Here is a 111,869-nt window from a genome sequence, read left to right as displayed (position 1 = left end):
CATCAAGTAAACGAAGCCCTCGACACTCCCTCCGACGTGCTCGGCAATCGCAGTGGCCGCATCATTGCCCGAGCGCAGCATCAAACCGTAGAGCATGTCGTGCATGCGCATCTCCTCACCAAGCTTCAAGTAGATCGAGGAGCCTTCCTTGCCGTACGCATTTTTGCTCACTTTCACCATATCGTTCAATTTGCCTTGTTCAATCGCGATGATCGCGGTCATAATTTTCGTCAACGATGCGATGCGCATAGGCGTGTCCCCTTTTTGGCTGTAGAGGATTCGGCCCGATTCCACGTCAATGAGCGAGGCGCCGACCGCATGGGTGCTTATGCCCGGAGGCGCCGCTTCCACCTGCGCCCACGGAGCCAACAATAGAGCTATCAAGGTGCTGTACATGAGGATGAATCTGATTCGTTTCTTCATGGAAATCCCCCTACTACGAAACTATTGGACAAGACACAACTTTGTACAAGTATATGCTTGGAAAATCGGGATATGTCCTCTAAACGGAAGTGAGGACGATCGACCGACTGACCCGGTACCCCTCGCACGTCAGTCCATTAGCCGCAGCACTGCCTTCAACCTGCAAGAAAGCTCGACTCCTCTAAGAGAGCCAAGCCTCTACCGAGAGTCCCGCCCATAGCGGGAATTTCTCCTGTTAAATGCTGCCTGGCGGATGCTCGAATGCTGAATTACAGGAATTCCTGCCGTTATTCAGCCCGTACTCGCAGCCTTTACGCGAAATGGGGATGAATGAACGGGAGGAATTCCCTTCATTCGTACAACTGGGCTAATTTTCTCGCGAATAACGGGAGAAATTCCAGTTACGACCTGCGGCTGACCAAGAAAAGCTCGGCTCCCTCGCCCCGCCGCAGTTTAAATAAGGGGTAACCTCCCGGTCACCCCAAAACTTATAAATTCTTATATCTTAAGAAAAACCGTCAGGGAATATCGCCCTGACGGTCCGATCTTATGCTTCTTCTCAAAATGTTCTTTAATCATCTATACCTCAAAAAAGATCCCTGCCCACCACTGGGCAAGGATCTTCTTGGGCGAGCAGCTGCATGAAGCAGCTCGAGCCCGATTACACGATAAAATTTTGGTTCTCGATATTCGTCACATTGTTTGTCCCCGTGGAACCGATCGTGCCGGATTTGGCATTGAAGCCTTTCACCATCGACTGAATCCGGTCCACAACTTGCGGCGCGGAATCGATCAAGCGCTCAAGAATATGGGTCTGGTTGTCAAGCGGAACGACTTTCACGCCGTTCTTTCCGACGACGAGGAAGGCGATTGGCGTAATCGATACCCCGCCGCCGCTGCCGCCGCCGAACGGAAGAGCGACTTTCGCGTTCAGTGCATCGCTTTTATTAATCGTGCCGCCCTCAATCTCAATTTCGGAGTCGGTCACGAACTCACTGCCGCCGGCAGCGAAGCCGAATCCAACTTTGGAGATCGGCATGATGACACTGCCATCGGGCGTCTCTACCGGATCGCCCACAATCGTGTTCACGTCAACCATTTCTTTAATATTTTCCATGGCGACTTTCATAAGGCCTTGAATTGGATGTTCTGACATGTGTGTACTCCTCCTTAGCGTTATCTCCTGGCAAAGCTGGCACTCTACGTATAAACATCAAAGACCAAGATTGGTTCTTTATTAGAGTGCCCTTAGAGGAATAGCCTTATGTACATCACGACGCAGTTTTGAGTCTGGACCTCGCTTTGAGCGCTAATTTGATCCACGTCCGGATACCGCCTTTCACTTTGGAGGCTCTGGCCATAAGTCTGACCCCAGCAAACATCACATGCCACACGCGGATTCTACCCGCCACTCGCACCTCGGTGGAGAAAATTTTCTCATTGAATTGCGGAATGACATCGATCCGCGGCGTTGCCTTTAACTGAACATACCGCATCGTAAAACCGAGCAGCGAAGATTTGATCCCCCATACGATTCCCGTCGTAATGGCGGTTTCCGGCGCATCGCCGATCCCGAGGCGGGTGATCCACTTCAGCTCCGTACACTGAACTTTGGCGAGCGTCTGTTTCATCCAATCATACAGATTCAACGTATGTACAAGCGCGTCTTTGGCTTCCTTGAAGTAGGTGATCACTTTCTCTTTGGTAATGTGATCCTTGCTTTCATCTTTCAGCTTCGCTTCCGCTTTGGAGACGACCTCGGATTTGATCAGAATCCCTTTCGTAAATCCTTTGAACTGTATAATGGGAATGACGTATCGATAGCGGACTAGCCCAAAAAGCGCACGCACTTCCACAGAAAGAGTGTCATTATCCTTGACCCTGGAGAAATAAAATTCTCCCCGGATGAAGCTTAATAGCACTATGAGGATGACCATGAGAACTACAACAATGATAAGCGCAACCCACAACAACCCCATTCTCCTCCTTAACAAAAAAAATCCACGGCTGGAAATGTGTTTCCGGCACGTGGAGTTAGTATGAGCATCTGAAGGAAATGAAATGCATTTCTTCCTATTCGGTTTCTTCCGTTACGTCGTCCAACGTGAGCTGCTTCTGATCTCCGATCCGGTCAAATAACATGCGCGTCTCTTCTTCCAGATCGAACTCCCCTTGGAAGTTCGCCGTATCCGGCAGTTCACTAATTGAACTAAGGCCAAAATACTCCAGAAATTGTTTGGACGTTCCGTACAAAATCGGTTTCCCTACCGCATCGGCTCGTCCGACTTCAATAATCAGATCCTTGCTCGTCAAGGTAGCGAGGGCACGGTCGCATTTCACGCCGCGAATTTCTTCTATCTCCACCCTTGTAATGGGCTGCTTATAGGCAATAATCGATAAAGTTTCAAGCGCAGCTTGCGATAAAGATGAACGGGATGGCGTATAAGCCAATCGTTCGAAGTAGGGGGCATGCTCGGACAGCGTAGTCAACTGGTAGGCGCCGGCTACCTCCACGATCTGTATCCCGCGGTGCTTGCGCTTGAAATCCGTTCGCATATCCTTGATGAGATCGCGTACCAGATAGGCATCCAGATCCATGACCTCGGCGATTTGTTTGGCATCCAAACCTTCGTCACCAGAGGCAAAGAGCAATCCTTCAATAATCGATTTCATCTGTTGAAAATTGAGTGTCAATGGAATCCTCCTCTTTAGCTTGAATGACGATATCTTCGAACAACCGGTATTGATAACAGACGACTCTCTTCATCTTCATCAGCTCGAGAATCGCCAGGAACGTGACGACAATTTCTTCCCGCGTCATTTCGTAATCAAACAGCTTGGAGAAAAGCAGCTTGCCGCCGCGAACTCTAAGCAAGTCCACGACCTCGCGAATCCGCTCTTTCACGGAAATTTCATCCCGGCGAATCCGGGTAACGACGTTCCGGTTCGCCAGCTTGCGCAGCGTACGCTGAAACGCATACAACAAATCGGCGACATCCAATCCTTCCACCGGATTCTCCTGCACCTGCTGCAGGAACGGCGTCAAATCTTCCGGCTCGCGCGTATAGACCTGGCTTCGCTCCACCTCTTTGTCCCGGAGCATGTCCGCAATGGATTTGTACTTCCGGTACTCGATCAGCTTGGCGACAAGTTCAGCTCGCGGATCCAATTCGTCTTCCATATCGTCAAAATATTCGTCGAACTCATCGATCACAGGCGGCTTAGGCAGCAGCATTTTGCTCTTAATCGAAAGCAGCGTCGCAGCCATCACGAGAAATTCGCTCGTCACTTCCAGTTCGAATTCCTGCATGGCTTGTACGTACTCTAAGTATTGCTCCGTGATTTCTTTGATCGGAATATTATAAATGTCAAGTTCATTTTTATCGATAAGATGAAGCAAGAGATCAAGGGGGCCTTCAAAAGCTTCCAGCTTATAAGTAACTTTCATTTTTTCTCCCCCTTGTCATATAGAAAATAGATTCATAACCAATTGCGCGGCAAGCGGGTATACATGTTCAAGCGCCCATTGACCGGCAGGAGTAATCAGCAACACAATAACTAGAATAAGTGCATAACGCTTGTTGCGATCCATCCATCTTTGCTGCTTCGGAGGGACCAGGCCTTGCACGATGTGCCACCCGTCGAGCGGGTAAAGCGGTACCATATGAATGACGGCAAGCATGATATTGACGATGACGCCGTACTGCAAATAGACTCGCCACTGTTCCACGACGATCGACTCGGACGCATCTCCCTGTACGAATGACGGAAGAAAGAAATAGAGCCACCAGAAGAACAACGCGAGCAGCAAATTGGTTAATGGACCGGCTATGTAAACGAGAGTATGGGACAGCTTGGGCTTTCTCTTAAAATTCGAAGCGTTGACCGGCATCGGTTTGGACCAGCCGTACGGACCGAAAACAATCATCGCGAGCCCCAAGGTGTCCAAATGCACCAAGGGGTTCAGCGATAAACGTTTGTTATTCCGGGCGGAAGAGTCCCCGAGCAGCTTGGCCAAGCCCGCATGCGCCGCATCGTGCAGCGTCATGGCGATCAGGAACGCAAGCAGCCGTGGGAGCAGCGTCTCCAGATGATAATACGAAAGCATTTAGGAAGTGAATTGCTTCGTCAAGTTCGCCATTTCAATCGCGGTTACAGCAGCTTCCCAGCCTTTGTTGCCAGCCTTCGTCCCCGCACGCTCCACAGCTTGTTCAATCGAATCCGTCGTCAATACGCCGAAAATCGTTGGCACGCCGGTTTTCAGGTTGATCGCCGAAACGCCTTTGGCAACTTCGCTGCATACATAATCAAAATGAGGCGTTGAACCGCGAATGACGGCGCCAAGCGTAATCACTGCATCGTATTTCCCGCTCTCCGCCATCTTCTGTGCAATAAGCGGAAGCTCGAATGCGCCGGGTACCCAAGCGATGTCCACTTCGTTATCCTCTACACCGTGGCGTTTCAAAGCGTCTTGTGCGCCGCCGAGCAGCTTGGAAGTAATAAATTCATTGAAACGTCCAACAACAATGCCGTACTTCAAATTCTGCGATACTAAATGTCCTTCGTAAATCGTAGCCATGGTTATATTCTCCCTTTCTCTATGAAAACCGGTTTATTGGTAAAATGATCGTGCCTTAAATGCCGCTGCCGGAATCGTGGAAACTCAGCATATGGCCAAGCTTCTGCTTCTTGATCCGCAAATAATTCACATTGTCCTCCTTAGAGGCCATCTGGATCGGCACGCGCTCAACGACCTCCAGGCCATAGCCTTCGAGACCTTTGATTTTGCGCGGATTATTCGTTAGCAGGCGGAGCTGGCTGATGCCGAGATCCTTCAATATCTGAGCGCCGATTCCGTAATCGCGAAGATCCGGAGCGAAGCCAAGCTTAATATTCGCCTCAACCGTGTCCAATCCCTGCTCCTGCAAAGCGTAAGCTTTCAATTTATTGATTAAACCGATGCCGCGGCCTTCCTGTCGCATATATAATAATACACCATTGCCCTCTTCATCAATCTGTTTTAGTGCGCTATCCAGCTGTGGCCCGCAATCGCAGCGGTGCGAATGAAACACATCGCCCGTCAGGCACTCGGAATGCACACGCACCAGCGTAGGCTTCGCAGGGTCGATGACCCCTTTGACCAGAGCGACATGCTCCTTATTATCGAGCTGGTTCGTATAGGCGATCGCCTTGAACGTACCGAAATCGGTCGGCAGATTGATTTCCACTTCACGCTGGACGAGCTTCTCCTGCCTGTTGCGGTATTGAATCAAATCCTGGATCGTAATCAAGCACAAATTGTGTTTCTCCGCAATCTCCATCAGATCCGGAACACGGGCCATCGTGCCGTCTTCCTTAATGACTTCACAGATCACGGCCGCCGGGTAAGATCCGCATAGAATAGCCAGATCCACAGCCGCTTCGGTGTGACCCGCTCTGCGCAGCACGCCGCCTTTCTTGGCGATCAGCGGGAAAATATGGCCGGGCCTGCGGAAATCATGCGGCTTCGTTGCCGGATGAATCAAGCCCATCACCGTTCTTGAACGTTCGTGCGCCGATATCCCTGTACTTGTCTCGATATGGTCGACCGATACCGTAAAGGCGGTTCCGTGGTAATCCGTATTCCTCGCGACCATCGGCGGCAGATCGAGCTCTTGCGCACGCTCCTCCGTGATCGGCGCGCAGACGAGACCACGGCCTTCCTTGATCATGAAATTGATCACTTCCGGCGTCGTTTTGTCAGCCAGGGCAATAAAATCCCCTTCGTTCTCGCGGTCTTCATCGTCAACGGCAATAATAACTTTGCCTAAGCTGAGGTCTCTCAGCGCTTCCTCTATCGTACTGAAACGTATTTGTGTCATGGTTGAATCACCTCTTCTTCGAGCTTAACTTCCTTCTTACATAAAGCCATGGTCTGCTAGAAAGCCGGCCGTTAACGTACTTTGCTTCTTCCCGCTGCCTTGCACGTTATCGGCAGGTCCGAATTTCAGCAGTCGCTCCATATATTTGCCTAGAACGTCGCATTCCATGTTAATGGTGTCGCCGGCTTTTTTATCCTGCAGCACCGTTTGGGCGAGCGTATGCGGAATGATGGAGACGGCCACATCGCGTTCCGTCACATCGACGACGGTCAGTGAGATGCCGTCAATCGTAATAGATCCGCCGGGAATGATATATCTGAAAATATGCGGATTGTCCGGTTCGAACCGGTAAACGACCGCGTTTTCTTCCGGAACGCGTGACAGAATCATCGCCGTTGCGTCCACATGTCCTTGCACGATATGTCCGCCGAACCGGCCGTTCGCCGCCATCGCCCGTTCCAGATTCACGCGGGCGCCTGTCTGCAGGTTGCGCAAATTCGTCTTGCGGTACGTTTCCGGCATCACATCCACCGAGAACGATTCGCTGTCGAACGAGATGACCGTCAAGCAGACACCGTTCACGGAGATGCTATCGCCCAAGTGTACGTCCTCGAGCACTTTATGTGCGGCAATCGTCAATACCATCGCTTGACCCACGCTATGAATGCGGCGCATGCGGCCGATTTCTTCAATTATGCCGGTAAACATGGCAGCCCTCCATTCGTCAGTCTTGATACGCCGGATAGCCCGTTATGCAAATATCCGGTCCGAGCTGCTCGACCTTCAACCGGTCGAGCGTCAATGCGTCATCCATCTTCGCGAAGCCTTCGAAGTTGATGTTCACCGGTGCTGCATGTCCCCCGCCGATCAGTTTCGGCGCAAACATCAGCACCAGCTTGTCCAGCAGGCGCCGCTCCAGCATGGCGCCGTTAAGCCGTCCTCCACCCTCGAGGAGGATGGAGCCGATCTCGCGCTCGCCGAGCTGGCGCATCGCGAGCGTCAGATCCACCTGCGGGCCGTCCCCGCAGGTGAGCACCGTGATGCCGCGCGCTTCCAGCGCGGCACGCCGCTCTGCGGGCGCCTGTGCGGTCGCGAGCAGGATCGTCGGCTGACGATCCTGCTCCGTGAGCACCCGGGCGCCCGGCGGGATCCGCAAGCGCGAGTCCGCGATAATCCGTACCGGCTGCAGGGCCGGTACGTCGCCGCGCGCGCTGAGGAGCGGATCGTCGGCGATGATCGTCTCGACGCCGACCATGATGCCCTGATGCCGGTGGCGCAGGGTATGCACATAAGCGCGCGACGCCGGCGATGTGATCCACCGGCTGTCGCCGGTCTTGGAGGCGATGCGGCCGTCCAGCGTGCTGGCGGTCTTCAGCGTCACGAATGGCATGCGCGTGACGATATATTTGTTGAAAGCCTCGTTCATCGCCGCGGCTTCCTCCCCCAGCAGCCCGACGGAGACGTCGATGCCGTGGGCTCGCAGCTTGGCGATACCGGTGCCGGCCACCTGGGGATTCGGGTCCGTGCCGGCAACCACGACGCGCGTCACTCCCGCGGCGATCAAGCGATCGCTGCAGGGCGGCGTCTTGCCGTAGTGGCTGCACGGCTCCAAGGTGACATAGGCGGTGCTGCCGCTTGCCTCCTCGCCGGCCATAGCCAGAGCGAGAACCTCGGCATGGCCATGTCCTCTTTTCAAATGAGCCCCCATGCCAACGATGCGCCCCTCCTTGACCAGCACGCAGCCGACAACCGGGTTGATCCCTGTTTGGCCAAGCGCGCTTTCGGCCATTTGCAGCGCTAGCCTCATATATGCTTCATCATTCAAGACATGCATGCCTGTTCACCGCCAATAGGTAGAATTTGAACGAACGCCAAAAGACCCCTCCGCATATCGGATAGGGGCCAGAGATTTGTAGGTAACACGAAAAAGCCTCGGCTGTACGCGCCTGCTCCATTTTTGATCAAATCAAACAAGACCGGCGTAGTTGTCGAAAGGACAGACCTGCCGAATTTTTGTTCTCGTGAAAAAATGTACAAGCATGCACAGCGAATCTTGGATTCGCATTCTCCTTCTCCCATCCAGACTATACTGTCGGTCCCGGATTCTCACCGGGTCAGCCGTAGCGAAGCTGTATGTCAGGTACCGCTAGCTTCAAAACGGGTCACGGACTGATCGACGCTCCAGCCTAATGGCCAGCCGTCGAATCACCGCCGGTGTGGAATTTCACCACGCCCCGAAGGTTGCACACATATGAAAAGTAACTTATGAAAAATTTATCACTCACACTTCGAAAAAGCAAGGTCTTTTTTAACACATCAGGGAACCGAGCGTACTTCAAGCCGATTCAACCCGGTTGCGGCCGCCGCTTTTGGCGCGGTACAGCGCTTTGTCCGCCTGTTCGAACAGCTTGTCCGGCTCGCTCGTGGTCAGCGGGTAGGCGGCTACGCCGATCGACAGCGTCACTTTTCGACCATTGTATCCCCGGTTCGTCTCCATCGACTGGCGAATACGCTCAGCCTCCTCGAGCGCCGCTTCCAGACTCTGATCCGGCAGCAGGATGACGAACTCCTCTCCGCCAAACCGAAAACAGTAGCCCCGCCCGTCCACACATGATTGCAAAATGGATGCAACCAATTGCAGCACTTTATCCCCAGTCTCATGCCCCTCCTGATCATTCACGAGCTTAAAGCGGTCGATGTCGATAAGCAAAAAAGCGAAAGCCTTGTTCTGACCTACAAGGTTATGCAAGTATGCCTCCATCGTACGGCGGTTGTACAGCCCCGTCAACGAATCCGTTTGCGCGACCACCGATAGATGGTCGAACTCGGAGCGCAAATGCTTTACGGCCACGCCGAGAGCTTGGTGCAGCTTATTCGCTTCGTACAGCCAGGAATGGATGCGGGGAGGTTCCTCGCGAATCAGATTGTCGGCTGACAGCTTTTGCGCGTATTGGGCTAGCCTTACGAGCGGCTGTGACATTTTGCCGATTGCCACATAGATCCCGATCAGGAATGCGAGCAGAATGGGAACCACATACGCCAGCATTTGTAAAACAAGATGACGCGCCTCGTTCAGCACGACTTCCGTAGGGGTCTGCGCGATAATGCCCCAGCCGGTCTCGTTCATATACGTATAGCTGGCTAGCATGTCGACCCCCTTGCTATTCTTGATTCTCCTAACGCCGCTCTCTCCATGAAGAATATCTTGTACCGCCGGATTGCTGCTGACATCCTCGCCGATGCGCGTCGGGTCCGGATGATAGATCAGCTCGCCTCTGGACCCGACAACATATACGTAAGTGCCTTCGGTGTCCTTCATCGAATCGCTTAATACCGTATTAAAGAGATTCGACTCATGCAGCGAGATCGTCCCGCTCAGCGCCCCCAGAAACTCGCCCCTTTCGTCAAATAAAGGCTGCACAAGCGCTACGGATAACACTCCTGCTTCCGTTGCATAAGCTTCTGAAATGCCATACTTTCGCTCTGCGAACAACCGTGCAACGACACCGGACACATGCTGCCCCTGCAGCCCGACCTGTACGGGAGATGCGTCGGTGATAACTCCCGTGCGGTCGATAAGCGTAACCGAACTCAAGCTGGAGTGATTATGCCTCAGCAATTGCAGTATATCGTAACGGTCTGACAGGTCCGCATTTTGAGCGACATAAACGCCTGTTCCTCCCATGACTTGTTTCAAATTGATCACGAGCCCGTTGACGGTATCCGCGAGCTTATCGGCGTATATTTTATTTAATTGAAAGGTTGTTTGGATGAGCGATTTCTTCTCATGTTCATATCCGACGATGACGCTTACAGTAAGCGTTGTCAAAACAGACATAAGAACGAGCATGTCGACCAGAGTTCGCAGTTTAAAGTCTCTTCGATTCATCTAAAATTTTCACTCCGTCTTCATGAAATGGATGGATATCCCTATTCTCTTAAAAAAGTGTTAGGAAAATTACGTTAATCCGGTGTGAGAGTATTAGTTTTCACAACACTTATGTTAGTATTTGTAAGAACTCCTCTTCGGGCCCGCTGTAATTATCCTAAAATAGTGCTCGGGCGGGAGGTGATCCGGCTCTGAAGTGAAGCTCCTGCAATTTCGACCTACGGCAAAGGGCGTAGCTGCCCCCGGAGATGGCGTAACTGGAATATCTCCCGTTATTCCAGCCAAAAGATGCCCATGCGAGTGTGATAACGGGAAAATCTCCCGTTATTTTCATGGTAAATGCCGGATATCAGGGATTTGGTGCAATTTTAACAGGACAGATTCCCGTTATTTCTCCTACAAGCCAATTGAAGGTTGAAATAACATGATTTTTTCCAGTTATTGCTCACCATCCATCCCTGACACCTCCTGTTCCACCATTATCTACTCTGCCTAACCTGCTACCTCCCATCCTGCCATCACCTACCTGCCTAACCTGCCACGTCCGTCCCTCCTGCCACATCCCTCATTCACGTCCTGCCGCGCCATCACCTACCTGCCATCCTGCCACCGCCGCCCGTCCTCCACCTCCTGCGCAGCCACAAAAAAAAGAACCTGCCGACATCGGCAGGTTCCTCATTTCTTCGTTATTACGCTTCAACGACTTCCACTTTCTCCATCAAGTCTCTGCCTTTGAAAGCATCGACAAGCTCCATCCCTTTTACCACTTTACCAAAAACGGTATGTTGTCCGTCCAGGTGCGGCTGTGGTTGGTAAGCGATGTAGAATTGGCTGCCGCCTGTGTTTCTGCCCGCATGAGCCATAGCCAAGGAGCCGCGCTCATGTTTGTTCGGGTTGATTTCACAGTTGATTTGGTAGCCTGGGCCGCCAGTTCCTGTGCCGTGTGGACAACCGCCTTGAGCGACGAATCCTGGAATTACGCGATGAAAAACAAGCCCGTTGTAGAAACCGGAGTTTGCTAATTTCTCAAAGTTGGCAACTGTGTTCGGTGCGTCTTTTTCGAAAAGATCGATGACAACCTCACCGCCGCCGGCTAGTTTAATTTTTGCTTGTTTGGCCATTGTGGTCCACTCCTTTAGACAATAATATCCTATTCTACTATGAAATCTTTCTTTTCACAAACTTGGGCTCATACGGTGATCAAAAAAGCCGAGGCTCCCGCCGGGAACCTCAGCTTCAATAACGCTCGCGGCGCTGCTAGACGGTTTTGCTCACTTGCTTCATTCTCGCCGGAATGACGTCGTTCCCAACGATGTCGTCGAACGTCTCCCGCTTCACGACGAGGTCGCTCTGCCCCTCGTTGACGAAGACGACGCCGGGGCGGCGGATGCGGTTGTAGTTGCTGGCCATGGCATAGTTATAAGCGCCTGTGCAGGATACCGCGAGCACATCGCCCGTGTTCACCTTCGGCAGGTTCACATCCCAGATCAGCATGTCGCCGCTCTCGCAGCACTTGCCGGCGATGGAAACAACCTCTACGGGCTGTTCGCCCGCGCGGTTGGCCAGCATCGCCTCGTACACGGCCTCATACAAGGCCGGGCGCGGGTTGTCGGTCATGCCGCCGTCGACGGATACATATTTGCGCACGCCCGGAATGTCTTTGGACGTTCCTACGGTGTACAAAGTCGTACCGGCATCGCCCACGATGCTGCGGCCCGGCTCTACCCAAATTTCCGGCAGCGGATAATCATGGCGGCCGAAGTTATTTTTGATCGCGTCGGTAATAGCTTTCACGTAGACGGAAACCGGAAGCGGCGTATCCTCGTTCACATAGCGAATTCCGAAGCCGCCGCCAAGGTTGATGACTCGGAATGTGACCCCGAGCTCCTCACGGACGTTGACCGCGAAGCCGGCCATTTTCTCGGCAGCCAGACGGAAGCCTTCCACTTCGAAAATTTGCGAGCCGATGTGGGAATGGATGCCCAACAGATCCAAGTTGCCGAGCTGCGATGCCTCTTGAATCGCCTGAAAGGCCGATCCGTTGCCGAGGTCGAAGCCGAATTTGGAATCAGTTTGGCCTGTAGAGATATACTCATGCGTATGCGCCTCTACGCCAGGCGTAATGCGCAGCAAAACTTTGACCTTCTGGCGCTTCTCGCCGGCTATGGCATTCAGCATTTGCAGCTCGATAAAGTTATCTACAACGAAACAGCCGATCTTGGCATCGATAGCCATCTCGATTTCGTCGATTGTTTTGTTATTGCCATGAAAATGAATCCGTTCCGCCGGGAAACCGGCTTGAAGCGCTGTGTACAGCTCTCCGTCGGAAACTACGTCTAGAGACATCCCTTCTTCTTCGACAATGCGGCACATCGCCATCACGCAGAACGCCTTGCTGGCGTACGCCACTTGAAACCTCAAGCCGGATGCTTGAAAAGCTTCGACGAACTCGCGGCAGCGTTTGCGAACGAGGGCTTCATCGAATACATATAGCGGTGTGCCGTATTCCGCTACCAGCTTCGTCGCGTCGACACCACCGATTTCAAGGTGACCCTGATCGTTTATTTTACTTGTACCATGCAAATACATAGCTCCATTTTCCCCCTCACCCTGAACCTGCTGCTTGACCTTACGTTCCAAACGGCCGAATGCGCATTACTATTTAAAGTACCATAGGAAAAGCGTCTTTGACAATAACCAAGCGGGCTGAATCGTAAAAAGGACAAGAGAACTTCCTTGTCCTTTAGTTTATTACGATTTCGGTTGACGTGTGCCGTCGACCGGCTTCGTTATGCTGAGACGAGTCTTCGAGGCCAGCACCGGACGCCGGAGGAGAATGGAGAAGAAGCTCTTGGCGTTAAACGGGATGAAAGGCCACATATAAGGTGCATTGTAAGACTTTCTCGTGGCCAGCCAGATCAGCCAGAGCGTCGATCCGATAACGAATCCCGGGACTTGGAAAACGGCGACGATCAGCAGCAGCCCCAGCCGGATAATCCGGTTGGCAAGTCCCAATTCGTAGCTTGGCGTAGCGAACATGCCGATAGATGCCAGGGCGAGATACAGAATGACCTCATTGATAAACAATCCGGTCTTAACGGCAATATCTCCGACTAGGATAGCGGCGACCAGGCCCATGGCTGTGGCCAGCGGAGTCGGGGTATGCACCGCGGCCATCCGCATCAGATCGATCCCGATGTCGGCGAGCAGGAACTGAACGAGCAGGGGGAGGGTCCCTTCCTTCTGCGGGCCAAGGAAATCCAAGCCCGGCGGCTTCAATGACGGATCCATAACCATCATGAACCAGAGCGGCAGCAGGAAGATGGAGGCCATAATTCCTGCAAACCGCACCCACCTCAAGTAGGTGCCGATAAACGGTGTTTGCCGGTATTCTTCCGCATGCTGCACGTGATGGAAGAACGTGGTTGGCAATATCATGACAGAGGGCGACGTATCGACGAATACGCAGACATGCCCTTCCAGCAGATGGGCAGAGACGACGTCCGGACGCTCCGAGTACCTCACCATAGGATAAGGATTCCAGCCTTTGTTAGCGATGATTTCCTCCAACTGCTTTTCCCCAAGCGGCAGGCCGTCAATCTGTACTTCACTCACTTTCTCCTTAATCGCGTCCACCAAATCCGCATTCGCGATGTCGTTGATGTACGCGATGCAGACGTCCGTTTTGGTACGCTTGCCGACCTGCATAATTTCAAGCTTCAAGCGTTCATCGCGCACTCTGCGTCTGACAAGCGTTACGTTCATGAGCAGCGTTTCGACGAAGCCGTCGCGCGATCCCCGCACGACCCTCTCCAGATCCGGCTCTCCGATCGAACGGACCGGATAGTTTTTAACGTCGATCGCGATGGCCGCCGTCTCACCTTCGATGAAGAAAGCCGTGCCGCCCATCAGCACTTGCCCGACGATCTCGGACATTTTCTTATAGGACTTCACTTGGATATGCGGAATAAGCTTCTCAATGAAAGCTTCAAGCGTATGATGCGAGACACTGTCGTGGTCGGCATACGTGAGGCGGGTCAAGATGTCGGTGAGCACCGTGTCCTTGGCAAAACCGTTGCAATAAAAGATGCCGACGCGCTTATCGCCAAAAACCATTTCCCGCATGACCAAGTCAAAGCTGCGGTTAAGACCGACCCGTTCCTCCAGCACTCTTTTCACTTCTTTCATACTGGCAGGAATGTCCTCTTGAATTTTCAGCGACTTTTCCTCATGAGTCATATCCGTTACCGGGTTGTAGGGGGTTAAGTTCCCTTCTTCGTCCACAGCCAGCTTATCCGAATCCGTATTCTCTTGAGACTTGTTCACATCTTCGTTCTCATTTCCTGTCTTCACAATGACTTTCACGATGCGCAACCTCCTTCTGACTTAATAGAAAAGCCATTCAAACAATGAACCAATTACTTTACCGAAGATCATCGCCATCAGCAGCAAAATCATATAGGAACCCATTCCCACCCGCTTGGCGAGAATCGGCAGCACGTTGATGATTTCCGTCAGCGCCGCAGCCAGCATGCCGACGAAGCACCCGGCAAACAACCCGACCAGGGCGGTCCCCGCCGGAAACAGCCGCATCCTCCAGTCGCTGAAATCCACCCATGTGAACACAAGCGAACCTATGACGACCGCTCCTTCATAGGCATGAATTTTCGAGAATGAACGTGTGATCTGCGCCAGTCTCGGGATAATATCCAAAACAACGAGGAAGGCCACCATTCCGCTGCCGACGGCAATGCCTCCGGCTAAACCGACGAAGGCGATAAGGAGCATTTCCCCGACAGGGGCCATTATTTTGCCTCTCCTTCCTCATGTATTTTCATATATTCCTCTGTGATCACATAATGGTTAATGTTCTCCTGATACATGAACATTTCCACTTCCAGAGGGCTTGGCTCTTCATTAAATTTCTTTTTGAACAAATGATTAAAGAAAATGACCATGCCCACTCCGATGCCGAGAGAATACGGAACTTGCAGAATCAGCGGGTGATCAATCTTGCGCCCGGTCATCAGCTCGTAAATTCTCTGATGTACCTGCAGCATGGACACATCCGCGTGAAAATTCATTATGGCAAGGCCCGAGCCGATGAAAAGCAGCAGCCATACAAGGCCGATCAGGACAGGACTCGCCTTCTTGTCATCCGAGTTAATCTCAAGAAGCACATGAGGTTCTCCGAAATGTTCGATTTGCAGCTCCGGATACAGCTCTTTCACTTTCCTCACGATCAGCATCATATCGATCAATACACGATTGCCGTCCGCTTGCTGCGGTCTATGAATGATGAGCTGACTCAGCTTCTCTTCATATTCAGGCTCCACGAATATTTGGGCGATGTGCCGGAGCTGGACGACGCTCCCTTTGCGGATGGAGGCTTTGCGCCTTAGCCGGATATACAAGTACTGGGCTCCTAATTTGGCCATGGTCTCACTCCCTTCAGAGCTATCGGGTATCATCCATGTATAGGAGTAGTATGCAAAATGTTTCCTTCCCGTAATCGTCTGCCGAAGTGGTAAATTCTCCAGGAATAAACCACTCCGCAGTTTGGCATAGTAAGCATTGAATACCGATAACTTATTCCATACAAAGAAGGTGATAACATGGCAAAACTGGCGTTAACACTAGTCATTATTGGTGCGCTGAATTGGCTTTTGGTTGGGCTCTTCGAATGGGATTTAGTTTCAGCTATACTGGGTGGGGATTCTCATCGGGAATCTTCGGTATTAAGCCGGATCATTTATACGATCGTAGGCTTATGCGGCATCTACTGCGTAAGATTCTATTCGGATGGCCGGCATGCTGCGCGATAACTAAATGAAAAAAGCCGCCATACCCAGTTCGTTTGATCGGGTACATAGCGGCTCTTTTTTTATCTGGCTTGTTCAACCAGAAGCTTGCTTTCTTCATTTAAACCGACGCAGGTCACGCTTTTGTTCAGCTGCTCGTACTTGGCAATCACTTTGGCAATCGCCGTTACCGCAGAATGGTCCCACACATGCGAACCGCTGAAATCAATGATGATCTTATCCGGGTCGTTGCGGTAGTCGAACAAATCGATGAAGTAGGTCATCGTACCGAAAAACAACTGGCCCGAGATGCGGTAGGTTCGGCCGCCTTTCTTATCCTCAGACGTCTGCGCCTTGATTTTGGCCGAACGCCAGCCGAAGATGAGCGCGCTCATGATGACGCCGCTCAGCACGCCGATCGCCAGATTGGATGTGGCCACGACGATCGCTACGGTGATGACCATGACCAGAGCGTCGCTTCTCGGAATTTTGACTAGCGTCCGCAGCGAGTTCCAATCGAACGTTCCTATGGAAACCATGAACATGACGCCGACCAGCGCCCCCATCGGGATCTGCTTCACGACATTGCCCAGCACCATGATCAGGAATAACAGAAATACGCCTGATACAAACGTCGATAATCGCGATCTGCCGCCGGACTTCACGTTAATGACCGTCTGTCCGATCATGGCGCAGCCTGCCATGCCCCCGAAAAAACCGGACGCAATATTGGCTATGCCTTGGCCGCGGACTTCCCGGTTTTTATCGCTTTTCGTCTCGGTCATCTCATCGACGATCGTAGCTGTCATCAGCGATTCGGTAATCCCGACAATCGCTAGCGCCAAGGAAATCGGCAGAATGACACCGATCGCTTGCCAGGAAATGGAGAACTCCGGCAAATGGAAGAACGGCAGCGCCTGCGTAATTTCTCCCATATCTCCGACGGTACGGACATCGAGATGGAGGTTGATCGACAGGATGGTCATCACGATAATTGCCACTAGGGCGGAAGGTACGGCTTTCGTTACATAGGGCAGCCCATAAATAATAGCCAGCGTGCCTGCCACCATGGCGTACATGTGCCAATTCGCGCCTGCGAAGTTGGGCAATTGAGCCATGAAAATGATAATCGCAAGAGCATTCACAAAGCCGATGACAACGGAATGCGGAATAAATGTAATGAATTTCCCGAATTTCAACACGCCCATGAGATATTGGATAATACCCGTCAATATGCTTGCTGCAAACAAATACTCGATACCATACTTCGCTACCAAGGGTCCCATCAATGAGGCCATGGCCCCCGTTGCCGCTGAAATCATGCCCATGCGGCCGCCTGTGAAAGAAATCACCAGCGCGATAATGAAGGACGCGTATAAACCGACCATCGGATCTACGCCGGCCAAGATCGAGAAAGCGATCGCTTCCGGAATTAAGGCAAGCGCTACGGTCATCCCCGAAAGCACGTCTCGGCGAACGTTAAAAAACCATGCATCTTTCAATTTACTGGACAACTGTGAAACACTCTCCTCTTCTTGCTCCCGCAAAAATTCATTTGAATTTTCCTCTTTCAGAAAAATTCGCACCGTTTTTGGCAGTCTTATTATACCTAACATTTTCAAATAGCACTACCACAAAAAATAACCGCCCTCCGACAGGAGAGCGGTTACCGTTTTCATTGGGCAATCTGATCTTTGATCGATTGCAAGATTTTCTTTTCCAAGCGTGATACCTGCACCTGGGATATTCCCAATCGGCTGGCCACCTCGGACTGCGTTTGATCCCTGAAATAGCGGAGGTAGACGATGAGCCGCTCCCGCTCGGAGAGCGTGCCGATCGCTTCGTTCAAAGCAAGCTTCTCAAACCATTTCTCACCGGTTTCATCCGAGATTTGATCCATCAAGGTGATCGGATCGCCGTCGTTCTCGAACACGGTCTCATGAATCGATGAAAGCGGTTTGTTGGCTTCTTGCGCGAAAACAACTTCCTCCGCCGTGATCATCAGCTCTTCCGCAACCTCTTTAATCGTTGGAAGCCGGCCAAGCCGTTTGGAGAGCTCATCTTTCGTCTTGCGAATCTTATTGGCTAACTCTTTGAGAGAACGGCTTACTTTGAGTGTTCCATCATCCCGAAGGAAGCGCTGAATTTCACCGATAATCATCGGCACCGCATAGGTGGAAAACTTCACATCATAAGAGAGATCGAATTTGTCTACGGACTTCAGCAGTCCGATGCATCCAATCTGGAACAAATCTTCGGCTTCGTATCCCCGGTTCAAGAAACGTTGAACCACAGACCAGACCAAGCGGATATTGCAGCTGACGAGTGTTTCTCTGGCGAGTCCATCTCCGGATTGGCTGAGGGCGATGAGCCGTTTGACTTCCGAATCGTCTAAATAACTGTGAGAAGCATGCTTCAGATCGACATCCATAGATCAAACCCCTAATTGTATAAAGCTTTTTTAGATTCAATTCGCTTCAACATGTTTATTTTCGTTCCGATTCCTACGGCCGTCACAACTTCCACTTCGTCCATGAAATTTTCCATAATCGTAAAGCCCATTCCGGAGCGTTCCAGCTCTGGCTTGGAGGTGTAAAGCGGCTGTTTCGCCTGCTCCAAATCTTCGATACCCGAGCCTTTGTCCTCGATCGTGATTCGAACGACATCATCGTCAATTTGCGTTGTGATGGTGATGACACCATCGGGTTTATTGTTATAACCGTGAATAATCGAATTCGTTACAGCTTCGGAAACGACCGTCTTGATATCGGTCAATTCATTGAGGGTCGGATCGAGCTGCGACACGAAAGCGGCAACCGCTACACGGGCAAAAGCCTCGTTCTCCGAACGACTGGCGAACTGCAGCGTCATAAAGTTATGCTCGCTCATAGTGCAACCTCCAGACTGGACATTGCATTACGTTCGTTATCCTGAATCGATACGATCTTGAACATCCCCGAAAGCTCGAATAAGCGATAAACCGCAGGCGAAACGTCGCATACGACCATTTTGCCGCCCTTACTCGTAATTTGCTTATACCGACCGAGAATGACGCCTAAACCCGAGCTGTCCATGAATGAAAGATCCTTCAAACTCAGGATCAGGTGATGCGTTTGCTCCTTGGCAATCGCTTCCTCCATCCTCGCCTTGACAACATCAGCGGTGTGGTGATCCAACTCGCCTTTCAATCTAACAATCAACGCTCTTCGGCTTTGCTCGAATTCAATTTGCAAGCTCAACATGTTCACTCCTTCCCAGTCATAGAAATAGGTTTCTACAACTGGGTTGGAAACTCCTGCCACCCGACAAAACTAGAAGAAAACCGCTAAAACTAGAACAAAAGTGTGATTATTCGCGGAATCTCACCATTAATCCGTAGTAAACATCTGCGAGGTTGTCCGCTTGAACAGCTTCCACCAGGATGCTTTATCCACAGCGACCGGGGACTCAATCGGGTACTCCGCAAGCACATTATCGCCGTTATACACCACGATTTTGCCGATCGGCTGTCCGATCGCAACCGGCGCTTTAATATTCGCATTCAGCTGCAGCTCATGTCGAATCGTATCCGTAGCTACGCCTTTTTTCATTAAAATGCTGTAGTTTTGTTTCGCGACGAGCGGAACTGTCGAAATCTGCCCTTTGTTCACCGTAAAGCTTCCCAGATTATCGCCTGACTTGAAGAGCGGATAATTGGTATATTGTGCGAACGCATAGTCGAAGAGCTTCGTTACTTCCGCATTCCGCGTCTTGGTATTCGGTTCCCCTAGCACTACCGCGACAACACGCAGGTTATCTCGTTTTGCAGTGGCGGATAGGCAGAACTTCGCTTCGCTGGTATAGCCGGTTTTGAGGCCGTCGGCACCGCTGTAGAAGCGCACCAGCTTATTCGTATTGACCAACCAGAACGGGTTCGGTGTTTCTTTGCGCAAATAATCTTGATAAGCGCCTGTAAATTTCGTGATTTCTTCATGTTTCAGCAATTCTCTGGACATCACGGCGATATCGTTAGCTGTCGTATAGTGGTTCGCCACAGGCAGTCCGTTGCAATTGGAGAAGTGCGTATTCTTCATACCTAACTGCTGAGCGCGTTCATTCATCATTTGTACGAAGTTTTCCTCGGATCCTGCAATCTTCTCAGCCATTGCGACCGAAGCATCGTTGCCGGAAGCCATAGCGATGCCTTTCAGCATTTCTTGCACCGTCATTTCTTCGCCGGGCTCCAGGAAGATTTGCGAACCGCCCATAGAAGCTGCATATTCGCTGACACGGACTTTTTCATCCATTTTAATGTTGCCTTTGTCAATCGCTTCCATGATCAGCAGCATCGTCATGATCTTCGTAATACTGGCCGGTGGAAGCTTGGTGTCTTTGTTCTTCTCCGCGATCACCGTTCCTGTGTCGGCATCCATCAGCACGGCGGATTGCGCATTCGGCGTCAAATCGACCGCCTGTGTCTTCTCTTCCGCCATCGCTACCGGTAAGATTAGCATCACACATAACTGTAAACAGATAAAACTTATTAGCCCTTTGTTTCGCATAGCCATTGAACCCCTCCTGTGAAATATGAAGTGAAAACAGACTCTTGCAGCTTAATGACTGCTAATCAGTGTTGACGAATTCCCTTCAAAATATTCCAAAGGAAGGAAGATAACGTATGAACGATAAAAAAGACTTACGTCGTCGTCCGTCTCTTCCCTAGATTGAGCCCTGTGTGGCCCCGATGCACACCATCCACCGGTACGGAGTGGAAATGTGATTCGCTGGGTGACATAGGCAGCTACATCGGAGCTTGCTCTCGGCCACTGAGCGGAATGAGATGCGGTCGATGTCATAGGCAGCTGGATTGTAGCCTGCTCTTGCAGCCACTGTGCGGAATGAGATGCGGTCGATGTCATAGGCAGCTGGATTGCAGCCTGCTCTTGCAGCCACTGTGCGGAAATACGATACGTTATTTTGATCAAAATGGGGCTTTTTTCTTACCATGCGGAAATACAAGCCGCTATTTCGAGCATTAGTCTCGATATAGGCCAATTTCGGTGAGAATAGCGCATCGTATTTCCCCTTCACCCGCCAAAAGTGCTGTTTTCGGTAATTTAGCGCACTGTATTTCCGCACGTCATCGCACACTGCCCCACGTCACCACACGTCACCACACGCTGAACATAAATAAAGGGTAAGCTCCGCCCCAAACCTAAACAATAAAGGTCTGAGGAGAAACTCCTCAGACCTTACGCTCACAAGCTATACAATCACATCATAGATCAATTTAACCGGTGCCGGCTGACCGTCTTCAATGCCGTAAGCGCCGCGGATCATCGCGATCACTTCCGCCACATCCTGCCGGTTCGCGTGAACGGTGCAGATGGATTCTCCGGCCTTCACCGCGTCCCCGATCTTCTTGTTCAGCGTTAGACCTACCCCATAATCGATCGGATCCTCTTTCTTCGCCCGCCCGGCGCCCAGCAGCATGGCGGCGATGCCGATCTGTTCGGCATCAATCCGGTTGACATAGCCTTCGCGCTCTGCCGTCACCTCAACATGATACCCCGCTGTCGGCAGCAGCTCCGGACGGTCCACGACGTTCGGATCGCCCCCTTGGCTTGCGACGAATCGCTTGAACGTATCCAGCGCTTTCCCGTTCCGCACAATATCCCGCACGGCTTCCTGCGCTTCTTCGAAACTCCCGAACACTTTGCCAAGCAGCGCCATATAAGCGGCAACGGAGACCGCCACCTCCGTAAGCTCCTTGTCGCCGGTGCCGCGCAGCACCTCGATCGATTCGCGGATTTCGTTGGCATTGCCGATCTCGCGGCCGAGCGGCTGCTCCATATCCGTAATCATCGCGATCGTATGGCGGTTCAGCTTGAGCCCAATATCCACCATCGTACGGGCCAGCACCCTGGCATCCTCCACGGTTTTCATGAAAGCGCCCGAGCCGATCTTCACATCCAGCACGATCGCATCGGCCCCGGAAGCAATCTTCTTGCTCATGATCGAGCTGGCGATCAGCGGGATCGAGTCGACGGTCGCTGTAACGTCCCGCAGCGCGTACATTTTCTTGTCGGCAGGGGCCAAATTGCCGCTCTGGCCGACGATCGCGATTTTGTTCGTATTCACCGCCGCGATGAAATCTTCCTTAGACAGCTCGATCCGGAAACCCGGAATCGACTCCAGCTTATCTACCGTCCCGCCGGTGTGGCCCAGCCCTCTGCCTGACATTTTGGCCACCGGCACACCGAGCGAGGCGACAATCGGTCCCACGATCAGGCTGATCTTATCACCGACTCCCCCTGTCGAGTGCTTATCCACCTTAATCCCGGCAATTCCGGATAAATCGATCATTTCCCCGGATTCGGCCATCGCCATCGTCAGCGCCGAGATTTCCCCGCTCGTCATGCCGTTGAAGTAGATGGCCATGAGCAGAGCCGACATTTGATAATCCGGGATATCCCCTTTTGTATAGCCGTTCACGATGTAGATAATCTCTTGCTCACTCAACACTTCGCCAGAACGCTTCTTATGTATTAAGTCGACCATTCTCATCTCTGATTCCTCCTAAGCGTTTTCATGTTTATAGAAATCGAAAAAAGGGAGCTGCCTGAGCCCCCTTCGAACTATTCTTCACTTTTTCTTGTTATTGAATAACCAATTTTGATTTCATTTTGGCGTGGCCTTCACCGCAAGGAAGGATGCAATCAATCTCATAAGTTCCCGGTTTGTCGAAAGTAATTTCTTTGGACGGGTTTTCTTTGTCCAGCTTGATATCCAATCCTTTGATTTCAATCGCGTGAACGCCCTCTTTTAAAGACAAGGAAACTTTCGTAGCTTGACCGCTTTTGATCGTGTAATCGGCTGCGTCGAATTGCCAGTTGGAAGCGACGATTTTAAGCTGTTGCATCTTGCTTCCGGCTGCTTCTGCTGCTTTGGCCTCTTGGCGTTCAGAGATATCTTGAAAGAGGACTCCCAGCCCCAATGCGCCCGCAAGTATAAATAACACAAAGAAAATCCACTTTTGCATGCATATCCCCCTCATATTGTGTTCACTTCATCTATTCTACCTAACATCTCGAGACAATCCCATACATGTTTAGTGGCAAATCTTTGAATATTTTGTGTCGGAATTGTGAATGAGCCTTCGTAAAAACATCCCCCTTAACGGAGGATATTAGTCTTACTATTGCCCACTCCGGCGTAAATTACACACCGCTCAATCGTTCCCGAATTTGAAAACCTCCGGCGGATATTCCCGGTTTGTCTCTCCGCAACGGCTGGAGCGCCTGGTCTTTGGCTTGCAGCTCTTTGATGTCGCGGGTGATCCGGTAGGCACAGTCTGCACACAGCTTCCCCTGCCGGATTGATTTCGAACAGGAGGCGCAGGGATAATTCAAATTCGGATAATCCGAAAGGAGCAGCTTGCCCTCTTTCATCCACGCCAGCATCATCTCGCGGCTTACGCCTGTGGCGGCCATTAACTCTGCATTCGTGGAACGATGATTTCTGTGCAAGTAATCATGACAGCTCTGCAGCAGTCCGTCTACGCTGCGGCTGCAGTCCGAGCATTGATTTCGCAAATTTTTCTGAAACACTTTACCGCAGCGCGGACAGTTAGCGACCATTAATTGTTGGACTGACATGCTCGATCACACCCCAGAAGAGGTATCTCACGATTGGATACCTTCGAATATAGTTCTTATTAACTATATTCTAGCATGACTTCGCATTGATGAATAGGTCTAAAGAATCCCGTTTTACATTAAATTTCAATTAAAACCGGGACTCCATTACCCCAACTGAACTTCACGTACGAATGCTTTGACCAGCGCGATAAATTTCGGCTTCGTCCGGTTCGCCACGGCAACCACCTGCTCATGTGTGAGCGGCTCCAGCTCTTCGCCGATCGCCATATCGGTAATACAGGAAATACCGAGCACTTTCAGTCCGGCGTGGCGCGCGGCGATCACTTCGCCTACGGTGGACATGCCGATGGCATCTCCGCCGACACGGGCAAGCATCGTCAGCTCGGCAGGCGTGCAGTACGTCGGACCTGTAATGCCGGCATAAACGCCCTCTTGCAGCTTCAGCGCCACACCGTCTTCGCCTTTGACGGATTCGGCCAGCTTATGCGCCAGCGCACGGTATTCACGGTTATACGCCTCAGACATATCCGGGAACCGAACGCCCAGCTCGCTGTGGTTCGGACCGATCAGCGGGTTGTCGCCGGTCATATTCAGATGATCGCTGATGACCATGAGATCGCCAGCTTGGAAGCTGCGGTTCATACCGCCCGCCGCGTTCGTCATCACGACCGTTTGCACGCCGATAGCCTTCATGACATAAACGGGGAATACAACCTTTTTCATATCGTAGCCTTCATAATAGTGGAAACGTCCCTGCATCACGATCACTTGCTTGCCTTCGAGCGTACCTGCCACGAAGCGGCCTTCGTGCCCTTCCACCGTAGAAATCGGGAAATGCGGCACCTCGCTGTAATCGATCGCAACCGGGTTCTCCACCTGATTCGCCATATCGCCAAGGCCGGAGCCCAGAACGAGGCCGATCACCGGCGCAGCGCTTCCTAACCGGGACTTGATGAAGGCAGCCGCCTCATTAATTTTCTGTATGTAAGTCAATTCCATGTTGATCTCCTCTTCTATATTAAATAGCCGCGATAATGCCGAGCACCAGCTTCAGGAATTTCGGCTTCACTTTCTCCGTCGTCTCCATCACTTCCGCATGGGACAGCGGCTGATCCAGAATCCCGGACGCCATATTGGAGATGCAGGAGAAACCTAACACTTCAATCCCGGCGTGACGGGCAACGATAACTTCAGGCACTGTGGACATACCGACCGCATCGCCGCCGAGAGTACGGAACATACGAATTTCAGCCGGCGTTTCGTAATTGGGCCCCAGCAGACCGACATAGACGCCTTCTTGCAGTTTGAAATCCTGGGAAGCCGCAACCTCGTGCGCCAATTTGCGCAGCCGCTTGCTGTAAGCTTCCGACATATCCGGGAAGCGTACGCCCAGCGCCGAATCGTTCGGTCCGATCAGCGGATTGCGGTACGTCAGATTCAAGTGATCGCTGATCACCATCAGATCGCCGACTTGATAGTTCTCGTTAATGCCGCCCGCCGCATTCGTGACGATCAGCGTTTCTACGCCTAACTGCTTCATGACGCGCACAGGAAAGGAAACCGTCTCAGCCCCGTATCCTTCGTAAGCGTGGAACCGGCCTTTCATGACCAGCACTTGCTTGCCTTGTATCGTACCTACGACGAGCTCCCCCGCGTGACCTTCCACGGTTGATACCGGGAAATGGGGAATGCGCGAATAATCTACGACGATCGGCTGCTCAATGAGATCGGCGAGCACTCCGAGACCCGAACCCAGTATGAGTCCGATTTGAGGTTGAATGTTCGTTTCTTTGGCAATAAAATCAGCTGCCTCTTGAATCTTTTGAATGATGGACGCTTCTGACATAGGTGTATTCCTCCCAAGCATTATTTTAGAAGATGCAGAAAGCTCTCGCCCTGTCCCGTCTGCTTCACGCCGAAATTCTCGGCAATGGTTGCGCCAAGATCGGCGAACGTGCTGCGGATGCCCAGCGAAACCGGTGCAGTGAAGCTCGGGCTGTACAGCAGAATCGGCACATACTCGCGTGTATGGTCCGTGCCCGGATGAATCGGATCGTTGCCGTGATCCGCCGTCAGGATCAACAGATCGTTCGGTCCCAGCTTCTCCTTAAGCTGCGGCACATAGCTGTCGAACTCCTGCAGCGCACGGCCATAGCCTTCCGGATCCCTGCGGTGTCCGTACAAGGAGTCGAAATCCACCAGATTCGTGAACGCCAGCCCTTTGAACGGCGTACCCAGCGTCTCAATCGTCTTCAAGATGCCGTCGAGGTTGCTCTTGGTGGATGTCGTCTTCGTCACGCCTTCCCCGTCGAAGATATCGTTGATCTTCCCGATCGCGATCACATCGTAGCCGGCCTCCTGCAGATGATTCATCACCGTCGGCTCAGGCGGCTTCACCGCATAATCGTGGCGATTCGGCGTCCGCTTGAAAGCGCCCGGCTCGCCGACATACGGTCTTGCAATAACCCGGCCGACGGCATACGGTCCTTGCGTCAACCGTCTGGCAATCTCACACGCCCGGTACAGCTCCTCCAGCGGAATGACATCCTCGTGCGCGGCGAGCTGGAATACACTGTCCGCGGACGTATAGACGATCCATGCGCCCGTCTTCATCTGTTCTTCGCCAAGCTCGTCCAGAATCTCCGTACCTGAAGCGGGCTTGTTGCCGATGACCTTGCGGCCTGTTTCCTGTTCGAATTGCGTGATAAGCTCGGCCGGAAATCCTTCCGGGAATACGTTAAACGGTGTGGATATCCGAAGTCCCATTAACTCCCAATGCCCGGTCATCGTATCTTTGCCGACCGACACTTCGGCCATCTTGCCGTAGTATGCTTCCGGCGCATCCGCAGCCGGGATGCCCTTGATCTCTGCAATGCTGCCCAAGCCCATACGCTGCAAGTTCGGCAGCGAGAATCCGCTGACCCGCTCTGCGATATGGCCAAGCGTATGGCTGCCTGTATCGCCAAATTGATTGGCATCCGGTAACTCGCCGATGCCGACGCTATCCAAAACGATTAAACCAATTCGTTCAAATCGCACGCTTGTCCCTCCAAATGTATACACAATTTGTTCCACCCTTCATTATCGCATTTCCATTGTATGAATGCAAAACAGCAGCCTCTCTTTACGGAGAATGCCGCTGTTTCGACTTACATATTCGCTCTGGGATGAGCGCGATTGTAAACTTCCTTCATTTTGAGCTTCGTGACCTGCACGTATAATTGAGTGGACGAAATATCGGCATGCCCCAGCATTTCCTGAACGGACCGCAAATCCGCACCATTCTCAATCAAATGAGCCGCGAATGAATGCCTCAGCGCATGCGGCGTGATGTCTCCGGCAATGTTCAGCTCGCTGGCGTACCGCTTCAAAATTTTCCAAAAGCCTTGCCGCGTCATCCGTGTGCCGAGATGTCCGATAAACAAAGCTTCTTCGTCCGCCGTTTTCTTCAACAGCTTCTTGCGGTCCTTCTGAATATAAGCCGTCAGGCAGCGGATCGCGATGGAACTCAGCGGAATGTTGCGTTCTTTATCCCCTTTGCCAATGCAACGAATAAAGCCGAGCTGCAAATGAACGTCGCTCACATTCAGCGATATCAGCTCGGACACGCGAATGCCGGTAGCATAGAGCAGCTCCAGCATCGCTTTGTCGCGAACGCCGCTGACTTGCTCCGGCTGGGGGGCATCCAGCAGCTTCCCCACCTCTTCCACGGAAAGCACCTTCGGCAGCTTCTTCTCCAATTTGGGAGCCTCCACATAGACGGAAGGGTCTGTGTCCAGCAGCCGTTCTTTGACCATATACTGAAAAAAGGCGCGAATGGAAACTAAATGACGCGAAATGGTTGCCGATGCACGGCCAAGCCCCTTGAGCTGGGCCATGAAGCCGGCGATATGCGTCTTGCCGGCTTCTCTCCAGGCCATAATACCATGCTGTCCCAAATACTCCATAAACTGCTGCAGATCCCTTTCATAAGATTCCAGCGTATTCTTAGAAAGTCCCCGATGGGCGGATAGAAATCGAATGAAGGATTGCAGGTCAACCATCATCATGCCTAGTAAACTCCTTCGTTATCATGCCATATCTTGATATGGATAGCATTCAACGGTAGGCTGACAATCTCCTCTATTATTCGCCATACCAATAAAATAATCGCAGCCTGTCGCTCATTGGACCGGATTCCGGAGCCGTAGCATGCTCATGCTGGCCGAAAACCTTGACGGAATTTCCCGTCGGCGTGCGGTACCGGTTCACAGGTTCGATCCAGCTGGAAAGCACGAGCATGACTTGATAAATGACGACGGTCAGCGCCATGAACATCAGGATAAAGCGCAGTCTCACAAGCAGCTTACGGTACGAAAAGATTATAGGCCATCCCCCATTTCTATCCATTGTTTAGGACAGGATATGAGGAACAGGCCCCGATTATGACAATTCGGACAACTTCACATACGGCAGTCCCAGCGCTTCGGCGACGGCCGGATGCGTCACGCTGCCTTTGTACGTATTGACGCCGAGCTGCAGCGCATAATTGGCCGTTACGGCCTCGATCAATCCTTTGTTCGCCAGCTCCAAGGCATACGGGAGCGTAACATTGGTCAGCGCCAGCGTGGACGTTCGCGGAACGGCGCCAGGCATGTTGGCGACTGCATAGTGCACGACGCCATGCTTCTCATACGTCGGGTCGCTGTGTGTCGTCACGCGGTCGATCGTTTCGATCGAGCCCCCTTGATCCACAGCGACATCGACGATGACGGCGCCGGGCTTCATCGCTTGGACCATCGCTTCCGTCACCAGCCGCGGAGCTCTCGCCCCAGGAATGAGAACGGCGCCAATGAGGAGATCCGCCTTCTGCACGGCACTGGCGATGTTGAAGGGATTCGACATCAACGTATTCAGCCGGCCTCCGAATATATCGTCCAAAGCCCGCATCCGGTCCGCGCTCCGCTCGATAATGACGACGCTCGCGCCAAGGCCGAGCGCCATCTTCGCCGCGTTCGTGCCGACGATGCCTCCGCCTAGAATGACCACGTTCGCCGGCGGTACGCCCGGTACGCCGCCCAGCAGGATACCGCGCCCGCCGTAGAATTTCTCCAAGAAATGGGCGCCGATCTGAACCGACATGCGGCCGGCCACCTCGCTCATCGGCGTCAAAAGCGGCAGCGACCCGTTAGGGAGCTGGATCGTTTCATAGGCGACTGCCGTCACCTTCTTGCTGAGCAGATGGTCAGCCAAATCCCCAGCAGCCGCCAAATGCAAATACGTGAAGAGCAGCTGATCTTCGCGGAAATATCCGTACTCGGCGGGAAGCGGCTCCTTCACCTTCATAATCATATCGCTGCGTGCCCACACCTCAGCTGCATCAGGGACGATAAGCGCGCCCTCACGCGCGTAATCGTCATCGCCGAAGCCGCTTCCGGCGCCGGCACCCGCTTCAACCAGCACCTGATGCCCGGCAAGCAGAAGCATGCTCGCTCCGCCCGGCGTTAGAGCGACGCGGTTTTCATTATTTTTGATTTCCTTCGGGACGCCGATTACAACTTTAGCAGTCATTCGCGTCAACCCTCTTTCTAATCAGCATTAATCATAATGTTCCCAAGCTTCCAGTCCGAATATGTGAAAAAACACATGATCAATTCTGATACCAGTATATGTCAGCAACAACAAAATGCCTGTACGCACGCGAGGTGCATACAGGCATTTTCTGTGTATGAACAGTATCTATTCCGATGCTGTTATTTTGGATTTGTCCAATGAGTCCGGTTTTCCCCGCTCGTTGCAGCGATAGCAAATACCTTGAAAATCAAGCCGATGATCCAGCACTTGGAAATGAAAATCTTTGTCCAGTCTTTCTTCCAAAGGACCGAGCCAATCTTCCATAATTTCGTCCACAGTCCCGCACTGGACACAAATTAAATGGTGATGATGATGACGCGTGCTGTCGTCCCGCAAATCGTAACGCGCGACCCCGTCGCCAAAATTCATTTTCTCCAGGACATGCAGCTCGCTGAGCAGCTCTAAGGTACGGTACACGGTTGCCAGACCGATCTCCGGAGCTTTATCTTTGACGAGCATGAAGACATCCTCGGCGCTAAGATGATCTTGTTCATTTTCTAAAAGTACACGCACAGTCGCTTCCCGTTGGGGGGTAAGCTTGTACCCTTGGGATTGCAGCTGCTGCTTAATTTTCTCAATCCTTGCTTCCATATGCCTCCCCCTCAGAAAGGTGGGCATCCAAGCCCAATTTTAGCCACTCTTTTCATTATAGGGGGAGCTTGCGGACAAAGTCAAACAGAAAACCTGCTATACAACTCAACCATAGAGCGGAGCCAGCATCGGCGTGACCCATTTCATCATCAGTTGGGACATATAACCCTCCCACAGCGCGGCTCCGAGCATCAGCATGCCCATTAACAGCGTGAGCGACGTGTACCGCATGAAGGGTTGGTACATATTGCCGTTACGGCTCATGAAGCGATTCTTGATCATATAGATGGAGAACGACATCGCTGCCACCGAGCAGAACAGAATGGCCGGAATGACGATCAAATTTTGCGGAGCGACGGAAACGAGCGCGAACAGCATCCCTTTCCAGGACATTTGGCCGACCAGATAACCGACCGTGAAGCCGATCAGCACACCTTTCAGGAAATCGAGCACGAGAATGAGCGGCAGACCGATGACCGACAGTCCGAACAGCCAGATAAGCAGAATCCACTTCATATGCATGCCGAAGGATTGAACGAACGATTGTCTGCTGTCAAACTCCGCACCATCGTTGATCTCTTGAAAGAAGCTGCCCAAGTGTCGCGTCATTTCTTGCTTTTGTTCCAAAGAAAGAGCGTTCACCATCACGGCGCCGAACACAACGCCAATGATGAAAAGCACGGAGACGAATATAAATAGCGGCAAATTGTCCTTCATATATTGTTTCATCGACTGGTTCCTATTCACTCTCGCAGCTCCTTCCTGTGTACAACCTCTACAAAGATAAGCTTATGAGCGAAAATAGGAATCTATGAACGATTTTTCACTTTGCCGTATTTGCCGCCGCCTCCAACTTCCAGCGATAGCGTGCCTTCTCGCGCCTGGGTAAGATAGCCTGCTATCTCTTCACCGACGACTTGCTCCAGCTCCTCCAGCGTCGCGCGGTGCAGCACATCCATCTCCGTCCCGAACCGCTGCAGCAGCTGATTGAGCTTCTTGGGGCCAAGACCCGGAATGAATTCCATGGGCACTTGAAAATGGTAAGGCGGCCGGTAAGGCGGCAAATACGGCTCTTCCCGGTCGGCCAATGACAGAATCCGGTCCATCACGCCTCTGACGATTTTGTTGCTGCCGCAATCTCCGCAGCGCTCTACGGTGCCGTTCTGCTCGTCCAGCACGGCTTCACAGAGGGAGCAATACGTGCGGTGATACTTGCCGAGACGGGGATTCAATCCGTAGTTCGCAGCGACCCCCCGGCCTTCCTGACGCAAGAGCGCCTTGACAAGCTCCTCGTAAGTAGGGGCCTCGAGCAGCATTTTATTGTATTCGCGTCCTATCTTGCCCAATGAGTGGGCGTCGGAGTTCGTGACGAATGTGAAAGGATCAAGCTCCGAAATGCATCCCGCCATCTCGGAATCCGAGCTCAAGCCCAGCTCTACGGCAGCGACGCCTTGCAGATCGAGCAAATGTTCCATCCGGGTCGTGGCGCTGCCATAAACGCTCTTGTGAGGTGTAAAGATATGCGCCGGAATGAGAATCCCGCCTCTGCCGAGCACCTCCTCCTGAAGCACCCGCGCAGGCACGTAAATGCGCTGTGAGCTTAGCTCCACATTTTTCATATGCCGCTTCATCCACTGTGTAAAGTCCTGCATCGTAGTGAGATCAGGCAGGTATGCGAGCAAATGCGCCGCCCCCATGCCCGGATCCCGCACCTCGATTTCGCTCCCCAGCATTATCGTCGTATCCCGGTAGCGGATCCCGCCGCCTTCCTGCTCCGTCATCTCCCCGCTGTCAAGATACGTCTTAATATCGTCCTGCACCGCAGGAGACTGGCAGTCGATAATGCCGATGATCTCCATTCCTTTGCGGACAGCCGCTTCATGGGCAATATTGAAAAACGTCAAATTATTGGCTGCGGAAATTTTCACAGCCTTCCCCTTGTCGGTACGCCCGATATGAATATGCAGATCTACATAATAAGCATTCATTAGATTTGCCCCGTTAACCGGTACAACTGCCACGCGTATACGGCCATGATCGTCTTGGCGTCGCTGATGCGCCCGTCTCTTATATACTGCTGAGCTTGCTCCAGCGTAATCGCTTCGCATTCCAGGAACTCATCTTCATCGGGATTCGCGCTGCCTTTCACCAAATCCTCGGCGATATACATATGAATGATTTCATCGGCAAAACCGGGAGACGTATAGAACGAGCTGACCAGCTTGATATTGTCCGTCCGGTAGCCGGTCTCCTCCTCCAGCTCGCGGAGGGCCGCCTTCAGCGGCTCCTCGCCTGCATCCAGCTTGCCGGCAGGAATTTCGACCTGGCTCTTCTCGAGCGGCTTGCGGTATTGTTCCACGACGATCATCGTATCCCCCAGCAGCGGAATAACGGCTACCGCCCCCGGATGCTTGACGATTTCTCTTGTAGCCGTTTCGCCATTCGGCAGTTTGACCGTGTCCACTTGCAGGGAGATGATTCGTCCCTTGAAGATGGGTTGAGTTTCAATCGTGATTTCTTCAAATTTTTTATATGCTGTCATACGCGTGTTTTCATCCTTTCAAAATGGGGAATAACTTGTCCTACTTTCGCATATCGATCATTATATCAAATTTTGATTGGGAAAGAGGAATGAGACGATGAAAAGCTATGTCACCGAACGACAAATCCGCCTTGTAGGCAAGGCTTGGGAAATCAAACGCCAGCTTCAGCTCATGCTGCAGCAGGGCGGACACACCACTACCCTGATGGACTATGCAGCCGGAGCGCATAATCAACAGCCGCGCAAATCCCTTGGAAATACGCCGGGTCCTCAAATAATCCCCTTCCCATCGAGGTGATGGGCTGGGGATAATCGCTCAATGCACCGGCTATCTCCGAGCCTGCAGCCGCAGGCATCATCTTGACGAGATGACGCTCCAGTTGTTGCGCTTGCCGGCCGATCACGTCAGCCTGCTCCCCTTCTAGCAGCGGCAGAGGCACTGCGGCAGGACAAGCAGCGGCGAGCTGCAGCGCAGTCAGCGTATGGTGCGAGAGTCCGACATGACGGGAACGCCGGTCGGCAAAGGAAAGACGCGGAATAACAATCGGAATTCCCCCGAGCGCATGCACGGCATTCACGAGTTCCCCGATTTCGATTCCGGAATAACCGTAGCGCGTCCCTGTACCGACGATGCCGGGACCCATCGTGACGAGCGCGAGATCGGCATGGACGACGTGTTTCGCGCTAATTAAGGCACTGAATTTGTTAACCGCTTCCAGTTTTCCCCCGTACGCTTGGCCGTATGTAATCGTGCTCGCCAGCCAGCCCATACGTTCCAGCAGCGCCACATGTGTGCTCCAAGCCAGAGGCAGTGCGCCTCCGTCCGTCATCACATAAGCCGTACGCGCCGCTTGGCGATTGTCCTGCCGCTCGCGGTACCGCAGCCAGCACATCGCCACAGGCAGCATGCTGTGCAGTTCCCCCAGCAGGACGGGCATGCTCTCCAGGCTCACCTCTTTTTGAAAAATCGCATGATACGGGCTGCACGCCTCTTCGACAGCGAGCACACTCCGCTGGAACGGGGTGTATTTGAGTTTCACGATATGTCCGCGAGCAGGCAACGCGCTATCCGCAGGCAGCTGTTCCGCGTTATTCATGACCGACATCACGAGATGATAGCCCCCCGAACCTAAACCCAGCTCCTCGGCCGTCACATTTAACTCGACCGTGTCACCGACACGCAGCAAAGGTGAACCTTCCGTATAATGAACCGCCTGCTGCTCCACGCCGCTGCGCTGCATGAGGACACTTACGATCTGCAGTCCCTCTCTCTCCGTTACAATGTCCGTAACGATTCCCTTCTCCCGCATGAGCATGGTCTGTATCCCCCGTTAATTGCAATCTCATACGAAGCCTATGACAAGCGGCCGCATTACATGCAAAAAAACCGACCAGTCCGCTGCAGTGCGCAGCATAGACCAATCGGTTCATCTCGTTATACCTTTGCAGATTCCTTCACAAGCGCTACGACCAGCTCCGCCGTTTTGACCATATCACTGATGGCGATATGCTCTTTGGTCGTGTGAATCTCATGGTAGCCGACAGCCAAATTCACCGTCGGAATGCCCATGCCGTTAAAAATGTTCGCATCGCTGCCGCCGCCGGAATGGAACGTCCGTGCCGTCAAACCGAGCGTTGACATCGCGCGGGCCGTCAACTGGACGATCGGTGCGGAATCGTCGTGCATGAAGGACGCGTAAGCGATCTCGGCTTTAAATTCGCACGTTGTGCCGGCTTCCGCCGCCGCCGCTTCACAAGCCTCTTTCATCGCGGCAATTTGCGCTTCCAGCTTATGCTGTACGATGCTGCGGGCTTCCGCATTCATGACGACGCGATCGCATACGACGTTCAGCGGGCCCGTACCGGCGAAGCTGCCGATGTTCGCAGTCGTTTCGCTGTCAATGCGGCCGAGCGACATGCGCGCAACGGCTTTGGAAGCGACCTGGATGGCAGAGATGCCATCTTCCGGGTTGACGCCGGCATGCGCCGATTTCCCGACGAAAATGATTTCAATTTCCGCGCGGCCCGGTGCAGCCACAGCAATGTCGCCGATGGCACCGTTGGAATCAAGGGCGAAGCCGAACTTCGCTTCCATCAGCTCGCGATTCATCGCACGCGCACCCTTCAAACCGTTCTCTTCGCCTGCCGTGATCACGAACTGAATGCGGCCGTGCGGAATATGTTGCTCCTTCAGCACGCGAATGCCTTCGAGCATCGCGGCAATCCCCGCTTTGTCGTCGCTGCCTAGAATCGTCGTGCCGTCACTGCGGATATAACCGTCTTCGCCGATTTGCGGCTTAATGCCTTGGCCCGGTGCTACCGTATCCATGTGGGATGTAAAAAAAATCGTCGGAATCGCGGCATTGCTGTCCGTCGCTTCCAGCGTGCAGATCAAATTGCCCGCTCCGTGGCCGCTTCTTTCCTTCGAATCATCCTCGAAAACCGATAAGCCCAAGGAGCCGAATTTGTCCTTCAAGACGGCGCAAATTTGCTGCTCATTGCGAGTTTCGCTATCTACCTTCACAAGCGAGATGAATTCTTCCACTAAACGGTTCTGCTGAATCATGTACTTTCCTCCGATGCTCACTATGGGTTACAATAAAACAGTACAAGCTTTCACGATAAGGAGTGACTTCACATGCTGCAAAATAGACGTTGGTTCAAAGTCGTCATTTACGTTATGCTGATCACCATGCTGCTTTCAAGCGTATTGTTTACAGCCGGGTTATTTTTTGATTCGTAAATTAATAAATTTTTGTATCCGCGTTGTAGCTTTCCAAGTTTTCTTTGACCCTCTGCAGGAATCTGCCGCAGATGACGCCGTCGAGAATCCGGTGATCAAGCGACAGGCACAGGTTCACCATGGAACGTACAGCAATCATATCTTGAATAACGACAGGCTTCTTCACAATCGATTCGAAGGTCACAATGGCTGCTTGCGGGTAGTTAATGATCGGATAAGACAGAATCGAACCGAAGGAGCCTGTATTATTTACCGTGAAGGTGCCGCCGACCATATCGTTCAAAGATAGTTTCCCGGCGCGCGTCTTCTTCGTCAGTTCGTCGATTTCTCTTGCCAGGCCGGCGATATTTTTCTGATCCGCTTTCTTGATAACCGGTGTCAGCACCGAATCTTCCGTACCTACGGACAACGAAATGTTGATATCGCGCTTCACGATAATTTTGTCGACAGCCCAGACGGAGTTGATGATCGGGTAATCCTTGATCGCGTTGACGACAGCTTTCAGCATGAACGCCAAGTACGTCAAGTTAATGCCTTCGCGGCGCATGAACTCGTCTTTCACTTTATTCCGCAGCACGACGAGATTCGTGACGTCGACTTCAATCATTGTCCAAGCGTGCGGAATTTCCGTCACGCTTTGGCGCATTTTCGACGCAATGGCGTTACGGATTGGCGTCACGTCAATGAAATGCTCGTTGCGTGCATCCATCGAGTAACCCTCCGCTTCGATCAGCGGTGTCTGCGGGTTGGCCGACAGATGAATGCCGGAGCTGCGAACCGGCAGATTAGCCGGCTGAACGTCAGCGATGGGAGCGGACCCGGCTTGCATAGCAGCCGGCTGCCTTTGTTCAGCTGCCGGTACAGCTGGTGCTGCCGGAGCCGGAGCAGCTTGCGTCGGCGCAGACGTTCTGCCGCCGCCCGCGATGTACTGCTCAACGTCCTTGCGCGTAATTCTTCCGCCAAGTCCGGTGCCGGCGACGCGCGTCAAGTCGACCTGATTCTCCTGGGCAAGCCGTTGGACGGCAGGCGAATAGCGTCCGCGCATGCTCTGATCCACGCTCTCCGCCGCAGCACCTTCCGCATAGCTCTCGGCTTCAACCGCTTGATGCGTGGAAGCGCCGGCGCTGCCCGCCGACTCCTCGATCAAGCAAATCGCTTCACCGACAGCTGCCGTTTCCCCGTCGCCGACAATGATTTTCACCAATCTGCCTTCAATGGGGGAAGGCATCTCCGTATTTACTTTCTCTGTGAAGAGTTCACACAACACATCGTATTGTTCAATATAATCGCCCGGCTTCTTAAGCCATTTGCCGACTGTAGCCGAGACGAGACTCTCCGCCAAATGCGGAACTGTCACTTCGGTTAACCGACCGTTCGCTTGATTCATGGGTAGTATACCTCCTAAGTTCAGGAAATGATCAATGGCATGAAATTAGACCAAAGGAATGATGGACTGTTAAAACATAGCAAGCTGGCGCATAGCTTCCTTCAGCTTGTCGCTATTGAGCAGGAAGAACTTCTCCATCGGAGGGTTACTGCCCACGGCCGGTGCGTCCGGTCCGCATAATCGGGCGATTGGCGCATCCAGTTCGAACAGCAGTTCTTCCGCGATGATGGCGGACACTTCAGCGCCGACGCCGCCCGTTTTGTTATCTTCATGGGCGATAAGCACTTTGCCCGTTTTCTTCGCCGCTTCGAGAATCGCTTCTTTGTCCAGCGGCTGCAGGGAACGCAGATCGAGCACGTGAGCCGAAATGCCTTCCTTCGCTAGCTCTTCAGCGGCTTGCAGCGCGAAGTTGACGACCATGCCGTAGGCGATGACCGTAATGTCCGTGCCTTGACGCTTCACATCGGCTTTGCCGATCGGCACGATGTAATCCTCTTCCGGGACATCCGCGGACAGCGCAAGATAAGCCTTCTTGTGCTCGAAGAACAGCACGGGATCCGCATCGCGGATGGCCGCTTTGAGCAGCCCCTTCGCATCGTAAGGATTGGAAGGCGCCACGATTTTGAGACCCGGCGTGCCGAAGAACACCGATTCCGGACACTGGGAATGGTACAAGGCGCCTGCGCCGGTCGCCCCATAAGGTGCGCGGATGACGATCGGGCAGCTCCAGTCGTTATTGGAACGATAGCGGATCTTGGCCGCTTCGCTTAAGATTTGGTTCGTTGCCGGGAAGATGAAATCGGCGAACTGAATTTCGGCGACCGGCTTCATGCCGTACATCGCCGCGCCGATCGCGACGCCGACAATCGCGGACTCCGCGAGCGGCGTATCCAATACGCGATCCTCTCCGAAGAGATCGCGGAGGCCCTTGGTGGTGTTCAAGACGCCACCTTTGCCGACATCCTCGCCGAGGACGAAGACGTTGTCATCGCCTTGCATTTCTTCCTGCATCGCAGAGCGGATGGCTTCCAAATAAGTAATGACTGCCATAATTATTGGTCAACTCCTTCTGCGTATACGTGACGAAGCGTATCTTCCGGCTTCGGATATGGCGCCGCATCCGCATATTTGGTAGCTTCATTAATCTCTTGCTTCAGTTCATCCAGCAGTTGAGCGTCCTGCTCCTCGCTCCACAAGCCGCATTCCATCAAATATTCTTTGAACTTCACAATACCGTCCTTCTGACGGTTCTCTTCCACTTCCTCGCGCGTCCGGTACAGCATGTCGTCATCGGAAGTGGAGTGCGGCATGAGACGATAGGACATCATCTCGATCAGCGTCGGCCCCTCGCCGCGAAGTGCTCTGTCTCTGGCTTCCTTCGTCACCCGGTACATCTCAAGCGCATCGCTGCCGTCGACTTGAATGCCTGGGAAGCCGTAGCCCAATGCGCGGTCCGAAATTTTGCCGGCAACCTGCTTGTGCAGCGGAACGGAAATGGCGTATTGATTGTTCTCACAAACGAAAATGACAGGTAATTTATGTACGCCCGCGAAGTTGCAGCCCTCATGGAAATCCCCCTGATTGCTGGAGCCTTCGCCGAAGGACACATACGTCACGATGTCCTGTTTCTTCATCTTGGCGGCCAGCGCAATTCCCGCCGCATGCGGCACTTGCGTCGTAACAGGTGAAGACCCTGTGACGATATGATTCTTCTTATCGCCGAAGTGGCCGGCCATCTGTCTGCCGCCGCTGTTAACGTCCTCCGCTTTGCAGAAAACGGCGAGCATCAGATCCTTCACGGTCATGCCGACCGCAAGAACGAACGCATAGTCGCGGTAATAAGGCAGAAAATAATCCTTCTTCGGTTCCATGGCGAAAGCCATGCCGACCTGACCGGCATATTGGCCCATCCCGGAAACGTGAAACGGAATTTTGCCCGCACGCTGCAGCATGAAAGCCCGTTCATCATATTTCGCTGCAAGACACATGATTCTATACATACGAATGACAACTTCGTCGGATAACCCTAAAGTTCTGTGCTTATAAAGCTGACCAATGGACATGGAGGTTGCCTCCTTCAAAATAGTTTTAAGTTCGCAAGTTTTATTACCTGGTCCTAATACTTGACTCTATAAGCTTATTATAAACGCAAATGGTTATGAATACAATTTTTTATCCGCTGATCGCAATTCCGTCGACGGCCAGCATCGCTTCTCCTAGGGCCTCGGACAGCGTCGGATGCGGGTGAATCGTTTGTCCGACTTCCCAAGGCGTGGCATTCAGCATTTGCGCAAGCGCCGCTTCCGTAATCGAATTCGTCACATGCGGCCCAATCATATGAACACCGAGAATGTCGTTCGTTTCACGATCCGCAATCACTTTCACGAAACCGTCGGTGTCCCCGTATACCAGCGCTTTCCCGATCGCCTTGAAGCTGAATTTGCCGACCTTGACTTGACGGCCGAGCTCGGCCGCCTGCTGCTCCGTGTAGCCTACGCTGGCGATTTCCGGACGCGTATACGTACATTTCGCCACGAGATGCGGCTTAAGCTCATGCGGCGTCAAACCGGCGATATGTTCCGCAGCCGCAATTCCCTCATGCCCGGCCATATGCGCCAGCATCAACCCGCCGATCACATCGCCTACGGCATAGATATGAGACTCCGTCGTCTGCATGTGGGAATTCACGCGAATGACGCCCTTTTCCACTTTCACGTCGGTATTCTCAAGCCCGATCCCCTCGACATTGGCGAGGCGGCCAACGGAAACCAACACTTTGGCCGCCTGCAGCGTAACGATTTCCCCCTGCTTGTCCGCTTGCAAAGTAACGGATCCGTCCGCTGCCTTCACAGACTCGGGAATCACTTTCGCGCCGGTCACCAGGTTAATGCCCCGCTTCTTGAACAAGCGCTCGAGCTCCTTCGAAATATCGCCGTCCTCCATACTCACCAACCGCTTGTCGAGCTCGACGATCGTCACCTCCACGCCGAAATCGCGCAGCATAGAAGCCCACTCCACACCGATCACGCCGCCCCCGACAATGATAACCGATTTGGGCAGTTCCTCCATCCGGAGCGCATCTTCGCTAGTCATAATATGGGTGCCGTCAATTTCAAGCCCCGGCAAGGTGCGCGGTCTCGAGCCGGTTGCAATAATCAGATTGGCGGACAGCAGCATCTCGATCTCGCCGTCTTCCTTCTCGACCGAAACCGCTCCGCTGCGCGGCGAGAAAATCGAAGGACCGATAATGCGGCCGTTGCCGTAATGAACGGTAATTTTATTTTTCTTCATCAGGAACTGCAGCCCTTGATGCAGTTGATCGACGATGCGCTGTTTGCGGGCTAACACGCTGTCGAACTTGAGCTCGAGCGAGCCTGCCACGATCCCGTAGTCTTCGCTTTTCTTCATCGTTGCATATACTTCTGCGCTGCGCAGCAGCGATTTGCTCGGAATGCACCCTTGATGCAAGCAGGTGCCGCCCAGCTTATCCCGTTCAACGACAGCGACTGTTTTCCCCAACTGTGCAGCCCGGATCGCAGCCGTGTATCCGCCGATGCCCCCGCCTAAGACTACGACATCATATCTATGTTCACTCATTATGTAATTCCTCCCTATGAACTCTAAGTAACCTTATATGTAACGTTAGTCTCTACTATATTACCCTTTTTTGGATGGGAAATCATAGTCCTATTTGTGAATTAGACAGGTTTGCCGTTTCCGGTTATGATGATAGAAAAGATCTGAGATTGATAATGTTAGGAGCAGTTAAGCAGCTATGAAAGCACCTTTTTACCGATTTATCGCTATTCTTCTACTCGTCATTCCCGGTTTGACGGCAACCTACGGTTTTCTCGCCATGAAAGACGCTTTTTTCGCACAATTCGATCCCGACGGTCACATGCTCTGGGGCAAATTCATGCTCGGACTAATTCTCTTTCTATTAGGCGTCGCGTTCATTGGCGGCTGGACGTTCTTCCGTGACCGCAAGCGGAATTATCTCGCGCCCCGTTTTAAAGCCAAACGGCGCAAATAGACCGGACCTGTTGTTCAAGTCCGGCCTAGACGATCCAGCCAATGTAAGAAGCGGTTCCGCTCGATGAGCAAGGTGAGGGAACTCACCTCGGCTTGCCGATGCACATAGCCGAGTACCGCCGTAATGAACAGCTGAAGCCCCCATGGGAGGCACATCAGAACGGCATATCCGAGGGTGAAACCGAGCAGGTTCGCTCCGGCATCGCCGAGCATGCCTCTTCCCCGAACATCCGTCCCATACAAGAAGGCGGCTCCGAGCACGATCGGCCCAAGCGGCTGCAGGCCGTCAACGGGCAGATGGCGAGCAATCGCGAAGCCGAGCAGTCCGACCGCCGCGATGCCGGCGAAGAACACCTTCAAAGAACGGCCGGGGCGCACGTCCAGCAAATTCAGAGCATTCGTCATGAGCATCACCATGACGATCTGTCCCCCCACCCATAAGTGCGGGGTTTGTTTGTTATGGACGGAAATGACGAGCCAAGCTGCAGCCGACGCGATGCCAAGGGCCTTGACTGCGCCCATCGAAACCGTTTTCGATTCCTTCCAATACCGGAAATGTCCTCTCAGCCCTTTGACCTCTTTATGGCCTATGAGATCGTCTGTCCAGCCCAACAGGAACACCAGCGTAGCCGCGAAAGCGAACACGTGCCGGTTGGCCTCCAGCTCCCGGCCGGCTGCGAACGACGTCAGCTGGATAGTCAACTGATGCAGCCACAGAAGCAGCCACAAGAACACCCCTAGCCCGCGCGGGACCGTATGGCCGGTATAATTGCTCTCTACCTGGCCATGCCCTTGCAAGAACCGCACGACGTGCGGCAGCAGCCACCTGCCCGCTGCCGCCAATATGATCAGATCGAGGAGCGATCCGACGATACCCATACCGGCTTCCGCTCCTTCCAGCGGGAGAGCAGCGTCAAGCCGACCGCGGCGAACTGCTTGCCGCGGTGCATGAAACCGTGCCAGTTCCGCCCCGTTTCCCGGTGCGTGACCGGCACGTCCAGCTCCACGATGCGCAGGCCGTGCCGCACCGCATCGATCGTCATCGCGACTTCCACGCCGAAGCCGCGGCGAAGCTCGCCTAGCTCCCGCAGCCGTTCCGCGCGCACCGCGCGCTGTCCGGACAAGGGAGCTTCGGTCTCATAGCCGCTGAGCAGGCGAATGCCGCGGCGGGCCAAGCCCTTCACCAAGCCGAAGCCTCCCTTGGTGCGGGATGGCGGCAGCTTCGCTATCGCCATATCCGCCTCGCGCCGCAGCAGCGGCTCGATGAGCGCAAGAGCTTCCCCCGCCGTCGACTGCAGGTCGGCGTCCAGGAAGAGCAGCAGCTCGCCTCCCGCCGCGCCGGCGCCGGATTGCATCGCCGCGCCTTTGCCGCTGCGCCGCTCGTGGCGGATCAGCTTATCCACCCACGGCCAAGCAATGTCATATGTACTGTCGCTGCTGCCATCGTCCACGACGACGATTTCAAACGTCACGCGCCGGTTCGTCAAGCGGGACGACTGCTCCTGGAGATCGCGCAGCGTCGTCTCGATCGTCTTCGCCTCATTCCACGCAGGGATGATGATGGATACATAAGGTCTCATCCTTCACCTCCAAGCTTCCATACGACGTGGGCAGCCCGCTTCAAGATCCAATGCAGCTGGAGCAGCCCCAAGCCGATGAAGAAGAGTGAGAGCAGCATCGTGACAAGCGCCTCTTTGGTCCATCTGCGCGGCTTATACAGAATGCCGATGCTTTTGATATCCACCAGCCGCGCTCCGAGCTTCATCCGAACGAGCAATGTGCTTCCCATGCCGGCTCTTCCTTTCTCCAGGAAATCGATCATATGCGTACGCGCCCCGACTGTGACCAGCACTTCCCCCTGTTTCTCGTAAGCTAACAGAAGCGCCGCGTCCTCGCTCGTTCCGAAGCAGGGCAGAATGTGCGCCGTCAGCCCCAAAGCATTCGTCCGCTGCAAGCCGGGCGCCGTTCCATCCGGATAGGCGTGCACCACCAGCTCGGCGCCGCAGGCGAGAGCCCGGTCCGTCACGCTGTCCATATCCCCGATAATGAGATCCGGGCGGTAGCCGCAGTCCAGAAGCGCGTCGGCGCCGCCATCCACCCCGATCAGAATGGGGCTCATTTCCGTAATATAGGCTTTCGCCGCCTGCAAGTCTTTCTTGTAACCTTTCCCCCTCGACACAATCAGCACATGCCTGCCCTCGAGATTCGTCTCCAGGCATAGGTGCGGCAGCGGTTTCATGACGGCGTCCTTCTCGCGCATCGCATAGTTAAGCGTATTCGCAATAAATTGCTCCATCAGCTTGGCCGCCTGTTCATTGGCAAGCTGCTGTAAGCCGATCCACTTCTCACGCGTAAATGCGCTGCACGGGATGACACGACCCTCAACGAGAATACGATCCTCATAGATCTCGATTTCCGCTTCCGGCGTAAAAGCTTCGAACGCTTCACCGTCCGCTTCCCACACCGGAATATGCTGCTGCAGCAGCATGAGGGGACCGTGTGTGGGGAAGGCGCCGCTCATCGTTTCTTGACAGTTGACGACCGCTTTCACTTTCTGATCGATCAGCTCTTGGGCAATCACTTCATCGAGATCACGATGCCGGAGAACGACGATCCGGCCGGGCGGCAAATCGCGGAGCAATACTTTGGTCACCTCGCCCCTGCTAATCTTTCCCTTGCAGAGCGGCAACGCTTTGGAAGAAAACAATGACAGCGACGACCAGTTCAAAATAGGACACCGACTTTCCTTTCGACTATGGATGGATTTATTTTGTCCGCACGGATGGGAATGTATGTATATTTTGCAGCGCATATGGCAAGCATTGAGGTTATATTCTTACGGAAAGGAGGAGAACACATCCATGGAGCTAAACATGAGTGCAGAGGAAGTGCTTGGCCATATTGTGCAGCTTCACAACACCGGAGAATCGCTAGCTAAGAAACATGTGAAGAAGGAGCATCCGGATTTAATGAAAAATGCGTTGTACTACTACCCTAGTTGGGAACACGCGCTGCAGAAGACCGGTGTGGGCACTATTGTTCACTAAACATACATAACGCGATAACATGACAAAGCTCCGGGGAGATTCTCCTCGGAGCTCTTTTTTCATCGGCCGCTAATCGTCCAACACTTCCCATTCCACCTGAATCATGCGGTCAACCCAAGTACGAATCTTCACTTCGATGGCGCTCTCGATCTCTTCCTCGGTCATTTCACCCAGCTTATGCTCGGCAATTTCCAGCACATCCTGCTTCACGGGCTTGCCCTCTACAGCTAATTGAACGCTTATGCGCATACGTCTCCCCCTTTTATGAATCGTACAAAATGCTTATGAAAAGAACTTTCCATTGCGGTCAGCCGCCAATTATCTATACAATAGAGAACATGAGCAATGAGTCCATCCAATAGAAATGGGGAATATCCTATGTCCAGAACGCAAGCACAGAAAGTCCGGCAGCGCCAAGTCCGCGAAGGCAAGGCGGATCCGGCCGCTTTCCGTATGACTTGGAACGGTATGAATCCGGTAACCAAGAAGACGCCGACCCGCCATGAACGGGCCTCCAAACAACTGCATAAACATCACGCAAGGAATTGGAACCAGCACCATGGGGACGATTCCTTTTTGCATTATGGCCCGCTTGTCCCGTCTGCGATGGGAATCCCCTGCTCCGCCGCATAGCGAATCAGCGCTTCCTTCTCCTCCGGCTTGAAGCTGTATTTGCAATCAAAGCCGTTGAAATAGAGCATCCACGACGTTACCGTACCGTCGGCACCTGCTGAAAGTTCTGCGACATACAACGAGTCGGGCTCATCTTCGAATTGCAGTCCGATGTGCAGCTGCATGCCGTTTTCCGTCATTTCCTGCTCACAATAATCAAAGATCACTGCCGCTTAGCCTCCTATTGAATAAAATGTTATTTATTTATATAATATACTAACGCGCCCAGACTAATAAAGATACGGGCATGCTAGTAGGAGGAATTGCATATGGCTTATGATCCGCAAGTAGTAGATGCAACAATCGTTAGTGACAATAAAAAAAATGGACTTTTCGAAGTCGTCGTCTCATTGAAGGACCGGAACAAATGCCGCCTTTTCTTTGAAAGAGACTCCGAAACAGGCATCGGCAAAGTGACGGACCTGAACCGTTTGATGAAAGAACCTTGCCCGATCTGCCGCAAAGATTACCTTTGCAACTGTCTAGACCGCTACAAAGATTATATTGCAGATCAAGCTCTGACTCTCATAAAATAGCCCGCAAAAAGGTTGGCCAGGAAACTATTCCTGACCAACCTTTTTTGATTGCCGGTACTGCGCGCAAGCTCGAATCCATCTGTGTACCAGACCGGCATTGGATGCAAAATGCAAATGCGCATAGCCTGCCGTCAGGCTTCCGCCTGCATAGCCTTCCGGTTTGGTGCCTAACCGCCCTTTGCATTGAAATGCGGGGGCCGGCTCCATTCCCTCCGCTGCTGCATAGGTCGAGTAATGGAATTCGTGGCCGCGCGCTTTGTCTTCCGGCGGAAGCAGGAAATTGCCGGCTGTCCCCGTTATTTCCCGGTAACCTAACGCGGTCAACTGCTTCTGCATGATCACCTTGCCCGGTATCAAGCCCACCATATCGAAGGCGTTTCCTGCCGTATCTACAATTTGCTCCGTCAAGTACATGAATCCGCCGCATTCGGCGAGCGTCGGCATGCCTTCCGCAATCCGCTTGCGAAACGAAGCTTTCACCTTCGCATCCTTCCCCAGCCGGCCGGCGAATTCCTCCGGAAACCCGCCGCCGATATATAAACCGTCTGCTTCGGCCGGCACTTCCTCTCCCTGCAGCGGCGAGAAGAATAGGAGCTTGGCGCCGGCAGCTTCCAGCATCTCCAGATTATCGGGATAGTAGAAATGGAAAGCGGCATCCTTGGCCACGGCAAGGTTCACCCGGGCCGCATCGTTCACCTCAGGGACGTTCGTGGATAAGCCGGCAAGGCCGTTGACGGGCTTCGCCGCTGCCGCTTCAAACAGCCGCTCCAAATCGAGGTGCGCTTCAACCTCTTCGGCGAGACGGTCAAAGAAAGGCTGCAAATCGCCTTTCTCGACCGAAGGCACGAGACCCAAATGCCGTTCCGGCAGCTCGATGTGCTCGTTCCGCGGCAAATAACCGAGAACCGGAATCCCGCATTCCTGCTCGATCGCTTGCTTGACCAACTCGTAATGCCCGCTGCTGCCGGCACGGTTGGCGAGCACCCCGACAATATTGTCGCCTTGGCCAAACTGCTGAAAGCCTTTCACGATCGCCGCGGCGCTCCTGGCCATACTGGCAATATTCACGACAAGCACGACCGGGGACTCCAATATCCGGCCGATATCCGCCGTACTGCCGTCGTCGGTAAGCGGGTCTTTGCCGTCATACATCCCCATAACGCCTTCAATGACGGAGATGTCCGCTCCGCGGCTCCCGCGCGCATAGGCGGCTAGCACGCCCTCCCGGCCGGTCATCCAAGAATCCAGATTGCGGGACGGTCTGCCCGTCACGGCCGTATGATAGGTCGGATCGATATAATCGGGTCCGCATTTAAACCCTTGAACCGCTAAACCGCGCTTCCGCCAAGCAGCCATGATGCCGATCGCGAGCGTCGTTTTGCCGACTCCGCTGCCTGTGCCGGCGATAACGATTCTTCGCTCCATGATTTCAGTCCCCTCCTTTATCTAGCGGCCTGCCATGCACTTATTCATAGATGGCGCGGTAAAGTCCTTCCAGCAAGCTTGTGTATGAGCTAGTCTCATATGTAATTTCCGCAAAAGAAACATGAATTACTTTATTACTGGTCTTGACGATGAAAAAGCTGTCTTCCGTCTGATCCGGATCAATATATGTATAACATTCTAGTTGGCCGCTTCCTGTTTGTTGCCGCAAAAACTCGGTCGCCTCCGCGCTTGCATTAGCATATTTAGGCATATTATCCTTCCTTTCGCCGATTGACTTGCTCACATGTATTATAGCGCAATCCCGATATAGAACTGAAGACCCGGCCGAAGCCGAGTCTTCAGAGGTGCATATTCATTTCAAAGGAGCTTTCTTCCTCTTCAAGGCCAAATAACCGCCTAACAAGGATATCGGCACAATGGCGAAGAAGCCGACTAATTCGTACCATAACGGAATGCCGTCATTGGTTAACATCGAGTCGAACCCGATCGCTGCCCCGATGACGCCAATGCAGGCTGCATTGAAATATTCAGCGCGCTTGGCAACCTTTGCCGCGACGAATCCGCCAAGGAATGACCAGAATAAGCCTATTAGAAGTAACAGAAGCAAGAGTGCAGCATTCGAATAAACCGCATTGACATCCTGTTCATTCACCGGACCGCTGCCGAAATAAAGGGTGCCGATGATCGCGCTGGTGAATAAGGTTCCCAAATTGTCAACGGCCACGCCCAACAGTACGCCCAGGAAATGAAATTTTCTTTCACTTTTTTGTTCAACCATAAATTATTCTTCTCTCCTGATTACTTGTCTGCCAACCTACCCATCATACCATGCGGCAGACCCAGTATCCAGTTCTCATGCGCTGCCATGGTTATTTCCACCAGGCCGCTGTCGGAAATTGCCCGCCGTGCACACGGACCGTTTGGCCAATTAACGGGGTTGCCACAGCCAGCTGCTTGGCATGTGCTGCCTGCGTTGCCCGCTCTACGGGATCGAACCAATCGTGCAGTGCCAAAGTGAAGGCGGCCCAATGGATCGGAATCAACAGCTTTCCTCTCACGTCCTGATGGGCCTGAACCGTTTGCTCCGGCATCATATGAATATCCGGCCAGCGCTCGTCGTATTGGCCGCATTCCATCAGCGTTACATCGAACGGCCCGTATTTATCGCCAATCGCTCGGAAATGCGGCGAATACCCGCTGTCTCCGCTGAAAAACACGCTCGAACGGTTCCCTTTGATGACCCATGAGCACCACAGCGTAGCGCCGCGGTCCGTCATGCTTCTTCCTGAGAAATGAATGGCAGGCGTGCATGCGATTGATAATCCTTCATAGGTAAGCTCATCCCACCAATCGTATTCGGCGATTGACTCCGGGGGAATCCCCCATCTCATCAAATGGCCGCCGACGCCTAATGGTACAAGAAACTTCTTCACCTTATGCTTGATTCTCATAATGGAGCCATAATCCAAGTGATCGTAGTGGTCATGGGATAACAGCACCGCGTCAATAACGGGCAGCTGCACGATATCAAACGGCAATCCACCGCTGTACCGCCCCTTGCCGAACCAGGGGAAGGGGGAAGCGGCTCTGCCGAACATCGGATCCAGCAGCAGCGACTTACCGTCGATCGTCAATAAGGAAGCCGAGTGCCCGAACCATGTCACTTGCGTTTCGGTATCCTTCCCGAACGATGGCGTATCCATCCGCAGCGGCGACGACGGCCGCCGGTTCGGGGTGTTTTTCATAAATTCCCGCAAAATGCCCATTCCGGTTGAGAAGCTCATATTCATCATCGTCGGAACCGGATTATGAAATTTCCCTTGCTTAAATTGGGGGGAACGGGCGAATGCCTGCATCTTCTTCGTTGAAGGTCTTCTGCCGAAAACCGGATACATATACATAAACAAAACAACCACAACAACGACAGCCGCAACAATCGAGAACAACGTAACCAAATTTCTTAGCCTCCAAGCTTATACCCTACGCGATTAGGATGTTTGATTAGATGTATAACGTATGGTTTCGGAGTTTGGTTCCAAATATTTTTCCGCACGCGGGACATGAGCACAATCAGTCAGCTCGCCCAAACATTCCTCGAAACTAGGTCATAAGCTATTTCGAAACACAAACCAAATCTCAGTTGGAGGTTGATTCGAATGAGTTGTGGAACTGGTGTAGGTTATACTTCTTCAGCAGCTATCTTGGTACTTTTCATCTTGCTGGTTATCATCACTAGTGCATTTGTTTGGTAATTTCGACTTCACAGAAGGGCTACCTATCCAGGATAGGTAGTCTTTCTGGCATTCCACACTTACTCATATTTCATTCACATTCTCCTCGAGTGTGATTAATTCATATAAATCTTTAACATCACAGCCCAACGTGTCGGCGATGGAGATGGCCGATTTCAACGGCATGATGCGCTTGTTTTCCGCAAAGTCGCTGAGCTTCTGGGGCTTGTAGTGCAGCGCATGTGCCAGCTCCCCTACGGATATTCCCGATTGCTGCAATCGCTCGCTAAGCAAGCAGCGGCCTAGATCGTATTTCATCCTTCATGTCCCCGCTTTCGAAGTCTCTATCTCTAATGTGCCCAAAGTGGACGCAGACATTAAAATAAAAAGCCGCATTCCCATTGGCGGAGTTGCCAATAAAGATGCGGCTTGTTTATACAATCTCAATTCAAAGATTCTAACCGTCTCAAGAAACCTTATGCTCGATTCTGAGCTTATCCGCCACCATGGCGATAAATTCCGAGTTCGTCGGCTTGGATTTGGAAATATTGATCGTGTAACCGAAAATAAAGGAGATGCTGTCGATGTTGCCGCGCGTCCAAGCGACTTCAATCGCATGCCGGATAGCGCGTTCGACGCGGCTTGGCGTCGTTTTGTACTTTTCGGCAATAGCCGGGTACAGCGTCTTCGTAATTGCGCCCAAAATTTCGATGTTGTTGTAAACCATCGTAATCGCTTCGCGCAAATATTGATATCCTTTGATATGGGCCGGAACGCCGATTTCATGGATGATGCTCGTAATATTCGCATCCAGGTTCTTGCCTTTGGGCATATGCACGACATTGGCTCTAGGCACGGATGCCGTCGATGTCGTCGATGCCGGCGCATTGCTGCCGACAAGCTGGCGAATCCGGTTCGTCAAAGTTTCCATATCGAAAGGCTTAAGTATGTAGTAAGAGGCTCCAAGCTGTACAGCCTTCTGTGTTATGTTTTCTTGACCGAATGCTGTCAGCATAATAATTTTCGGTTGGCCGGGCAGGTTCATTTCGCGCATTTTCTCAAGCACGCCAAGACCATCCAGATGAGGCATAATAATATCTAAAATGAGTACATCGGGTAATTCGCGTTGTTGTTCCAAAAATCGGAGAACCTCATTACCGTTGTACGCAACACCGACAATTTCCATATCCTCTTGTTCACCAATGAACTCGGATAATAAATGGGTAAATTCACGATTGTCGTCAGCTAGTAATACTTGAATTTTTTGCAACGTCAAATCCTCCTTTAGCTACTAAACAGGTTTGTATATTCTCTCTTATGAAAGGTATTCGACACCTCAACTTAAATTCCTTCTGTCGAATATTATTTTTCTTTTCTTTTAATTCACTTTCTTATATAATAATATATTTATCTTCTGCATACTACATTTTTCGACAAATTCAAAGTAAAATGGATAACCCCTTGTAGAAACAGGTTAAAATAAAATAAAGAACCAAAGGCAGCTAGCTAGCCTTTGGTTCCTTGGACGATGCTCCGCCGGTCGGTCTCAGAATGATCCCGGAATCTTGAAGCATCCATTCGATGAAGCAGCCATACCCGCTAGTCGGGTCGTTGACGAACACATGCGTGACCGCGCCGATCAACTTGCCGTTCTGGATAATGGGGCTGCCGCTCATTCCTTGCACGATGCCGCCGGTCTTATCCAGCAAGCGCGGGTCGGTAATTTTGATCACCATCCCCTTCGTTCCCGGTGAATCCTGCTTGGATACGTGAACGACTTGAATATCGAATTTCTCGACCTTCTGCCCTTCGACGACGGTATAGATTTGGGCCGGTCCTTCCTTGACTTCCTCAGCGAAAGCAACGGGGATCGCTTCTTTCTCTATACTGTGGTCTGGCGCGGCATACATCTTGCCGAATATGCCGAAGGCCGTATTGCGCTCGATATTGCCGATAACTTTGCTGTCTTTGTACAGCGTGGCGTGCTTTTCACCCGGATCCCCATTGTGGCTCTTGGAGATGGACGTCACATTGGAATAGACGATATCGCCATCGCCGACGATAATCGGGGTTTGCGTATCCATATCCGTGATGACATGACCCAAAGCTCCGTAAACCCCCTGATCAGGGGCATAGAATGTCAGCGTGCCTACGCCTGCCGCGGAATCGCGGATATATAACCCTAAGCGGTAAGACTTGTCCACAACGTCGTAGACAGGTTGAAGCTTAACGGAAATTTCTTCATTGTTGCGAAGAATTTTGAGGTCCAACGGTGTTTTGCTTTCGCCGGATTTGGTCACCAAATCGGCAACTTTGCTAACATCCTTCGAATCCTTGCCGTTGATTTTCGTGATCAAATCGCCCACTTGAATTTTCGCTTCTTCCCCAGGAGAAACTTTTTGGTCTGGGGCAACAGTTACCAAGTGATGACCCACAACCAGAATGCCGGCGGACTTAATTTTCACGCCGATCGTTTGACCTCCGGGTATAACCTTAAGATCAGGTACGACATTCACTTTAACCGTTTTGATCGGAATGGCCCCGAACAGCTTGAGCTTCATTTCCGTCTGCCCGGAGCGGTCGGATTGTAACGAAATAGGTTCGCCTAGATTAACTTGAAATGAGTGCTGAGCATTGCCGTTCACCTTCACAATGTCCGGGTCCTTCACAATTACCTGCGCACTGACCGGCATCGCTAGTTGCAGCTGCTTCCCTTGACCGCTGAATAAACGGAGTTCCTGGGGGAATGAGGCAAAGCTTTGAAAAGGCGGAGACAAACTTACCATACAAACGAAGAAGACGAGCAGGAGTCCGAACAATCTTTTCCTTTTGCTGGATTGCAATATCTTCACGCTCCCTCACACATCCTTAGGCCCCTGACGAACTGCGTCGTCAAATGCGTACCTATAAGTTAACCTCACTCCCCCTGTTTTATAACTGAAAATGATGACTATCTATACTTTCATGCCCTTGCTTTCTTATTTCTTGCCATGGCAAGCATTTCCCCGGCATGATGGAGCGTCGTTTCCGTCACTTCCACCCCGCCGAGCATCCGGGCCAGCTCCTCGATCCGGCCTTCGTCCGGCATATCTTGTACGCGCGTGAACGTTCTTTCTTGATCCACTTCCTTGCGGATATAGAAATGCACGTCAGCGAAGGAAGCGACTTGAGGCAAATGGGTAATCGAAAAAACTTGGCAGTTGTCGGACAGGTTGGACATTTTCTCCGCGATCGCTTGCGCTGCGCGGCCGCTGACACCCGTATCCACCTCGTCGAAGACAAGAACAGGAATTTGGTCGATCCGGGCAAAAATCGATTTCATGGCCAGCATAATGCGCGACAGCTCCCCGCCGGACGCAATTTTGCTGAGCCCGCGCAGCGGCTCGCCCGGGTTCGGGGCCATGAGGAATTCAACCTGATCGATGCCCGAACGGTTAAATTTGACGCGCTTGCCTTCCACCTCGATGCCGCTGCGCTCGTCCAGCACTTGTTCCACCTGCACGCGGAATTGCGTGCGCTCCATCTGCAAATCGCGCAGCTCATGCTCGATTTGCGCGGCGAGCTGCTGGGCGATGCCGCGGCGCAGATGCGACAGATCCAGAGCGGCGACGCTCAATTGCTTCTCCATAACAGCAAGCTTGTCTTCAATTTTGCGGATATGCTCATCTTTATTTTCGATGGTATCCACTTCTGTTTTTATTTTATCCAGGTAGGTTAAGATCTCTTTAATATTCTCTCCATATTTTCGGCGCAAAGACGTAATTGTATCCAATCTTTGTTCGATATAATCGAGCCGTGCAGGATTGAACTCAATCCCGTCCCTATAATCGCGCAGTTGATAGGCGGCATCCTCCAGCTGATAGTAGGCAGACTGCGCTTGTTCCAGCAGCGGCGTCAGCTTAGCCGGATCCAATTGGACGATGTCCTGGATTCTCGAGACCGCCTTGCCCGCCGCATCCAAGCCGCGGTTCGTCGCATAGAGGAAATCGTATGCCTCGGATGAGCTTTGATACAGCTTTTCGGCATTCGCCAGCTTCCGCTTCTCTTCGGCAAGCGCTTCGTCTTCGCCGGGTTTGAGCTTCGCGGCCGAAATTTCATCGATCTGGAACCGGTACAAATCCAGCATCTGCAGCGCTTGCTTGCTCGTTTCCTGCAGCTCGCGCAAATCTTTGTGCAGCTTCATATATTCGTCATATGCGCTCTGGTACGTCTTCATCGCCGCCGCGATCTCTTCGTCGCCGAACAAATCGAGTGAATGAATATGCTCCTCGTCATCCAGGAGTGATTGATGTTCGTGCTGGCCGTGGATATTAACCAGCCACTCGCCGGTTTGGCGCAGCATGGTCAGATTCACGAGCTGCCCGTTGATCCGGGAGGAGCTTTTGCCCGTCGCCGTAATTTCCCGTCGGATGAGCAGATGCTCACCAGGATCCGCCTCGATCCCCAGTTCCGCCAGCGTCCGCCACACGGGATGCTCAGGCGGCAGCTCGAACATCGCTTCGATTTCCGCTTTGTCCGCGCCATATCGAACCAGGTCCGACGAACCGCGGCCGCCTACGATCAGCGTCAAGGCATCAATGATAATGGATTTCCCTGCCCCGGTTTCCCCCGTCAGAACATGAAACCCGGATTTGAATCGAATATGCACATGCTCAATAACAGCTAAGTTACGAATCGATAATTCTGTAAGCATGAATTCCTCCTGGCTTTATGATAGTAAAGACATCACTTCGTCAACGAAAGTAACGCTGTTCTCTTTGCCGCGGCAAATGACGAGAATCGTATCATCACCGCCGATCGTTCCCATGACGCCATCCCATTCCAAATTATCAATCAGTGCGCAAATGGTGTTCGCAGTGCCAGGCAAACATTTCATCACAACGAGATTGTCGCTGTAATCGATACTGACAAAGTGGTCGCTTAACGCGCGGCGCAATCGCTGCATCGGATTAAACCGCTGATCGGCCGGCATCGAATATTTGTATCTGCCGTCATCGAGCGGAATCTTGATCAAATGGAGCTCCTTGATATCGCGCGAAACGGTCGCCTGCGTCACATGAAAGCCAGCCGCCCGAAGGGATTCGACCAATTCATCCTGTGTTTCGATTTCGTGATTCGTAATGATCTCCCTGATTTTTACATGCCTTTGACCTTTCATGCTTACACCTCTATATGAAATGTGATTTTTTTAATTTTGTTCAGCGCCATATCCACATACAGCACCCCGTCCGCCTCAGGATAAATCAAGCTGTACGCCATGAGCATATCGCGCACGCTGCTGCCTGTCATTTCGAGCGGTTTGCGCTCTTTCGCTACTTTCACCAGATAGACCTGCTCATCTTTTTGTGCGAAGTAGTCGATGAAGAGCCGACTTTCCAACCGCTCTCTATCATTCACGGTCATGGAGATCGGGATTTTGGTCTTGCCGGCAATGACGTCGAAGCCGGCTCCTTCTAGGAGTTCAACCACGTCATCCAACGGAACTTCTGAATGTCTCGGAATCCATGAACGTCTCTTCACAGGTCCTTCCAGCCAGCGCTGAAAACGCCAAATCAAGAATCCCACAACAAGTATCAGAATGAGCAAAATGACAGTCCTATCGCCATTTTCCATGTCCCTCACCTCGCCATACTATTCGCGGGCCATTCGGGAAAATCCTTTAATGGATGTGAAAAAACCCATCTCCGGGCCGCAATAAGGCGTACTCTGAGATGAGTTTATTTGCCATGCAATTTCTGCGCTTCTTTCACCGTTGCGGCGATGAGCTCTTTCATTGAGGCTGCATGAGCCGGCATGGCGCCGTCATCCGAGTCGCTCGACCAGTAGGCCAGGAATTCAATATTTCCTTCTCCGCCCGTAATCGGTGAATACGTCAATCCTTTGAGACGGAAACCAAGCTCCTCTGCGAACGAGAGCACCATGGTGAGAACGTCCTCATGTACTTCCGGGTCGCGCACGACGCCTGATTTGCCTACCTTCTCCCTGCCTGCTTCAAACTGCGGTTTAATGAGGGCGACAACCGTGCCTTGATTTAACAATATTCCCTTAAGCGGAGGTAAAATAATGCGCAGCGAAATAAAGGAGACATCGATGCTGGCAAACGTTGGCCGCGGCCCGTCCAAATCATCCATCGTCGTGTAGCGGAAATTCGTTCTCTCCATCACCCGGACGCGCTCGTCGTTCCGCAGCGACCAATCCAACTGGTTATAGCCCACGTCGACCGCATAAACCATGGCGGCTCCATGCTGCAGCGCGCAATCCGTGAAACCGCCTGTAGACGCCCCGATATCGAGCATCACCGCGCCGTTCAGATCGATGCCGAACTGCTTAAGCGCCTTCTCCAGCTTGAGGCCCCCCCTGCTTACATAAGGATGGACCGCTCCCTTCACCTTCAGGACGGCTTTCCTGCTAATTTTCATTCCAGCCTTATCTGCGGGCTCTTCATCAGCAAAAACAAGGCCAGCCATAATGGCGGCCTTTGCTTTCTCCCTGCTTTCGAAATATCCCTGCTCCAGGAGCAGGATATCCAACCGTTCTTTATCCGATGACATGATATTGTCTAAACTCCTATTCGTCTCGTTCCCGCGTTTAGGCCCGTTGTCTTTGGCGCGGCATCAGCTTCTTCACTTCGGCGATCAGACTTGCCGCCGTGAGCTCGACTTCTTCCCGTTGTTCTTTCACGGAACCGTGTTCCACGAAGTAATCCGGGATCCCCATCAAATGGATGGATTGGCCGGCGATATTGTTCAGTGTATAAAATTCGGTGACGGCACTGCCGAAGCCCCCTTGAATGGCGCCTTCTTCCATCGTAATGATCGGCAGCGATTCGGAAGCCAGCTGGCGCAAATACGCTTCGTCCAGCGGTTTGATGAAGCGCGCATTCACGACTCGCAGTGAGATGCCTTCCTTCGCCAATTGCTCCGCCGCTTCAAGCGCCACCTGCACCATCGGACCGACCGCAAGAACGGCAGCGTAGTCGCCGTCGCGCAGCGTTTCCCATGTGCCGATCGGAATCGCCTTAGGCTCATCCTCGATGCTCACGCCGGTACCGCTGTTCCGTGGGTACCGGTAAGCGATCGGACCGTCGTTATACTCCAGTGCCGTCTGCATCATATTGCGCAGCTCTTTCTCATCCTTCGGCATCATCAGCACCATATTCGGCAGGGAACGAAGGAAAGCCATATCGTAGACGCCTTGGTGCGTCTCGCCATCCGGACCGACGAAGCCGGCGCGGTCAATGGCAAACGCGACATTCAGATTCGGGCGGCATATATCATGCACGACCTGATCATAGGCTCTCTGCAGGAAGGTCGAGTAGACCGCAAACACCGGCTTCAAGCCTTCGCTCGCAAGACCTGCGCATAGCGTAGCTGCATGCTGCTCGGCGATACCGACGTCAATCATCCGGTTCGGGAATTGCTTCGCGAACTTCAGCAGCCCGGAACCGCCCGGCATCGCAGGCGTAACAGCGACTATGCGCGAATCCTTCTCAGCCATCTGGATCAGCGTGCTGCCGAAAACTTCCGTGTACATCGGAGGTCCAACCGACTTAAGCACTTGACCGGACTCGATCTTATACGGACCGGGGCCATGCCAGCTGTGGGAATCCTGTTCGGCAGGGGTGTAGCCTTTCCCCTTCATCGTGACGACGTGCACCAGAACGGGTCCGACCACTTTCTCGGCCTGCTTCAGCGTATCGAGGAGCATAGGCAGATTGTGTCCGTCCACCGGACCGATATACGTAAAGCCCAGCTCTTCAAACCATACACCGTTCAATACGAAATATTTGAGACTGTCCTTCAGCTTCTCCGCCGTCTTAGCCAGCGTGTCGCCGATGGCAGGTATTTTCTTAAGTAAATGTTCGACTTCTTCTTTAGCTTTCAAATAATGACGGTCTGAGCGGATTTTGCTCAAGTAATTATGAATCGCCCCAACGTTAGGAGCAATCGACATTTCATTGTCATTCAGAATGACCATAATATTTTTCTTCTCGTGACCGATATGGTTCATAGCCTCCAGCGCCATACCGCCGGTAATCGCGCCATCCCCGATAATGGCAACCACTTTATTGTGTTCGCCTTTCAGATCGCGCGCCATGGCCATCCCCATTGCCGCCGATAAAGAGGTACTGCTATGTCCGGCTTCCCAGACGTCATGTTCGCTTTCCGATCGCTTGATGAACCCGCACAAGCCTTTGTATTTGCGTAACGTATCAAACTTATCCTTACGCCCAGTCAAAATTTTGTGTACATACGCCTGATGGCCTACATCAAAAAGCAGTTTATCATAAGGGCTGTGAAACAAGGTATGTAAAGCGATGGTGAGCTCAACCACACCCAAGTTCGAGGACAGATGTCCACCTGTTACGGATAACTTCTCGATCAGAAATTGACGGATTTCACCCGCCAATGTCTCAAGCTCCGCTATGGATAACCGTTTCAAGTCCTCAGGTCGATTGATTTGTTCGAGCAGCACGCTTGTTTCCTCACTTTCAATGTGAAAATACGATGATTGGTTACACCATTATACCATAGTTTTGGATAAATCGTGAAAACCAGACCCGTAATCTCAAAAATATGTAAAAATAACCCTCTTAATGATCCCTATGCATCAAATAATCCGCCAGCTGAAGCAGCCTCTCCGGGTTCGCTATGCCGCCTTGCAGCAGCGCCCTCTTGGCTTGAGCCGTCAGCTCCTTCACCTTCATCTCGGAAGCTTCGAGTCCGATGAAATACGGATAAGTCACCTTCATCTGCTTCTCGTCGCTTTTCACCGGCTTGCCGAGTTTGATCTCGTCTCCGATAATATCCAGAATATCGTCCTGAATTTGGAAAGCAAGCCCGATCGCATTGCCGAATTCGCTTAGCGCAGCAAGCTGCGACTCCGACGCGCCGGCGATATGAGCTCCGGCCCGCAGCGAGAAGACGATCAGATCGCTCGTTTTGTGCAGATGGATGTATTCGAGTTCCTCCAGCTTCGTGATGCCCTGTTCGCCGAGCATATCCGCTGCTTGACCGCCAACCATACCTCTAGCGCCGGCAAAGTCCGCAAGCTCCTCCGTGATGGCAAGCACGCGCTCCGCAGGGATGCCGTGCGCTCTGTGGGCCTGCGCGATGCTGTGGAACGCATGCGTCAGCAGAGCGTCTCCGGCAAGGATGGCCATCGCTTCCCCATACACCTTGTGGTTGGTCAGCTTGCCTCTGCGGTAGTCGTCATTGTCCATCGCAGGCAGATCGTCATGCACAAGCGAATACGTGTGCACCATCTCGATCGCCAGTGCGACAGGCATCGCCGCCGTCTTGGAGCCGCCGAGCGCCTCGGCGGCGGCCAGAACGAGAATGGGGCGCAGCCGCTTGCCGCCCGCCATCAAGGAGTAGTTCATCGATTCCCGCAGCCTGCCAGGAACTATCCACGGGTCAGGAAGCGATTGGACTAATGCCGATTCCACCATGTTTGCGTGTAATGCGATATATTCATGTATTGTGCACGTCGTGTTCAACCTAATTCCCCTTATCTTCCAAGACAGGTTGGAAAGGCTTTCTGCTCACCGCGCCTGTTTCCCCTTCAACCAGCATCTCGATTTTCTTCTCGACTTGCTCGAGCTTCACACCGCACAGATGAGACAGGCGAACGCCTTCCTGATACAGCTCAATCGCTTTCTCCAGCGGCACGTCACCGCTCTCCAATTGAGCGACGATCCGCTCAAGCAGCTCGATGGCTTGCTCGAAGCTAACTTCCGTTTCATTCGTTGACATCTACGTTCTCCTCCATCCCCGATACTTGGCAGTCCAACCTGCCGTCTAAGAGCCGAATCTTCACACGATCCCCAACCTTCACTTGGGACACCGAGCGGATGAGCGTCTGCTCGTCCTCGTCGTACGCCAAGCTGTAGCCCCGCTGCATGACCTTCAGCGGGCTGAGCGCGTCCAGATGGCGGACGCTGGCCTGCCACTCCTGCTTCTTCCCGCGCAGGAGGGTCTGCATGGCCGTGAGCAGCTGCCGCCCTGACGTATCTAGGCGCCGCCTGGCGAACACGGCCTGCTCTTTGGGATTGAAGCCGGTGAGCTTACGCTCCAGCTTCATGTGCCGCTCCGCCAGCCGCTGAACGCGCTGGCGCATGCGGTAACCGAGCTGCTCCGTCAGCCGGTCGAGCCGCTCCGCAGGCTGCATCAGCAGCTGCCTGCGGGGGTTCGTCAGGAACGGGGAGCGCCGCAGGCGCTCCAGCCGTTCCTGTTTGCGCCGCAGCTGCTGAAGCAGCCCGTAGTGCAGCCGCTGCGCCTGCTGCGACAGCTGCTGCTTCAGCTCGGCGCGGCTCGGCACCGCGAGCTCGGCAGCCGCCGTCGGTGTCGGTGCCCGCAGATCGGCGACGAAGTCCGCGATCGTGAAGTCCGTCTCGTGGCCGACGGCCGAGATGACCGGGATCGCGGAGGCGCTGATCGCCCGCGCGACGGGTTCCTCGTTGAACGCCCACAGCTCCTCGAGGGAGCCGCCTCCGCGGCCCACGATGAGCACGTCGGCTTCACCGAGGCGGTTCATCGCTTCGATCGCTTTCACGATCGACGGCGCCGCTCCCGCTCCTTGTACCAGTACCGGGTACAGCAAGATCTGTACCGACGGGTAGCGCCGCTGTAGCGTGATGATGATATCACGGATCGCGGCCCCCGTCGGAGAGGTGATCACGCCGATCGCGCGCGGAAACCGGGGAATCGGTTTCTTGCGCTCCGGCGCGAACAGCCCCTCGGTCTCGAGCTTTTTCTTCAGCTGCTCGTAAGCCAAGTATAAGCTGCCGATGCCGTCCGGCTGCATCGACGTGACATAGAACTGGTACGCTCCGTCCCGTTCGTAGACGGAAATATTCCCGCGGGCAATCACTTTCGTGCCCTCTTTGGGAATGAAGCCGAGCCGCTGATTATGGGAGGCGAACATGATGCTCTTCAGACGCCCGCCCTCATCCTTCAGCGTGAAATACATATGTCCGCTGGAATGGTGCGTGAAATTGGAAATTTCGCCGCGAACCCACACATCCTGCAGCCGGTTATCGCTCTCGAGCAGCAGCTTGATGTAGCGGTTTAAATCCTTGACCGCGAAGATTTTCGTCTCGTTTCTGCCCATGACCATACGCTTCCGTTATACGCTCACATTCGCTTTGGCTGTTCGCGCCGCCGCGTCAACGGTGTTGCGCAGCAGCATCGTAATCGTCATCGGACCGACACAACCCGGCACAGGCGTAATGGCGCTTGCCACTTCTTTGACCGCTTCGAAATCCACATCACCCGTCAGCTTGCCGTCGGCAGGACGGTTCATGCCTACATCGATAACGACTGCGCCAGGCTTCACGTGATGCGCTTTGATCAAATGCGCTTTGCCCACGGCAACGACAAGAATATCCGCTTGCTTCGTGATCTCTTCCATATTCGGCGTGCGTGAGTGAACCACGGATACCGTTGCATGTTCACGAAGAAGCAGCATGGCCATAGGCTTACCCACAATGTTGCTTCTGCCTACGACAACCGCATGCTTGCCTGCGATTTCTACGCCGGTGCGCTTCAAAATTTCGATGACGCCATGCGGCGTACAAGGCTTCATTCCGTCTTTGCCAATCATCAGATTGCCGACATTGACCGGATGGAAGCAATCCACATCTTTGAGCGGGTCGATTTCATCAACGACCGCTTCTTCGTCAATATGCTTGGGCAGAGGTGACTGTACAAGAATACCGTGAATCCGGCTATCGCTATTAAATTTATGAATGAGTGCAATTAGTTCTTGCTGTGTTGTCGATTCAGGCAGGGCATGAACTTCGGAGTAGATGCCTACATCGTCGCACGCTTTCGCCTTGTTGCGAACATAAACCTGGGAAGCCGGATCCTCGCCCACAATGACAACAACCAAGCCGGGTTGATGGCCTTGCGTCGTCAGCGCGGCAGCATCCGCCCGAATCTCCTCGCGAATCGAACTAACTAATTCTTTGCCGTTAATAACTTGTCCAGACATGTGATTATCCCCCTAAGAATGTAGTGTACCTGCTTCGCAAGCTCCCGTTACGTAGGCGTAACCTTGCTCTTCAATTCTTCCACTTCTTTAATCATTTTACCGAGAACGCCGTTCACGAATTTCCCGGACTCGTCCGTCCCGTAATGCTTGGCCAAATCAATCGCCTCGTTCACGACAACCTTCGGCGGCACATCGTCCCTGTAGAGCATTTCATAAACGGCCAAACGCAGTACTTCACGATCAATGCGTGACAGCCTGTCCATCGCCCAACCCTTCAAATATTCCTCCAGCAGCTCGTCGATTCTAACTTTATTGTTATAAGTACCTTCAACCAGCTCCATAATGTAAGCTGCATTTAATTTGTCGCCTTTGATATCCAACTGCGTCTCATTGTCATGTTCCGCTTCGTGAACCGCAACCTGGACGGCTTCCTGAGGCGTCGCCTCATTCATTTGAATTTGGTATAGGCTCTGTACAGCAATTTCTCGTGCAACTCTGCGTTTCATTTTGTTCCTCCTAAGAGCTCTTTCTACTAGTATACGTCATATTGGAACCAATCCAAACAAAAAAATCCATGGTTATACCAGGGATTTTAGCGAAACATTCTCCATTTTTGCGTGAGATAGCGCCAAATGTCTTCCAGCATGACGAAACTTTCCTTGCGATCCACCTTGTTCCCGACATAAAAACCGACCAGAACGATGAATCCGAAGATCAACATATCCCAGAATCCGAAAAATAAGTAAATGAAACCGAAAAAAATACCTGCCGCCACTCCGACCACTTTGCCCCTATGGGACTCCCATAGCTCATTCCACATGCGTGGATTCACCTCTATTCGACTCGGCTCTTAAACGTTGGGGCGGACTGCACGATGTTTGCTACGAATACGGTTACGGAAGCTACAGGAATGCCGGTAATATCCTCAATGTAACTCTTCACAGTACTTTGCATCTCTTCCGTAAGTTCCGGAATCGAACTTTCCCCATCCACAATCGTTCTGATCGTAATCTCTAGACCGGATTGGTTCACTCTGACTCGCGCGCGCAGGTCTTTGGCGCCTTTCGTACGACCGGCCGCTTTCAGGGACAGATTCTCGACAGTTTCCATGGAGATGCGAATATCTCCGAAATCGGTGCGCTGATCGATTGATGGTGCTTGGGCACGCCCGCGGCGAAGCGTCAGGATGAGAAAACGGATTGAAATCAGCAGCATGACCAGGGAAACGATTATTCCCGGATATGCGTAATTTTTCTCAAAATAAAAATTATGTAAGATTTGGCCTGCTTGTTCCATTGGGATCCAGCTCGATGCTGTGAACAATACGACGATGGAAGCAACGAATATAATTAGGCTATAGAGAAGCAGCAAGAGCCTGTCCACAATTTTACCCACGTAAGCTTGTCCCCTTCCTATAGTTAGAGGAAACCCCCTGCAACCTGTAGGGGGTTTCGATGATCCATATGGATGCAGCAACTCCGCCTATTTCACTCTTAGGGCAGTCGCTGTTTCTTCTTCGACCGGTTTATCTGCCTGTTTAAAATGAACATCATGAATATGAACATTAACTTCAACAACGCTTAGACCCGTCATTGATTCGATTGCATGCTTCACATTCTGTTGAATGGCGCTGGCAACCTCTGGAATGCGATTCCCATATTCGATAATAATGGAGACGTCAATGGCAGCTTCACGTTGTCCGACTTCGACCTTTACGCCTTTGGACAAATTTTTGCGTCCAAGCAATTCAGCAATGCCGCCAGCAATTCCTCCGCTCATCCCCGCTACTCCTTGCACTTCCACCGTTGCCAAGCCGGCAATGATTTCGATAACCTCGGGGGCAATCTGGATGCTGCCCATGTCTGTTTTGACGTAATCCGGAGCGATTGTGCTCATTGTGGCACCTCCTAAGTAATTTTTGGATAAGCCATCATTAATTTATTACTATACCATTTTGCCAAAAATATGACAAACGGTTGTCTACGAATTCGGATCGTTCACATCGTGCTCTTCCAAAAATTTGATATCGTGGTCGCCCTTGATAAATTTATTGTGCTCAAGCAGCTTCAAATGGAACGGAATCGTCGTATTCACGCCGTCGACCGCAAACTCGGTGAGCGCGCGCTTCATGCGGGCAATCGCTTCTTCGCGTGTGCTGCCCCAGACGATGAGCTTGGCGATCATCGAATCATAGTGAGGCGGAATCGTATAGCCCGGATACACCGCGCTGTCGACACGAACGCCGAACCCGCCCGGCGGCAAGTAAAACTTCACTTGACCCGCGGAAGGCATGAAATTGCGATTCGGATCCTCCGCATTCACCCGGCACTCGATCGCCCAGCCGTTAATGTGCACGTCCTCTTGGGAGAACGAGAGCGGATTGCCTTCTGCAACGCGAATCATTTCTTGAATAATGTCGACGCCTGTAATCATCTCGGTGACGGGATGCTCGACTTGAATTCTCGTATTCATCTCCATGAAATAGAAGTTTCCATCCGGTCCTAGCAGGAACTCTAGCGTTCCTGCGCCTGCATAGTTGACAGCTTTGGCTGCACGGACAGCCGCTTGACCCATCGCGGCGCGGGTTTCCGGCGTCAGGATTGGACACGGCGCTTCTTCGACAAGCTTCTGTCTGCGGCGCTGGACGGAACAATCGCGCTCGCCCAAGTGGACGACATTGCCGTGTTTGTCCGCTAGAATTTGAATTTCGACGTGCTTCATGCCCGTCAAATATTTCTCCAAATAGATGCCTGCGTTGCCGAAAGCGTTCTGCGCTTCCTGCTGGGCCGCTGTAATTTGGGCGACCAGCGTCTCTTCGTTCTCCGCGATCCGGATGCCTTTGCCTCCGCCGCCGGCTGTCGCTTTGATAATCACCGGATAGCCGATATCGCGGGCAATGGTGATGGCGTCATCCACGTTGTCTACCAAACCGTCGGAGCCTGGAATAATGGGTACTCTAGCTTCTTTCATCGTTTGCTTCGCTACCGCTTTATCCCCCATGCGGGAGATGGCATCCGGAGACGGACCGATGAACTCGATGTTGCAGCTTTCGCAAATTTCGGCGAAGTCCGCATTCTCAGCCAGAAATCCGTAACCGGGATGAATCGCGTCGCATTCCGTCAACGTCGCTACACTCATCAGGTTCGTGAAGTTCAAGTAGCTGTCCTTGGAAGCCGTCGGCCCAATGCAGTAGGCTTCATCCGCAAGCCGCACATGCAGCGCATCGCGATCCGCTTCCGAATATACAGCCACTGTATAGATGCCCAGCTCGCGACAAGCTCGGATAATACGAACAGCTATTTCTCCTCGGTTGGCAATTAGGATTTTATGAAATTTCATTCTGTTTCCTCCTAAGAGTTTTCCGTGCGGAAAACTGACTTACTCCGGTCTTACCAGAAATAAAGGTTGACCGTACTCCACAAGCTGCCCGTTCTCGACGAGCACTTCGACGATTTCGCCTTTGATCTCTGCTTCAATCTCATTCATCAATTTCATAGCTTCAACGATACATACGACGGTTTTGTCGCCGACTTTCTGGCCAACGCTTACGAAAGGAGCGGCACCAGGGGAAGCAGACTGATAGAAAGTTCCTACCATCGGCGAAACGATCTTATGTAAAGATAAGTCCTCTTGCTTGGCATGTCCAGCAGGAGCAGAAGTCTCGATTGCCGCAGCAGGCGCTGTGTTCACAGGAGCGCTTGGGGCGATCGGAGCATATGTTTGTTGAACGGGGGCCGTTACGTATACAGGCTCAGGTTTATTCGGCTTGCGAATGGACAAGCGCGCACCTTCATTTTCAATTTCAAGTTCTTGTAAAGAGGATTGATCGACGAGTTTGATTAACTCTTTGATTTCACTCAATTTGAACATTCATGTCACTCCTTCAAAGTTGGTGAACCATTAAAAAATGCGGTTTCATAGCCGCAACGTATGTATTATACCCATAAACGCAAGAAATGGAAAGAGTCCAGTTTTGTCCGGACCCTTTCCATCGCTATTTCGAGAAGGCTCGGCAGCCTCGCGTCCCTATGGGCGCACGTATTTGATCATGATGTTTTCCGGTGCTGCGCCTAGCTCTTTCACTACCATGTCAACGATTGTAACACCTTGGCTTTTCTCCAGTTTATCACTTTGAACGGTGACCTTCCATTTGTTGCCGTCTTGATTGATGATCGCCTGCGGGAAGTCTTTCATCAGCACATCTTGCAGATTTTCAACTTTTTCTTGAACGTCTGTCAGCTTGGCAAGGTCATTCGTTGCTTTCGCTACAGCCTCAGGCGTCTTCTTCGCATCAACGATGATTTCCATGAGCTCCGTGGATGCTTTGCTGAAATATTCGCTTTGTTTCATTTGCTCGTTCGTGAAGAAATCGCTGGCGGAAGTCGTTTTCGCTTGCTCTTCCATTTGCTTCAGCACTTGATCGTCCGTTTTGGCGCTGGTGCTTGTGCTAGTGCTTGTGCTTGTATTCGTCTTGGCATCTGTTTTCACATCTGTTTTCACATTTGTTTTAGCATCTGTTTTAGCATCCGTTTTTACATCTGTTTTTGTAGAATCTTGCGGCGTTACCGCTTTGTTGTCGACTTTTGCGTCAGTGCCTGTTGTTGCTTTCACATCTGTTTTTGCTCCGCTGACAGGATCAACCTGACTCATATCGATCTTCACTTCTTGAGCGGTCTTCGTCGTTGCCGTCGATGCCAGATCAAGCTTATTGACATCCTCGGTGAACAAATAGTACGCGGAGAGCACCACCATCAAGCTGAGCATGGATACGAGCCAAATCGTTTGTCTTTTTGCGTTCATTGTTTATTCCTCCTCATTTATAATTAGCTTGGCATTTATTCCCCGGTTTTCCGGGGTAAAATGGAAATTCGGTGTACCGGGACATCCAATCCCCGTTCTACAGCCTCGGATATCATTTTCTTCACCGTTAAATTTTCGGCGCCTTTGGCCACAACGATGACGCCTCTGATTTTCGGCTTAATGTATTTGAGCACGAGCGGCTTCTGGTCGCCCGACACTTGATAGAGAACGACTTCCCCGCTGCGCGTTACCTGGGAAATATTCCGCGTCGCCCCGCCGTTGTCGCGTTCTGTCGTCATTTGCTGGTTGTCGTTGTAATTTTTGTCGACGGTCAGTTCCTCCGTCGATTCGATCGTCACCAGCACTTCCACATCGCCGACGCCAACGATTTTCTGCAAAATCTCCTTCAGCTGAGCTTGATAGGCTTGTTCATAGTCGTGGAAGCTTGAATTCTCCTTCGGCGTACCGCCGAGGAACGTTTCTTGGCTTGGTGGCGGAGATGCTCGGCCCGTATTGATGGGATCAACCTCTTTGACAGTCATAAATGCGTTCAAAATCATCAGCGCCGCACCCAAAAGTCCGATCATGATAACCCATAGGACCGTGTTTTTGCGTTTGGGGCCACCCGGGCCTCCGCCGAATTTGTGCTCCATCCATTGCAGCAATGTTCCCACCTTTTCACCTCGCAATCCTTCCATTTCCTTGCTCGACTTGAATATCAATGTGCGCCGGCTCTACGAGCCAGTTGCGCGTGATACCTTGCTTCAGTCTGTCGATTTCCTGCCGGGACCGGGCTGTAACTTCTGGGGCTGCGGCCGCTTTCTCATCCTTGGCGTTGGCGGCGCTGGCGTCAATTCGTATGGGGTCAATCGGTTTAACCGGTTCCATGACTGCAATGCTGTTGGAGCCGGGAGAAGGCTGCGCCTGGCTGCCCGGTTCTATATCATCAAGGGTGACCCTCACTCTTGCAATGGCGGGCTTCCCGTTATTGTCAATTTGTGCAACCACCTGAACGTCCTTGACGGTTAGATCCGTCTGCTTTTGCAAATCTTCTTTCATTAGTCCCGCTATTTGCGTTTGCAGCATTTGCTGGGATTGCTTCTGACCCTCAGCTTGCAGCTTCCGGGCGGTTTGCGTGATGGCCTCGAGCGATTGCATCCCCGAACTTCCCGCATTCGCGCCGGCCAGGAGCGTCGTATCATTCTGCTTTCGTTCGGCTGCGCTTAGCAGTTGCTCCACATCCCAATTTTTCTGAAACAGCTGCAACACCGGCGATAAGAGCGTCAGCAGGATGAACAGGCTCATCACCGTTTTGACATACCGCTGCATGGCGCTGCTGGGGAGCAGAAGATCGACGAAAGTAGCCAGCATTATGACCATAATGACCGTCTTCAGCCATCCGGCTAACCAATCCATAGCTGATCTCCTTTCACCGCATCATCACGGAGACATTGCTGATCGTAATCATGATTGTCAGAGCCAGGAAGAACATTAAACTTACGGCGGCGAGGGCCGCAAACACATAGATCAAGCTCTTGCCTATCGTTTGCAAACAAGCGATGATGGGGCTGTCGCCCAAAGGCTGCATGATAGCTGCCGACAGATTGTAGATGAAGGCTAGCGTTAATATTTTGACCGCCGGGAAGGCGCACAGCATGATGAGTATAACGACACCGACGAGACCGATCGCATTTTTGACCAGCAGCGATGCGCCGATGACCGTCTCCGTGGCGTCGGAGAATAACCGGCCGACGACAGGTACGAAGTTGCCCGTGATGTACTTGGCCGTTCGAATCGCGACACCGTCGCGCACGGCCCCGGTTGTCCCCTGGATGGAGATGACGCCGAGGAAAACCGTTACGAAGACGCCTAGCGCGCTAAGACTGATCGTTCGGAGCAGGTTCGCCAGCTGCGTAACCTTGTATTTATCGCTTAGCGAGCTTACGATGTGTAGCACCGCCGAGAAGAACAGAAGCGGAAAAACAAACACATAAATCGCCGTACCGACGGAGTGAATCATGAAGACGATCAGCGGATGCAGGATCGCTACGGACGTCACATTCCCCATAGAGGCTAGCAGTGTCAGCAGCAGCGGCATAATCGCAATCATGAACTGGATCATGGAGCTAATGGCGGTTTTGGCATATCCGATCGCTATGCTGAAGGAGTTAATGGCGATGATGATTAGAACCATATAGGTGATGGAATAGCCTAATTTGCTGACCGTATTCCGCTCGAAGGAGCTTTGGAGCGTCTCCAGGATCATGCTGAAAATCGTCAGTATCACGATGGAGGCCAGCAGCTTGCCGTTGATAATAATTTCGTGGAACACGTAACGCAGCAAGCCTTTGAACAAGCTTGTGACGGAGATGCCCTTCGTGCCCATCAGCAGCTCCATGAAGCTCGGCGTCTTGCTTTCGGGGAAGTAGCCCCCGTAATCTCTCATGAGCTTATCCCAATATTGCTCGACAGGCTCCGTATTCAAATGCTCGGCCTGCTCTCTGATTATCGCGTCCGTCGGCGATTCGGCCGCCCCGTAGTTCGACATGCCCAGCCACAGCGCCATGATCATGATAAGCAGAAGGAGCCAACGGTTGTTCAACTTCTGGTACGAATAAAGTGGGTTCATAAGTCGTCACTCCTAAATGGATCATCTAAGCGGGCAGCAGCTTCACGACGGTTTCGATAATGACGGTAATGATCGGAATCGCCATCACCATGATGAGCACTTTGCCGGATAGCTCGATCTTGGAGGCGATGGATTCTTGTCCGGCATCACGCACGATTTGGGCGCCGAATTCAGCAATGTAGGCAACGCCAATGATTTTCAGGATCGTTTTGAGAAACACCATGTTGATACTGGATTTTTGCGCCAATTCTTCGAGCACCTGGATGACACTGGAGATTTTGCCGATGAGAAACAAGAAAATCAGAATGCCGGTAAAGGCGGCCAGCAAGAACGCAAACATGGGTTTCTGCTCCTTAATGATGAGCGTCAGTATCGTGACGATGAGCCCCAAGCCGACAATCTGGATGATTTCCATACGGCGCACCTCATTGGAATAAGAAGATCGTTTTGATTTCTTTGAATAAATGATCCAGCATGCTGACGACCATGAAGAGCACGACCACGAAGCCGATGACCGTGACCCAGTGTGCCATATCCTCTTTGCCCATCTGCTTGAGCACCGAATGGATCATCGCGATGATGATGCCGATGCCGGCGATCTGGAAAATGGCATTCACATCTACGTTCATTCCAGGCACCTCACTCTGTTGACAAGGAACATTCCTGAAGAGTCCCCTGCTTCCCTTAATACATCAAAATGACGATCAATGCTCCGATTAGGACGCCGAGGCTTTTCCACATTTTCTCGTAGCGCCGCTGCTCTTCCCTTGACTCGGTCTCTTCGGTCTGCAGCTGCGAGATGGCCAGCCGCAAATGCTTGATCTGATCGGCCCGGTCCGTCGCCCCAAGAACGGCTCCCAGCCCCAGAACGATCTCTTGTTCGGGCTGCTTCATCGAAGTTCTCGTCCACACCTCTCTAACACTCTTATGCCAAATCTCCCGGGTAGATGCCCCATCGCCGGCCAATAATCGTTCAGCCGTCAACCGGAATAAGGAGGAGAGCGGCTCCGCAACCTGCTTGCCTAGCGACTGGAAGGCTTCCGGCAGCGGTGTCAGGGCATAGGTGATTTCCGTCTCCATCCGGCCCAGCGCCGAGATCAGCAATCTGATTTGTTTGGGGCGCCTGACGTAATGTGCGGCTTGCAGAAAACCGTACAAGGTTGCAGCGCCGATAATGAGAACACCGCCCAAAAATTTCAGCATCTTTCATCATCCTTTAGTCATAGGATTGAGCTCCAGCGGTTGACCCAGCCGGTCCAAGATTCGAAAGGAAGCCGGGGCGCCTTTTCTTCGATGCAGGATGACATATCTCGTAAATACACCCTCTTCCAAAAGCTGCTTCAGCACCGGCCTTAACCGTACATCCTCGTAATCGGCGCCATGGGCGGTCGCTACGATCCGGATTCCGGTATGAACGGCCTCATGAATGGCCGCTGCGTCCTCCGGCCTTCCGATTTCATCGACGATCAGCACATCCGGCGATAAGGAGCGAATCATCATCATCATGCCTTCCGCCTTCGGACATCCGTCCATCACATCGGTGCGCGGCCCCAGATCGAATCTCGGCACGCCCTTGTCGCATGCCGCAAGCTCTGAGCGCTCGTCGACGACTCCTACTTTCTTCCCGGATGTGTTCAAGCCGCCCGCCCCCCATTCCCCCCGCGAGATCAATCTGGCCAAATCGCGAATCAGCGTCGTCTTCCCTTGCTGCGGCGGCGAGATGACAAGCGTGTGGTGAACGCTGCGGCGGTAAGGATCGAACAGGTGCGGCAGAACCTGCCTGCCGACACCCTGCACTTCGCGGGCGATTCGAATGTTGAACGAGCTCACATCGCGAATCTGCTTCACATCACCTTGATCGAGCACCGTTCGCCCAGCCAGTCCCACACGATGGCCTCCGGCAATCGTAATATAGCCTCTGCGCAGCTCTTCCTCATGCGTATACATCGAATGGTTCGTGAGCATCTCCAGCAGCGTGTGACAATCTTGTTTGGTCGGCTTGTAGGCCATCTCTTCCTGAGTCACCGGTTTGCCGCGATCGTCAACGAACGCATACCCGTCGCCCCAGCTAATCTCGAGGGGCCGCGATTCTCGTACCCTGACTTCCTCGACGCCGGCTTGTACGTCCTGCGGCAATGCCGATAAGAGAACCCTGAGCGTGTGGGGGAAGATGTGCAGGACGGCATTCAACATAGTTAGACATCCCTCCAAGTTGTCCAGTCTTCTATACTCATTTCTATGATTTAATAGAAAGAAATATGACCGATTACTTTTTTAAAATACCAATGAAAAGACAGCTTACTCCCGCAAGGACCCAGAGCATCTTTCCGTAAGAAAGCTTCTCTGCGATCCCTACTAATCCAATCGTAGTCGTTGCTAGCAGTACTAGAGGACCTACTAGAGCAAGCGTAGAGTTCACCAGGAGCGCTTTCTCCACCGTAGCCAGCCGCAACATGACAATCGCTGCGATCAATTCGAAACTTCCCGACATCATTCTGAGGGATGCCATCGTAAGGACAATTTTGTTCATCGTTTCTACTCCTCTCGTAAAAAAGGTCAAAGCTTTCTACCCTACCTTATGCAGGCTCGTCTGATTTTAGGCATACTGGGCACCACCATTCTCCCCCATGCATATGCTGTTCTCATATTGAACCTTCGAAGGACAGTGAGGAGAAATAAAGATGGAAGTGACCTCTTATTTGAATTGGAACCCCGTTCTGGCCGACCCAACAGGTAGACGGCAGGCCAAACCAAGAACGCTGGGTAAGACGATGGTGATGGATAAAGGTTTAGGACCGTGCGCTTTCCAAGATTTGCTTCATACGGCGAGCCATCATGTGGATATGATTAAGCTCGGGTTCGGCACCTCTCCGCTTTACCCGGAGTCCGTGCTAAAAAGCAAGATCAATTTAGCCAAAGAAAACGGGATATGCATCTATCCCGGAGGCACTTTTCTAGAGGTTGCCATTACACAGAATGCAGTAGACGATTATTTCGACATGGTCACCGCACTCGGATTCAATGGCTTGGAAATTTCCAACGGAACCATCGACTTCTCCCGCAAGCTGCGCAATGAGCTTATTAAAAGAGGGATCGAAGAAGGACTAGAGGTCGTTACGGAATATGGCAAAAAAGGATGGGGCTCCGCGATTGAATTGGAGGAGCTCATCGAAACGGTCATGCTGGATACGGAGATGGGGGCTGTTCTCGTCACCGTAGAAGCCCGCGAATCCGGCATGGGGGTTGGCATTTTTGATCAACAAGGGAAATGTAAGGACGAGGAAGTCGAGCAAGTTCTCTCCGCGGTGCCGGGGGACCGGCTTCTCTGGGAAGCTCCGCTTAAGAGCCAGCAGGTGCATCTGATCAACATGCTTGGACCGCAGATCCATCTGGGCAACATCGCTCCCCATGAAATCATCGCCTTGGAAGCGCTGCGGAGAGGGCTGCGTTCCGATACGTTGTCCTTAGGTACCAGAAAGGATTAAATCATGCATATCGAAGTAGTCGCCACTATCGGCGAAGCAAGGAATGACGATTTGCTTCATAAAACCGTCGTCGTCATCGATGTCTTGCGGGCAACGAGCACGATTGTAACCGCACTCGTTCACGGCTGTAAATCTATCGTCCCTGTAGAGACCGTTCTGAAAGCCAAGGAGCTGTACCGGGAAGGCGATCTGCTGGGCGGGGAGCGATTCTGCAAAAAAATACCGGGGTTCGACTTCGGCAACTCGCCGCTGGAATACACGAAGGAAGCCATTCAAGGCAGACGCATCATTCTGACGACGACGAACGGCACGCGCGGTATCCAGAAAGCGGTAAAAGCCGACAATGTGCTCGCAGGCTCTTTCTTGAACAGCCGGGCATGCGCGGAAACCATCGCCCATCTGAAACGCGACACCGTCATTGTATGTGCGGGAACGCAGGACGTCTTCTCTCTGGAAGACGGACTTTGTGCGGGGCATATGCTGGAAGAATTGGCTGCGGTAGTAGGGGAGAAACCATTATCGACCAATGATTTCGGTTTAGCCATGCGGGGGTGCTACCTGCAGGTGAAGGACCGGCTGCTTGATACTTTGCTGACATGCACGAATGGCAAAAAAATGTGCAAAACCGGATTCCAGGCGGATATCGTCGCTTGCGCGCAAACGAATATCACAGACCAGGTCCCGATTCTGGAAGGGGATCAAATGGTGCTTCTTCAACGGAATCTGGCTCGCCCGGCGTTCTAAATACAAGCCCCTCTCATAAACTAAGATGGAAGTATGCGGACGAGGGGTTATGTGGATGAATGGCAATATACTGTTAGTAATACTCATCGTAATTGGACTCATTGGCCGGTCTCCGATCATAACGACGGCTTCTTGCTTGCTGTTGGCTGTAAAACTGGTAGGCCTGGTGCGGTTCTTTCCGACGATGGAACGAAGAGGCCTGGAGCTGGGGCTGCTCTTCCTGACGATCGGCGTGTTAGTGCCCTTTGCCAGCGAACGCATCACAATGAAGCATATCTTATCGGTCTTCACGACATGGCCTGGCATTATCGCCTTGCTAGGCGGAGCTATTGCTACTTATATGAATGGCAAAGGTTTGGAGCTATTGAAAATAGACCCACAGTTGATTGTGGGTCTAGTTATCGGTTCCATATTCGGTATTGTATTCTTGCGCGGAATTCCGGTTGGCCCTCTGATGGCCGCCGGGATTACCGCTTTTCTGCTTAAACTTGCTTATTTCATATCGGATAAATTCAGCTGACAGGTATTATCTGCGATCTTGCGGGCCGCCAACGAAAGCCTGCTCCGTTGTGTCCAAGCCATATGCGGTATGCAGCGATTGAATGACTTCGTTCAGGTTGGAATTGTCAATGACACAGGACACTTTGATCTCGGACGTGCTGACGAGGGAGATCGAGATGCCCAGATCGGAAATGACTTTAAACATCGTCGCGGCAACCCCTGGCGTGCTGACCATGCCTGCGCCCACGATGGATACTTTCACCAGGTTGACTTCGGAAGTGACTTCACGGAAGCCGATTTCACCGCGAATGGATTCGATCGCATCCAGCGCTTTCTCACGGTCCGCCAGTGTCGTCGTGAATGAGAAATCCGCCGATCCGTTGATTACGCCGCTTTGTACGATGATGTCTACATCGATTTGCACCTCGGCAAGCGCCAAAAATACTTTGGCCAGCTGGCCCGGCTTCTCAGGTACACCTAGAATACTTACTCTTGCCACATTCTTGTCATATGCGATGCCGCGGACGACGATCCCTTGCTCCATCACTGCTTCCTCCTTCACGTTGGTCCCTTCGTTGTTCGTAAAACTGGAACGCACCACTAAGGTAACGTTATAATTTTTGGCGTATTCCACCGCTCTGGGATGAAGCACGGCCGCTCCCAGGTTGGCAAGCTCGAGCATTTCGTCATAAGAAATCTCGTTAAGCTTTCTCGCTACTTTCACAATGCGTGGATCCGTCGAATAAATCCCGTCGACGTCCGTGTAGATCTCACACAGATCCGCTTTAATGGCAGCAGCAAGCGCAACAGCCGTCGTATCGGAACCGCCGCGGCCCAGCGTTGTAATCTCTCCAGCTTCTGTCATCCCTTGGAAGCCGGCTACGATAACAACATTGCCGTTATCCAGCGCTCTCAGCACACGCTCAGGCTGAATATCGGTAATTCTCGCTTTGCCGTGCACAGCTTCTGTATAAATACCGCTCTGCCAGCCGGTGTAAGAAACCGCCTGCTCCCCTAAACTATGTATCGCCATCGATAGGAGCGCTACGGAAACCTGCTCCCCAGTCGTTAACAGCATATCCATTTCACGAGCCGGCGGGGCTCCGTCGTAAATTTGCTTAGACAGGTCGATCAAATCATCCGTTGTATCTCCCATCGCAGATACGACAACAACGCACTTGTGCCCTGCTTGTTTTCGCTCCACGATTCTTTTTGCCACACGCTTCATTCGCTCCGCATCACCGACAGAGCTTCCGCCAAATTTCATCACGATTAGAGACAAAGCTGACCCACTCCTAACGCATACTAGTGCATAACAATTCAATATTATAGCATAAAATGTCTTTTTGTGATACGAATTGGACGCGCCATATAAAAAAACTCCCTGACTGTCAAGTCAGAGAGGCTTGTCCTAGCAGCGACTAGGCGCGAGAGATATATTTGCCGTCATCCGTATCGATGGAAAGCACGTCGCCTTCGTTGATGAACAGAGGCACTTGAACAACAAGACCTGTTTCCATTTTCGCGGATTTCAGAGCGCCTTGCGCCGTGTTGCCTTTCACGCCCGGCTCTGTTTCAACGACTTTCAAGTCAACGCTTTTCGGCAGGTTGATCCCCAGAATTTCACCTTGGTAGCTCATAATTTTGATGTTCATGTTCTCCAAAAGGAAATTCAGTTCCCATTTCAATTGGTCGCGGGACAGGCTCGTTTGGTCGAAAGTTTCGTTATCCATGAACGTATACTCATCGCCGCTTGCATACAGGTATTGCATTTCGCGGTTCTCGATGTGCGCGCGGCCAACGTTCTCGCCTGCACGGAATGTGCGCTCAACGGTGTTGCCGTTGCGCAGGTTTTTCAGCTTGGAGCGCACGAATGCAGCACCTTTACCTGGTTTAACGTGTTGGAAATCCAATACGGTAAAAATATCGTGGTCTACTTCGATCGTAAGACCTGTTTTGAAATCATTTACTGAAATCACTTGTGAATCCCTCCGCTAGTCAATAATAAGAAAATCTTTTGTAGAGTTTGTAAGTATTTTAATGCCGGTGTCGGTAATTACGACGTCATCCTCAATGCGCACTCCCCCGAAGCCGGGAAGATAAATGCCGGGTTCAACGGTAACCACCATACCAGGAGTTAAAATCGTATCCTCGGTTTTGGACAAACGCGGAGACTCGTGAATCTCCATGCCCAGTCCGTGACCGGTGCCATGGCCGAAGTAATCCCCATAGCCATGCTTCACGATGACATCACGCGAGTAAGCATCGCCTTCTCTGCCTGTGATGCCGGGCTTAAGATTAGCCAAGCAATTCAGTTGGGCTTCCAGAACGATATCATAGATTTCTCTGTGCTTGTCTGTAGGCTTACCTAGCATAACCGTTCTAGTGATATCTGAGCAATACCCTTTATAATACGCTCCAAAATCCAATTTGACAAATTCGTTCATCTGAAGCAGTCTTTCACCGGCTTTGCCGTGCGGCAGCGCCGAGCGCTCGCCGGAAGCGACGATCGTTTCGAAGGAAGTCGACGTTCCGCCGTTCTTGCGGATGAACATCTCGATTTCGAGGGCGATGTCCAATTCCTTCACGCCAGGTTTAATGAAGTTCAGAATGTGCGAGAATGTCTGATCGGCCAAATCCGCCGCTTCCTGCATCACTTGCAGCTCTGCGTCGTCCTTGACCATGCGGATCACTTCAAGCAGGCGCGAGGTCGGCACAAGCTCAATGCCCGGCAAGGAGGCCTGGTAGCTGAGATAGTCGCCGTACGACACGTCTCCTTGCTCGAATCCAAGCTGCGTGAGCCCTTGCTTCTGCAGCAGCGCCAGAACGGTCTCCATCGGTTTAGGACCGTGTTCGACGACCTCGAACAATTTGGCTTGTTGAGGCGCTTGCGTCATATAACGGAAATCGGTTATTAGGATTGCGCGGTCTAATGTGATAAGTACATAACCGGAAGAACCGGTGAAGCCAGATACATATGTACGGTTATAGGCATTCGTGATGAGTACAGCCGGTAATTGTTGCTCTTGCATAACCTTGCGAAGACGTTCAATACGTTTCTCCTGCATCTTAATCACCAATCTTTCTACGATTCTACATATGAGATACTAATGCCCGCAAGCCAAGTTCATAGCTCTGGGGTCCGAACCCGCTGATTTGTCCGAGGACGACGGGAGCGGTAACCGAGTGATGGCGGAATTCCTCGCGTTTATGAATGTTCGACAAATGCACTTCGACAGCAGGCAATTGAACCGCGGCTAGCGCGTCGCGAAGCGCATAGCTGTAATGCGTAAACGCACCGGGGTTAATGAGAATGCCGTCCTTCGTTCCGAAGGCTTCATGAATTTTATCGATAATTGCGCCTTCGTGATTCGATTGGAAGCACTCCAGTTCAACCGACAAGACCTCGGCTAATTCCGTCAAGCCTTGAATAATGGCTGAAAGGGAAACCGTTCCATAGACGCCTGGTTCACGAATGCCCAGCATATTCAAGTTGGGCCCGTTAATGACCAGCACTTTTTTCAACAGGAATCACTCCCCAGCATTTTTCAGTCACATAGACGTTATGAGCCTATTTAACCTTTGATATTTTACCATAACTTTCATGTCTTGTGTATAGGCGTTCTTGTCTTCGTATCCGTGTACTCAATTGCGATCGAATAACCGATGAACATCCCCCAGACCAGGAATAAACAGAAATCGCTCAGGTTGGTATTCAGGTCGAGATCGCCGATCCAGTAAGTCATCCCCGCGAGCGGTCCGATCAACAAATATATGGCTGCCCACCATACAGCGCCGTAACCGATTCCCCACCAGGCCGACTGCAGCTTCCACATCGTGACCATGTAAATGAAGGCAGCCAGGATGGAGAACAGCATGAAAAATCCCCAACCGATCAGCACCCCCTGCCATGTCAGCAAAAAGTCATGCTTAAAGAACGGTTCTACGAGAAAACCAATCGATATTTTGGTGAATTTCAAATATTGCTCAACGATTTTCACTGCTCCCCATATAAGCCCTGCAAAAAAACCGATGTAAACCGCAAACAGCCACCGGTTCGTTTTGATTTTCTCCACTTGCTTCTCACTCATCTGCGATTCTCTTCCTTTCTTAACGTAGGTTCACGTAATATCAGGCATGAATAGTATGTTCTACCGTTATCGGTAGCATTCAACCCCTGAATCCGTTACAATAAGAAAGTACGTCAAACCGAATCGAAGACTGATAAGAAGGTGGATCTCATGGCAGAACAAAACAGTATATATGGTGGACAAGCCGTCATCGAGGGCGTCATGTTCGCAGGAAGAAATGTGCATGTAACCGCCGTGCGCAAGAAAGACGGATCAATGGATTTCCTTGAAGTTCCGAAGAAAGATATCCCTTGGGTTCAAACACTCAAAAAAATCCCATTCATTCGCGGGATCGTCGGCATTATCGAATCCAGCGCCAAAGGCGCACAGCATCTCAATTTCTCCGCCGAATCATTCGCCGAGCAGGAAGGCGACCAGGATAAAGCCGCTGCGAAAGAGGAGAAACCGGGCTTTTTCTCCAACATTTCCATGATTTTGGGTGTCGCCGTCGTCGGCGTACTGTCCTTTCTTTTTGGCAAATTCGTGTTCACCTTGGTTCCCGCCGTTATTGAACAGTTTTTGTTCCAAAATGTATTTAGCAATCAAATTCTTCATAATCTTATAGAAGGCGTAATCAAAATCATCTTGCTTGTCGGATATATCTATTTCATATCCTTAACGCCTATGATTCGCAGGCTGTTCCAGTATCACGGGGCCGAGCACAAAGTAATTTCCGCCTATGAAGCCGGGGTTGAGCTTACGGTCAGCAACGTGCAGAAATTCAACACGCTGCACTACCGCTGCGGCAGCTCCTTCATCGTCTTCACCGTGCTGATCGGAGTCGTCATTTACTCGTTCCTGCACTATGACGGTTATGTGGAGCGCATCGTACAGCGTTTGCTGCTGCTTCCAGTCGTCATCGGGGTATCGTATGAAGTGCTGCGATTCACGAACTCCTTGCGCGATGTGCCGGTGCTGCGCTTCCTGGGATATCCGGGACTGTGGCTGCAGCTGTTAACAACCAAAGAGCCAGAAGACAGTCAAGTCGAGGTATCGATCGCTTCCTTCAACCGGATGCGCGAAGCCGAAAAAAGAATCATGGAGGGACGGGCATGAGAAGAAGATTTTCGCCGGTCGAAATCGCCATCGGTGTTCTGATTGCGATTGGATTGTTGGTCAATCTGCCAACTTTATTCATACCGATTCTCGTGTTAGGCATCATCTTTCTGCTGTACAAATTCCCGCCGAATCGCTGGAAGACGATATCGTTCGGCCGCGGCCCATCCAAAGTAAAAAGGAAGAACGCCAAGTTTCGGGTCATTAACGGATCCAAAGACTCTGATTCGGACGATTATCCGAGATATCATTAATCCGCTTTACTTTGTGGGAATCCGCTGCACATATTTCTCATATTCCGCTTCATAGATTTGTGCGGACCATCTGTTGAAATAATCCTTGGATGAGCGGTACCCGGAATCATACAAGGCTAAGCTCAATTCCTTCGACAAGTTAAATTGTGTGTTTCCGACACCTAGCGTTGGAATTTTCACGGTCCGGAAACGGTTCTTCTGCTCGATGTAGCGTTCGTCATGCGCACTGAGCATCGTGCCGAACAATGCTTCGAGCATCGTAATGGGGCCTCGGATCCGGTGCGTTGTCAAATCGCTCTTGCCGACGAGCTGGAAGCCGATAACGGGAATTTTCTCCTTCCGCTCCCCCGGTTCGTCGAATAACCATAACGGATAGTTGCTGAGCAAGCCGCCATCCACGATATAATAAAACTGCTCTGTGAAAGGCGTTGCCTTCGCAGAGCTTTTTATTTTGCGGCGGATCATCACCGGATCGAAGAAGTAAGGGATGCTCGTGCTCATGCGAACCGCTTTGGCAATGGAAAACTGCCGGGGATCAATCCCGTACTGCGCGATGTCTTCCGGCAATATCAGCAGCTTGCCTTGCGTAATGTCGGAAGCGATGATGCGCAGCTGGTTCTTCCGGAGATCGCCAAAATTACGAATCCCTTTTGCTGCAAGCTGAAGATTGACCCAGTGCTCCAGCGCTTCCCCGGAGTACAGCCCTTTCTTAATCAGCAGCCGCGCGGCGGGACCGATAATTTTGGCATTGAAGATCGGCGAGCGCTGCAGGAACGATTTGAAGGGCGCCCTCATGATCATTTCTTTCATTTCCTCCCCTGTGTAACCGGCAGCCAGAAAAGCCGCCACAATCGAGCCTGAGCTTGTACCTGCGACTTGATGAAAGACATGTCCCTGATTCATCGCCGCACTGACGCCTCCGGCCAAAGCGATCCCTTTCACGCCACCGCCCTCGAATACACCGTTGATTAACAAATTCGACACCCCTCCCCGAAATCTAACAAAGGGCTTTCTTTGTTATGTATGCTGGAGCAGTTTGTTTCTATGCGCAAAAAAAAACAGAGACCGCAAACTGCGGTCTCTGCTTAGTTATCAGCATCTAAATCTTTACGCACATTCATGAGTTCGCCGACCCGAGCTTCGTCTCTGCGGAAATACTCAACCAGCGTTTCGATACAAGTAATGGAGTCCCAACTCAAATGATGTTCGATTCCTTCTACATCTTTATATATATTATCCTCTTGGACGCCAATGATCGTTAAAAAGTTCTCGAGCAGTTGATGCCGGTCCACCAATCGCTTGCCCATCTTCTTCCCTTTCGGGGTTAACATCAAGCCGCGGTATTTCTCATAAATCAGATAGTTATCCTTATCCAGCTTCTGAATCATCTTCGTTACGGATGAGGGGTGCACCTCAAGCCCTTCAGCAATGTCGGAGACACGAGCGTAACCTTTCTCGTCTATGAGCTTATATATTCTCTCCAGATAGTCTTCCATGCTCGGTGTAGCCATTGCGTTATTTCCCCCTGCTTTTTCCTTAATTTGCTGCCACTTGCTTACCTATCATAATCCATCAACCTAGACGCGGTCAAATCTCCCATGACTCAATCGGCGGCGGCGATGGTACACTAAACGACAGGAACACGCTTGATTACACGCGATGAAAGGAGTTTCCCATGTCTACCGAGCTGCTCGCCAGACCCGTTCCAACGACATCCGTGTTCGTACCGGAGCTTGTTTATTTTGAACCTGATGCTATGAATTATACCAAAGGCCAGCAAATCTATGAATGGGCAAAAGGCCAAGGCTTGGAGATCCATATGACAACCTCCCACAATCAAATCCGCGATCTTCCCGGCGATTCCGAACTTGAGAAATACCGCATAGCCAAACGAACGCTTGTTGTCGGAATACGCAAAACGCTCAAATTCGATACCTCCAAGCCGTCGGCCGAATATGCGATTCCGATCGCCACCGGTTGTATGGGACACTGCCATTACTGTTACCTTCAGACGACGCTTGGCGCTAAGCCTTACATTCGTGTGTATGTCAACATGGATGATATTCTCGGTGCCGCCCAGAAGTATATCGACGAACGGCTTCCCGAAATTACCCGCTTCGAGGCGGCCTGTACTTCCGATCCGGTCGGGTTGGAGCATATTTCCGGCTCATTGAAGCAAGTGATCGAATTTATGGGACAGCAGGAACACGGACGTTTGCGGTTTGTGACCAAGTATCACCATGTCGAGCCGCTCCTCGATGCCAAGCATAACAAGCATACCCGGTTTCGTTTTAGTGTAAATGCAGATTATGTGATCAAAAACTTCGAGCCCGGAACTTCCAAATTCCATGAAAGAATTGAAGCCGCGGGCAAAGTGGCCAAAGCCGGGTATCCCCTAGGCTTCATCATCGCCCCGATCATTTGGCATGAAGGTTGGGAGCAAGGCTATGCCGAATTGCTCGAACGGCTGCACAAAGAGCTTCCGCCTGAAGCAGCGGAAGATTTGACCTTCGAAATGATTCAGCACCGGTTCACCAAAACCGCCAAAAATATCATTGAAAAGCGATATCCGAAAACGAAGCTGGAAATGGATGAAGAAAAACGTAAATACAAATGGGGCCGCTATGGCCGGGGAAAATACGTGTATCCCGACGAACAGGCAGACGCACTAAGGGAATTTATCACAGAACGTATCTTTGATAAATTCCCTCAGGCCAAAATCGAATATTTCACATAGAAAGCACGAACGAGATTTATTAAAATTTCAACCATTCGGGGGTTATGGTGTTCAACCATAGGGTGATTTGCGTCATTTTGCCCGTATACAGCAAAATGGCAATTATGATCATCAAGCCCCCGCCAATTTTCATAATCAGGTTGGAGTAACGCAAAATCCAGCGCGTCGACCCGATGAAGAAGGAGAGCACGAAAAAAGGAATCGCAAAGCCCAATGAATACGCGGTCGTCAATTGGAACCAGGTCCCCGGTTCCGTCGTTGCAAGCGCTAGAATCGCGGATAAGATAGGGCCAACGCAAGGCGACCACCCCGCGGCAAAACCCATCCCGATCAGCACGGAGCCCAAGTATCCCGCAGGGCGAAACTTGATCTGCAGTTTACGCTCCTTCATCAGCCACTGAGGCTGGAAGACGCCTAACAGAAACAAACCCATAATGAAAATCAGCAAAGCCGCTATTTGCCGCAGCAGGTCCCGGTAATCGATGAAGAAATTGCCAAGGAAACCGGCCGTAAGTCCTAGTGCATAAAAAATGATCGAAAATCCAAGGATAAAGCTTAACGTATGCAGCATCGTTTGCCTGCGTACTTGGGCTGAGGTTTCGCCGGATTTCAATTCACTAACCGAAATGCCTGTTATGTAGGACAAATAAGATGGATATAATGGCAAACAGCATGGCGAGATGAATGAGGCAATCCCCGCCCATAACGCAATCCACAAATTCACAGAATCCATATCAAATCCTCAATCCTCTTTTTAAAATGATCCCGATCAATATCGCAATAAGCGATAGGACGACCGTTCCGCCAGGAGCGAGATCCCATACACCTGCAATGACCAGTCCGATCACCACGGCAATTTCCGAGAAAATCACAGCTAAAATGACCGAATGCTTGAAGCTTCTTGCCACTAACAGACTGCACGCTACCGGAATCGTTAACAATGAGGAAACAAGAAGAGCCCCCACGATTTTGATAGCAACGGAAATGACAAGCGCCGTCAGCATTGTAATCATCATATTATAATACCGGAGCGGAAGTCCACTTACGCTCGCTGCATCTTCATCGAAGAACATGAGAAAGAACTCTTTGAAATGTACGGCGATGACGCCGACAACAAGCACCGTAACGCCGAGCACGACCCATAAGTCTTGTTGATCGAGCGTATAGATGCTCCCGAACAAATAGCTCATGACGTTCATATTAAAGCCTTTTCCGAGCGTAAAAAGTATCGTGGCAAACGCTACGCCGCCTGACATAATGATCGCGATCGAAAGCTCCGCATAGGTCTTGTAGGCTTTGCGCAGCCGTTCAATTGCGAACGAAGCCAGCAGCGCAAATACCAGACCGACGCCAAGCGGATATACATGAATGAGAAACCCGAGGGCGACCCCGGCGATCGAGACGTGGGCCAACGTATCCCCGATCATCGATAACCGCCGCAGGACAAGAAAAACGCCCATCAAAGGCGCGATTAGCCCAATCAGTATGCCACCGATTAAAGCGCGTTGAAAAAAATACTCCGTAAATATGTCCAAAATGCCCGCTCCTTACTGAACTCCGATCATCTCGCGAATCTGCCCGATCGAATGTGTCAAATTCGTCTCTCGGCAATCCTCCGGATCATGGGTGTGCTTCACATGAAACTTAATCCCGCCGCTAACCTGTTTGGGCTCCGCACCCAAATAAGACTGCATCATGTCCATGTCATGAGATACCATGATGAACGTCATATGATGATGCTGGTGCATGTGCCGGATCATTCGGAAAAATCCGCTCTGCGTCTCGGCATCGATGCCAACCGTTGGCTCATCCAGAATGAGCAGCTCCGGGTTGTTGACGATGGCGCGCGCGAGGAAAGCGCGCTGCTGCTGGCCGCCGGACAGCTGGCCGATTTTGCGGTCAGCCAAGTCCTCGATGCGCATAGCGAGCATCGCGTCTTCCGCTTTTTGCAGGTCGGCCTTGGACAGCCGGCGATAAATCCGCTTCTTGCTGTACATCCCCGATAAAACAATCTCCCGGACAGTCGCCGGGAAAAGAGGGTTGAACGCATTTTTTTGGGGAACATAGCCGATTCGTTCCCAATCTTTGAATTGGCTCAGCGGACTGTCGAACAGCCGAATCTCACCGCTTGTCGGTTTAAGGAGCCCGACGAGCATTTTGAGCAAGGTCGTTTTCCCAGCGCCGTTCGAGCCGATGACACCGACAAAATCCCGTTCAAGCACTTGAAACTGGAGCTTATCAATGACTTTCTTCTGCTCATATGAGAAAGACACATCATCGATCGATACGATACTCCGGTGGCAAAAATCTTTTTGGCTCATAGCTTGAAACCTCTCTTCTTATTGTAAAGCGATCACTAGATTTTTCAAATTTTTGTCCATAACCGAAATATACGTCTCGCCGGCTTTGGCTTGCTCTTCCGTTAAGCCTTCTAGGGGGTTGAGGACCATGGTATCTACCTTGGCATCATTGGCCAGCGTTTTGGCCAGCTTATCGGATACAAGCTCCTCAAAAAATATATATTTCAACTGATGCTCTTTGATGTATTCATTCATTTTCTTCAAATCCTGCGCCGTAGGCTCGGCATCAGGCGATAACCCCATAATCGCCAATTGCGTCAAACCGTAATCTCTGCACAAATAGGCAAAAGCTTGATGGGATACGGCGATTTCCTTCTTCGACGTCTGACCTAGCTCTTTTTTATAACGAGCGTCCAAATCGTTTAATTTCGCCGCATAGCTGGCATAATTTCGTTCATACGCTTCCTTATGCGCAGGATCGGCGCTAATTAACGCATCTTTAATATTATTAGCCATTTTTACAGCATTTAACGGGCTTAGCCATGCATGAGGATCGAATTCCTCTTTATTTTCTGCCGTTTTTATCAAATTGGCCCCTTGACTGGCCTCGACAACCTTTAAAGTCGAATCTGCGGACAGACTCCCCAAGAAATCTTTTACCCAACCTTCAAACCCCGCGCCTTGATACACGAAAACTTGGGCTTGTGTCATATTTTTGATATCTCTGCTTTTTGGCGACCAATCGTGAGGCTCTACACCAGCCGGAACGAGGTTGATGGCATTCACATACTCGCCGCCAATCTCCTTCGTAAACTCATATAGAGGATAAAAGCTGGTGACCACATTCACTTTGCCTTCAACCAATGTTGCTTTCGAAGAGCTGCCGCAACCAACGATCAACATTGCCATTACAGCCAATAATGCTATAAGAAGTATTTTTTTTATACGAACCAAGGAACCTCACTCCACCCATGTCTAAATCGTAATATTTTTTATTAACGAATTGATTATACGAGTCCCCCCAGATGAAGTCAATACAATAGCCGGCTAAAATAAAAAAGGCATGCTGCGAATTGTCACAGCATAGCCTTAATTCTTTAAATCCTAAGAGGAACTCCCATTACTATCTTCTGTTTTCTTCTTGGATTTGTCAGAGCTTTCCTTCTTATCGGATTTCGATTGTTGGGACTTCTCGCTCTCTTCTTTCAGCTTCTTGTATCGCTCTTCGGATTGCTTGTTCAACTTCTCTTCTTGTTGCCACTTATATTGAATGATCTCATTATACATCTCATACTGTTTCTTCAACTCTTGGTTGATGATACTGTTGTCTTCCTTCTTGCCTTGGGCTTTCGTTTCCTTCTTCTCTTTCTCTTCTTTCTTTTTATCTGAGCCTCCGCCAAAAAGCGAACAAGATGTCAGAACGAACACCATGCCTGTGATAAACAATAGCTTCGCGTACCGAGCACTCATGCATCTCACTCCGTAATTCGTGATTAGTTTCCTTTAGAATGCCCGGTACACCTCAAAAAAAACGCCGCTCCCCTTAGTAATTACAGGGAAGCGGCATGTGCTCGCTTACTTGACAATGGCGCCGTTCGGCATCGAATCCGGCACAGTGGCAAGCGTCAATTGGTCGCCATGCGATGCGGCGAGAATCATACCTTGGGACAGCTCGCCGCGCAGCTTGGCGGGCTTCAGGTTCGTGACGCAGATGACCTTGCGTCCAGCCAGCTCCTCGGGCGAGTAGAACTTCGCGATGCCCGAGACGACTTGCCGCTGCTCGTAACCGAGATCGAGCTGCAGCTTCAATAGCTTATCGGCGCCTTTGACAGGTTCCGCCGATATCACCTGTGCCACGCGCAGCTCCACCTTGGCGAAATCGTCAATGCCGATTTCGTCCTTAGGTTCCGGCGCGGGTACGCTCGAAGCAGCCTCTGCAGGGGCTGCTGCCTTCTCTTCAGCGGCGCTGGAAGCGTCGCCTCCGCCCATCGCCTGGACGATGTAGGCAACCTCTGCCGCGGCGTCCAGTCTCGGGAACATCGGCTCTCCCTTCTGCACAGTGGTGCCCGCAGGGAGATGCCCGAAGCTCTGCACGCTTTCCCATCCGGTCAAGCGCGGCAGATCTTCAGCAGCCAGACCAAGCTGCTGCCAGATCAATTGCGGCGTCTTCGTCAGGAACGGACGCAGCAATACGGATGAAATGCGCTGGGACTCGGCCAGCACATACATCACCGAGCCAAGAGTTTCACGCTTGGCTTCGTCTTTTACCATCGACCACGGCTGCGTCTCGTCGATATATTTGTTCGTGCGGGAGATCAGCTGCCACACGGCGGCCAGGGCGATGGAGAACTCCATCTTCTCCATCGCTTCCTCATACTTCGCTACCGTTGTGCGGACAGTCTCCAGGAGACTTTCGTCGAATTCGGTAGCCCCGGCAACATAAGCGGGAATTCGGCCGGCGAAGTACTTATCGATCATAACGATCGTACGGTTCAGCAAATTCCCCAAATCATTGGCGAGGTCATGATTGACCCGCTCCACGAAACTTTCCGGCGTGAACGTACCGTCAGCACCGAAAGGAACTTCGCGCATCAAGTAATACCGAAGCGCATCGAGACCGTAACGGTCAATCAACGTTACCGGATCAACCACATTGCCCTTCGACTTCGACATCTTGCCGTCCTTCATGAGCAGCCAGCCGTGCGCAAACACTTTCTTCGGCAGAGGAATATCCAACGCCATCAGCATGATCGGCCAGTAAATCGTATGGAAACGCACAATCTCTTTGCTCATCAAATGCACGTCAGCGGGCCAATATTTCTCGAACAAGCTGTCATCTTCGGAGCCATAGCCCAGTGCAGTAATGTAATTCGACAGCGCGTCGATCCAAACATAGATGACATGCTTAGGATCGCCGGGAACCTTAATCCCCCAGTCGAACGTTGTCCGCGATACCGCCAAATCTTCAAGACCCGGTTTGATGAAATTGTTCAACATTTCATTCTTGCGGGACTCCGGCTGGATGAAATCCGGATTCTCATCATAATATTGCACCAACCGATCCGCATATTTGCTCATGCGGAAGAAATACGTTTGCTCCTTCATTTTCTCGACAGGACGTCCGCAATCCGGACATTTCCCGTCAACCAGCTTGCTTTCCGGGAAGAAAGACTCATCCGGGATACAGTACCAGCCTTCATACTCACCCAAATAAATATCGCCTTGATCAAGCAATCTTTGAAAAATCTTGCCAACCGCCTGCTTATGACGATCATCCGTCGTACGAATAAAATCGTCATAAGAAATATCAAGCTTGCTCCAGAGCTCCTTAATACCGGCAACGATTTGATCCACAAATTGTTGCGGAGTCGTCCCCTTCTCCTGCGCCTTGCGTTCAATCTTCTGACCGTGCTCATCCGTTCCTGTTAAGTACCGGACATCAAAGCCGCGCAGGCGCTTATATCGCGCCATTGCATCGCCAGCCACCGTCGAATAAGCATGACCGATATGAAGCTTATCACTCGGATAATAAATCGGGGTTGTGATGTAGAAACTGTTCGATTTCGTTGTCATTCCTCGTTCCTCCTAAAACAAAAGTAGAAAACACAAAAAGCCCTCATCCATCTTGGGACGAGAGCTGAACTCACGCGGTACCACCCAGGTTCCCCCGCCTTTCGCAAGCTCGGGGCTCAGTAAGTCAATATTGACTTGCCCATTAACGCTGGGACACGAAGCCAGCTTACTCCCAAATGTGCATGCAAATCACAGCTGTGACATTGCCACTGGGCAGCTCGAAGGCTTATTCTCCGGGACCATATTCCAAACTTGTTCCTATACCGGCTTTCACCTGACCCGGCTCTCTGTTCATAGGCTTCCATTTGTACTTATCCGTTCATCGAACCATATTCAACATCTTAAGGCAAATATATCGAAAAGAAGAGCCGCCTGTCAAGCCGACTGATCGTTATGAGTTAATTTATCCTCCCGCGGCGGTACATAGTCGATTCCGCCTGGATGGAACGGGTGGCATTTGCATATTCTTTTGACCGAGAGCCATGATCCTTTCAGTGCTCCATGAACCTCTATGGCCTCCAGTGCGTACTGCGAGCATGTAGGATAAAACCGGCAGGTAGGCGGCTTCAACGGCGATATAAACTTTCGATAGAAATGAATCGGAATCTGCAACGTCCTTTTCATATTCGCGGCTCGCTCCCTACTCCAAAATATCAGCATATGTTACTTCCTCATCATGCCTGAAAAAAAGATCGGGGTCAAATCATCCTACCGCCGATATGATGTGGAGGATGTAGATGTACGCCATATTTACGCTGACATTTGGAAATAGTTAAGAAAAGTCTGATAAAAATAGTTCGAAACCGCCATTCTGAACCATTTCCGCAGCAAGGTACGACAATCTAACGTATGATTACCTTTCAACTTATTATGATAATGTGATAGACCGATAGGCTTCCTAGGATCTATGCGCCGTATGCTTAATTTGTTACTTAATCGATTCATCTTGGATTCGATATAGGATTGAAAATCCCATGTCGATGAGGTTGAAGTGCTCAAGGAAGAAGTAGCGGTGCTTAAGGAGTAAGTAGGAAGTGAAGTAGATGAGGAAGTAGATATGGAAGTAAATGTGGGACTAGATGTAGAAGTTGAAGTTGAAGTTGAAGTGAAAGTTGAAGTTGAAGTGAAAGTTGAAGTGAAAGTTGAAGTTGATGCGGAAAATGAAGATTTCGGAGTCAGTTCGGAGAGATTCGCTGGTGTCGACCCTATCGATATTAGCTGACAGTCCGAGTCTGCTTGAGATGTATGCTTCTGCACATTTACCCCGGAATTTTCTGACTTACTTAATACATTAAGCCTATGATTCGTATATTCATACGAAAATATAATTTTTTTCATTAGAAGTTGGGCACTTCTATAATTTATTCCTAGCGAACGGGCAAGACTACTAACCGTCATACTCCCCTCCGCTTGAATGTAAAGGTGAATAGCCTGAAACCAGACCAGTAATGGAAGTTTTGATTTATGCATGATTGTGCCCGCGGTAATTGAAACCTGCATGCGGCACTCCTTGCACTCTAATAATCTTCTCGTTCGTATATTGAACGCTTCGTTATGGTCACACCAAGGACAATGAAAGCCGCTGGACCAGCGCAATTCCGACAAAAACTCCTCACATTCCTCTTCTGTATGAAGCACTGTTGAATCCAGATTAACATATTGTCTGCTCACTATCCCACCCCAACACCAAACATTTGTTCTCCTTTATTATACCAAACATATGTTCCGATTGGAAGGGTTTGTCGGAAATATTTTTTACAAAAAGCTGCTCTAACCATGCCTAATATTCATAAATAAAAGATTCTGTTGTATATACAAAGCAAACGTAATTCTTTGAGTTGAGATAGATCAGGTTAGAGTTTAAGTGGAAGTAATCCTGTGAAAAATTGGGTCAAATTAAACCTGTAAGAGATTTGATGAAGTAATTCTCTGCTAGGTTTTTAGCAGATGCAACTCAGTTTAGAGTGTTGTTGAGGCTACCTTACTAGGGATTCTGTAGAAATAATTCGGTTCAGAGTTTTAGCAGCAGTAAATCAGGTTGGAGTTTTTAGTGGAAGTTATCCTATAGGATCTAGTGTCTATTGTAAATAATTCTAATTAGGGATAAAAGCATGTAAGCTCAGTTTTGGGAATTCAAAAGTAGAAATTATAAGTTTGTAGATACTACAGAAAATATGTTTTATCAATAGATTGAGTGCCCTAGCACTTGGTTCACGGCAGGCTTCCCGGAGGTACGAATTGTAGTTTGTAGATACAACAGAAAATGTGTTTTATCAATGGATTGATTGGCCGGGCACTAGGTTCACGACAGGTACTAAGGACGAGACTGGACAAGGTGGCTGATGTAGGAATGCGCCGCCCGATAAACCGGATATAAGTTACGAGGTGTTTGCCTTGTACAGAGAGTCAGGGATCGTAATCGCGAGAGTTCAGGGTGTGGAGTTCGGGGGTCGGAGGTCGAGGCTCAGGGTTCAGGGTTCAGGCTTCAGGGTTCGGGGGCGTGGAGCGGAAACGAAGCAATAGAAAAGCGAAGCCTGAGCGTTAGGCGCTCAGGGCATCGCTGGAATTGAATTTATCTGATTGAGATGAGGTCGAGAATAACTTCAGCCGTTTCTTCAATCGCTTTGTTGGTGACGTTGATTATCGGACAATTAAGCTGTTTCATGATGGATTCGGCATAAGCGAGTTCGTCTTGGATGCGGCGATAGGTGGCGTACTCGGAGCCGTCCGGAAGGCCAACGGTTTTGAGACGCTCAAGACGAATCTGCAGGATTTGACTGGCATCCATGGTGAGGCCAATGATGCGCTTGGCGGGAATTTTGAACAGCTCAGCCGGCAGTTTGATCTCCGGAATAATAGGCAGGTTGGCCGATTTGATGCCTTTATGCGCTAGGTAGATGCTTAGCGGTGTTTTGGACGTTCGAGAGACTCCGATGAGGACGACTTCGGCTTGCAGCATGCCGCGGTTGTCTTTGCCGTCGTCATATTTGACAGCGAATTCAATTGCATCTACGCGGCGGAAGTAATGGGCGTCCATCTCGTGCAGCAGGCCAGGCTTGCGCTTGGGCTTATCTCCATAAGTTTCGGAGAAAGCTTCGAGCATCGGCCCCATGATGTCAACAGCTTTGACTCCCAGACGAAAAGCTTCATTCCTCATCGTTTCACGAAGTTCCGGCTGGACTAAGGTATAGGCGACAAATCCTCCGGCAGCAGCCGCCTCCTGCAGCATTTGCACGATTTCATCTTGCCCGCTGATATGACCGTAACGCTTGATCCTGATCTGTTCGGAATTAAATTGACGAATGGTAGCCCTGGCAACGGCATCGGCGGTTTCTCCAATTGAATCTGAGCAAATAAACAACTGCTGTTGTTCGGTCACACGGCACCCCCTCTTGAACCTACTTTACGATTAAATTATACCTAAAAAACAAAAAAACCTCTATCTTTGGAAAAAGATAAAGGTTATGGCTTGTTTTTTTACTTTTGCTGCAGAATAAGAACGCCTTTGGCTGGGATGGTGACGTTATTTTCGACGAATTGCCCGGAAAGCAGATCCGTTGCTTTGAAAGCGCCCAGTTCTACCTTAGTCGGCTGATTGTTGTGGTTCATGACGAACATAAACGATTCCTTATTTTTGACACGTTCCGAGATTTCAACGCCTGCTACCGGCAGGATAGGAGCTACGATGCCTTTCTCCTGACACAGGTTGCGGATGAATCCCTGCAAGAAAGCGGGCTCAGGACTTGATGCCATATACCACGCTTGGCCTGAGCCGTATTTGTTGACGGTCAGCGCCGGCATTCCCTGATAGAAATCGCTGCCATAGACGGCTTTGACTTCGGCTCCTTCCGCATGGATAAGGTCGCACAGGAGGCCGCACTCATATTCTCCTTGCAGCGCGCCCCACGCCTCGTTGAGGACGATTTGGTTGCGCTGGTCAGGGAACAGGGCATCGATCTCTTCCGCCCAAATGCCAAGTACTTTGCGCAGTTCGCCTGGGTAGCCGCCAAGGGTAACGATATCGCTCTCATTGACGATGCCGCTGAAGAAGGTGGTGAGGAAGGTGCCTCCACCTTGAACGAACGCCTCAACGCGCGCCGCATAGCCTTCTTTGAGCATGTAGAGAACCGGAGCGATAACGATATCATAGCCGGTTAGATCGTCGTCGGTCCCGATCAGGTCTGTCTGGATGTTTTGCTGATAAAGAGCATCATAGTATTTATGAACTTCATCGACGTATTTCAGCGCGACGGTCGGTCCGCTGGAAAGCTCAACGGCCCAACGGTTTTCCCAATCATAGACGATTGCGACTCGGGCACGCACTCTGGAGTCCAACAGTTTGTCAGACAACGTCTGCAGCTCTGCCCCCAGCTCCGCACACTCCCGGAAAACACGTGTATGTTCATGTCCGACGTGCTCGATAACCGCACCGTGGTATTTCTCGCATGCCCCGACTGATCTCCGCAGCTGGAAGAACATCACGGTATCCGCTCCGCGAGCCACGGCTTGGTAGCTCCAAAGCTTCATGACGCCCGGCCGCTTCAAGGAGTTATAAGGCTGCCAGTTTTGCTGGCTGGGAGTTTGCTCCATCAGCATGAATGGCTGGCCCTGCTTCAAGCCGCGCATCAAATCGTGCGTCATTGCGGTTAGACTTGTCGGTGTATTCAATGACGGGTAGTTGTCCCAGGAGATGACATCCATGTATTTTGCCCATTTGAAGTAATCCAATGGCTTGTACAAACCCATCAAATTGGTGGTTACCGGCAGCTCCGGCGTGTGTTTTTTGACTGCATGGTATTCTAATTTATAACATTCCAACAAGCTATCGGACATGAATCTGCGATAGTCCAGCGAAATGCCTTGAAAGTTCGTATTGTCCTCTCCCCACTCTTCGGAAAGCGCATTCGGCGGTACGATTTCTTCCCACTCATAGAAGGTGTGTCCCCAGAAGCTCGTATTCCATGCTTTATTCAAGGCAGCCAGCGAAGTATAACGGTCCTGAAGCCAGACGCGGAAGCTTGCCGCACATTGATCGCAGTAGCAGTAACCGCCGTATTCGTTGGAGATGTGCCAAATCAGGACGGCCGGATGTTCCTTATACCGCTCTGCCAGCTTGTCGGCTAGCAGCGCCGAATATTTGCGATATGTCGGGGAGTTCGGGCATGAATTGTGCCTGCCGCCGAATTTGCGCTTGCGCCCTTCAAAATCGACGCGCAGCACATCGGGATACTTGTGCGCCATCCATGCGGGATGGGCTCCCGTACTGGTAGCCAAGCATACATAGGTCCCATTCTCATAAAGCTTGTTAATAATGTCGTCTAACCACTCAAAATCATAGGACTCTTCATTCTTCTGGATGCGAGCCCACGAAAATACGTTAACAGTGGCTACATCGATGCCGGCGAGTTTGAACATCCGCACATCTTCATCCATCACTTCTTTATCCCATTGCTCGGGATTGTAGTCCCCGCCGTACCATATTTTCGGTAGCTTGTCATTAATCACGCTAATGCACCTCTTCCATCCCTCAATGTTCATATAAGAATAAATTCATTGTATTGGATTCTATTTCATCTTAAAATATAATATTTTTACGAACCTATATAAAAAAATGGAACAGGTGGCATCTTAACATGCATAAAAGATACCAATTAACGCCTTCGACTGCGCAACCGTTTCCGCTTTTTATCGAAAGTATCGGACATCATGAAGATCAAGAGAAGCTCGTAAGGCCGGAGGGCTATCCTTGCTATCATTGGCTGCAAACGTACGACGGCGAAGGCGAGTTTGTGCTGGACGGAAAGAAGTATGCGCTGCCTAAAGGGACTGGCGTGCTGCTTCTGCCGGGCGTCCCGCATGCTTACTACGCCACAACGGATACCTGGTGCACGCAATATGTCACCTTCAGCGGAGCTTGCGCAGAAGCGATTCTCAGCACGCTGGAGCTGATGGAATCCGCCGTATACAGGTGGGACGAGGACGGTCCGCTGCAGCTCGAGTTAGGGCAAATTCTTGCGCACATGGATGCAGGCTCCGAGTATACAGACTACGATGCCTCATCTGATTTGTACCGTTTCTTCATTCAGCTTAAAAAGCATGGCGAGATCAACAATCGCGTATCGATCCGCAATCAAATCGCGCATTTGCAGCCATTGCTCAGGTGGTTGGAGACGCACTACGTGAACCCTGATACAAGCTTGGAGCAAATGGCCGGCGTGCTGGCCGTCACACCGCGGCATATGAATACGATGTTCCGGATCGCCTTCGGTTTATCGCCTTATGCGTATTTAATTCGAATGCGTCTGCGTAAATCTAAGGAAATGCTGCTTCAGTTTCCGAACAAGACGGTCAAGGAAGTAGCGATTCGGGCAGGCTTCCGCGATGTCAGCCATTTCGTGTCCAGCTTCCGCAAGCATGTCGGCTTGACGCCAGAACGTTTCAGGCAGATGAATTAACTGTTTCAATGCGCTATAATAAAAATATAGTAACTATTCTAATTCGAGGAGTTTGCCGATATGATAATTGAAATTTTCGAAGATATTGTTTGCCCTTGGTGCCGGATCGGCAAAAAGAATTTGGAGGATGCGCTGGCTTCATTCGATGCCGAGCCTGTTGAGATTCACTACCGCGCTTACCAACTCGACCCCACGACTCCGCTGGAAGGCCACCCTTTCCGCGAGCTCATGGCGAATAAATTCCGCACGGGTGAGGATCAATTGAACGGCATGTTCCAGCAGGTGACGGAGGCCGGCAAGGCGGCCGGACTTCACTTTGATTTCTCGAAGGTTGAGAAAATGCCGAACACGCTGAAAGCACATCAGCTGCTTGCAATTGCCCCTGAAGAACTCAAAAAACCGCTGGTTGACGCGTTATTCAAAGCTTATTTCGAAGACGGACTGGATGTGGGTTCCTTCGAGGCTCTGTTAGATACCGCCGAACGAATCGGAATGAACCGCGAACAAACGGCTGAGCAGTTGAACGCGAACGCTGGTCTGGAGCAGGTGGAAGCCGATTTGGATTTTGCAAGTGAGGCCGGCGTTACCGGCGTGCCTTTCTTCGTCATCAACCGCAAGTATGCTCTTACCGGCGCTCAGCCTTCGGCTACTTTCCTGCAAGTTTTGCAGCAAATTAGTACGGAGAATTCCGACGAGGAATAAATAACGCAGTCCGTCTGCCTGGGGTTAACAGGCAGTAAAAAACCGGCCCTCTTGAAGCTTGAAGAGAGGCCGGTTTTTGGCATGTGTTAGACTGAAACGGAAGCCGTCTTTCTGGCAAAAATCCGCTTGTAAAACAGCCCGCTGAGGATAATAACAGCGGCAAAAATGATCAGCAGGTTGCTGAATGGAACCGCCGTTAACGTGCTGAGAACGGGATTCGTATAAAAGTCCATGAAGCCGCCATCCAGCAGTTTGGCAACAAGGGCCGTTCCGACCGCTCCCGAGATGAAGGTGATGAGGTTGAACAGCCCCATCCCCACCCCCGTCTCGCTCACATCAAGCGTTAAGGAGACACGATTGGCCAGAGCGGTTTGGACGAAGGAGAAGCCGACATAAGTAGGCAGCAGCGCCGCCGAAATGAGCCATGGCGAATGACCGACCATGAGCGCGATGGCCGCTAGGGAAATAACGAGCAGGCCGAGCCCGATAAACACGACATAATTGTTTCCCCGCTTATCCGCCAAGTTGCCGCCGATCGTTCCGAAGATGACGGAACACATAGCGCCCGGGAATAGAATAAGACCGATCGTACTGGTGCTGAGATCGTTGACTTTGGCCAGCATGAGCGGAATGACGAACATGATGCCCATGACCGTACAGAAGACGAGGAAGCCGACAATCAAACCGCCGCGAAGCAGTTTGTTTTTAAATAAGGAAGGCTCAATGAACGGATCTTTGGCCTGCCGAATGTGAAATATAAACCAGATGAGCAGTGCGGCGCTTGCCGCTAAAAAGTACCAATGCGGGTATGACAGGTAGACGGTAATACCCGCTACCGAAAGCGCCACGAGCGCTGCGCCGAGCATATCGACACTGCCTGGTTTGCGCTTCTCTTCAGGCAATATCTGATTGAAGAACGGAATGGAAATAAGCGTAAACAGCGGAATGATAAATAAATACGTCCAGTGGAATGTCGCGGAGACGAACCCGCCTACCACCGGTCCAACGGCGATGGCGAAGGATACCGTCGAGGTCAGAAGCCCGAATACCTTCCCTCGATCCGAAGGCGAGAAATAACGGGCGACGACGACCATGACCAAGGCCGGAATGGCTGATGCGCCGGCCCCCTGCACGGCGCGGGCAAAAATGACGGCAGGATACCACGCTTGAAGCGCGAAGCCTAATGCGGATCCGACGCTATAAATAAGTATACCGGCGACGATCAGCTTTTTCAGCGAAAAAATATCCGATAAACGGCCGTAAATAACGGATCCGATACCGAAAAAGATAATGAACGTCGTCAGCACCCAGCTGACACCTGTCGGCGTAATCGCGTACTGCTTGGCGATCTCCGGCGTTGAGACGTTGAATACCGTTTCGTTCAAAACCGCAAAAAAGATAAGAAAAATAATCCATGGCACAGCCTTCTTGGCATCTATCACTTTCTCTTGCGCCACTTCTGTTGCAGTTGCAACATGCTGCATCGTTTCCACCTCCGGCTAATTAACTGTAAACTTTTCAATCACAATTAACTGTAATAATAATTATTATAGTTAGATCTGTCAATAGGTATCTTTCATCTTTTGCCAGGATATAAGATAATGATCCATGGACTTGCATTAATAGAACAGGAGTTACGAACATGAAGGCTTTCATTCGCTTACTAAAACATCTCCCCTCTCGACTGATGATCCTGGTCATTCCATTTATCTTAATGGCTATGGTCGAGTATTTGGAGCGCGGCTCCTACGAAGGGCTTCATGAGTGGGTCTTGCATCACCCGCTCTCTATGGTTCTCGCTTATTTCGTTGTCGGAACCCTCTATGTATTCCTGATCGCCGTCACAGGCAGAGCCAAACTATCGTTCTGGCTGCTGTGTGCAGCGCTGCTGCCGCTTGGCGCAATCAGCGGAAGCAAACTGCAGGCCATAGGAAGCCCCTACTATCCATGGGACTTGTATTTTAACAATCAGATCATGGCGTACACCGCGTTTCTGAAAGAGTATTTAAATTACCGCATCATCGGGTGTACGGCCCTATTCCTTGTTGTAACCGCTGTTGTATTCCATGTGCTCTTGCGGGGCAAACGAATCGCGTTGAATTGGATCGAACGCAGTATATATGCGATTATCGCCATTGTCATGGCGGCAAGCCTCTACATGGACGCGCCGATTCCTTTCATGAGGCTGTACGGCATCTATACCGTTCCTTGGGATCAAACGATCACGTATGATGAGAACGGCTATCTATACTCCTCGGTTAAAATGCTCGGTTTTCTGAACGTAGACAAGCCTGCGGGGTACAGCAAGAAAGCGATTGAATCGATTATTGCCAAAATTCCTGAGAAACCGGCAGCAAGCGATAAAAAGCCGAATGTGATCGTCGTGCTCGGAGAATCTTTCTGGGATCCAACGCTGATGAAGAACGTTACGTTCAGCCGCGATCCGATTCCGAACCTGCATGCCTTGCAAAAACGATACACGAGCGGATGGATGCTGTCGCCGCAATTCGGGGGGAGCACGGCTAATGTAGAATTCGAAGTTTTGTCGGGGAATTCGATGCGATTTTTCGGACAGCCTCCTGATAAAATTCTTCCTTACATTCAATATGTGAACCATGGCGTCGATTCGCTGGCCAGTATTATGACGAGGCAAGGATATACGGCGACATCCATCAACCCGTTCTTCAGCTATTTCTTCGACAGCCGCAAAGTGTACAAGCACTTCGGCTTCTCGCGATTTATTTCGAGCGAGTATTTCCCTAACGACTTTGAAGGTCCGAACTATGCGGATCGTGCGGTTGTGAACAAAATTATCGAGGAGACGGAGAAGAGTGCGGGACCTGATTTTATTTTTGCGAACACGATGGAAAATCATCATCCTTACAAACCCGGTAAGTTCAGTAAGAATACGATTGAAGTAACCGGCGATATTTCTGCTGAATCCAAGGGTATTTTGGAAACTTATGCGCAAGGCATCTCAGCGACGGACAAAGCGCTGCAATCGCTTGTGGATTATTACTCCAAGCGGCAGGAGCCGACGATCCTGTTGTTCTTCGGGGATCATTTCCCATTTTTTGAAGATGATTATAGGGTATACCGCGACGCGAAGTATGTGCTTCCGAATGACCCGGATTTGTATGTGAAAACCCATTATACGCCATTTCTGATCTGGAACAATTACCTCCCTGCCGACCAGGAACAGTTCGAGCTCAAGATGAGCCCGTCATTTCTGGGGCCCAAGCTCTTGCATATGGCAGGCGTCCAAGGCAGTTATTACACCGACTATCTCTATGAGCTCTCGCAAAAGTTTCCGGTCATACCCCCAGAGAACATGTGGGACCAAGCGGGCTTGAAGGAAAGCGATCTAGCCGATTACAGAAAGCTGCAATATGATAATTTATTTGGCGGCCGCTACGGGTATGCAGCCAAAGGCTATAAAGATACGATTGTCCAGCAGGGCTACACGCTTGGTTACGGAGATCCCGTCATCAGCCAAGTGAGCCGGAGCGAGAACAAGCTGAAAGTAACCGGCAAGCCGTTTTATTCTTCGTGCAACGTGTATATCGACGGCAAGCTGTACAAATCCAATTTCGATGGCGACGCGACCTTATATGTCGATCTGTCCTCTTCGGATAATCCAATACTAGAGAGCGCTCCGTCCCATCAGGTCGAAGTTCGGATCTATGACGACAAGCATATGAAAATCGGCCAGTCGAACCCGTACCCGCTTCCGTAGTCATGAGCTCTCCCATTCAAGAATAGGATGAACCATAACCTGTTCAAAGGGGGAGCTTGTATGCCATGTTACGTTCCTCCGGCGCATGTTCACTTCTTCAAGATCATGTCGTCCGTAGAGCTCGGCCACAATCACCTGTTGCGGTTATACACCTTCAACGTCAATGGAACGGCCTACGATGGACATGTCCATCAATATCAAGGCATAACCGGGATCAAATACGGCCACTATCATAATTACTTCGGAACGACAGGACCTGCCATTCCGCTCCAAAACGGCACGCACTATCATCGTGTCGAGGGGATCGTCGAGCTCAACGCCTTCAACACGCCAAGAGGCAAAGCGCTGCAAATTTCCGCAGCAAGGGAAGGCAAAATCGAGGAATGGCATCAGCACTCATATTCCGGGTACTCGACGGCCGGGTTCAGCTATGAGCCTTGGTAATAAAAAAGAGTCAAGCTTAAGGCTTCGAACCTTATGCTTGACTCTTTTGTTATTTAGGCTAAATCTGTTATGCGGATCGACCATGCGAAGGCGAAGGTCTCTCCTGCCGCCAAGCCTTGCGCGCCGGACAGCGCAGGGGCGTAAGGCTCGTTGAACACGTTCATAATGCTCGTGTACGGCTCCAGGGATACCGCATCCGTCCATGGCGCGGTAAACAGCACGTGAATGGGAAACTTCTCTCCCATCTCAAACACAAGCTTCGTGCCCCGAGCCTCATAGCGCAGCTCGCACGTTTGCGGGCCGGGCTCCATGCTGAGCAGCTGCGAGCCGCCCGGGTAGTTCGGCAGCTCCGTCAGCACAGCGCCTCCCCGGAGCGCCGCCGTCAGCGCCGATGGCGCAGGCTCGCCCGCGGCGTAGCCGTCCGCGCTGAGCGGCCATTCCGCTGCCGCGGGGATGGCCACCTTCACGCGGCTGGCTTCGCCGCTCGCGTAAGCGAAATACGGGTGAAAGCCAAGCGACAGCGGCATCGTGCTGCCGCTCCGGTTGGCGATTTCACCGCTGAGCGACAACGTACCGTCCTTCAGCCGGTACGTGAAGCGGAAGCAGGCGGCGTGCGGATAATACGCCAGCATGTCCGGATGCTCCGCGAGGTCGAACTCCGCGGAGACATACGCCCCGCCAGCCGCGTCCGCGCCGCTGGCCACAACCTTCCACGGCTTCTCGCGCAGCTCGCCGTGGGCGTGATCCGGCTCCCGGTTCTTCGGGAGCCGGTATTCGCGGCCTTCGAAGGTGAAGGCCGCCTGTTTGACGCGCCCCGGCGGGAACAGAATGGGCACGCCGTAGCGCGAGGACTTCTCGCGAAGCTCGGCGACGCCGGCCGGCTTCGCGATGTAAGCTTCGCCGCGCACGTCGAAGCGGAACAAGTGCAAGCCGACAGCCGGAATGACCTCGGCTGTCGCTTGGGCTTCGCGGTCGACGAGGCGAAGCGTCGACTCACCGTCCCACTCGCTCTGGATGAGTTCGTATCGATTCATATCATTCATTCCTCCTTAACGTTAACGTGTTGAATGGATTGGGTTACGGGCCGTCTTCTGTAATAGGCGATTAATGCCGCCATCCCGAGGACCAGCACGGCTGTGGTGACCAGGCTGCCTTCCGCGCCGAAGCCGCCGCCGGAAAGCAGCTCGCTTCCTTGAGCCCGGGCATGGGCAAGTGACGGCATCGGGGTGCCGGATACCTGGAAGCCGAAGATGCAGCCCTGGATGAAATTCCAGGACAGATGCAGCCCGACGGGCATCCATAGGCTTCCCGAAAGTACACGCGCCAAGCCGAACAACAGCCCGGCCAAGAGCAGATTGATCAGCGGCATCGGGGAGTTCCACATGCCCGGATTGAATGCATGCAGCAGGGCGAAGAACAGCGTCGACACGGCGACCGCTGCCTTGCCGCCGAAGCGCGCCTGGACAAGCCCCTGCAGGTACCCCCGGGCGAACAGCTCTTCATTAACGGCAACGCCGACGAACAGTAAGAATCCGCTTAAGAGCTCAAGCCCTAACGCCGGGGACCATGAACCGGTTTGGATGGCGATGCCGCCGAGCAGCCAAATGCCTGTGCAGGACACCGTAATCAGCAGCGCTCCGGCCGCGAAGCCCTCGCCGAACCTTCTGACGAGTCCGCGCGTATGCAAGCCTAAGCTCCAGCCCTTGCGCCTCTCGAAAATGACATATGACAGGAGAACACCGCTGATGAAGCCGAAGATCTGCGCCCACAAGGCTGCCTTGATGAAGAAAGGATCCCGCGCCACAGCGTCCATGCTCAATCCCAGATCCGGCTGCCGCAGAATGGCGGCCACGGCTGCAGCTACCGAGACAAGAACGGTAATGACGACGATGAATACCAGGGTTAACAGGACTTTGCCCACAATCGTCATAATGGATATGGACGTTCGCTGCTTCTTAAGATCGATGAGGCTCCACTCCCTTCTCCCATTTATTCGTGAAGGATGTCCCATATCCTGCCACAGTCTGATAGGAAAGGAACTCTTGTGCAAATGTTGGCTCCATGCCACAATAGAGAAAATATGGATTCGCACAGGTGGAGGACTTATGCTTTTCGTATTATTTGCGCTTTGGATTATCGCGCTCGGGCTTCTGATGATCGATCCCCGGTCAAGCACGATGCGCTGGATGAGCTCGATTGCTTTCACAGGAGGCTTCGGAGCGCTCGCTGCCGTTCTATCGGAAACGTTCATCCCCTATATCCAGCTCACGGTGCCCAATCCGTCCATCACAAGCTTGCTCTATCGCGTGATGGGGATCTGCTCGCTCATCTCCTATTACGGACTGCCCTATTCATTCGCCATGCTCGCGTTGAACTATAACACTTCTTGGCAAAAGCCGCCGGTACGGGCCTGGCTTCCGTTCGCGCTGCTCATTCCGCCCCTCGCGTGCCTGCTGTTCACACCCGGCTATACCGAGGAACTGCCGATATCGTTCGGGGTCGTCGCCCTTTGGGCGGTTCCCTATATCTTCATTGGCGCCGTGATGATCGTGCTGAAGAAAGAGCGGCTGCCGGCCCTGAAGCGCACGCATTTGTTCACGTGCTTGGCGCTTCTGCCGCCGATCCTTTGTGTAGGCGTGCTGAACTATTTGATGCCGAGCTTCGGATTCTACCGGATGTGGGTGTACCACGTATGGATTCTCGCTTTCGTGGTGCCTTTTTTCATTTATACGTTCTTCAAATACGGCTTTCTCGGCATGCGGCTTCTGATCGAACGGCGCAAGCTGGATTCAACGCTCCGCGCGATCACGTCAGGCACGGCGATTTTAAATCATGCGATCAAGAACGATGTCGGCAAAATGCGCCTGTTTCTCGAGAAGATGAGACAGCACGCCGAAGAAACGAATCAGGAAGAGCTGCTGCGGGACATCGACGTCGTGATGGGAGCTTCCACGCATATTCGCGACATGATCACCCGCGTGCATGAACAGACGCAGGAGCTGCCGCTGCGCATGGCTCCGGTCCGCCTCGGAGAGCTGATCGATGAAGTGCTGCCGGCATTAAAGCCTTATGCGGCGGGTATCGAAGTGAACGTAAGCGTCGCGGAGAACATCATCCTGCCGCTGGACCGGATTCAGATGGCCGAGACCTTAACGAATGTGCTGATGAACGCCGTAGAAGCGATGCCGCAAGGCGGCGTCATTACCGTACGAACCATTCAGACCAAAAAGCAGCTCGTGCTTGAAATTAAAGATACGGGCACGGGGATGGACAAAGAGGTGCTCAAGCAAGTGCTGGAACCATTCTACACGACGAAAAGCGGGTCACGCAACAACTTCGGGCTCGGACTCGCCTATTGCTACAGCGTGATGAAAAAACACGGCGGCTCGTTGGAGCTGAGCAGCTCCCCCGGCCGAGGCACCAGCGTGTTTCTCACGTTCCCGATGAAGGGATTACAGACATAAGGGGGGTTCACATTGGAACCTATTCGCGTATTGATTGTAGAGGATGATCTAGACTGGCTGCGCGGCCTCAAAGCTTATTTGAACCGCCAGCAGGACTTGACGGTCGTAGATACCGTCTCGACCGCGCAAGAGGCCAGAGAGCTCTTCGCGGGCGCAGAGCCGGGCGTTGACGTCGTATTGATGGATATCATGCTGCAGGATGAGCCTGCAGGGATCGCGCTTGCCGAACAGGCGTTCTTGGGATGGGGAGTCAAAGTCATTATGCTGACTTCGATGGAGGAGAAGGATTTCATTTTCCGCTCGTTTCAAGCCGGCGCTATCGACTACCAGATTAAATCCAGGTTCGAAGAACTTCCGGCTATTATCCGAGCCGTTCATGCGCGCCAAGCGTCCATCAATGCGGCTGTTGCCGAACAAATGCGGGAGGAGTTCCGCCGGTTGAAGCGCTTGGAGCATCAATTCAAGGTGAAGGAAATTCGCGATATGATCACCCCGACAGAGCTCCAGGTGCTGGAGATGATCGACCAAGGCCATACGCAAACGGAGATTGCGAACCGGTTCTTCATCTCCCTGCGAACGGTCAAAATTCATGTAGGTCATATTTTGAAAAAGTTGGGGAGTTCAAGCAGCAAAGATGCCGCCCAGCAAATACGGGATTTAGGCTTGTTCGAGCAAACCAGACCAGACAAGAAAAAGGACGGCGAGCCTTGAATCAGTGAATGTCTTTTTTCTTGAATCTTCCGCCTTTGACATCGTGAATATTGCCGACTGCGAGGAACGCTGTAGGATCCAGTTCATCGACGATGGATTTCAACTTCGCTTCCTCCAGCCGCGTAATGACACAGAAGATCACCTTCTTATCCTCTCCGGAGAAGCCCCCTTCGCCTTCCAGATAAGTAACCCCGCGTCCCAGCCGGTCCAAGATCGCTTCGCCGATTTGTCTGAACCGGTCGCTGATGATCCAGACGGATTTGGACTCATCGAAGCCCTCAATCGTAACATCAATCATTTTGTAGGCAATGAAATAGGCAATTAAGGAATACATCGCGCGATCCCAACTGTAGACGAAGCCTGCGCTGCCTAGGATGAAGACGTTGAAGAACATCACGACCTCGCCTACGGAGAACGGGATTTTCTTGGATACAAGTATCGCAATGATCTCCGTTCCGTCCAGCGAGCCCCCGAACCGGATGACGATCCCGACCCCGATGCCGAGAATAATGCCGCCGAACACCGCAGCCAAGAGCGGGTCGTTCGTAAGCTCCGGAACCGGATGCAGCAAAGCCGTTCCCGCGGACATGATCAGAATGGCGAATAACGTCGATAAGGCGAACGTTTTACCGATCATTTTGTAACCGATGAAAAGAAAGGGCATATTGAGCAGCGTCAGGAAGATCCCTACTGGAACCTGGGATAAATAGGAGAGAATGATAGAGATCCCCGTTATGCCTCCGTCAATAATTTTGTTCGGAACCAAGAAGATTTCAAGGCCAACAGCCATTAATGCGGCTCCCAGGAAGAGGAAAATTCCGCGCCGGAATAAGCTGCTTTTGGTCATTCTGCGGTGTTGAGCCCGTATCGAGACTCTTTTCTGTAATTGGATCTGCTCCTTCGCCATGTTTTCATCCCCTTTATATGTCTTTTTTTGTATATTTATGTTTCTAGACCAAGGCGTCATTTTCCTTCTGAAAGCCTTCCTTCATCTAGTGAAAATGTCATAAAAATATTAGATAATCTACCATCGAATATTGTCATTTGCCATGGTATAATGTCAGATGTCATTTACAATTTATCTACAATCAGTAGGAGACCTTATGAAAATTAATTTTGAGCCATTCCTGCAATTTGCGCGGCCGCGGCTGCCTTTCGTAATTATTGCATTCATTCCCGTGGTTATTATGGAAATCCTGAGTCGTGGGCACTATATAGAAATGTTCACTTGGAGCTACAAGCATTTGGTCGAATTGCTCTTCAACGAATGGATCGTTTTCAGTTTGCTCCTGCTTTTGATTGCGGTTGTCGGCCGCACGCGGATAGCCTATTGGATCCTTTCCGGGGTTCTCCTCGTGCTCGCCCTGATCAGCGGCATTAAACTGAAAATTTTGGGGGTTCCGTTAACACCTTGGGATTTGGTCGTTGCGGGAGAAGCATCCGATATGGTGCAATATATTTCCAATATTTTCACGTTCAAAGTCTTGTTCATGATCGTGCTGTTCCTGGCGTCGAGCTACTTCCTGTTATACCGCACACCCTTATTTATGAAAAAGGTAGCGTTAAAAGAACGGGCAATTCTCGCACTTGTTTCGCTAGCCATGATATTCGCGGTCTACACGGATCGCCCGCTTCCTGTGCAGAAATGGTTCGGCATCCAAGCTTCCGTCTGGAATCAGGTTGAGAACACGCAGACGAACGGATATGCGCTGGCTACGTTCCTGAATACGAAATCCATGTTCAGCGACAAGCGTGAAGGCTACGACGACAAAGCGGTTGAAGCGATTGTCAGCCAGACACCTAAGCCTGTCAAAGCTGGCGACCCGAATGTGAAGCCGAATGTAATCGTCGTCTTAAGCGAAGCTTTCTGGGACCCTACGGTGATTAAAGGTGTGAAATTCAGCCGGGATCCGATCCCGTTCTTTCATAATTTGCAACAAACCGGAACAAGCGGCTCCTTGCTGTCGCCACAATACGGCGGCGGAACGGCCAACGTAGAATTTGAGGTTTTGACGGGCAATTCCATGCGCTTCCTGCCGCAAGGCTCGATTGCGTATAACCAGTTCATCTCGAACGAGGTGGATTCGCTGGCCAGCATTTATGCCAGACAAGGGTACACGTCGACGGCGATCAGCCCGTTTTACAATTGGTATTTTAACAGTAACAGAGTTTATAAGGATTTCGGCTTCGCGAAGTATATCCCGATCGAATATTTCAAGCCCAACTACTCCGGTCCGTACATTGCGGATAGCGAGGTGACGGCAAACATTATTCATGCGACGGAGCTGAGCGACGGTCCGGATTTCGTCTTCGCCAACACGATGGAGAATCATTTCCATTTCTATCCCGGCAAATTCCCGAAAAATACGATTGATGTGAGCGGAGACATCTCGCCTTCCTCCCAAGGGATGCTGGAGACGCTTGCCCAAGGCATCAGCGCGGCCGATAACATGTTGAAGGATCTTGTACAATATTATCAGAACAAAGGCGAACCGACCATCATTGCATTCTGGGGCGACCACCTGCCGGCCCTTGGGGATGATTATGCGACCTATATCGATACCAAATATATTAGCGGCAAGGACGATCCGGATTTCTTGAAAAAAATGTACAGCACACCGCTCGTCATCTGGAACAATTTCGATGACCGCAAAGATAAGCTGAACATTAGCCCGTCATTCTTAGGTCCTTATCTTATTGAATTATCCAAACAGCAAGGAAGCTATTATACGGATTATTTGAGCCAGCTTGCCAAGAAGATTCCGATCATCCCGCCCAAAGATTATTTTGAGTCGATGAACATTAACGAGTTGGATCTGAAAGATTACGAAACGCTGCAGTATGACATTCTTTTCGGCGATCGCCATGCTTATAAGGACTATGCTTCACCTATCGTCAATTCCAAATATATGCTCGGCTTCGGTCCCATACTCCTGGATCAAGTTGAGGCGGATTCCAAAGATATATCCGGCCGTACCAGCATCACGCTGACGGTTAAGGGCAGCAATCTGCCGCCGCTGGGCACAGTCATGCTGAATGGCAAAGCCGTGCCGACGACCTGGCAGGATGAGCATACCGTAACGGCCAAAGTAGAAGGCAATTTGTTGAAGGCCGGCATCTGGGACATTCAGGTTCATGTTGTAGACTCCAAAGAGAACGTCGTTGGTAAATCGAATACGCTGCCGATTGAAATCGGCGGCAGATAAAAAATCCCTCAAGCAGGTTGAACTGCTTGAGGGATTTTTGCAATTGGTATATGAATTAGAGCGTAATAACTTTGCCTGTCGCTTCGGATTCGAATGCAGCCAGGATGACTTCCAGGGAGCGTTTGCCTTCTTCACCGGAAATGCGCGGCTTCGTTCCGTTCACAATGCTCGCTACGAACTCATCGATCACGCCGCTGACGGTTTGCTTCTCGTTCGTCGCCACTTGGCCGACTTTGTAACGTTCAACGGTACCGTTGCGCAATTCGACGATAACTTGATCGTTCGGATCCGTATCGATTTTGATTACGCCGTTCTCGCACCAGAGTACGGTGGAGTTGTCTTGGCCTTTGTAGTATGTCCAGCTGGCAACCAAGGAGCCTGTTGCACCGCTCTTCATACGCAGCAAGCACGTCGCGTTATCGTCGATATCCGTGCCTTCTTTGTGCAGCGTGCCGACGAATGCTGCGACTTGTGCCACTTCATCGTTCAACAGCCAACGGATCAAGTCGGATTTGTGCACGCCGAGGTCACCCATAGCGCCCATGATCGCCTCTTCCTTGCGGAAGAACCAGCTCTCGCGGCCGTCAATGCTCCAGCCTTCCGGTCCCGGATGGCCGAAGGACGTACGGAACGTCAAGACTTTGCCAAGCTTGCCTGTCTCCAAAATCTCCTTCGCTTTCACGGACGGAGGCATGAGGCGCTGATTGTGGCCGACCATGAGGAAGACGCCGTTCTTCTTCGCCGCTTCGATCATCGCATCCGCTTCTTCCGCCGTCGTTGCCATCGGCTTCTCGACCAGCACGTGGGCGCCGGCGTTCGCAGCCGCGATGGAAACCTCTGCGTGCAAATAGTTTGGCGTACATACGCTTACTGCGTCAACTTTCTCTTGCTTGAACAGCTCTTGGTAGCTGCTGTATGCTTTGCCGCCATGAAGCTGCGCGTAGTGCTCCGCTCTTTCGATAACCGGATCGACGAAAGCGACAAGCTCAACATTCGGATTCAAGGCGTATTCAGGAATATGTCTATGTTTGGAGATAGAGCCGCAACCGATGACGGCAACTTTAATTTTGCTCATGATTAATGATACACTCCCTCAAAATTATGAATTATTTAACGTTGGTATAATGCTCTTTGACCCAGTTCAAGCTGTTCTCGATGCTCGTAAGCGGCGGCTTCTGGCAGTGATCCTGCTCAACGACGAGCCACTCCGCACCCGCTTGCTCCGCCGCAGCAATGACTTGCTCCAGCGGAACTTCGCCCAGACCAAGCTCCAGCGTAACCAGTTTGCCTTCCGAATCTTTCGTGAAATCCTTGAAGTGCACAAGAGGCAGACGGCCTGTGTACTTAGCGATATAAGCCAGCGGATCTTGTCCGGCATATTTCACCCAGCAGACGTCCATCTCAACCTGGATGGCTTCTTTGCCTGCGTACATGGCATCAAAGACGAACTCGCCGTCCACTTTATGATGGAATTCGAAATCATGATTATGGTATAAGAACTGCAAGCCTTGTTTCTTCACTTCGATCGCGAACTGCTCGCACTCCGCAATCAAGGCTTTCCATTGGTCGGCATTCTCACGCTCTTCCGCGCCGACATAAGGGCAAATCGCATATTTGGCGCCAATCGTATGCAAGTAGTCGATTTCACCTTGCAGGTTCTTGCGGAATCTATCTAAACTGATATGGCTTCCGATCGCTTTGAGCCCGAGTTCATCCAACAAAGCCTTCATCTCGGCTGCTGGCTTGTCGAAATATCCGGCGAACTCCACACCCTCATAACCTAATTGGGCAACATGGCGAAGCGTGCCTTCCAAATCTCTAGCCATGTCATCGCGAAGCGTGTACAATTGCAGACCAATGCCTAAACGTGCCATTCGTTCTCCTCTTTTCTTCATTCTCGATTTGGGTATTTCCAAGACTATGTACACAAGTATAACGGAACATAGCATATTGTTACCATTAACGATATAATCAAAACATCTCTTATTTGGCTACGAAAGGTGATTGCAATGGACATCGAGCTGTTAACCTGCGGCTATTCTTTTCATATGGAACCGTTTAATGTCAGCACCAAATCCGGACTTAACTCTTATCTTTTCCGTCTGCAGACCGAGGGCACAAGTGAAGCTCTCGTAGGCGGCGCCATGATGCCGATCGAAGCCGGACATCTGCTGCTCTTCCAACCCGGAGATCCCTACGAGCTGCGGATCGAACAGCCGGCAGACCAGCCCGGGAGCAAGATTGCCAGCGGCGACTACTATCTATTTTGCAAAGGGAGCTGGATCGACAGCTGGTGGAAGCGCACCCCCAAACAGACGTGTACGCGCATCGACCTGGATCCGCGGCTTATTTCCCTATGGCGCCAACTCATTCTTGAGAAACGCCGGATGGAAGAGGAGAACCGCGAGCTTAGCGGCTACCTGCTGCAGGCGCTTTGCGTTTATGTCGAACGTGCCATGACCGAAACGGTTTCCTTGCAGGGACGGCCATTTACAGGCACACGGATGAAACGATTCATCGAAGCCCATGCGACCGCCACCTTCAAAGTCGACGATGTGGCCGAACACGTGGGGCTCAGCGTCTCCCGGGCGGTTCATCTGTTCAAAGAATGCTTCGGCAAAACGATGATTCAATACGCCTTGGAAGTTCGATTGTCCAGCGCCGTTGAACGGATGCACGACAGTTCCATGTCGCTGGAACAAATCGCGCTAAGCTGCGGCTTCGGCAGTTACCCTTACTTCCACAGGGCTTTCAAGCATAGATTCGGCATCTCTCCCAAGCTGTACCGGCAGAAAGATTCACAGAGTTGAAAAATTCACAAATTTTTCATGTTCTTTCGGAGCGAGTTTGGAACTTTTTTGCCCGCTCATTCGTATATTCATTGACAAGAAAACCTAGAGTTGAAAGGTAGTAAAAGGAGGAATCGATCAAAAAGCGAATAGCTTCCCATGAAAATGCAAGTTTGTTTCAAAATTGTAAAACTATTTTAAGGTTAAATTAATAATAATCCTATATGCTAAACATATATCCAATTCCTAGGATGGTGAAAATCTATGAAAATGTTTATTACGATTCACAACAAACCCGTGCCTGTTTACTCCGATGAGAAAAATAAAAAGAAATTCAATCTATTGAAATCCGCTCTTGAAGCGAAAGTGATTAAAGGAAGAGCGACGATCAAGAAATGCTTGGACTCGATCATCTCCATCGAAATCGTTGGATGCGAAGCGATCCTGCATTCCTTCAACGAACGCGATTCATTGGCACTATCACTGTACTAATTAAAGTGAAGAGTCCACCGGGAGCAGCCGCTCCCGGTGGACTCTTCTTTCGTTATACGTAACGTTCGCGCGCAATGCCGAGATGATGTTCCGCATGACCTGCGATTACGTAAGCCAGCGCTCTTGCCGTAATGTCATACGTGCTGGCGTTGCCAACACGCGGCCAAGCTGACACCCCGATCGTTGTCAGCAGTGTAAACGTCGCCTGCCGGACCGCTTGGAAATCCGCGATCAAGTCGGCCAGCGGCACATGGTCGAAGCTCCCGTTCTCGATGAAAATATCCTGATCGAAACCGGGCAGCTTCGTCGTATCCCCCCGTGCGACGCGCAGCATCCGGTAGCTCATGACACGCTCCGTATCCGTCATGTGGCCCAGCAGTTCCTTCAAGCTCCACTTGCCAGGCGCATAGCGCGCAAGTCCTTGTTCTTCGGTTAATCCGGAGAAGAACCCGGTGATCTCCTCAAGCTGGCGGCGGAGGAAAGTCTCGTAATCGCCATCCGGCACTTTACTGATATACATTTCATAATAAGAGTTATATTCGCTTGCTTCAGGTCGTTTCAGCATAATCGCCGTTGTCTCCCTTCCATGATCAGCCTATGTAATAGACTCATCATACCGGAAACAAGGTGAAATTTGAAGAACTTTCCTCTCCAAAATATAACGTGCACTAGCCAAACTTATACGTCATACCGTATCCGCCCTTCGGATATACCCATTCGATGTTATATGACGGACAAGCAATCCGGCACGTTCCGCATTCAATACAGTTCTCATAAGCAACTGTCGTAATTTTGAGCTTTTTTTCCCACTCGTACACGTCCGAGGGACAGAAGTAATTGCAATCCTTCGTCACACAGCTCACACAAGTCTGCTTATCCTTAATTACCAGGTGAGACTTGTCGTCGCATTTGTAGCGAATGGTAAACAGCTTATCGGAAATGTCGCTTTGACTCATCCGTTCATCGCCCTCCATCCCTTGTAGCCCAGCTTCATGAGGTTGACCGTACCGCCTGCGGCGTTCTTAATCAGCTTAACCGCCATTTTCTGCTTATCCGCCTTCGTCGTCCCGTCCACCAGGAACATATTGTAGGCGGCTTCGTTCAGCGCCTTCGGCAGCTTATCGAACAGCAATCCGGGATCCTGATCCTTCAGGAATTGGTGCATGCCCTTATATTTTTGCAAATCCTTGTGCACGAACGATTCGCGTATTTTTTGATCATATGCCTGCATGGACGCGGCGGAGAAATCTCCCTTGGCTTTGGCTTCCACAATCGCTTCACCGGCAAGCCGGCCCGATGTCATCGCCAGGTTCGTGCCTTCGCGGTGCACGAAGTTGACCAGCTGCGCGGCGTCGCCGCAGACACACCAACCATTGCCCGACAGTGGCGGGATGGAATGGAAGCCGCCCTCGGGAATCAAGTGGCCCGAATACTCCTTCGTCTCCCCTCCCTGGATCAGCTTGCGGATCATCGGATGCTGCTTGACGGCGTCCAGAACCGCATACGGCTTCACTTTTTTATCGCGAAGATGATTGACCATCACGCCGACGCCCAAAGAAATCGTATCTTTGTTCGTATACAGGAAGCCCATCCCCGCCATGCCCAGCGAAGTCTCACCCATGAATTCGATCGTCACGCCCTCGTCGCCTTCGAGCCCGAAGCGGTCCTCGATCTTCTCCTTAGGCAGTGCGATCACTTCTTTCACGGCAAGGGACACCTGGTCCGGCATCCACTCTTTATGAATCCCCATCGCTTTGCCAAGCAAGGAGTTCACGCCGTCCGCAATGACGACTACGTCGGCATACAGATCCCCGTCATCCCGGTCCGTGCGCACGCCGACCACCTTATCACCTTCCCGGATGACGTCCAGCGCGACCGTTTCATAGACCGGAATGGCTCCCGCTGCGACTGCTTTGTCGGCGAACCACTGGTCGAATTTGACGCGCAGTCCCGTGAAACAGTTATACGGCTCCTTGTACGCCTCGTTGCGGTGACCGAACGTGACCATGGACTCTTGCCCCATCATCCAGATGCGCTGCTCCACGATGTACCGCTCCATCGGGAAGTTCTTCTCTTTCCAGAACTCGGGCACGAGCTCCTCGATCTGCTTCCTGTAGAGGACGCCGCCGAAAATGTTTTTGGCCCCGGGGAATTCCCCTCGCTCGAGCAGTACGACCGATAAGCCGGCGCGCGCCATCGTTAAAGCAGCCGCCGCACCGGCCGGTCCTCCGCCAACGACGATCGCATCGAATTTTTCATTCATTTGGCCTCACTCCTCTCTCGTGCCGCACGAGCCTCTTTCTTGGCAGGCGCCGCTTCGCTCTTCTTCTCGCCTCCCGGGGGAGCGCTCTCCGGCAGCCGCTTGCCAAACAGCGTCCGGCGATGCTTGATTTCCTGGGTGATCGCCGGCACCAGCTTAAACATATCGCCTACGATCCCATAATGCGCGAATTGGAAAATCGGCGCCTTCTCATCTTTATTGATGGCGACGACTACGTCGGAATTGCTCATGCCGACGGTATGCTGAACGGCTCCGGAGATGCCGATCGCGAAATACAGCTTCGGCCGCACGGTGGCGCCGGTCTGGCCGACCTGGTGCTCATGGCCGATCCAGCCGGCGTCCACCGCTGCACGGGATGCGCCGACGACGCCGCCGAGCGCCTCGGCCAGCTCGGCGAGCATCCCGAAGGCATCGGGGCCGCCAAGCCCGCGGCCGCCGGCTACGATAATCTCGGCTTCCTCGAGATTGAGCTTGCCTGTTTCGCGCAGGAAATCCAGCACCTGCGCGGCGATCTCTTCCTCCCGCATCGCGGCCTCGATGCGAACGATCTCGCCTTGGCGCGCCGTATCCTTGGGCAGCGCCTGAAACACGCCGGCACGCGCCGTCGCCATCTGCGGCCGGTACTGCTTACAGAGGATGGTCGCCATCATCTTCTCGGAAAATGCCGGCCGGCTCGCCAGCAGCAGCCGCGACGGCGGCGGCTCCACGTCGAGCTGCGTCGTGTCGGCCGTCAGCCCCGTCGGCAGGTGCGTTGCGATCGCACCTGCCAGGTCGCGCCCCGTGGCTGTCGCGCCGAACAGCACGATCTCGGGCTTCGCTTCCTCGATCAGCTTCAAGCAGACCCGGCTGTACGGCCGGGTCCGGTAAGTGCGAAGCTCCGGGGCTTCGCAGAGGTACACCCGGTCCGCGCCGTAATGCACGGCTTCCTCGGC

The 111,869-nt window shown here is 51.8% G+C and carries 125 protein-coding genes, 2 pseudogenes and 1 riboswitch (2 of these 128 only partly in view); of the genes and pseudogenes, 24 read left to right on the top strand and 103 right to left on the bottom strand.

Going from position 1 to position 111,869, the window contains the following annotated elements; all coding sequences use genetic code 11:
- From PUT07_RS11085 to PUT07_RS11010, 16 genes are all read right to left on the bottom strand, one after another.
- Positions 1 to 423 carry the start of a D-alanyl-D-alanine carboxypeptidase family protein gene (locus PUT07_RS11085; protein WP_379239651.1) on the bottom strand. It extends 771 nt beyond the left edge of the window, so only the first 423 of its 1,194 coding nucleotides appear in the window; its start codon is at positions 421 to 423; the stop codon falls past the left edge of the window.
- A gap of 661 nt (positions 424 to 1,084) precedes the next feature.
- Positions 1,085 to 1,579 carry a GerW family sporulation protein gene (ytfJ, locus tag PUT07_RS11080; RefSeq protein WP_274468031.1) on the bottom strand — a complete coding sequence of 165 codons (495 nt, stop codon included), beginning with the start codon at positions 1,577 to 1,579 and terminating at the stop codon, positions 1,085 to 1,087.
- 115 nt (positions 1,580 to 1,694) lie between these two features.
- Positions 1,695 to 2,402: a DUF2953 domain-containing protein gene (locus PUT07_RS11075; RefSeq protein ID WP_274468030.1), complete on the bottom strand. Its 708-nt coding sequence runs from the start codon at positions 2,400 to 2,402 to the stop codon at positions 1,695 to 1,697.
- 94 nt (positions 2,403 to 2,496) lie between these two features.
- Positions 2,497 to 3,096 (bottom strand): SMC-Scp complex subunit ScpB, encoded by a 600-nt coding sequence (gene scpB / locus PUT07_RS11070; RefSeq protein ID WP_274469292.1) that lies wholly within the window; start codon positions 3,094 to 3,096, stop codon positions 2,497 to 2,499.
- Positions 3,080 to 3,871 (bottom strand): segregation and condensation protein A, encoded by a 792-nt coding sequence (locus PUT07_RS11065; RefSeq protein ID WP_274468029.1) that lies wholly within the window; start codon positions 3,869 to 3,871, stop codon positions 3,080 to 3,082. The genes scpB and PUT07_RS11065 overlap by 17 nt, the downstream gene beginning before the upstream one ends.
- Positions 3,872 to 3,886: 15 nt before the next feature.
- Positions 3,887 to 4,531, bottom strand: a complete 645-nt coding sequence (locus PUT07_RS11060) for a site-2 protease family protein (protein WP_274468028.1) — start codon at positions 4,529 to 4,531, stop codon at positions 3,887 to 3,889.
- Complete coding sequence (ribH, locus tag PUT07_RS11055) at positions 4,532 to 5,002, bottom strand: 6,7-dimethyl-8-ribityllumazine synthase (RefSeq protein ID WP_274468027.1); 471 nt, start codon at positions 5,000 to 5,002, stop codon at positions 4,532 to 4,534.
- Between the two features lie 55 nt (positions 5,003 to 5,057).
- Positions 5,058 to 6,284 (bottom strand): bifunctional 3,4-dihydroxy-2-butanone-4-phosphate synthase/GTP cyclohydrolase II, encoded by a 1,227-nt coding sequence (locus PUT07_RS11050; protein ID WP_274468026.1) that lies wholly within the window; start codon positions 6,282 to 6,284, stop codon positions 5,058 to 5,060.
- 36 nt (positions 6,285 to 6,320) lie between these two features.
- Positions 6,321 to 6,992 (bottom strand): riboflavin synthase, encoded by a 672-nt coding sequence (gene ribE / locus PUT07_RS11045; protein WP_274468024.1) that lies wholly within the window; start codon positions 6,990 to 6,992, stop codon positions 6,321 to 6,323.
- Between the two features lie 16 nt (positions 6,993 to 7,008).
- Positions 7,009 to 8,118, bottom strand: a complete 1,110-nt coding sequence (gene ribD / locus PUT07_RS11040; protein ID WP_274468022.1) for a bifunctional diaminohydroxyphosphoribosylaminopyrimidine deaminase/5-amino-6-(5-phosphoribosylamino)uracil reductase RibD — start codon at positions 8,116 to 8,118, stop codon at positions 7,009 to 7,011.
- A 229-nt stretch (positions 8,119 to 8,347) separates the two neighbouring features.
- A riboswitch (FMN riboswitch) is annotated at positions 8,348 to 8,530 on the bottom strand.
- Positions 8,531 to 8,619: 89 nt separating this feature from the next.
- Positions 8,620 to 10,173 carry a sensor domain-containing diguanylate cyclase gene (locus PUT07_RS11035; RefSeq protein WP_274468021.1) on the bottom strand — a complete coding sequence of 518 codons (1,554 nt, stop codon included), beginning with the start codon at positions 10,171 to 10,173 and terminating at the stop codon, positions 8,620 to 8,622.
- A 689-nt stretch (positions 10,174 to 10,862) separates the two neighbouring features.
- Positions 10,863 to 11,294 carry a peptidylprolyl isomerase gene (locus tag PUT07_RS11030; protein WP_274468020.1) on the bottom strand — a complete coding sequence of 144 codons (432 nt, stop codon included), beginning with the start codon at positions 11,292 to 11,294 and terminating at the stop codon, positions 10,863 to 10,865.
- A 136-nt stretch (positions 11,295 to 11,430) separates the two neighbouring features.
- Positions 11,431 to 12,762: a diaminopimelate decarboxylase gene (lysA, locus tag PUT07_RS11025; RefSeq protein WP_274468018.1), complete on the bottom strand. Its 1,332-nt coding sequence runs from the start codon at positions 12,760 to 12,762 to the stop codon at positions 11,431 to 11,433.
- Positions 12,763 to 12,924: 162 nt separating this feature from the next.
- Positions 12,925 to 14,538 carry a spore germination protein gene (locus PUT07_RS11020; RefSeq protein ID WP_379239650.1) on the bottom strand — a complete coding sequence of 538 codons (1,614 nt, stop codon included), beginning with the start codon at positions 14,536 to 14,538 and terminating at the stop codon, positions 12,925 to 12,927.
- Between the two features lie 21 nt (positions 14,539 to 14,559).
- The gene (locus PUT07_RS11015) at positions 14,560 to 14,979 is read right to left on the bottom strand and encodes a stage V sporulation protein AB (protein WP_274468016.1); all 420 of its coding nucleotides are present in this window, start codon (positions 14,977 to 14,979) and stop codon (positions 14,560 to 14,562) included.
- Entirely contained in the window at positions 14,979 to 15,611 is a 633-nt protein-coding gene (locus tag PUT07_RS11010) for a stage V sporulation protein AA (protein WP_274468015.1), read from the bottom strand. Before PUT07_RS11010 ends, PUT07_RS11015 begins: the two co-directional genes overlap by 1 nt.
- Positions 15,612 to 15,788: 177 nt before the next feature.
- On the opposite strand from PUT07_RS11010, the gene PUT07_RS11005 reads away from it, so the two are divergent.
- Positions 15,789 to 15,998: a DUF378 domain-containing protein gene (locus PUT07_RS11005; RefSeq protein WP_274468014.1), complete on the top strand. Its 210-nt coding sequence runs from the start codon at positions 15,789 to 15,791 to the stop codon at positions 15,996 to 15,998.
- A gap of 59 nt (positions 15,999 to 16,057) precedes the next feature.
- Here PUT07_RS11005 and PUT07_RS11000 read toward each other — a convergent pair whose 3' ends face one another.
- From PUT07_RS11000 to PUT07_RS10915, 18 genes are all read right to left on the bottom strand, one after another.
- Positions 16,058 to 17,488 carry a SulP family inorganic anion transporter gene (locus PUT07_RS11000; protein WP_274468013.1) on the bottom strand — a complete coding sequence of 477 codons (1,431 nt, stop codon included), beginning with the start codon at positions 17,486 to 17,488 and terminating at the stop codon, positions 16,058 to 16,060.
- A gap of 161 nt (positions 17,489 to 17,649) precedes the next feature.
- Positions 17,650 to 18,405, bottom strand: coding sequence for an RNA polymerase sporulation sigma factor SigF (gene sigF / locus PUT07_RS10995; protein ID WP_126141164.1), 756 nt, complete (start codon positions 18,403 to 18,405; stop codon positions 17,650 to 17,652).
- Between the two features lie 11 nt (positions 18,406 to 18,416).
- Positions 18,417 to 18,863 (bottom strand): anti-sigma F factor, encoded by a 447-nt coding sequence (gene spoIIAB, locus PUT07_RS10990; protein WP_274468012.1) that lies wholly within the window; start codon positions 18,861 to 18,863, stop codon positions 18,417 to 18,419.
- Positions 18,860 to 19,213, bottom strand: coding sequence for an anti-sigma F factor antagonist (gene spoIIAA / locus PUT07_RS10985; RefSeq protein ID WP_274469290.1), 354 nt, complete (start codon positions 19,211 to 19,213; stop codon positions 18,860 to 18,862). The genes spoIIAB and spoIIAA overlap by 4 nt, the downstream gene beginning before the upstream one ends.
- A gap of 129 nt (positions 19,214 to 19,342) precedes the next feature.
- Entirely contained in the window at positions 19,343 to 20,515 is a 1,173-nt protein-coding gene (locus tag PUT07_RS10980; RefSeq protein ID WP_379239777.1) for a D-alanyl-D-alanine carboxypeptidase family protein, read from the bottom strand.
- 703 nt (positions 20,516 to 21,218) lie between these two features.
- The gene (locus PUT07_RS10975; protein ID WP_274468011.1) at positions 21,219 to 22,520 is read right to left on the bottom strand and encodes a pyrimidine-nucleoside phosphorylase; all 1,302 of its coding nucleotides are present in this window, start codon (positions 22,518 to 22,520) and stop codon (positions 21,219 to 21,221) included.
- A gap of 91 nt (positions 22,521 to 22,611) precedes the next feature.
- Positions 22,612 to 22,995 carry a cupredoxin domain-containing protein gene (locus PUT07_RS10970; protein WP_274468008.1) on the bottom strand — a complete coding sequence of 128 codons (384 nt, stop codon included), beginning with the start codon at positions 22,993 to 22,995 and terminating at the stop codon, positions 22,612 to 22,614.
- 178 nt (positions 22,996 to 23,173) lie between these two features.
- A complete protein-coding gene (locus PUT07_RS10965) occupies positions 23,174 to 23,611 on the bottom strand; it encodes a flagellar protein (protein ID WP_274468007.1) in 438 nt (145 codons plus the stop codon).
- Between the two features lie 147 nt (positions 23,612 to 23,758).
- Entirely contained in the window at positions 23,759 to 24,613 is an 855-nt protein-coding gene (locus tag PUT07_RS10960; protein ID WP_274468005.1) for a purine-nucleoside phosphorylase, read from the bottom strand.
- Positions 24,614 to 24,632: 19 nt separating this feature from the next.
- The gene (locus PUT07_RS10955; RefSeq protein WP_274468004.1) at positions 24,633 to 25,460 is read right to left on the bottom strand and encodes a purine-nucleoside phosphorylase; all 828 of its coding nucleotides are present in this window, start codon (positions 25,458 to 25,460) and stop codon (positions 24,633 to 24,635) included.
- Between the two features lie 20 nt (positions 25,461 to 25,480).
- The gene (deoB, locus tag PUT07_RS10950; RefSeq protein WP_274468002.1) at positions 25,481 to 26,653 is read right to left on the bottom strand and encodes a phosphopentomutase; all 1,173 of its coding nucleotides are present in this window, start codon (positions 26,651 to 26,653) and stop codon (positions 25,481 to 25,483) included.
- A 110-nt stretch (positions 26,654 to 26,763) separates the two neighbouring features.
- Positions 26,764 to 27,660 carry a site-specific tyrosine recombinase XerD gene (xerD, locus tag PUT07_RS10945; protein WP_274469288.1) on the bottom strand — a complete coding sequence of 299 codons (897 nt, stop codon included), beginning with the start codon at positions 27,658 to 27,660 and terminating at the stop codon, positions 26,764 to 26,766.
- A gap of 79 nt (positions 27,661 to 27,739) precedes the next feature.
- Complete coding sequence (locus PUT07_RS10940; protein WP_274468001.1) at positions 27,740 to 27,952, bottom strand: DUF4227 family protein; 213 nt, start codon at positions 27,950 to 27,952, stop codon at positions 27,740 to 27,742.
- A gap of 84 nt (positions 27,953 to 28,036) precedes the next feature.
- Positions 28,037 to 29,164 carry an alanine dehydrogenase gene (gene ald, locus PUT07_RS10935; protein ID WP_274468000.1) on the bottom strand — a complete coding sequence of 376 codons (1,128 nt, stop codon included), beginning with the start codon at positions 29,162 to 29,164 and terminating at the stop codon, positions 28,037 to 28,039.
- Between the two features lie 168 nt (positions 29,165 to 29,332).
- Positions 29,333 to 29,818 (bottom strand): ferric iron uptake transcriptional regulator, encoded by a 486-nt coding sequence (gene fur, locus PUT07_RS10930; protein ID WP_274467999.1) that lies wholly within the window; start codon positions 29,816 to 29,818, stop codon positions 29,333 to 29,335.
- 105 nt (positions 29,819 to 29,923) lie between these two features.
- On the bottom strand, positions 29,924 to 30,565 hold the full coding sequence (gene spoIIM, locus PUT07_RS10925; RefSeq protein WP_274467997.1) for a stage II sporulation protein M: 642 nt from the start codon (positions 30,563 to 30,565) through the stop codon (positions 29,924 to 29,926).
- 62 nt (positions 30,566 to 30,627) lie between these two features.
- On the bottom strand, positions 30,628 to 31,806 hold the full coding sequence (locus tag PUT07_RS10920; protein WP_274467996.1) for an endonuclease Q family protein: 1,179 nt from the start codon (positions 31,804 to 31,806) through the stop codon (positions 30,628 to 30,630).
- Positions 31,806 to 32,360: an NUDIX hydrolase gene (locus PUT07_RS10915; protein WP_274467995.1), complete on the bottom strand. Its 555-nt coding sequence runs from the start codon at positions 32,358 to 32,360 to the stop codon at positions 31,806 to 31,808. The genes PUT07_RS10920 and PUT07_RS10915 overlap by 1 nt, the downstream gene beginning before the upstream one ends.
- Positions 32,361 to 32,457: 97 nt before the next feature.
- Here PUT07_RS10915 and mciZ point away from each other — a divergent pair.
- Positions 32,458 to 32,523, top strand: a pseudogene (gene mciZ, locus PUT07_RS35605) (Z-ring formation inhibitor MciZ); the annotation flags it as partial.
- A gap of 34 nt (positions 32,524 to 32,557) precedes the next feature.
- On the opposite strand, the gene PUT07_RS10910 reads toward mciZ, so the two are convergent.
- Positions 32,558 to 33,676: a DUF3866 family protein gene (locus tag PUT07_RS10910; protein ID WP_274467994.1), complete on the bottom strand. Its 1,119-nt coding sequence runs from the start codon at positions 33,674 to 33,676 to the stop codon at positions 32,558 to 32,560.
- A gap of 119 nt (positions 33,677 to 33,795) precedes the next feature.
- Positions 33,796 to 34,926, bottom strand: a complete 1,131-nt coding sequence (locus tag PUT07_RS10905) for a M20/M25/M40 family metallo-hydrolase (protein ID WP_274467992.1) — start codon at positions 34,924 to 34,926, stop codon at positions 33,796 to 33,798.
- Positions 34,927 to 34,998: 72 nt separating this feature from the next.
- Here PUT07_RS10905 and prli42 point away from each other — a divergent pair, with 72 nt between their 5' ends.
- Positions 34,999 to 35,103 (top strand): stressosome-associated protein Prli42, encoded by a 105-nt coding sequence (prli42, locus tag PUT07_RS10900; RefSeq protein ID WP_274467990.1) that lies wholly within the window; start codon positions 34,999 to 35,001, stop codon positions 35,101 to 35,103.
- A gap of 1 nt (position 35,104) precedes the next feature.
- On the opposite strand, the gene PUT07_RS10895 is transcribed toward prli42, so the two are convergent.
- The 4 genes from PUT07_RS10895 to lpdA all read right to left on the bottom strand — a co-directional run bounded on the left by PUT07_RS10895 (position 35,105) and on the right by lpdA (position 40,087).
- Complete coding sequence (locus PUT07_RS10895; RefSeq protein WP_274467989.1) at positions 35,105 to 36,490, bottom strand: dihydrolipoamide acetyltransferase family protein; 1,386 nt, start codon at positions 36,488 to 36,490, stop codon at positions 35,105 to 35,107.
- Between the two features lie 69 nt (positions 36,491 to 36,559).
- Positions 36,560 to 37,540 (bottom strand): alpha-ketoacid dehydrogenase subunit beta, encoded by a 981-nt coding sequence (locus tag PUT07_RS10890; RefSeq protein ID WP_274467987.1) that lies wholly within the window; start codon positions 37,538 to 37,540, stop codon positions 36,560 to 36,562.
- Positions 37,541 to 37,542: 2 nt separating this feature from the next.
- Complete coding sequence (locus PUT07_RS10885; protein WP_274467986.1) at positions 37,543 to 38,553, bottom strand: thiamine pyrophosphate-dependent dehydrogenase E1 component subunit alpha; 1,011 nt, start codon at positions 38,551 to 38,553, stop codon at positions 37,543 to 37,545.
- 109 nt (positions 38,554 to 38,662) lie between these two features.
- Complete coding sequence (gene lpdA, locus PUT07_RS10880; protein ID WP_274467985.1) at positions 38,663 to 40,087, bottom strand: dihydrolipoyl dehydrogenase; 1,425 nt, start codon at positions 40,085 to 40,087, stop codon at positions 38,663 to 38,665.
- Positions 40,088 to 40,265: 178 nt separating this feature from the next.
- On the opposite strand from lpdA, the gene PUT07_RS10875 reads away from it, so the two are divergent.
- A complete protein-coding gene (locus tag PUT07_RS10875; protein WP_274467984.1) occupies positions 40,266 to 40,523 on the top strand; it encodes a DUF2627 domain-containing protein in 258 nt (85 codons plus the stop codon).
- 14 nt (positions 40,524 to 40,537) lie between these two features.
- Here the strand turns inward: PUT07_RS10875 and PUT07_RS10870 are convergent, their stop codons facing one another.
- Genes PUT07_RS10870 through steA form a run of 3 tightly spaced genes read right to left on the bottom strand, consistent with a single transcriptional unit; the run spans position 40,538 to position 43,334 of the window.
- Positions 40,538 to 41,401 carry a hypothetical protein gene (locus PUT07_RS10870; protein WP_274467983.1) on the bottom strand — a complete coding sequence of 288 codons (864 nt, stop codon included), beginning with the start codon at positions 41,399 to 41,401 and terminating at the stop codon, positions 40,538 to 40,540.
- The gene (locus PUT07_RS10865; RefSeq protein ID WP_274467981.1) at positions 41,371 to 42,102 is read right to left on the bottom strand and encodes a glycosyltransferase family 2 protein; all 732 of its coding nucleotides are present in this window, start codon (positions 42,100 to 42,102) and stop codon (positions 41,371 to 41,373) included. Before PUT07_RS10865 ends, PUT07_RS10870 begins: the two co-directional genes overlap by 31 nt.
- The gene (steA, locus tag PUT07_RS10860; RefSeq protein ID WP_274467980.1) at positions 42,099 to 43,334 is read right to left on the bottom strand and encodes a putative cytokinetic ring protein SteA; all 1,236 of its coding nucleotides are present in this window, start codon (positions 43,332 to 43,334) and stop codon (positions 42,099 to 42,101) included. The genes PUT07_RS10865 and steA overlap by 4 nt, the downstream gene beginning before the upstream one ends.
- Before the next feature lie 49 nt (positions 43,335 to 43,383).
- Here steA and PUT07_RS10855 point away from each other — a divergent pair, with 49 nt between their 5' ends.
- Complete coding sequence (locus PUT07_RS10855; RefSeq protein WP_274467979.1) at positions 43,384 to 43,569, top strand: hypothetical protein; 186 nt, start codon at positions 43,384 to 43,386, stop codon at positions 43,567 to 43,569.
- Between the two features lie 69 nt (positions 43,570 to 43,638).
- Here PUT07_RS10855 and PUT07_RS10850 read toward each other — a convergent pair whose 3' ends face one another.
- Positions 43,639 to 43,818, bottom strand: coding sequence for a hypothetical protein (locus PUT07_RS10850; RefSeq protein ID WP_274467978.1), 180 nt, complete (start codon positions 43,816 to 43,818; stop codon positions 43,639 to 43,641).
- A 129-nt stretch (positions 43,819 to 43,947) separates the two neighbouring features.
- Between PUT07_RS10850 and PUT07_RS10845 the strand changes: the two genes are divergently transcribed.
- Complete coding sequence (locus PUT07_RS10845; RefSeq protein ID WP_274467977.1) at positions 43,948 to 44,202, top strand: hypothetical protein; 255 nt, start codon at positions 43,948 to 43,950, stop codon at positions 44,200 to 44,202.
- Here PUT07_RS10845 and PUT07_RS10840 read toward each other — a convergent pair.
- On the bottom strand, positions 44,151 to 44,408 hold the full coding sequence (locus tag PUT07_RS10840) for a hypothetical protein (RefSeq protein ID WP_274467976.1): 258 nt from the start codon (positions 44,406 to 44,408) through the stop codon (positions 44,151 to 44,153). The two genes, PUT07_RS10845 and PUT07_RS10840, sit on opposite strands and share 52 nt — an antisense overlap.
- 102 nt (positions 44,409 to 44,510) lie before the next feature.
- Here PUT07_RS10840 and PUT07_RS10835 point away from each other — a divergent pair, with 102 nt between their 5' ends.
- Entirely contained in the window at positions 44,511 to 44,777 is a 267-nt protein-coding gene (locus PUT07_RS10835) for a hypothetical protein (protein WP_274467974.1), read from the top strand.
- Between the two features lie 24 nt (positions 44,778 to 44,801).
- On the opposite strand, the gene PUT07_RS10830 is transcribed toward PUT07_RS10835, so the two are convergent.
- The 4 genes from PUT07_RS10830 to PUT07_RS10815 all read right to left on the bottom strand — a co-directional run bounded on the left by PUT07_RS10830 (position 44,802) and on the right by PUT07_RS10815 (position 48,178).
- On the bottom strand, positions 44,802 to 46,202 hold the full coding sequence (locus PUT07_RS10830; protein WP_274467973.1) for a cobyrinate a,c-diamide synthase: 1,401 nt from the start codon (positions 46,200 to 46,202) through the stop codon (positions 44,802 to 44,804).
- A gap of 40 nt (positions 46,203 to 46,242) precedes the next feature.
- Entirely contained in the window at positions 46,243 to 46,473 is a 231-nt protein-coding gene (locus PUT07_RS10825; RefSeq protein ID WP_274467971.1) for a hypothetical protein, read from the bottom strand.
- 102 nt (positions 46,474 to 46,575) lie between these two features.
- Positions 46,576 to 47,001, bottom strand: a complete 426-nt coding sequence (locus tag PUT07_RS10820; RefSeq protein ID WP_274467970.1) for a hypothetical protein — start codon at positions 46,999 to 47,001, stop codon at positions 46,576 to 46,578.
- A gap of 91 nt (positions 47,002 to 47,092) precedes the next feature.
- Positions 47,093 to 48,178 carry an MBL fold metallo-hydrolase gene (locus PUT07_RS10815; RefSeq protein WP_274467969.1) on the bottom strand — a complete coding sequence of 362 codons (1,086 nt, stop codon included), beginning with the start codon at positions 48,176 to 48,178 and terminating at the stop codon, positions 47,093 to 47,095.
- 201 nt (positions 48,179 to 48,379) lie between these two features.
- On the opposite strand from PUT07_RS10815, the gene PUT07_RS10810 reads away from it, so the two are divergent.
- Positions 48,380 to 48,475: a YjcZ family sporulation protein gene (locus PUT07_RS10810; protein ID WP_082615175.1), complete on the top strand. Its 96-nt coding sequence runs from the start codon at positions 48,380 to 48,382 to the stop codon at positions 48,473 to 48,475.
- 63 nt (positions 48,476 to 48,538) lie between these two features.
- On the opposite strand, the gene PUT07_RS10805 is transcribed toward PUT07_RS10810, so the two are convergent.
- From PUT07_RS10805 to PUT07_RS10675, 27 genes are all read right to left on the bottom strand, one after another.
- Positions 48,539 to 48,772 carry a helix-turn-helix domain-containing protein gene (locus PUT07_RS10805; RefSeq protein WP_274467967.1) on the bottom strand — a complete coding sequence of 78 codons (234 nt, stop codon included), beginning with the start codon at positions 48,770 to 48,772 and terminating at the stop codon, positions 48,539 to 48,541.
- A 148-nt stretch (positions 48,773 to 48,920) separates the two neighbouring features.
- Positions 48,921 to 49,724 carry a sporulation transcription factor Spo0A gene (gene spo0A / locus PUT07_RS10800; RefSeq protein ID WP_274467965.1) on the bottom strand — a complete coding sequence of 268 codons (804 nt, stop codon included), beginning with the start codon at positions 49,722 to 49,724 and terminating at the stop codon, positions 48,921 to 48,923.
- 232 nt (positions 49,725 to 49,956) lie between these two features.
- The gene (gene spoIVB / locus PUT07_RS10795) at positions 49,957 to 51,297 is read right to left on the bottom strand and encodes a SpoIVB peptidase (RefSeq protein WP_274469287.1); all 1,341 of its coding nucleotides are present in this window, start codon (positions 51,295 to 51,297) and stop codon (positions 49,957 to 49,959) included.
- A gap of 119 nt (positions 51,298 to 51,416) precedes the next feature.
- The gene (gene recN / locus PUT07_RS10790) at positions 51,417 to 53,147 is read right to left on the bottom strand and encodes a DNA repair protein RecN (RefSeq protein ID WP_274467964.1); all 1,731 of its coding nucleotides are present in this window, start codon (positions 53,145 to 53,147) and stop codon (positions 51,417 to 51,419) included.
- Positions 53,148 to 53,162: 15 nt separating this feature from the next.
- Positions 53,163 to 53,612 (bottom strand): transcriptional regulator AhrC/ArgR, encoded by a 450-nt coding sequence (ahrC, locus tag PUT07_RS10785; protein ID WP_274467963.1) that lies wholly within the window; start codon positions 53,610 to 53,612, stop codon positions 53,163 to 53,165.
- Positions 53,613 to 53,614: 2 nt separating this feature from the next.
- A complete protein-coding gene (locus tag PUT07_RS10780) occupies positions 53,615 to 54,067 on the bottom strand; it encodes a hypothetical protein (protein ID WP_274467961.1) in 453 nt (150 codons plus the stop codon).
- 104 nt (positions 54,068 to 54,171) lie between these two features.
- Positions 54,172 to 55,005 (bottom strand): TlyA family RNA methyltransferase, encoded by an 834-nt coding sequence (locus PUT07_RS10775; protein ID WP_274467960.1) that lies wholly within the window; start codon positions 55,003 to 55,005, stop codon positions 54,172 to 54,174.
- Positions 55,006 to 55,042: 37 nt separating this feature from the next.
- Entirely contained in the window at positions 55,043 to 56,929 is a 1,887-nt protein-coding gene (dxs, locus tag PUT07_RS10770; RefSeq protein ID WP_274467959.1) for a 1-deoxy-D-xylulose-5-phosphate synthase, read from the bottom strand.
- 118 nt (positions 56,930 to 57,047) lie between these two features.
- Positions 57,048 to 57,905 (bottom strand): polyprenyl synthetase family protein, encoded by an 858-nt coding sequence (locus tag PUT07_RS10765; protein ID WP_274469286.1) that lies wholly within the window; start codon positions 57,903 to 57,905, stop codon positions 57,048 to 57,050.
- A 49-nt stretch (positions 57,906 to 57,954) separates the two neighbouring features.
- Positions 57,955 to 58,209, bottom strand: coding sequence for an exodeoxyribonuclease VII small subunit (gene xseB, locus PUT07_RS10760; RefSeq protein WP_274467958.1), 255 nt, complete (start codon positions 58,207 to 58,209; stop codon positions 57,955 to 57,957).
- Entirely contained in the window at positions 58,196 to 59,566 is a 1,371-nt protein-coding gene (xseA, locus tag PUT07_RS10755) for an exodeoxyribonuclease VII large subunit (RefSeq protein WP_274467957.1), read from the bottom strand. Before xseA ends, xseB begins: the two co-directional genes overlap by 14 nt.
- Positions 59,567 to 59,581: 15 nt before the next feature.
- Complete coding sequence (gene folD / locus PUT07_RS10750; protein ID WP_274467956.1) at positions 59,582 to 60,448, bottom strand: bifunctional methylenetetrahydrofolate dehydrogenase/methenyltetrahydrofolate cyclohydrolase FolD; 867 nt, start codon at positions 60,446 to 60,448, stop codon at positions 59,582 to 59,584.
- A 47-nt stretch (positions 60,449 to 60,495) separates the two neighbouring features.
- A complete protein-coding gene (gene nusB, locus PUT07_RS10745) occupies positions 60,496 to 60,954 on the bottom strand; it encodes a transcription antitermination factor NusB (RefSeq protein WP_274467955.1) in 459 nt (152 codons plus the stop codon).
- A gap of 86 nt (positions 60,955 to 61,040) precedes the next feature.
- A complete protein-coding gene (locus tag PUT07_RS10740) occupies positions 61,041 to 61,268 on the bottom strand; it encodes a DUF2273 domain-containing protein (RefSeq protein WP_274467954.1) in 228 nt (75 codons plus the stop codon).
- Positions 61,269 to 61,282: 14 nt separating this feature from the next.
- Positions 61,283 to 61,843 (bottom strand): alkaline shock response membrane anchor protein AmaP, encoded by a 561-nt coding sequence (gene amaP / locus PUT07_RS10735; protein ID WP_274467953.1) that lies wholly within the window; start codon positions 61,841 to 61,843, stop codon positions 61,283 to 61,285.
- 87 nt (positions 61,844 to 61,930) lie between these two features.
- Positions 61,931 to 62,344 (bottom strand): Asp23/Gls24 family envelope stress response protein, encoded by a 414-nt coding sequence (locus tag PUT07_RS10730; protein ID WP_274467952.1) that lies wholly within the window; start codon positions 62,342 to 62,344, stop codon positions 61,931 to 61,933.
- An 84-nt stretch (positions 62,345 to 62,428) separates the two neighbouring features.
- Positions 62,429 to 63,787 (bottom strand): acetyl-CoA carboxylase biotin carboxylase subunit, encoded by a 1,359-nt coding sequence (accC, locus tag PUT07_RS10725; protein WP_274467951.1) that lies wholly within the window; start codon positions 63,785 to 63,787, stop codon positions 62,429 to 62,431.
- Between the two features lie 39 nt (positions 63,788 to 63,826).
- Positions 63,827 to 64,318, bottom strand: a complete 492-nt coding sequence (accB, locus tag PUT07_RS10720; RefSeq protein ID WP_274467949.1) for an acetyl-CoA carboxylase biotin carboxyl carrier protein — start codon at positions 64,316 to 64,318, stop codon at positions 63,827 to 63,829.
- 156 nt (positions 64,319 to 64,474) lie between these two features.
- On the bottom strand, positions 64,475 to 65,248 hold the full coding sequence (locus PUT07_RS10715) for a SpoIIIAH-like family protein (protein ID WP_274467948.1): 774 nt from the start codon (positions 65,246 to 65,248) through the stop codon (positions 64,475 to 64,477).
- Between the two features lie 35 nt (positions 65,249 to 65,283).
- Positions 65,284 to 65,922 (bottom strand): stage III sporulation protein AG, encoded by a 639-nt coding sequence (gene spoIIIAG / locus PUT07_RS10710; protein WP_310190652.1) that lies wholly within the window; start codon positions 65,920 to 65,922, stop codon positions 65,284 to 65,286.
- A gap of 4 nt (positions 65,923 to 65,926) precedes the next feature.
- Entirely contained in the window at positions 65,927 to 66,664 is a 738-nt protein-coding gene (gene spoIIIAF / locus PUT07_RS10705; RefSeq protein WP_274467946.1) for a stage III sporulation protein AF, read from the bottom strand.
- 13 nt (positions 66,665 to 66,677) lie between these two features.
- Positions 66,678 to 67,877: a stage III sporulation protein AE gene (gene spoIIIAE, locus PUT07_RS10700; protein ID WP_379239649.1), complete on the bottom strand. Its 1,200-nt coding sequence runs from the start codon at positions 67,875 to 67,877 to the stop codon at positions 66,678 to 66,680.
- A gap of 25 nt (positions 67,878 to 67,902) precedes the next feature.
- The gene (gene spoIIIAD / locus PUT07_RS10695) at positions 67,903 to 68,292 is read right to left on the bottom strand and encodes a stage III sporulation protein AD (RefSeq protein ID WP_274467945.1); all 390 of its coding nucleotides are present in this window, start codon (positions 68,290 to 68,292) and stop codon (positions 67,903 to 67,905) included.
- A 10-nt stretch (positions 68,293 to 68,302) separates the two neighbouring features.
- Complete coding sequence (spoIIIAC, locus tag PUT07_RS10690; RefSeq protein WP_029197158.1) at positions 68,303 to 68,506, bottom strand: stage III sporulation protein AC; 204 nt, start codon at positions 68,504 to 68,506, stop codon at positions 68,303 to 68,305.
- A 55-nt stretch (positions 68,507 to 68,561) separates the two neighbouring features.
- On the bottom strand, positions 68,562 to 69,080 hold the full coding sequence (gene spoIIIAB / locus PUT07_RS10685; protein ID WP_274467942.1) for a stage III sporulation protein SpoIIIAB: 519 nt from the start codon (positions 69,078 to 69,080) through the stop codon (positions 68,562 to 68,564).
- 6 nt (positions 69,081 to 69,086) lie between these two features.
- Entirely contained in the window at positions 69,087 to 70,070 is a 984-nt protein-coding gene (gene spoIIIAA, locus PUT07_RS10680) for a stage III sporulation protein AA (protein ID WP_274467941.1), read from the bottom strand.
- A 73-nt stretch (positions 70,071 to 70,143) separates the two neighbouring features.
- Positions 70,144 to 70,407, bottom strand: coding sequence for a YqhV family protein (locus PUT07_RS10675; RefSeq protein WP_274467940.1), 264 nt, complete (start codon positions 70,405 to 70,407; stop codon positions 70,144 to 70,146).
- Between the two features lie 151 nt (positions 70,408 to 70,558).
- Here PUT07_RS10675 and PUT07_RS10670 point away from each other — a divergent pair, with 151 nt between their 5' ends.
- Genes PUT07_RS10670 through PUT07_RS10660 form a run of 3 tightly spaced genes read left to right on the top strand, consistent with a single transcriptional unit; the run spans position 70,559 to position 72,626 of the window.
- A complete protein-coding gene (locus PUT07_RS10670) occupies positions 70,559 to 71,362 on the top strand; it encodes a phosphosulfolactate synthase (RefSeq protein ID WP_274467939.1) in 804 nt (267 codons plus the stop codon).
- Between the two features lie 3 nt (positions 71,363 to 71,365).
- A complete protein-coding gene (locus tag PUT07_RS10665) occupies positions 71,366 to 72,106 on the top strand; it encodes a 2-phosphosulfolactate phosphatase (protein WP_274467937.1) in 741 nt (246 codons plus the stop codon).
- Positions 72,107 to 72,161: 55 nt separating this feature from the next.
- The gene (locus tag PUT07_RS10660) at positions 72,162 to 72,626 is read left to right on the top strand and encodes a DUF441 domain-containing protein (RefSeq protein ID WP_274467935.1); all 465 of its coding nucleotides are present in this window, start codon (positions 72,162 to 72,164) and stop codon (positions 72,624 to 72,626) included.
- A gap of 6 nt (positions 72,627 to 72,632) precedes the next feature.
- Here PUT07_RS10660 and PUT07_RS10655 read toward each other — a convergent pair whose 3' ends face one another.
- The 5 genes from PUT07_RS10655 to PUT07_RS10635 form a co-directional block, all read right to left on the bottom strand.
- The gene (locus tag PUT07_RS10655; protein WP_274467933.1) at positions 72,633 to 73,889 is read right to left on the bottom strand and encodes an aspartate kinase; all 1,257 of its coding nucleotides are present in this window, start codon (positions 73,887 to 73,889) and stop codon (positions 72,633 to 72,635) included.
- Positions 73,890 to 74,028: 139 nt separating this feature from the next.
- Complete coding sequence (gene efp, locus PUT07_RS10650) at positions 74,029 to 74,586, bottom strand: elongation factor P (protein ID WP_274467932.1); 558 nt, start codon at positions 74,584 to 74,586, stop codon at positions 74,029 to 74,031.
- A 15-nt stretch (positions 74,587 to 74,601) separates the two neighbouring features.
- Positions 74,602 to 75,675 (bottom strand): M24 family metallopeptidase, encoded by a 1,074-nt coding sequence (locus PUT07_RS10645; protein ID WP_274467931.1) that lies wholly within the window; start codon positions 75,673 to 75,675, stop codon positions 74,602 to 74,604.
- Between the two features lie 25 nt (positions 75,676 to 75,700).
- Positions 75,701 to 76,132, bottom strand: coding sequence for a type II 3-dehydroquinate dehydratase (gene aroQ, locus PUT07_RS10640; RefSeq protein WP_274467930.1), 432 nt, complete (start codon positions 76,130 to 76,132; stop codon positions 75,701 to 75,703).
- Between the two features lie 77 nt (positions 76,133 to 76,209).
- On the bottom strand, positions 76,210 to 76,698 hold the full coding sequence (locus tag PUT07_RS10635; RefSeq protein ID WP_274467928.1) for a YqhR family membrane protein: 489 nt from the start codon (positions 76,696 to 76,698) through the stop codon (positions 76,210 to 76,212).
- 150 nt (positions 76,699 to 76,848) lie between these two features.
- On the opposite strand from PUT07_RS10635, the gene PUT07_RS10630 reads away from it, so the two are divergent.
- A complete protein-coding gene (locus tag PUT07_RS10630) occupies positions 76,849 to 77,793 on the top strand; it encodes a DUF1385 domain-containing protein (protein WP_274467927.1) in 945 nt (314 codons plus the stop codon).
- A complete protein-coding gene (locus PUT07_RS10625) occupies positions 77,790 to 78,047 on the top strand; it encodes a hypothetical protein (RefSeq protein ID WP_274467926.1) in 258 nt (85 codons plus the stop codon). Before PUT07_RS10630 ends, PUT07_RS10625 begins: the two co-directional genes overlap by 4 nt.
- A gap of 6 nt (positions 78,048 to 78,053) precedes the next feature.
- Here PUT07_RS10625 and PUT07_RS10620 read toward each other — a convergent pair whose 3' ends face one another.
- Positions 78,054 to 79,022 carry a patatin-like phospholipase family protein gene (locus PUT07_RS10620; protein WP_274467925.1) on the bottom strand — a complete coding sequence of 323 codons (969 nt, stop codon included), beginning with the start codon at positions 79,020 to 79,022 and terminating at the stop codon, positions 78,054 to 78,056.
- Positions 79,023 to 79,132: 110 nt separating this feature from the next.
- The gene (mntR, locus tag PUT07_RS10615; protein ID WP_274467924.1) at positions 79,133 to 79,558 is read right to left on the bottom strand and encodes a transcriptional regulator MntR; all 426 of its coding nucleotides are present in this window, start codon (positions 79,556 to 79,558) and stop codon (positions 79,133 to 79,135) included.
- A 164-nt stretch (positions 79,559 to 79,722) separates the two neighbouring features.
- On the opposite strand from mntR, the gene splB reads away from it, so the two are divergent.
- A complete protein-coding gene (splB, locus tag PUT07_RS10610) occupies positions 79,723 to 80,784 on the top strand; it encodes a spore photoproduct lyase (protein WP_274467923.1) in 1,062 nt (353 codons plus the stop codon).
- A gap of 19 nt (positions 80,785 to 80,803) precedes the next feature.
- Here the strand turns inward: splB and PUT07_RS10605 are convergent, their stop codons facing one another.
- The 7 genes from PUT07_RS10605 to yidD form a co-directional block, all read right to left on the bottom strand.
- On the bottom strand, positions 80,804 to 81,517 hold the full coding sequence (locus PUT07_RS10605) for a cytochrome c biogenesis CcdA family protein (protein WP_274467921.1): 714 nt from the start codon (positions 81,515 to 81,517) through the stop codon (positions 80,804 to 80,806).
- Position 81,518: 1 nt separating this feature from the next.
- Entirely contained in the window at positions 81,519 to 82,319 is an 801-nt protein-coding gene (locus PUT07_RS10600; RefSeq protein ID WP_274467920.1) for a metal ABC transporter permease, read from the bottom strand.
- Between the two features lie 12 nt (positions 82,320 to 82,331).
- Entirely contained in the window at positions 82,332 to 83,105 is a 774-nt protein-coding gene (locus PUT07_RS10595) for a metal ABC transporter ATP-binding protein (RefSeq protein ID WP_274467918.1), read from the bottom strand.
- Between the two features lie 18 nt (positions 83,106 to 83,123).
- Positions 83,124 to 83,987: a metal ABC transporter substrate-binding protein gene (locus PUT07_RS10590; protein WP_274467917.1), complete on the bottom strand. Its 864-nt coding sequence runs from the start codon at positions 83,985 to 83,987 to the stop codon at positions 83,124 to 83,126.
- A gap of 201 nt (positions 83,988 to 84,188) precedes the next feature.
- Positions 84,189 to 84,554: a hypothetical protein gene (locus tag PUT07_RS10585; protein ID WP_274467915.1), complete on the bottom strand. Its 366-nt coding sequence runs from the start codon at positions 84,552 to 84,554 to the stop codon at positions 84,189 to 84,191.
- A 105-nt stretch (positions 84,555 to 84,659) separates the two neighbouring features.
- Positions 84,660 to 86,657: a methionine--tRNA ligase gene (gene metG / locus PUT07_RS10580; RefSeq protein ID WP_274467914.1), complete on the bottom strand. Its 1,998-nt coding sequence runs from the start codon at positions 86,655 to 86,657 to the stop codon at positions 84,660 to 84,662.
- Positions 86,658 to 87,032: 375 nt separating this feature from the next.
- The gene (yidD, locus tag PUT07_RS10575; protein WP_274467913.1) at positions 87,033 to 87,281 is read right to left on the bottom strand and encodes a membrane protein insertion efficiency factor YidD; all 249 of its coding nucleotides are present in this window, start codon (positions 87,279 to 87,281) and stop codon (positions 87,033 to 87,035) included.
- Positions 87,282 to 87,714: 433 nt separating this feature from the next.
- Here yidD and PUT07_RS10570 point away from each other — a divergent pair, with 433 nt between their 5' ends.
- A complete protein-coding gene (locus PUT07_RS10570) occupies positions 87,715 to 87,879 on the top strand; it encodes a hypothetical protein (RefSeq protein ID WP_274467912.1) in 165 nt (54 codons plus the stop codon).
- Positions 87,880 to 88,163: 284 nt separating this feature from the next.
- Here the strand turns inward: PUT07_RS10570 and PUT07_RS35600 are convergent.
- From PUT07_RS35600 to PUT07_RS10560, 3 genes and pseudogenes are all read right to left on the bottom strand, one after another.
- Positions 88,164 to 88,295 (bottom strand): annotated as a pseudogene (locus PUT07_RS35600) (transposase); the annotation flags it as partial.
- A 934-nt stretch (positions 88,296 to 89,229) separates the two neighbouring features.
- Complete coding sequence (locus PUT07_RS10565) at positions 89,230 to 90,036, bottom strand: pyruvate, water dikinase regulatory protein (RefSeq protein WP_274467911.1); 807 nt, start codon at positions 90,034 to 90,036, stop codon at positions 89,230 to 89,232.
- A gap of 98 nt (positions 90,037 to 90,134) precedes the next feature.
- The gene (locus PUT07_RS10560) at positions 90,135 to 92,162 is read right to left on the bottom strand and encodes a beta-galactosidase (RefSeq protein WP_274467910.1); all 2,028 of its coding nucleotides are present in this window, start codon (positions 92,160 to 92,162) and stop codon (positions 90,135 to 90,137) included.
- A 128-nt stretch (positions 92,163 to 92,290) separates the two neighbouring features.
- On the opposite strand from PUT07_RS10560, the gene PUT07_RS10555 reads away from it, so the two are divergent.
- Together PUT07_RS10555 and PUT07_RS10550 are read left to right on the top strand one after the other, a co-directional pair.
- Complete coding sequence (locus PUT07_RS10555; protein WP_274467909.1) at positions 92,291 to 93,112, top strand: AraC family transcriptional regulator; 822 nt, start codon at positions 92,291 to 92,293, stop codon at positions 93,110 to 93,112.
- Positions 93,113 to 93,172: 60 nt separating this feature from the next.
- Positions 93,173 to 93,814 (top strand): DsbA family oxidoreductase, encoded by a 642-nt coding sequence (locus PUT07_RS10550; RefSeq protein WP_274467908.1) that lies wholly within the window; start codon positions 93,173 to 93,175, stop codon positions 93,812 to 93,814.
- Between the two features lie 86 nt (positions 93,815 to 93,900).
- Here the strand turns inward: PUT07_RS10550 and PUT07_RS10545 are convergent, their stop codons facing one another.
- Positions 93,901 to 95,298: an MFS transporter gene (locus PUT07_RS10545; protein WP_274467907.1), complete on the bottom strand. Its 1,398-nt coding sequence runs from the start codon at positions 95,296 to 95,298 to the stop codon at positions 93,901 to 93,903.
- A gap of 158 nt (positions 95,299 to 95,456) precedes the next feature.
- Between PUT07_RS10545 and PUT07_RS10540 the strand changes: the two genes are divergently transcribed.
- A complete protein-coding gene (locus tag PUT07_RS10540; protein WP_274467906.1) occupies positions 95,457 to 97,550 on the top strand; it encodes an LTA synthase family protein in 2,094 nt (697 codons plus the stop codon).
- A 60-nt stretch (positions 97,551 to 97,610) separates the two neighbouring features.
- A complete protein-coding gene (locus PUT07_RS10535) occupies positions 97,611 to 97,994 on the top strand; it encodes a YmaF family protein (RefSeq protein ID WP_274467905.1) in 384 nt (127 codons plus the stop codon).
- Positions 97,995 to 98,047: 53 nt separating this feature from the next.
- Here PUT07_RS10535 and PUT07_RS10530 read toward each other — a convergent pair whose 3' ends face one another.
- Positions 98,048 to 99,028, bottom strand: coding sequence for an aldose 1-epimerase (locus PUT07_RS10530; protein ID WP_274467904.1), 981 nt, complete (start codon positions 99,026 to 99,028; stop codon positions 98,048 to 98,050).
- A gap of 5 nt (positions 99,029 to 99,033) precedes the next feature.
- Positions 99,034 to 100,044 (bottom strand): CPBP family intramembrane glutamic endopeptidase, encoded by a 1,011-nt coding sequence (locus PUT07_RS10525; RefSeq protein ID WP_274467903.1) that lies wholly within the window; start codon positions 100,042 to 100,044, stop codon positions 99,034 to 99,036.
- A 55-nt stretch (positions 100,045 to 100,099) separates the two neighbouring features.
- Between PUT07_RS10525 and PUT07_RS10520 the strand changes: the two genes are divergently transcribed.
- Together PUT07_RS10520 and PUT07_RS10515 are read left to right on the top strand one after the other, a co-directional pair.
- Positions 100,100 to 101,458, top strand: a complete 1,359-nt coding sequence (locus PUT07_RS10520; RefSeq protein WP_274467902.1) for a sensor histidine kinase — start codon at positions 100,100 to 100,102, stop codon at positions 101,456 to 101,458.
- Positions 101,459 to 101,470: 12 nt separating this feature from the next.
- On the top strand, positions 101,471 to 102,169 hold the full coding sequence (locus tag PUT07_RS10515; protein WP_274467901.1) for a response regulator transcription factor: 699 nt from the start codon (positions 101,471 to 101,473) through the stop codon (positions 102,167 to 102,169).
- Between the two features lies 1 nt (position 102,170).
- Here PUT07_RS10515 and PUT07_RS10510 read toward each other — a convergent pair whose 3' ends face one another.
- On the bottom strand, positions 102,171 to 103,016 hold the full coding sequence (locus tag PUT07_RS10510; RefSeq protein ID WP_274469282.1) for a YitT family protein: 846 nt from the start codon (positions 103,014 to 103,016) through the stop codon (positions 102,171 to 102,173).
- Positions 103,017 to 103,272: 256 nt separating this feature from the next.
- Between PUT07_RS10510 and PUT07_RS10505 the strand changes: the two genes are divergently transcribed.
- A complete protein-coding gene (locus tag PUT07_RS10505; RefSeq protein WP_274467900.1) occupies positions 103,273 to 105,375 on the top strand; it encodes an LTA synthase family protein in 2,103 nt (700 codons plus the stop codon).
- A 55-nt stretch (positions 105,376 to 105,430) separates the two neighbouring features.
- On the opposite strand, the gene PUT07_RS10500 is transcribed toward PUT07_RS10505, so the two are convergent.
- Positions 105,431 to 106,450 (bottom strand): Gfo/Idh/MocA family protein, encoded by a 1,020-nt coding sequence (locus PUT07_RS10500; RefSeq protein ID WP_274467899.1) that lies wholly within the window; start codon positions 106,448 to 106,450, stop codon positions 105,431 to 105,433.
- Between the two features lie 31 nt (positions 106,451 to 106,481).
- Entirely contained in the window at positions 106,482 to 107,249 is a 768-nt protein-coding gene (locus tag PUT07_RS10495; RefSeq protein ID WP_274467898.1) for a sugar phosphate isomerase/epimerase family protein, read from the bottom strand.
- Between the two features lie 135 nt (positions 107,250 to 107,384).
- Between PUT07_RS10495 and PUT07_RS10490 the strand changes: the two genes are divergently transcribed.
- Complete coding sequence (locus PUT07_RS10490; RefSeq protein WP_274467897.1) at positions 107,385 to 108,185, top strand: AraC family transcriptional regulator; 801 nt, start codon at positions 107,385 to 107,387, stop codon at positions 108,183 to 108,185.
- Positions 108,186 to 108,428: 243 nt separating this feature from the next.
- Positions 108,429 to 108,656 (top strand): 3-dehydroquinate dehydratase, encoded by a 228-nt coding sequence (locus tag PUT07_RS10485; RefSeq protein ID WP_090822679.1) that lies wholly within the window; start codon positions 108,429 to 108,431, stop codon positions 108,654 to 108,656.
- A 52-nt stretch (positions 108,657 to 108,708) separates the two neighbouring features.
- Here the strand turns inward: PUT07_RS10485 and PUT07_RS10480 are convergent, their stop codons facing one another.
- The 4 genes from PUT07_RS10480 to PUT07_RS10465 form a co-directional block, all read right to left on the bottom strand.
- The gene (locus tag PUT07_RS10480; protein ID WP_274467896.1) at positions 108,709 to 109,221 is read right to left on the bottom strand and encodes a DinB family protein; all 513 of its coding nucleotides are present in this window, start codon (positions 109,219 to 109,221) and stop codon (positions 108,709 to 108,711) included.
- Positions 109,222 to 109,324: 103 nt separating this feature from the next.
- A complete protein-coding gene (locus tag PUT07_RS10475) occupies positions 109,325 to 109,612 on the bottom strand; it encodes a ferredoxin family protein (RefSeq protein WP_274467895.1) in 288 nt (95 codons plus the stop codon).
- Positions 109,609 to 110,919, bottom strand: coding sequence for an FAD-dependent oxidoreductase (locus tag PUT07_RS10470; RefSeq protein WP_274467894.1), 1,311 nt, complete (start codon positions 110,917 to 110,919; stop codon positions 109,609 to 109,611). Before PUT07_RS10470 ends, PUT07_RS10475 begins: the two co-directional genes overlap by 4 nt.
- A protein-coding gene (locus PUT07_RS10465) for an electron transfer flavoprotein subunit alpha/FixB family protein (protein ID WP_274469281.1) crosses the window boundary here: on the bottom strand, positions 110,916 to 111,869 show its 3' portion. Its footprint extends 165 nt past the window's final position; only the last 954 of its 1,119 coding nucleotides appear in the window; its start codon lies off the right edge, out of view; the stop codon is at positions 110,916 to 110,918. The genes PUT07_RS10470 and PUT07_RS10465 overlap by 4 nt, the downstream gene beginning before the upstream one ends.

The organism is Paenibacillus sp. MAHUQ-63 (assembly GCF_028765165.1).
GTDB lineage: Bacteria > Bacillota > Bacilli > Paenibacillales > NBRC-103111 > Paenibacillus_E.
This window is presented reverse-complemented; position numbering and strand designations above follow the sequence as displayed.

Excerpts from the sequence above, each read along its gene's own strand:
- ytfJ (WP_274468031.1), bottom strand. The coding sequence starts at position 1,579 with ATGTCAGAACATCCAATTCAAGGCCTTATGAAAGTCGCCATGGAAAAT.
- PUT07_RS11075 (WP_274468030.1), bottom strand. The coding sequence starts at position 2,402 with ATGGGGTTGTTGTGGGTTGCGCTTATCATTGTTGTAGTTCTCATGGTC.
- scpB (WP_274469292.1), bottom strand. The coding sequence starts at position 3,096 with ATGAAATCGATTATTGAAGGATTGCTCTTTGCCTCTGGTGACGAAGGT.
- PUT07_RS11065 (WP_274468029.1), bottom strand. The coding sequence starts at position 3,871 with ATGAAAGTTACTTATAAGCTGGAAGCTTTTGAAGGCCCCCTTGATCTC.
- PUT07_RS11060 (WP_274468028.1), bottom strand. The coding sequence starts at position 4,531 with ATGCTTTCGTATTATCATCTGGAGACGCTGCTCCCACGGCTGCTTGCG.
- ribH (WP_274468027.1), bottom strand. The coding sequence starts at position 5,002 with ATGGCTACGATTTACGAAGGACATTTAGTATCGCAGAATTTGAAGTAC.
- PUT07_RS11050 (WP_274468026.1), bottom strand. The coding sequence starts at position 6,284 with ATGACACAAATACGTTTCAGTACGATAGAGGAAGCGCTGAGAGACCTC.
- ribE (WP_274468024.1), bottom strand. The coding sequence starts at position 6,992 with ATGTTTACCGGCATAATTGAAGAAATCGGCCGCATGCGCCGCATTCAT.
- ribD (WP_274468022.1), bottom strand. The coding sequence starts at position 8,118 with ATGCATGTCTTGAATGATGAAGCATATATGAGGCTAGCGCTGCAAATG.
- PUT07_RS11035 (WP_274468021.1), bottom strand. The coding sequence starts at position 10,173 with ATGAATCGAAGAGACTTTAAACTGCGAACTCTGGTCGACATGCTCGTT.
- PUT07_RS11030 (WP_274468020.1), bottom strand. The coding sequence starts at position 11,294 with ATGGCCAAACAAGCAAAAATTAAACTAGCCGGCGGCGGTGAGGTTGTC.
- lysA (WP_274468018.1), bottom strand. The coding sequence starts at position 12,762 with ATGTATTTGCATGGTACAAGTAAAATAAACGATCAGGGTCACCTTGAA.
- PUT07_RS11015 (WP_274468016.1), bottom strand. The coding sequence starts at position 14,979 with ATGGCCCCTGTCGGGGAAATGCTCCTTATCGCCTTCGTCGGTTTAGCC.
- PUT07_RS11010 (WP_274468015.1), bottom strand. The coding sequence starts at position 15,611 with ATGGCCAAATTAGGAGCCCAGTACTTGTATATCCGGCTAAGGCGCAAA.
- PUT07_RS11005 (WP_274468014.1), top strand. The coding sequence starts at position 15,789 with ATGGCAAAACTGGCGTTAACACTAGTCATTATTGGTGCGCTGAATTGG.
- sigF (WP_126141164.1), bottom strand. The coding sequence starts at position 18,405 with ATGGATGTCGATCTGAAGCATGCTTCTCACAGTTATTTAGACGATTCG.
- spoIIAB (WP_274468012.1), bottom strand. The coding sequence starts at position 18,863 with ATGAGCGAGCATAACTTTATGACGCTGCAGTTCGCCAGTCGTTCGGAG.
- PUT07_RS10980 (WP_379239777.1), bottom strand. The coding sequence starts at position 20,515 with ATGCGAAACAAAGGGCTAATAAGTTTTATCTGTTTACAGTTATGTGTG.
- PUT07_RS10975 (WP_274468011.1), bottom strand. The coding sequence starts at position 22,520 with ATGAGAATGGTCGACTTAATACATAAGAAGCGTTCTGGCGAAGTGTTG.
- PUT07_RS10970 (WP_274468008.1), bottom strand. The coding sequence starts at position 22,995 with ATGCAAAAGTGGATTTTCTTTGTGTTATTTATACTTGCGGGCGCATTG.
- PUT07_RS10965 (WP_274468007.1), bottom strand. The coding sequence starts at position 23,611 with ATGTCAGTCCAACAATTAATGGTCGCTAACTGTCCGCGCTGCGGTAAA.
- PUT07_RS10960 (WP_274468005.1), bottom strand. The coding sequence starts at position 24,613 with ATGGAATTGACTTACATACAGAAAATTAATGAGGCGGCTGCCTTCATC.
- PUT07_RS10955 (WP_274468004.1), bottom strand. The coding sequence starts at position 25,460 with ATGTCAGAAGCGTCCATCATTCAAAAGATTCAAGAGGCAGCTGATTTT.
- xerD (WP_274469288.1), bottom strand. The coding sequence starts at position 27,660 with ATGATGGTTGACCTGCAATCCTTCATTCGATTTCTATCCGCCCATCGG.
- ald (WP_274468000.1), bottom strand. The coding sequence starts at position 29,164 with ATGACTGCTAAAGTTGTAATCGGCGTCCCGAAGGAAATCAAAAATAAT.
- fur (WP_274467999.1), bottom strand. The coding sequence starts at position 29,818 with ATGGAAGCAAGGATTGAGAAAATTAAGCAGCAGCTGCAATCCCAAGGG.
- PUT07_RS10920 (WP_274467996.1), bottom strand. The coding sequence starts at position 31,806 with ATGAATGCTTATTATGTAGATCTGCATATTCATATCGGGCGTACCGAC.
- PUT07_RS10915 (WP_274467995.1), bottom strand. The coding sequence starts at position 32,360 with ATGACAGCATATAAAAAATTTGAAGAAATCACGATTGAAACTCAACCC.
- PUT07_RS10910 (WP_274467994.1), bottom strand. The coding sequence starts at position 33,676 with ATGCTCATGCGGGAGAAGGGAATCGTTACGGACATTGTAACGGAGAGA.
- PUT07_RS10905 (WP_274467992.1), bottom strand. The coding sequence starts at position 34,926 with ATGATTCAGCAGAACCGTTTAGTGGAAGAATTCATCTCGCTTGTGAAG.
- prli42 (WP_274467990.1), top strand. The coding sequence starts at position 34,999 with ATGCTGCAAAATAGACGTTGGTTCAAAGTCGTCATTTACGTTATGCTG.
- PUT07_RS10895 (WP_274467989.1), bottom strand. The coding sequence starts at position 36,490 with ATGAATCAAGCGAACGGTCGGTTAACCGAAGTGACAGTTCCGCATTTG.
- PUT07_RS10890 (WP_274467987.1), bottom strand. The coding sequence starts at position 37,540 with ATGGCAGTCATTACTTATTTGGAAGCCATCCGCTCTGCGATGCAGGAA.
- PUT07_RS10885 (WP_274467986.1), bottom strand. The coding sequence starts at position 38,553 with ATGTCCATTGGTCAGCTTTATAAGCACAGAACTTTAGGGTTATCCGAC.
- lpdA (WP_274467985.1), bottom strand. The coding sequence starts at position 40,087 with ATGAGTGAACATAGATATGATGTCGTAGTCTTAGGCGGGGGCATCGGC.
- PUT07_RS10875 (WP_274467984.1), top strand. The coding sequence starts at position 40,266 with ATGAAAGCACCTTTTTACCGATTTATCGCTATTCTTCTACTCGTCATT.
- PUT07_RS10870 (WP_274467983.1), bottom strand. The coding sequence starts at position 41,401 with ATGGGTATCGTCGGATCGCTCCTCGATCTGATCATATTGGCGGCAGCG.
- PUT07_RS10865 (WP_274467981.1), bottom strand. The coding sequence starts at position 42,102 with ATGAGACCTTATGTATCCATCATCATCCCTGCGTGGAATGAGGCGAAG.
- steA (WP_274467980.1), bottom strand. The coding sequence starts at position 43,334 with ATGCGCTGCAAAATATACATACATTCCCATCCGTGCGGACAAAATAAA.
- PUT07_RS10855 (WP_274467979.1), top strand. The coding sequence starts at position 43,384 with ATGGAGCTAAACATGAGTGCAGAGGAAGTGCTTGGCCATATTGTGCAG.
- PUT07_RS10850 (WP_274467978.1), bottom strand. The coding sequence starts at position 43,818 with ATGCGCATAAGCGTTCAATTAGCTGTAGAGGGCAAGCCCGTGAAGCAG.
- PUT07_RS10845 (WP_274467977.1), top strand. The coding sequence starts at position 43,948 with ATGTCCAGAACGCAAGCACAGAAAGTCCGGCAGCGCCAAGTCCGCGAA.
- PUT07_RS10835 (WP_274467974.1), top strand. The coding sequence starts at position 44,511 with ATGGCTTATGATCCGCAAGTAGTAGATGCAACAATCGTTAGTGACAAT.
- PUT07_RS10830 (WP_274467973.1), bottom strand. The coding sequence starts at position 46,202 with ATGGAGCGAAGAATCGTTATCGCCGGCACAGGCAGCGGAGTCGGCAAA.
- PUT07_RS10825 (WP_274467971.1), bottom strand. The coding sequence starts at position 46,473 with ATGCCTAAATATGCTAATGCAAGCGCGGAGGCGACCGAGTTTTTGCGG.
- PUT07_RS10820 (WP_274467970.1), bottom strand. The coding sequence starts at position 47,001 with ATGGTTGAACAAAAAAGTGAAAGAAAATTTCATTTCCTGGGCGTACTG.
- PUT07_RS10810 (WP_082615175.1), top strand. The coding sequence starts at position 48,380 with ATGAGTTGTGGAACTGGTGTAGGTTATACTTCTTCAGCAGCTATCTTG.
- PUT07_RS10805 (WP_274467967.1), bottom strand. The coding sequence starts at position 48,772 with ATGAAATACGATCTAGGCCGCTGCTTGCTTAGCGAGCGATTGCAGCAA.
- recN (WP_274467964.1), bottom strand. The coding sequence starts at position 53,147 with ATGCTTACAGAATTATCGATTCGTAACTTAGCTGTTATTGAGCATGTG.
- ahrC (WP_274467963.1), bottom strand. The coding sequence starts at position 53,612 with ATGAAAGGTCAAAGGCATGTAAAAATCAGGGAGATCATTACGAATCAC.
- PUT07_RS10780 (WP_274467961.1), bottom strand. The coding sequence starts at position 54,067 with ATGGAAAATGGCGATAGGACTGTCATTTTGCTCATTCTGATACTTGTT.
- PUT07_RS10775 (WP_274467960.1), bottom strand. The coding sequence starts at position 55,005 with ATGTCATCGGATAAAGAACGGTTGGATATCCTGCTCCTGGAGCAGGGA.
- PUT07_RS10765 (WP_274469286.1), bottom strand. The coding sequence starts at position 57,905 with ATGGTGGAATCGGCATTAGTCCAATCGCTTCCTGACCCGTGGATAGTT.
- xseB (WP_274467958.1), bottom strand. The coding sequence starts at position 58,209 with ATGTCAACGAATGAAACGGAAGTTAGCTTCGAGCAAGCCATCGAGCTG.
- xseA (WP_274467957.1), bottom strand. The coding sequence starts at position 59,566 with ATGGGCAGAAACGAGACGAAAATCTTCGCGGTCAAGGATTTAAACCGC.
- folD (WP_274467956.1), bottom strand. The coding sequence starts at position 60,448 with ATGTCTGGACAAGTTATTAACGGCAAAGAATTAGTTAGTTCGATTCGC.
- nusB (WP_274467955.1), bottom strand. The coding sequence starts at position 60,954 with ATGAAACGCAGAGTTGCACGAGAAATTGCTGTACAGAGCCTATACCAA.
- PUT07_RS10740 (WP_274467954.1), bottom strand. The coding sequence starts at position 61,268 with ATGTGGAATGAGCTATGGGAGTCCCATAGGGGCAAAGTGGTCGGAGTG.
- PUT07_RS10730 (WP_274467952.1), bottom strand. The coding sequence starts at position 62,344 with ATGAGCACAATCGCTCCGGATTACGTCAAAACAGACATGGGCAGCATC.
- accC (WP_274467951.1), bottom strand. The coding sequence starts at position 63,787 with ATGAAATTTCATAAAATCCTAATTGCCAACCGAGGAGAAATAGCTGTT.
- accB (WP_274467949.1), bottom strand. The coding sequence starts at position 64,318 with ATGTTCAAATTGAGTGAAATCAAAGAGTTAATCAAACTCGTCGATCAA.
- PUT07_RS10715 (WP_274467948.1), bottom strand. The coding sequence starts at position 65,248 with ATGAACGCAAAAAGACAAACGATTTGGCTCGTATCCATGCTCAGCTTG.
- spoIIIAF (WP_274467946.1), bottom strand. The coding sequence starts at position 66,664 with ATGGATTGGTTAGCCGGATGGCTGAAGACGGTCATTATGGTCATAATG.
- spoIIIAE (WP_379239649.1), bottom strand. The coding sequence starts at position 67,877 with ATGAACCCACTTTATTCGTACCAGAAGTTGAACAACCGTTGGCTCCTT.
- spoIIIAD (WP_274467945.1), bottom strand. The coding sequence starts at position 68,292 with ATGGAAATCATCCAGATTGTCGGCTTGGGGCTCATCGTCACGATACTG.
- spoIIIAC (WP_029197158.1), bottom strand. The coding sequence starts at position 68,506 with ATGAACGTAGATGTGAATGCCATTTTCCAGATCGCCGGCATCGGCATC.
- spoIIIAB (WP_274467942.1), bottom strand. The coding sequence starts at position 69,080 with ATGCTGAAATTTTTGGGCGGTGTTCTCATTATCGGCGCTGCAACCTTG.
- spoIIIAA (WP_274467941.1), bottom strand. The coding sequence starts at position 70,070 with ATGTTGAATGCCGTCCTGCACATCTTCCCCCACACGCTCAGGGTTCTC.
- PUT07_RS10675 (WP_274467940.1), bottom strand. The coding sequence starts at position 70,407 with ATGAACAAAATTGTCCTTACGATGGCATCCCTCAGAATGATGTCGGGA.
- PUT07_RS10670 (WP_274467939.1), top strand. The coding sequence starts at position 70,559 with ATGGAAGTGACCTCTTATTTGAATTGGAACCCCGTTCTGGCCGACCCA.
- PUT07_RS10665 (WP_274467937.1), top strand. The coding sequence starts at position 71,366 with ATGCATATCGAAGTAGTCGCCACTATCGGCGAAGCAAGGAATGACGAT.
- PUT07_RS10660 (WP_274467935.1), top strand. The coding sequence starts at position 72,162 with ATGAATGGCAATATACTGTTAGTAATACTCATCGTAATTGGACTCATT.
- PUT07_RS10645 (WP_274467931.1), bottom strand. The coding sequence starts at position 75,675 with ATGCAGGAGAAACGTATTGAACGTCTTCGCAAGGTTATGCAAGAGCAA.
- PUT07_RS10635 (WP_274467928.1), bottom strand. The coding sequence starts at position 76,698 with ATGAGTGAGAAGCAAGTGGAGAAAATCAAAACGAACCGGTGGCTGTTT.
- PUT07_RS10630 (WP_274467927.1), top strand. The coding sequence starts at position 76,849 with ATGGCAGAACAAAACAGTATATATGGTGGACAAGCCGTCATCGAGGGC.
- PUT07_RS10625 (WP_274467926.1), top strand. The coding sequence starts at position 77,790 with ATGAGAAGAAGATTTTCGCCGGTCGAAATCGCCATCGGTGTTCTGATT.
- mntR (WP_274467924.1), bottom strand. The coding sequence starts at position 79,558 with ATGGCTACACCGAGCATGGAAGACTATCTGGAGAGAATATATAAGCTC.
- splB (WP_274467923.1), top strand. The coding sequence starts at position 79,723 with ATGTCTACCGAGCTGCTCGCCAGACCCGTTCCAACGACATCCGTGTTC.
- PUT07_RS10605 (WP_274467921.1), bottom strand. The coding sequence starts at position 81,517 with ATGGATTCTGTGAATTTGTGGATTGCGTTATGGGCGGGGATTGCCTCA.
- PUT07_RS10595 (WP_274467918.1), bottom strand. The coding sequence starts at position 83,105 with ATGAGCCAAAAAGATTTTTGCCACCGGAGTATCGTATCGATCGATGAT.
- PUT07_RS10590 (WP_274467917.1), bottom strand. The coding sequence starts at position 83,987 with ATGTTGATCGTTGGTTGCGGCAGCTCTTCGAAAGCAACATTGGTTGAA.
- PUT07_RS10585 (WP_274467915.1), bottom strand. The coding sequence starts at position 84,554 with ATGAGTGCTCGGTACGCGAAGCTATTGTTTATCACAGGCATGGTGTTC.
- metG (WP_274467914.1), bottom strand. The coding sequence starts at position 86,657 with ATGACAACGAAATCGAACAGTTTCTACATCACAACCCCGATTTATTAT.
- yidD (WP_274467913.1), bottom strand. The coding sequence starts at position 87,281 with ATGAAAAGGACGTTGCAGATTCCGATTCATTTCTATCGAAAGTTTATA.
- PUT07_RS10570 (WP_274467912.1), top strand. The coding sequence starts at position 87,715 with ATGGAAGTAAATGTGGGACTAGATGTAGAAGTTGAAGTTGAAGTTGAA.
- PUT07_RS10555 (WP_274467909.1), top strand. The coding sequence starts at position 92,291 with ATGCATAAAAGATACCAATTAACGCCTTCGACTGCGCAACCGTTTCCG.
- PUT07_RS10550 (WP_274467908.1), top strand. The coding sequence starts at position 93,173 with ATGATAATTGAAATTTTCGAAGATATTGTTTGCCCTTGGTGCCGGATC.
- PUT07_RS10545 (WP_274467907.1), bottom strand. The coding sequence starts at position 95,298 with ATGCAGCATGTTGCAACTGCAACAGAAGTGGCGCAAGAGAAAGTGATA.
- PUT07_RS10540 (WP_274467906.1), top strand. The coding sequence starts at position 95,457 with ATGAAGGCTTTCATTCGCTTACTAAAACATCTCCCCTCTCGACTGATG.
- PUT07_RS10535 (WP_274467905.1), top strand. The coding sequence starts at position 97,611 with ATGCCATGTTACGTTCCTCCGGCGCATGTTCACTTCTTCAAGATCATG.
- PUT07_RS10530 (WP_274467904.1), bottom strand. The coding sequence starts at position 99,028 with ATGAATCGATACGAACTCATCCAGAGCGAGTGGGACGGTGAGTCGACG.
- PUT07_RS10520 (WP_274467902.1), top strand. The coding sequence starts at position 100,100 with ATGCTTTTCGTATTATTTGCGCTTTGGATTATCGCGCTCGGGCTTCTG.
- PUT07_RS10510 (WP_274469282.1), bottom strand. The coding sequence starts at position 103,016 with ATGACCAAAAGCAGCTTATTCCGGCGCGGAATTTTCCTCTTCCTGGGA.
- PUT07_RS10505 (WP_274467900.1), top strand. The coding sequence starts at position 103,273 with ATGAAAATTAATTTTGAGCCATTCCTGCAATTTGCGCGGCCGCGGCTG.
- PUT07_RS10500 (WP_274467899.1), bottom strand. The coding sequence starts at position 106,450 with ATGAGCAAAATTAAAGTTGCCGTCATCGGTTGCGGCTCTATCTCCAAA.
- PUT07_RS10495 (WP_274467898.1), bottom strand. The coding sequence starts at position 107,249 with ATGGCACGTTTAGGCATTGGTCTGCAATTGTACACGCTTCGCGATGAC.
- PUT07_RS10490 (WP_274467897.1), top strand. The coding sequence starts at position 107,385 with ATGGACATCGAGCTGTTAACCTGCGGCTATTCTTTTCATATGGAACCG.
- PUT07_RS10485 (WP_090822679.1), top strand. The coding sequence starts at position 108,429 with ATGAAAATGTTTATTACGATTCACAACAAACCCGTGCCTGTTTACTCC.
- PUT07_RS10480 (WP_274467896.1), bottom strand. The coding sequence starts at position 109,221 with ATGCTGAAACGACCTGAAGCAAGCGAATATAACTCTTATTATGAAATG.
- PUT07_RS10475 (WP_274467895.1), bottom strand. The coding sequence starts at position 109,612 with ATGAGTCAAAGCGACATTTCCGATAAGCTGTTTACCATTCGCTACAAA.
- PUT07_RS10470 (WP_274467894.1), bottom strand. The coding sequence starts at position 110,919 with ATGAATGAAAAATTCGATGCGATCGTCGTTGGCGGAGGACCGGCCGGT.